Annotated in this window: 119 protein-coding genes and 2 pseudogenes (2 of these 121 running past the window's edge); 58 read left to right on the plus strand and 63 right to left on the minus strand. The window is 58.4% G+C overall.

The genetic code is table 11. The features are described from left to right. Window positions 1-75, plus strand: partial view of a M23 family metallopeptidase gene (locus H4N61_RS15305; protein WP_169195459.1) — the end only. 1,896 nt of this gene lie to the left of the window's left edge; the window shows 75 of its 1,971 coding nt (coding positions 1,897-1,971); its start codon lies off the left edge, out of view; it ends in the stop codon at window positions 73-75. 20 nt (window positions 76-95) lie between these two features. Here H4N61_RS15305 and H4N61_RS15310 read toward each other — a convergent pair whose 3' ends face one another. The 7 genes from H4N61_RS15310 to H4N61_RS15340 form a co-directional block, all read right to left on the minus strand. Then, on the minus strand, window positions 96-434 hold the full coding sequence (locus tag H4N61_RS15310; protein ID WP_169195460.1) for a VOC family protein: 339 nt from the start codon (window positions 432-434) through the stop codon (window positions 96-98). Between the two features lie 109 nt (window positions 435-543). Beyond that, window positions 544-3,141, minus strand: coding sequence for an ATP-dependent chaperone ClpB (clpB, locus tag H4N61_RS15315; RefSeq protein WP_182394413.1), 2,598 nt, complete (start codon window positions 3,139-3,141; stop codon window positions 544-546). 258 nt (window positions 3,142-3,399) lie between these two features. Beyond that, a complete protein-coding gene (locus tag H4N61_RS15320) occupies window positions 3,400-4,023 on the minus strand; it encodes a DUF4167 domain-containing protein (protein WP_169195462.1) in 624 nt (207 codons plus the stop codon). Window positions 4,024-4,366: 343 nt separating this feature from the next. After that, entirely contained in the window at window positions 4,367-5,233 is an 867-nt protein-coding gene (gene prmC, locus H4N61_RS15325; RefSeq protein ID WP_282567843.1) for a peptide chain release factor N(5)-glutamine methyltransferase, read from the minus strand. Beyond that, entirely contained in the window at window positions 5,230-6,306 is a 1,077-nt protein-coding gene (gene prfA / locus H4N61_RS15330; RefSeq protein ID WP_169195464.1) for a peptide chain release factor 1, read from the minus strand. The genes prmC and prfA overlap by 4 nt, the downstream gene beginning before the upstream one ends. 135 nt (window positions 6,307-6,441) lie before the next feature. Further along, complete coding sequence (ptsP, locus tag H4N61_RS15335) at window positions 6,442-8,709, minus strand: phosphoenolpyruvate--protein phosphotransferase (protein ID WP_169195465.1); 2,268 nt, start codon at window positions 8,707-8,709, stop codon at window positions 6,442-6,444. Between the two features lie 67 nt (window positions 8,710-8,776). Beyond that, window positions 8,777-10,042 carry an aspartate kinase gene (locus H4N61_RS15340; RefSeq protein WP_169195466.1) on the minus strand — a complete coding sequence of 422 codons (1,266 nt, stop codon included), beginning with the start codon at window positions 10,040-10,042 and terminating at the stop codon, window positions 8,777-8,779. 188 nt (window positions 10,043-10,230) lie between these two features. Here H4N61_RS15340 and ubiG point away from each other — a divergent pair, with 188 nt between their 5' ends. Then, entirely contained in the window at window positions 10,231-10,968 is a 738-nt protein-coding gene (gene ubiG, locus H4N61_RS15345) for a bifunctional 2-polyprenyl-6-hydroxyphenol methylase/3-demethylubiquinol 3-O-methyltransferase UbiG (RefSeq protein ID WP_182394414.1), read from the plus strand. A 17-nt stretch (window positions 10,969-10,985) separates the two neighbouring features. On the opposite strand, the gene H4N61_RS15350 is transcribed toward ubiG, so the two are convergent. Continuing rightward, window positions 10,986-11,261: a hypothetical protein gene (locus H4N61_RS15350; RefSeq protein WP_182394415.1), complete on the minus strand. Its 276-nt coding sequence runs from the start codon at window positions 11,259-11,261 to the stop codon at window positions 10,986-10,988. A 272-nt stretch (window positions 11,262-11,533) separates the two neighbouring features. On the opposite strand from H4N61_RS15350, the gene H4N61_RS15355 reads away from it, so the two are divergent. From H4N61_RS15355 to H4N61_RS15375, 5 genes are all read left to right on the plus strand, one after another. Further along, entirely contained in the window at window positions 11,534-12,136 is a 603-nt protein-coding gene (locus H4N61_RS15355) for a hypothetical protein (RefSeq protein ID WP_169195469.1), read from the plus strand. Between the two features lie 151 nt (window positions 12,137-12,287). Then, window positions 12,288-13,613 (plus strand): hemolysin family protein, encoded by a 1,326-nt coding sequence (locus H4N61_RS15360; protein WP_182394416.1) that lies wholly within the window; start codon window positions 12,288-12,290, stop codon window positions 13,611-13,613. A gap of 190 nt (window positions 13,614-13,803) precedes the next feature. Then, window positions 13,804-15,648, plus strand: coding sequence for a dihydroxy-acid dehydratase (gene ilvD / locus H4N61_RS15365; RefSeq protein WP_169195471.1), 1,845 nt, complete (start codon window positions 13,804-13,806; stop codon window positions 15,646-15,648). Window positions 15,649-15,799: 151 nt separating this feature from the next. Next, window positions 15,800-16,606 carry a glycosyltransferase family 25 protein gene (locus H4N61_RS15370; protein WP_169195472.1) on the plus strand — a complete coding sequence of 269 codons (807 nt, stop codon included), beginning with the start codon at window positions 15,800-15,802 and terminating at the stop codon, window positions 16,604-16,606. 17 nt (window positions 16,607-16,623) lie between these two features. After that, window positions 16,624-17,454: a glycosyltransferase family 25 protein gene (locus H4N61_RS15375; RefSeq protein ID WP_169195473.1), complete on the plus strand. Its 831-nt coding sequence runs from the start codon at window positions 16,624-16,626 to the stop codon at window positions 17,452-17,454. 87 nt (window positions 17,455-17,541) lie between these two features. Here the strand turns inward: H4N61_RS15375 and H4N61_RS15380 are convergent, their stop codons facing one another. From H4N61_RS15380 to H4N61_RS15415, 8 genes are all read right to left on the minus strand, one after another. After that, window positions 17,542-17,913 carry an MmcQ/YjbR family DNA-binding protein gene (locus tag H4N61_RS15380; protein ID WP_169195474.1) on the minus strand — a complete coding sequence of 124 codons (372 nt, stop codon included), beginning with the start codon at window positions 17,911-17,913 and terminating at the stop codon, window positions 17,542-17,544. Between the two features lie 127 nt (window positions 17,914-18,040). After that, the gene (locus H4N61_RS15385) at window positions 18,041-18,721 is read right to left on the minus strand and encodes an ABC transporter ATP-binding protein (protein ID WP_169195475.1); all 681 of its coding nucleotides are present in this window, start codon (window positions 18,719-18,721) and stop codon (window positions 18,041-18,043) included. Continuing rightward, window positions 18,718-19,923 (minus strand): FtsX-like permease family protein, encoded by a 1,206-nt coding sequence (locus H4N61_RS15390; RefSeq protein ID WP_169195476.1) that lies wholly within the window; start codon window positions 19,921-19,923, stop codon window positions 18,718-18,720. The genes H4N61_RS15385 and H4N61_RS15390 overlap by 4 nt, the downstream gene beginning before the upstream one ends. Before the next feature lie 4 nt (window positions 19,924-19,927). Then, complete coding sequence (locus tag H4N61_RS15395) at window positions 19,928-21,010, minus strand: efflux RND transporter periplasmic adaptor subunit (RefSeq protein ID WP_182394417.1); 1,083 nt, start codon at window positions 21,008-21,010, stop codon at window positions 19,928-19,930. 169 nt (window positions 21,011-21,179) lie between these two features. Then, window positions 21,180-21,602, minus strand: a complete 423-nt coding sequence (locus H4N61_RS15400; RefSeq protein WP_182394418.1) for a DUF1178 family protein — start codon at window positions 21,600-21,602, stop codon at window positions 21,180-21,182. A gap of 57 nt (window positions 21,603-21,659) precedes the next feature. After that, window positions 21,660-22,490: a carbon-nitrogen hydrolase family protein gene (locus H4N61_RS15405; protein WP_182394419.1), complete on the minus strand. Its 831-nt coding sequence runs from the start codon at window positions 22,488-22,490 to the stop codon at window positions 21,660-21,662. A 35-nt stretch (window positions 22,491-22,525) separates the two neighbouring features. After that, complete coding sequence (gene grxC, locus H4N61_RS15410) at window positions 22,526-22,780, minus strand: glutaredoxin 3 (protein ID WP_169195480.1); 255 nt, start codon at window positions 22,778-22,780, stop codon at window positions 22,526-22,528. 27 nt (window positions 22,781-22,807) lie between these two features. Beyond that, window positions 22,808-23,608, minus strand: coding sequence for a ComF family protein (locus H4N61_RS15415; RefSeq protein ID WP_349236463.1), 801 nt, complete (start codon window positions 23,606-23,608; stop codon window positions 22,808-22,810). Between the two features lie 35 nt (window positions 23,609-23,643). Here H4N61_RS15415 and H4N61_RS15420 point away from each other — a divergent pair, with 35 nt between their 5' ends. After that, window positions 23,644-24,474, plus strand: coding sequence for an SAM-dependent methyltransferase (locus H4N61_RS15420; RefSeq protein WP_169195481.1), 831 nt, complete (start codon window positions 23,644-23,646; stop codon window positions 24,472-24,474). 393 nt (window positions 24,475-24,867) lie between these two features. Here H4N61_RS15420 and H4N61_RS15425 read toward each other — a convergent pair whose 3' ends face one another. The 4 genes from H4N61_RS15425 to H4N61_RS15440 all read right to left on the minus strand — a co-directional run bounded on the left by H4N61_RS15425 (window position 24,868) and on the right by H4N61_RS15440 (window position 29,589). Beyond that, window positions 24,868-25,437, minus strand: a complete 570-nt coding sequence (locus H4N61_RS15425) for a CarD family transcriptional regulator (RefSeq protein WP_169195482.1) — start codon at window positions 25,435-25,437, stop codon at window positions 24,868-24,870. 361 nt (window positions 25,438-25,798) lie between these two features. Then, entirely contained in the window at window positions 25,799-26,137 is a 339-nt protein-coding gene (gene fdxA / locus H4N61_RS15430; RefSeq protein WP_169195483.1) for a ferredoxin FdxA, read from the minus strand. A 152-nt stretch (window positions 26,138-26,289) separates the two neighbouring features. Next, a complete protein-coding gene (locus tag H4N61_RS15435) occupies window positions 26,290-26,697 on the minus strand; it encodes an RNA-binding S4 domain-containing protein (RefSeq protein ID WP_182394420.1) in 408 nt (135 codons plus the stop codon). Between the two features lie 6 nt (window positions 26,698-26,703). Further along, window positions 26,704-29,589 carry a helicase-related protein gene (locus H4N61_RS15440; RefSeq protein ID WP_182394421.1) on the minus strand — a complete coding sequence of 962 codons (2,886 nt, stop codon included), beginning with the start codon at window positions 29,587-29,589 and terminating at the stop codon, window positions 26,704-26,706. A 543-nt stretch (window positions 29,590-30,132) separates the two neighbouring features. Between H4N61_RS15440 and H4N61_RS15445 the strand changes: the two genes are divergently transcribed. Next, the gene (locus H4N61_RS15445; RefSeq protein ID WP_182394339.1) at window positions 30,133-30,549 is read left to right on the plus strand and encodes an IS1 family transposase; all 417 of its coding nucleotides are present in this window, start codon (window positions 30,133-30,135) and stop codon (window positions 30,547-30,549) included. Between the two features lie 452 nt (window positions 30,550-31,001). Here the strand turns inward: H4N61_RS15445 and rsgA are convergent, their stop codons facing one another. Together rsgA and H4N61_RS15460 are read right to left on the minus strand one after the other, a co-directional pair. After that, a complete protein-coding gene (rsgA, locus tag H4N61_RS15455; RefSeq protein ID WP_182396048.1) occupies window positions 31,002-31,973 on the minus strand; it encodes a ribosome small subunit-dependent GTPase A in 972 nt (323 codons plus the stop codon). A 67-nt stretch (window positions 31,974-32,040) separates the two neighbouring features. After that, complete coding sequence (locus H4N61_RS15460; protein WP_169195486.1) at window positions 32,041-32,184, minus strand: hypothetical protein; 144 nt, start codon at window positions 32,182-32,184, stop codon at window positions 32,041-32,043. Window positions 32,185-32,619: 435 nt separating this feature from the next. Between H4N61_RS15460 and H4N61_RS15465 the strand changes: the two genes are divergently transcribed. Further along, on the plus strand, window positions 32,620-32,835 hold the full coding sequence (locus tag H4N61_RS15465; RefSeq protein WP_169195487.1) for a cold-shock protein: 216 nt from the start codon (window positions 32,620-32,622) through the stop codon (window positions 32,833-32,835). 227 nt (window positions 32,836-33,062) lie between these two features. After that, window positions 33,063-33,317 carry a hypothetical protein gene (locus H4N61_RS15470; RefSeq protein WP_169195488.1) on the plus strand — a complete coding sequence of 85 codons (255 nt, stop codon included), beginning with the start codon at window positions 33,063-33,065 and terminating at the stop codon, window positions 33,315-33,317. Between the two features lie 78 nt (window positions 33,318-33,395). Here the strand turns inward: H4N61_RS15470 and H4N61_RS15475 are convergent, their stop codons facing one another. Together H4N61_RS15475 and H4N61_RS15480 are read right to left on the minus strand one after the other, a co-directional pair. After that, window positions 33,396-34,343 carry an esterase gene (locus H4N61_RS15475; protein WP_248305993.1) on the minus strand — a complete coding sequence of 316 codons (948 nt, stop codon included), beginning with the start codon at window positions 34,341-34,343 and terminating at the stop codon, window positions 33,396-33,398. A gap of 50 nt (window positions 34,344-34,393) precedes the next feature. Further along, a complete protein-coding gene (locus H4N61_RS15480) occupies window positions 34,394-35,005 on the minus strand; it encodes a glutathione S-transferase family protein (protein ID WP_169195489.1) in 612 nt (203 codons plus the stop codon). A gap of 198 nt (window positions 35,006-35,203) precedes the next feature. On the opposite strand from H4N61_RS15480, the gene H4N61_RS15485 reads away from it, so the two are divergent. Continuing rightward, complete coding sequence (locus H4N61_RS15485; protein ID WP_169195490.1) at window positions 35,204-35,848, plus strand: glutathione S-transferase family protein; 645 nt, start codon at window positions 35,204-35,206, stop codon at window positions 35,846-35,848. Window positions 35,849-35,986: 138 nt separating this feature from the next. Here H4N61_RS15485 and H4N61_RS15490 read toward each other — a convergent pair whose 3' ends face one another. After that, complete coding sequence (locus tag H4N61_RS15490) at window positions 35,987-36,595, minus strand: NAD(P)H-binding protein (RefSeq protein WP_182394422.1); 609 nt, start codon at window positions 36,593-36,595, stop codon at window positions 35,987-35,989. 53 nt (window positions 36,596-36,648) lie between these two features. Here H4N61_RS15490 and H4N61_RS15495 point away from each other — a divergent pair, with 53 nt between their 5' ends. Beyond that, window positions 36,649-37,065, plus strand: coding sequence for a helix-turn-helix domain-containing protein (locus H4N61_RS15495; RefSeq protein ID WP_169195492.1), 417 nt, complete (start codon window positions 36,649-36,651; stop codon window positions 37,063-37,065). 200 nt (window positions 37,066-37,265) lie between these two features. Here the strand turns inward: H4N61_RS15495 and H4N61_RS15500 are convergent, their stop codons facing one another. The 3 genes from H4N61_RS15500 to H4N61_RS15510 all read right to left on the minus strand — a co-directional run bounded on the left by H4N61_RS15500 (window position 37,266) and on the right by H4N61_RS15510 (window position 40,839). Further along, window positions 37,266-39,488 carry an EAL domain-containing protein gene (locus H4N61_RS15500; protein WP_182394423.1) on the minus strand — a complete coding sequence of 741 codons (2,223 nt, stop codon included), beginning with the start codon at window positions 39,486-39,488 and terminating at the stop codon, window positions 37,266-37,268. A gap of 121 nt (window positions 39,489-39,609) precedes the next feature. Continuing rightward, window positions 39,610-39,867 carry a hypothetical protein gene (locus H4N61_RS15505; protein ID WP_182394424.1) on the minus strand — a complete coding sequence of 86 codons (258 nt, stop codon included), beginning with the start codon at window positions 39,865-39,867 and terminating at the stop codon, window positions 39,610-39,612. Between the two features lie 189 nt (window positions 39,868-40,056). Next, window positions 40,057-40,839, minus strand: a complete 783-nt coding sequence (locus tag H4N61_RS15510; protein WP_169195494.1) for a DUF3108 domain-containing protein — start codon at window positions 40,837-40,839, stop codon at window positions 40,057-40,059. A gap of 235 nt (window positions 40,840-41,074) precedes the next feature. On the opposite strand from H4N61_RS15510, the gene rpmB reads away from it, so the two are divergent. Then, window positions 41,075-41,359, plus strand: a complete 285-nt coding sequence (gene rpmB, locus H4N61_RS15515; protein ID WP_169195495.1) for a 50S ribosomal protein L28 — start codon at window positions 41,075-41,077, stop codon at window positions 41,357-41,359. Between the two features lie 110 nt (window positions 41,360-41,469). Continuing rightward, on the plus strand, window positions 41,470-42,105 hold the full coding sequence (locus tag H4N61_RS15520; protein ID WP_169195496.1) for a queuosine precursor transporter: 636 nt from the start codon (window positions 41,470-41,472) through the stop codon (window positions 42,103-42,105). Between the two features lie 37 nt (window positions 42,106-42,142). Here H4N61_RS15520 and H4N61_RS15525 read toward each other — a convergent pair whose 3' ends face one another. The 4 genes from H4N61_RS15525 to H4N61_RS15540 form a co-directional block, all read right to left on the minus strand. Beyond that, entirely contained in the window at window positions 42,143-43,132 is a 990-nt protein-coding gene (locus H4N61_RS15525; RefSeq protein ID WP_182394425.1) for an esterase-like activity of phytase family protein, read from the minus strand. Next, a complete protein-coding gene (cobT, locus tag H4N61_RS15530) occupies window positions 43,129-45,018 on the minus strand; it encodes a cobaltochelatase subunit CobT (protein WP_169195498.1) in 1,890 nt (629 codons plus the stop codon). Before cobT ends, H4N61_RS15525 begins: the two co-directional genes overlap by 4 nt. Before the next feature lie 134 nt (window positions 45,019-45,152). Then, window positions 45,153-46,136 (minus strand): cobaltochelatase subunit CobS, encoded by a 984-nt coding sequence (gene cobS / locus H4N61_RS15535; protein WP_169195499.1) that lies wholly within the window; start codon window positions 46,134-46,136, stop codon window positions 45,153-45,155. 105 nt (window positions 46,137-46,241) lie between these two features. After that, window positions 46,242-46,877, minus strand: coding sequence for a DnaJ domain-containing protein (locus H4N61_RS15540; protein ID WP_182394426.1), 636 nt, complete (start codon window positions 46,875-46,877; stop codon window positions 46,242-46,244). An 87-nt stretch (window positions 46,878-46,964) separates the two neighbouring features. Between H4N61_RS15540 and H4N61_RS15545 the strand changes: the two genes are divergently transcribed. Continuing rightward, window positions 46,965-47,228, plus strand: coding sequence for a BolA family protein (locus tag H4N61_RS15545; RefSeq protein ID WP_169195501.1), 264 nt, complete (start codon window positions 46,965-46,967; stop codon window positions 47,226-47,228). A gap of 3 nt (window positions 47,229-47,231) precedes the next feature. Here H4N61_RS15545 and aroB read toward each other — a convergent pair whose 3' ends face one another. Both aroB and H4N61_RS15555 read right to left on the minus strand, forming a co-directional pair. Next, entirely contained in the window at window positions 47,232-48,344 is a 1,113-nt protein-coding gene (gene aroB / locus H4N61_RS15550; RefSeq protein ID WP_169195502.1) for a 3-dehydroquinate synthase, read from the minus strand. Beyond that, window positions 48,344-48,931 (minus strand): shikimate kinase, encoded by a 588-nt coding sequence (locus H4N61_RS15555; RefSeq protein WP_169195503.1) that lies wholly within the window; start codon window positions 48,929-48,931, stop codon window positions 48,344-48,346. Before H4N61_RS15555 ends, aroB begins: the two co-directional genes overlap by 1 nt. Window positions 48,932-49,100: 169 nt before the next feature. Between H4N61_RS15555 and H4N61_RS15560 the strand changes: the two are divergent. The 5 genes and pseudogenes from H4N61_RS15560 to H4N61_RS18475 all read left to right on the plus strand — a co-directional run. After that, window positions 49,101-49,223: pseudogene (locus tag H4N61_RS15560) on the plus strand (histidine kinase); the annotation flags it as partial. Window positions 49,224-49,324: 101 nt separating this feature from the next. Beyond that, window positions 49,325-50,233 carry a site-specific tyrosine recombinase XerD gene (locus H4N61_RS15565; RefSeq protein WP_169195504.1) on the plus strand — a complete coding sequence of 303 codons (909 nt, stop codon included), beginning with the start codon at window positions 49,325-49,327 and terminating at the stop codon, window positions 50,231-50,233. Window positions 50,234-50,375: 142 nt separating this feature from the next. After that, complete coding sequence (locus H4N61_RS15570; RefSeq protein ID WP_169195505.1) at window positions 50,376-51,329, plus strand: acetyl-CoA carboxylase carboxyltransferase subunit alpha; 954 nt, start codon at window positions 50,376-50,378, stop codon at window positions 51,327-51,329. 369 nt (window positions 51,330-51,698) lie between these two features. Next, window positions 51,699-52,292 (plus strand): annotated as a pseudogene (locus H4N61_RS18385) (murein L,D-transpeptidase family protein); the annotation flags it as partial. A gap of 325 nt (window positions 52,293-52,617) precedes the next feature. Next, on the plus strand, window positions 52,618-53,331 hold the full coding sequence (locus H4N61_RS18475; protein WP_169195506.1) for a hypothetical protein: 714 nt from the start codon (window positions 52,618-52,620) through the stop codon (window positions 53,329-53,331). 59 nt (window positions 53,332-53,390) lie between these two features. Here H4N61_RS18475 and secA read toward each other — a convergent pair whose 3' ends face one another. After that, on the minus strand, window positions 53,391-56,087 hold the full coding sequence (secA, locus tag H4N61_RS15585; protein WP_182394428.1) for a preprotein translocase subunit SecA: 2,697 nt from the start codon (window positions 56,085-56,087) through the stop codon (window positions 53,391-53,393). Window positions 56,088-56,476: 389 nt separating this feature from the next. On the opposite strand from secA, the gene H4N61_RS15590 reads away from it, so the two are divergent. Then, the gene (locus tag H4N61_RS15590; protein ID WP_169195508.1) at window positions 56,477-57,382 is read left to right on the plus strand and encodes a peptidylprolyl isomerase; all 906 of its coding nucleotides are present in this window, start codon (window positions 56,477-56,479) and stop codon (window positions 57,380-57,382) included. A 48-nt stretch (window positions 57,383-57,430) separates the two neighbouring features. Here H4N61_RS15590 and H4N61_RS15595 read toward each other — a convergent pair whose 3' ends face one another. Continuing rightward, a complete protein-coding gene (locus tag H4N61_RS15595) occupies window positions 57,431-58,060 on the minus strand; it encodes a TetR/AcrR family transcriptional regulator (RefSeq protein WP_169195509.1) in 630 nt (209 codons plus the stop codon). A 99-nt stretch (window positions 58,061-58,159) separates the two neighbouring features. Between H4N61_RS15595 and H4N61_RS15600 the strand changes: the two genes are divergently transcribed. The 5 genes from H4N61_RS15600 (at window position 58,160) to H4N61_RS15620 (ending at window position 61,126) form a co-directional block, all read left to right on the plus strand. Continuing rightward, window positions 58,160-58,387 (plus strand): hypothetical protein, encoded by a 228-nt coding sequence (locus tag H4N61_RS15600; protein ID WP_169195510.1) that lies wholly within the window; start codon window positions 58,160-58,162, stop codon window positions 58,385-58,387. 100 nt (window positions 58,388-58,487) lie between these two features. Beyond that, on the plus strand, window positions 58,488-59,723 hold the full coding sequence (gene argJ, locus H4N61_RS15605; protein ID WP_182394429.1) for a bifunctional glutamate N-acetyltransferase/amino-acid acetyltransferase ArgJ: 1,236 nt from the start codon (window positions 58,488-58,490) through the stop codon (window positions 59,721-59,723). 25 nt (window positions 59,724-59,748) lie between these two features. Then, window positions 59,749-60,498 (plus strand): GNAT family N-acetyltransferase, encoded by a 750-nt coding sequence (locus tag H4N61_RS15610; RefSeq protein ID WP_169195512.1) that lies wholly within the window; start codon window positions 59,749-59,751, stop codon window positions 60,496-60,498. Beyond that, window positions 60,495-60,902: an 8-oxo-dGTP diphosphatase MutT gene (gene mutT / locus H4N61_RS15615; RefSeq protein ID WP_182394430.1), complete on the plus strand. Its 408-nt coding sequence runs from the start codon at window positions 60,495-60,497 to the stop codon at window positions 60,900-60,902. Before H4N61_RS15610 ends, mutT begins: the two co-directional genes overlap by 4 nt. Before the next feature lie 32 nt (window positions 60,903-60,934). Further along, complete coding sequence (locus H4N61_RS15620; protein WP_349236464.1) at window positions 60,935-61,126, plus strand: Flp family type IVb pilin; 192 nt, start codon at window positions 60,935-60,937, stop codon at window positions 61,124-61,126. A 3-nt stretch (window positions 61,127-61,129) separates the two neighbouring features. Here the strand turns inward: H4N61_RS15620 and H4N61_RS15625 are convergent, their stop codons facing one another. Both H4N61_RS15625 and H4N61_RS15630 read right to left on the minus strand, forming a co-directional pair. Further along, entirely contained in the window at window positions 61,130-62,599 is a 1,470-nt protein-coding gene (locus H4N61_RS15625) for a M48 family metalloprotease (RefSeq protein ID WP_169195514.1), read from the minus strand. Next, a complete protein-coding gene (locus tag H4N61_RS15630) occupies window positions 62,596-63,405 on the minus strand; it encodes a thermonuclease family protein (RefSeq protein WP_248305994.1) in 810 nt (269 codons plus the stop codon). Before H4N61_RS15630 ends, H4N61_RS15625 begins: the two co-directional genes overlap by 4 nt. Before the next feature lie 247 nt (window positions 63,406-63,652). On the opposite strand from H4N61_RS15630, the gene H4N61_RS15635 reads away from it, so the two are divergent. After that, window positions 63,653-64,141 carry a disulfide bond formation protein B gene (locus tag H4N61_RS15635; protein ID WP_169195515.1) on the plus strand — a complete coding sequence of 163 codons (489 nt, stop codon included), beginning with the start codon at window positions 63,653-63,655 and terminating at the stop codon, window positions 64,139-64,141. Between the two features lie 3 nt (window positions 64,142-64,144). Here the strand turns inward: H4N61_RS15635 and H4N61_RS15640 are convergent, their stop codons facing one another. The 3 genes from H4N61_RS15640 to H4N61_RS15650 form a co-directional block, all read right to left on the minus strand. After that, on the minus strand, window positions 64,145-64,702 hold the full coding sequence (locus H4N61_RS15640) for an HNH endonuclease (RefSeq protein ID WP_169195516.1): 558 nt from the start codon (window positions 64,700-64,702) through the stop codon (window positions 64,145-64,147). An 87-nt stretch (window positions 64,703-64,789) separates the two neighbouring features. Then, complete coding sequence (locus tag H4N61_RS15645) at window positions 64,790-65,461, minus strand: phospholipase (RefSeq protein WP_182394431.1); 672 nt, start codon at window positions 65,459-65,461, stop codon at window positions 64,790-64,792. Beyond that, a complete protein-coding gene (locus H4N61_RS15650; RefSeq protein WP_169195518.1) occupies window positions 65,458-66,135 on the minus strand; it encodes a DNA-3-methyladenine glycosylase 2 family protein in 678 nt (225 codons plus the stop codon). The genes H4N61_RS15645 and H4N61_RS15650 overlap by 4 nt, the downstream gene beginning before the upstream one ends. On the opposite strand from H4N61_RS15650, the gene gluQRS reads away from it, so the two are divergent. After that, window positions 66,134-66,988: a tRNA glutamyl-Q(34) synthetase GluQRS gene (gene gluQRS / locus H4N61_RS15655; protein WP_182394432.1), complete on the plus strand. Its 855-nt coding sequence runs from the start codon at window positions 66,134-66,136 to the stop codon at window positions 66,986-66,988. The genes H4N61_RS15650 and gluQRS overlap by 2 nt on opposite strands. Here gluQRS and H4N61_RS15660 read toward each other — a convergent pair. Then, complete coding sequence (locus H4N61_RS15660) at window positions 66,942-67,364, minus strand: DUF4260 domain-containing protein (protein ID WP_169195520.1); 423 nt, start codon at window positions 67,362-67,364, stop codon at window positions 66,942-66,944. The two genes, gluQRS and H4N61_RS15660, sit on opposite strands and share 47 nt — an antisense overlap. Before the next feature lie 89 nt (window positions 67,365-67,453). On the opposite strand from H4N61_RS15660, the gene H4N61_RS15665 reads away from it, so the two are divergent. Genes H4N61_RS15665 through H4N61_RS15685 form a run of 5 tightly spaced genes read left to right on the plus strand, consistent with a single transcriptional unit; the run spans window position 67,454 to window position 70,122 of the window. Then, entirely contained in the window at window positions 67,454-68,368 is a 915-nt protein-coding gene (locus tag H4N61_RS15665; protein WP_182394433.1) for a LysR family transcriptional regulator, read from the plus strand. A 6-nt stretch (window positions 68,369-68,374) separates the two neighbouring features. Continuing rightward, entirely contained in the window at window positions 68,375-68,572 is a 198-nt protein-coding gene (locus H4N61_RS15670; RefSeq protein ID WP_169195522.1) for a twin transmembrane helix small protein, read from the plus strand. A gap of 3 nt (window positions 68,573-68,575) precedes the next feature. Further along, a complete protein-coding gene (locus H4N61_RS15675) occupies window positions 68,576-69,169 on the plus strand; it encodes a cob(I)yrinic acid a,c-diamide adenosyltransferase (protein ID WP_182394434.1) in 594 nt (197 codons plus the stop codon). A 44-nt stretch (window positions 69,170-69,213) separates the two neighbouring features. Beyond that, window positions 69,214-69,885: a rhomboid family intramembrane serine protease gene (locus tag H4N61_RS15680; protein ID WP_169195524.1), complete on the plus strand. Its 672-nt coding sequence runs from the start codon at window positions 69,214-69,216 to the stop codon at window positions 69,883-69,885. A 54-nt stretch (window positions 69,886-69,939) separates the two neighbouring features. Further along, window positions 69,940-70,122, plus strand: a complete 183-nt coding sequence (locus tag H4N61_RS15685) for a putative motility protein (protein ID WP_169195525.1) — start codon at window positions 69,940-69,942, stop codon at window positions 70,120-70,122. Between the two features lies 1 nt (window position 70,123). Here H4N61_RS15685 and H4N61_RS15690 read toward each other — a convergent pair whose 3' ends face one another. Continuing rightward, window positions 70,124-70,786, minus strand: a complete 663-nt coding sequence (locus H4N61_RS15690; protein WP_248305995.1) for a TlpA disulfide reductase family protein — start codon at window positions 70,784-70,786, stop codon at window positions 70,124-70,126. Here H4N61_RS15690 and argH point away from each other — a divergent pair. The 3 genes from argH to lysA all read left to right on the plus strand — a co-directional run bounded on the left by argH (window position 70,785) and on the right by lysA (window position 74,427). Then, window positions 70,785-72,251, plus strand: coding sequence for an argininosuccinate lyase (argH, locus tag H4N61_RS15695; protein WP_182396050.1), 1,467 nt, complete (start codon window positions 70,785-70,787; stop codon window positions 72,249-72,251). The two genes, H4N61_RS15690 and argH, sit on opposite strands and share 2 nt — an antisense overlap. 129 nt (window positions 72,252-72,380) lie before the next feature. After that, the gene (locus H4N61_RS15700; RefSeq protein ID WP_182394435.1) at window positions 72,381-73,094 is read left to right on the plus strand and encodes a gamma-glutamylcyclotransferase; all 714 of its coding nucleotides are present in this window, start codon (window positions 72,381-72,383) and stop codon (window positions 73,092-73,094) included. Between the two features lie 73 nt (window positions 73,095-73,167). Further along, window positions 73,168-74,427 (plus strand): diaminopimelate decarboxylase, encoded by a 1,260-nt coding sequence (gene lysA / locus H4N61_RS15705; protein ID WP_169195527.1) that lies wholly within the window; start codon window positions 73,168-73,170, stop codon window positions 74,425-74,427. 12 nt (window positions 74,428-74,439) lie between these two features. Here lysA and H4N61_RS15710 read toward each other — a convergent pair whose 3' ends face one another. Both H4N61_RS15710 and H4N61_RS15715 read right to left on the minus strand, forming a co-directional pair. Then, entirely contained in the window at window positions 74,440-74,850 is a 411-nt protein-coding gene (locus H4N61_RS15710) for a response regulator (protein ID WP_169195528.1), read from the minus strand. An 8-nt stretch (window positions 74,851-74,858) separates the two neighbouring features. Next, window positions 74,859-75,671 (minus strand): DUF3426 domain-containing protein, encoded by an 813-nt coding sequence (locus tag H4N61_RS15715; protein ID WP_182396075.1) that lies wholly within the window; start codon window positions 75,669-75,671, stop codon window positions 74,859-74,861. Between the two features lie 327 nt (window positions 75,672-75,998). Between H4N61_RS15715 and ftsE the strand changes: the two genes are divergently transcribed. The 4 genes from ftsE (at window position 75,999) to H4N61_RS15740 (ending at window position 78,908) form a co-directional block, all read left to right on the plus strand. After that, the gene (gene ftsE / locus H4N61_RS15725) at window positions 75,999-76,661 is read left to right on the plus strand and encodes a cell division ATP-binding protein FtsE (RefSeq protein ID WP_169195529.1); all 663 of its coding nucleotides are present in this window, start codon (window positions 75,999-76,001) and stop codon (window positions 76,659-76,661) included. After that, window positions 76,654-77,583: an ABC transporter permease gene (locus H4N61_RS15730; protein WP_169195530.1), complete on the plus strand. Its 930-nt coding sequence runs from the start codon at window positions 76,654-76,656 to the stop codon at window positions 77,581-77,583. Before ftsE ends, H4N61_RS15730 begins: the two co-directional genes overlap by 8 nt. 72 nt (window positions 77,584-77,655) lie before the next feature. After that, window positions 77,656-78,474, plus strand: coding sequence for a lysophospholipid acyltransferase family protein (locus tag H4N61_RS15735; RefSeq protein WP_182394436.1), 819 nt, complete (start codon window positions 77,656-77,658; stop codon window positions 78,472-78,474). Window positions 78,475-78,581: 107 nt separating this feature from the next. Next, window positions 78,582-78,908 (plus strand): hypothetical protein, encoded by a 327-nt coding sequence (locus H4N61_RS15740; protein WP_169195532.1) that lies wholly within the window; start codon window positions 78,582-78,584, stop codon window positions 78,906-78,908. A gap of 1 nt (window position 78,909) precedes the next feature. Here the strand turns inward: H4N61_RS15740 and H4N61_RS15745 are convergent, their stop codons facing one another. Then, entirely contained in the window at window positions 78,910-79,446 is a 537-nt protein-coding gene (locus tag H4N61_RS15745; protein WP_169195533.1) for a gamma-glutamylcyclotransferase, read from the minus strand. A 118-nt stretch (window positions 79,447-79,564) separates the two neighbouring features. Between H4N61_RS15745 and H4N61_RS15750 the strand changes: the two genes are divergently transcribed. Further along, window positions 79,565-80,536 (plus strand): DUF2125 domain-containing protein, encoded by a 972-nt coding sequence (locus tag H4N61_RS15750; protein WP_169195534.1) that lies wholly within the window; start codon window positions 79,565-79,567, stop codon window positions 80,534-80,536. Here the strand turns inward: H4N61_RS15750 and H4N61_RS15755 are convergent. The 3 genes from H4N61_RS15755 to H4N61_RS15765 all read right to left on the minus strand — a co-directional run bounded on the left by H4N61_RS15755 (window position 80,533) and on the right by H4N61_RS15765 (window position 83,384). Continuing rightward, complete coding sequence (locus tag H4N61_RS15755; RefSeq protein ID WP_182394437.1) at window positions 80,533-81,474, minus strand: prephenate/arogenate dehydrogenase family protein; 942 nt, start codon at window positions 81,472-81,474, stop codon at window positions 80,533-80,535. The genes H4N61_RS15750 and H4N61_RS15755 overlap by 4 nt on opposite strands. Then, a complete protein-coding gene (gene hisC / locus H4N61_RS15760; RefSeq protein ID WP_182394438.1) occupies window positions 81,474-82,565 on the minus strand; it encodes a histidinol-phosphate transaminase in 1,092 nt (363 codons plus the stop codon). Before hisC ends, H4N61_RS15755 begins: the two co-directional genes overlap by 1 nt. A gap of 87 nt (window positions 82,566-82,652) precedes the next feature. After that, window positions 82,653-83,384 (minus strand): methyltransferase domain-containing protein, encoded by a 732-nt coding sequence (locus H4N61_RS15765; protein ID WP_169195537.1) that lies wholly within the window; start codon window positions 83,382-83,384, stop codon window positions 82,653-82,655. A 97-nt stretch (window positions 83,385-83,481) separates the two neighbouring features. On the opposite strand from H4N61_RS15765, the gene gloB reads away from it, so the two are divergent. Both gloB and H4N61_RS15775 read left to right on the plus strand, forming a co-directional pair. Next, on the plus strand, window positions 83,482-84,249 hold the full coding sequence (gene gloB / locus H4N61_RS15770; RefSeq protein WP_169195538.1) for a hydroxyacylglutathione hydrolase: 768 nt from the start codon (window positions 83,482-83,484) through the stop codon (window positions 84,247-84,249). A 208-nt stretch (window positions 84,250-84,457) separates the two neighbouring features. After that, window positions 84,458-84,718 (plus strand): hypothetical protein, encoded by a 261-nt coding sequence (locus H4N61_RS15775; protein ID WP_169195539.1) that lies wholly within the window; start codon window positions 84,458-84,460, stop codon window positions 84,716-84,718. Window positions 84,719-84,787: 69 nt separating this feature from the next. Here the strand turns inward: H4N61_RS15775 and H4N61_RS15780 are convergent, their stop codons facing one another. Next, window positions 84,788-85,237, minus strand: a complete 450-nt coding sequence (locus tag H4N61_RS15780) for a hypothetical protein (protein WP_349236465.1) — start codon at window positions 85,235-85,237, stop codon at window positions 84,788-84,790. A 169-nt stretch (window positions 85,238-85,406) separates the two neighbouring features. Between H4N61_RS15780 and H4N61_RS15785 the strand changes: the two genes are divergently transcribed. Continuing rightward, complete coding sequence (locus H4N61_RS15785) at window positions 85,407-85,886, plus strand: VOC family protein (RefSeq protein ID WP_182394439.1); 480 nt, start codon at window positions 85,407-85,409, stop codon at window positions 85,884-85,886. A 48-nt stretch (window positions 85,887-85,934) separates the two neighbouring features. On the opposite strand, the gene H4N61_RS15790 is transcribed toward H4N61_RS15785, so the two are convergent. Both H4N61_RS15790 and H4N61_RS15795 read right to left on the minus strand, forming a co-directional pair. Continuing rightward, window positions 85,935-86,996, minus strand: a complete 1,062-nt coding sequence (locus H4N61_RS15790; RefSeq protein WP_169195541.1) for a Gfo/Idh/MocA family oxidoreductase — start codon at window positions 86,994-86,996, stop codon at window positions 85,935-85,937. 18 nt (window positions 86,997-87,014) lie between these two features. Continuing rightward, window positions 87,015-88,499, minus strand: coding sequence for a GMC oxidoreductase (locus H4N61_RS15795; protein WP_182394440.1), 1,485 nt, complete (start codon window positions 88,497-88,499; stop codon window positions 87,015-87,017). 110 nt (window positions 88,500-88,609) lie between these two features. On the opposite strand from H4N61_RS15795, the gene H4N61_RS15800 reads away from it, so the two are divergent. Continuing rightward, window positions 88,610-89,494: a sugar phosphate isomerase/epimerase family protein gene (locus H4N61_RS15800; RefSeq protein ID WP_169195543.1), complete on the plus strand. Its 885-nt coding sequence runs from the start codon at window positions 88,610-88,612 to the stop codon at window positions 89,492-89,494. A gap of 70 nt (window positions 89,495-89,564) precedes the next feature. On the opposite strand, the gene H4N61_RS15805 is transcribed toward H4N61_RS15800, so the two are convergent. After that, a complete protein-coding gene (locus H4N61_RS15805; protein ID WP_248305996.1) occupies window positions 89,565-90,386 on the minus strand; it encodes a sugar phosphate isomerase/epimerase family protein in 822 nt (273 codons plus the stop codon). Window positions 90,387-90,609: 223 nt separating this feature from the next. Here H4N61_RS15805 and H4N61_RS15810 point away from each other — a divergent pair, with 223 nt between their 5' ends. Both H4N61_RS15810 and H4N61_RS15815 read left to right on the plus strand, forming a co-directional pair. Next, window positions 90,610-91,173: an NAD(P)H-dependent oxidoreductase gene (locus tag H4N61_RS15810; protein WP_169195544.1), complete on the plus strand. Its 564-nt coding sequence runs from the start codon at window positions 90,610-90,612 to the stop codon at window positions 91,171-91,173. 98 nt (window positions 91,174-91,271) lie between these two features. Then, complete coding sequence (locus tag H4N61_RS15815; RefSeq protein ID WP_182394441.1) at window positions 91,272-91,625, plus strand: hypothetical protein; 354 nt, start codon at window positions 91,272-91,274, stop codon at window positions 91,623-91,625. Window positions 91,626-91,713: 88 nt separating this feature from the next. Here the strand turns inward: H4N61_RS15815 and fumC are convergent, their stop codons facing one another. From fumC to H4N61_RS15830, 3 genes are all read right to left on the minus strand, one after another. Then, complete coding sequence (gene fumC / locus H4N61_RS15820) at window positions 91,714-93,108, minus strand: class II fumarate hydratase (protein WP_182394442.1); 1,395 nt, start codon at window positions 93,106-93,108, stop codon at window positions 91,714-91,716. A gap of 129 nt (window positions 93,109-93,237) precedes the next feature. Next, complete coding sequence (gene rpmF / locus H4N61_RS15825) at window positions 93,238-93,417, minus strand: 50S ribosomal protein L32 (protein WP_169195547.1); 180 nt, start codon at window positions 93,415-93,417, stop codon at window positions 93,238-93,240. 139 nt (window positions 93,418-93,556) lie between these two features. Further along, entirely contained in the window at window positions 93,557-94,267 is a 711-nt protein-coding gene (locus H4N61_RS15830; protein WP_182394443.1) for a transglycosylase domain-containing protein, read from the minus strand. A gap of 89 nt (window positions 94,268-94,356) precedes the next feature. On the opposite strand from H4N61_RS15830, the gene H4N61_RS15835 reads away from it, so the two are divergent. From H4N61_RS15835 to H4N61_RS15860, 6 genes are all read left to right on the plus strand, one after another. After that, window positions 94,357-95,259 carry a polyprenyl synthetase family protein gene (locus H4N61_RS15835; protein ID WP_182394444.1) on the plus strand — a complete coding sequence of 301 codons (903 nt, stop codon included), beginning with the start codon at window positions 94,357-94,359 and terminating at the stop codon, window positions 95,257-95,259. A 1-nt stretch (window position 95,260) separates the two neighbouring features. Beyond that, the gene (locus H4N61_RS15840) at window positions 95,261-95,893 is read left to right on the plus strand and encodes an MOSC domain-containing protein (RefSeq protein ID WP_182394445.1); all 633 of its coding nucleotides are present in this window, start codon (window positions 95,261-95,263) and stop codon (window positions 95,891-95,893) included. Between the two features lie 7 nt (window positions 95,894-95,900). Further along, window positions 95,901-96,368, plus strand: a complete 468-nt coding sequence (locus tag H4N61_RS15845; RefSeq protein WP_182394446.1) for a YbaK/EbsC family protein — start codon at window positions 95,901-95,903, stop codon at window positions 96,366-96,368. Window positions 96,369-96,372: 4 nt separating this feature from the next. Continuing rightward, complete coding sequence (locus tag H4N61_RS15850; RefSeq protein ID WP_182394447.1) at window positions 96,373-96,987, plus strand: 50S ribosomal protein L11 methyltransferase; 615 nt, start codon at window positions 96,373-96,375, stop codon at window positions 96,985-96,987. Between the two features lie 148 nt (window positions 96,988-97,135). Then, complete coding sequence (locus tag H4N61_RS15855; protein WP_169195553.1) at window positions 97,136-97,567, plus strand: PACE efflux transporter; 432 nt, start codon at window positions 97,136-97,138, stop codon at window positions 97,565-97,567. A 99-nt stretch (window positions 97,568-97,666) separates the two neighbouring features. Continuing rightward, window positions 97,667-98,266 carry a glutathione binding-like protein gene (locus H4N61_RS15860; protein WP_182394448.1) on the plus strand — a complete coding sequence of 200 codons (600 nt, stop codon included), beginning with the start codon at window positions 97,667-97,669 and terminating at the stop codon, window positions 98,264-98,266. Window positions 98,267-98,400: 134 nt separating this feature from the next. On the opposite strand, the gene ispG is transcribed toward H4N61_RS15860, so the two are convergent. Continuing rightward, window positions 98,401-99,642: a flavodoxin-dependent (E)-4-hydroxy-3-methylbut-2-enyl-diphosphate synthase gene (gene ispG / locus H4N61_RS15865; protein WP_182394449.1), complete on the minus strand. Its 1,242-nt coding sequence runs from the start codon at window positions 99,640-99,642 to the stop codon at window positions 98,401-98,403. Between the two features lie 316 nt (window positions 99,643-99,958). On the opposite strand from ispG, the gene H4N61_RS15870 reads away from it, so the two are divergent. Together H4N61_RS15870 and H4N61_RS15875 are read left to right on the plus strand one after the other, a co-directional pair. Then, window positions 99,959-100,258: a DUF1232 domain-containing protein gene (locus tag H4N61_RS15870; RefSeq protein ID WP_182394450.1), complete on the plus strand. Its 300-nt coding sequence runs from the start codon at window positions 99,959-99,961 to the stop codon at window positions 100,256-100,258. A gap of 80 nt (window positions 100,259-100,338) precedes the next feature. Beyond that, entirely contained in the window at window positions 100,339-101,562 is a 1,224-nt protein-coding gene (locus tag H4N61_RS15875; RefSeq protein WP_182394451.1) for a GGDEF domain-containing protein, read from the plus strand. Here the strand turns inward: H4N61_RS15875 and pyc are convergent. The 3 genes from pyc to H4N61_RS15890 form a co-directional block, all read right to left on the minus strand. Beyond that, window positions 101,559-104,999: a pyruvate carboxylase gene (pyc, locus tag H4N61_RS15880; RefSeq protein WP_169195558.1), complete on the minus strand. Its 3,441-nt coding sequence runs from the start codon at window positions 104,997-104,999 to the stop codon at window positions 101,559-101,561. The two genes, H4N61_RS15875 and pyc, sit on opposite strands and share 4 nt — an antisense overlap. A gap of 96 nt (window positions 105,000-105,095) precedes the next feature. Continuing rightward, the gene (locus H4N61_RS15885) at window positions 105,096-105,512 is read right to left on the minus strand and encodes a TIGR01244 family sulfur transferase (RefSeq protein WP_169195559.1); all 417 of its coding nucleotides are present in this window, start codon (window positions 105,510-105,512) and stop codon (window positions 105,096-105,098) included. Between the two features lie 110 nt (window positions 105,513-105,622). Further along, window positions 105,623-106,654, minus strand: coding sequence for a glycine betaine ABC transporter substrate-binding protein (locus H4N61_RS15890; RefSeq protein ID WP_182394452.1), 1,032 nt, complete (start codon window positions 106,652-106,654; stop codon window positions 105,623-105,625). Window positions 106,655-106,875: 221 nt separating this feature from the next. Between H4N61_RS15890 and H4N61_RS15895 the strand changes: the two genes are divergently transcribed. Continuing rightward, the gene (locus H4N61_RS15895; protein ID WP_182394453.1) at window positions 106,876-108,078 is read left to right on the plus strand and encodes an ABC transporter substrate-binding protein; all 1,203 of its coding nucleotides are present in this window, start codon (window positions 106,876-106,878) and stop codon (window positions 108,076-108,078) included. Window positions 108,079-108,144: 66 nt separating this feature from the next. Continuing rightward, entirely contained in the window at window positions 108,145-108,735 is a 591-nt protein-coding gene (locus tag H4N61_RS15900; protein ID WP_182394454.1) for a class I SAM-dependent methyltransferase, read from the plus strand. A gap of 60 nt (window positions 108,736-108,795) precedes the next feature. Here the strand turns inward: H4N61_RS15900 and H4N61_RS15905 are convergent, their stop codons facing one another. The 3 genes in view from H4N61_RS15905 to H4N61_RS15915 are tightly spaced (at most 2 nt apart) and all read right to left on the minus strand, a layout consistent with a single transcriptional unit that may run on beyond the window. After that, on the minus strand, window positions 108,796-110,118 hold the full coding sequence (locus H4N61_RS15905; RefSeq protein WP_182394455.1) for a branched-chain amino acid ABC transporter permease: 1,323 nt from the start codon (window positions 110,116-110,118) through the stop codon (window positions 108,796-108,798). Next, window positions 110,115-111,122, minus strand: a complete 1,008-nt coding sequence (locus tag H4N61_RS15910) for a branched-chain amino acid ABC transporter permease (RefSeq protein ID WP_182394456.1) — start codon at window positions 111,120-111,122, stop codon at window positions 110,115-110,117. The genes H4N61_RS15905 and H4N61_RS15910 overlap by 4 nt, the downstream gene beginning before the upstream one ends. A gap of 2 nt (window positions 111,123-111,124) precedes the next feature. Next, window positions 111,125-111,799 carry the 3' portion of an ABC transporter ATP-binding protein gene (locus H4N61_RS15915; RefSeq protein WP_169195566.1) on the minus strand. The gene runs 30 nt beyond the window's last position, so the window shows 675 of its 705 coding nt (coding positions 31-705); the start codon falls outside the window, past its right edge — the gene reads right to left on this strand; it ends in the stop codon at window positions 111,125-111,127.

Raw genomic sequence — 111,799 nt, forward strand, 5'->3', positions numbered from 1 at the left:
GAGCAGACCATCGCTCAGATCAATGAGCTGATGCTGCGCGAACCAGCTGCCGTGTCAGTGGCGCAAGCCCAATAGTCTTTGGTGTTGAGCGCCGGTTAGAGGCGCTCAACGAACACCGCCAATTCGCAGCCGCCCGGCTCCCGAAAATGAAACCGTCGCCCGCCTGGAAAATCAAACTGCGGTCTGGTGATAACACCACCCGCTGCCAGAACGCGCGCCTGAGCGGCATCCAGATCGTCGGTTTGAACAATTGCCAGCGGCGCTGAAACGCGATCACTCGAAGCATCGATCCCAGTGTCGATCCCAGCCTGATCAAGCCCTTCGTAAGCAGGGCCATAGCTGATCCGCCCCCATCCAAACGCCTGTTCAAAGAACGCCCCGCTCGCATCGCGGTCGGCGCTTGGAAATTCGATATAGGTGATTTTGTCCGGCATTCTCGCCTCCCACTCTCAAGCCCATGTCGGGCGGAAGTGTGCGGTAGCGCAAGACAGAAAAAAGGCCAGCCCCTGCGGACTGGCCTTTTATGGTCACTCGATCGGCGTTTTAGTGCACCGAACCCCCATTGGGGGTGATGACAATGCCGGTGTCGTTCGCGTCAATCAACACGCGCGCCCCGTCGCTGACGGCTCCAGTGAGAATGGCGTCAGCCAGTTCATCCTGAACCGCACGCTGAATGACGCGCTTGAGTGGACGCGCACCATAGGCAGGGTCATACCCTTCGTTCGCCAACCACGTCCGAGCGGCATCGGTCAGCTCGAGGGTAATGTCGCGATCAGTAAGAAGCTTTTCCAAGCGTCCGAACTGAATGTCGACAATCGCGCCCATGTGCTCACGACCAAGGCGATGGAACAGCAAAATCTCGTCGATGCGGTTGAGGAATTCTGGACGGAAGGCAGACTTCACCATGTCCAGAACCTTGCCCCGCGCCAATTCGACAGACTCGCCGTCCTTCAGTTCAACCAGGAACTCAGCCCCAATATTGGAGGTCAGAATGATCACCGTATTGCGGAAATCAACCGTGCGCCCCTGGCCATCGGTCAAACGCCCATCGTCGAGCACCTGCAACAGCACGTTGAAGACATCGGGATGCGCCTTTTCGATTTCGTCGAAAAGGATCACCTGATAGGGCCGACGCCGCACAGCTTCGGTGAGCACGCCGCCTTCATCGTAACCGACATAGCCCGGAGGCGCGCCGATCAGACGAGCGACAGAGTGCTTTTCCATGAACTCCGACATATCGAGGCGGACCATTGCCGTCTCATCGTCGAAGAGGAATTGCGCCAAAGCTTTGGTCAGCTCGGTCTTGCCCACGCCGGTTGGCCCGAGGAACATGAACGAGCCAATTGGACGGTGTGGATCCTGCAGACCGGCGCGCGACCGCCGCACGGCTTTGGAAACCGCCCGCACAGCTTCGGCCTGCCCGATCACACGTCCACCCAGCGAGGCCTCCATGTGCAGCAGTTTTTCCTTTTCGCCCTCGAGCATGCGATCAACAGGAATGCCGGTCCAGCGGCTCACCACGCCAGCAATGTCGCTCGCGTCCACGGTTTCCTTCGCCATCAAGGGCGCAGCGCCGCCATCGCCAGCTTCGGCAGCGCCAAGGCGCTTTTCGAGATCCGGAATAACGCCATAGGCAAGCTCGCCCGCTTTGGCGAGATCGCCCTGTCGCTGAGCAATTTCCAGCTGACCGCGTGCGGTATCGAGCGCTTCCTTGAGCTTGGTCGACCCCTGCAAACGCTCTTTTTCCGCCAGCCATTTGGCCGACAGCGTTTGCGCTTCTTCTTCGAGCCCGGCCAAATCCTGCTCAAGCCGCACAAGGCGGGTCTTCGAGCCGTCATCGGTTTCCTTTTTGAGCGCTTCGCGTTCAATCTTGAGCTGCATGATCTTGCGATCCAGCTCATCGAGCGCTTCCGGCTTGCTATCGACAGCCATACGCAAGCGCGCTGCCGCCTCGTCCATCAGATCGATGGCCTTATCGGGCAGAAAGCGGTCGGTGATATAGCGGTTCGAGAGCGTTGCCGCGCTCACAAGAGCCGAGTCCGAAATGCGGATACCGTGATGCAGCTCGTATTTCTCCTTGAGCCCGCGCAGGATCGAAATCGTATCTTCCACCGTCGGCTCGGAGACGAACACGGGCTGGAAACGACGGGCGAGCGCGGGGTCTTTTTCCACGTGCTTGCGGTATTCGTCGAGCGTCGTCGCGCCAACGCAATGCAGCTCACCGCGCGCCAAGGCTGGCTTGAGCAAGTTGGACGCATCCATTGCCCCCTCGCCCTTACCCGCTCCGACGAGCGTGTGCATTTCGTCGATGAACAAAATGATCTGTCCATCAGCCGCGGTCACTTCGTTGAGCACGCCTTTGAGGCGCTCTTCAAACTCACCACGATATTTCGCGCCCGCGATCAACGAGCCCATGTCCAACGCCAGAAGGCTCTTGTTCTTGAGGCTTTCGGGCACGTCGCCATTGACGATGCGAATAGCCAAGCCTTCGGCGATCGCGGTTTTACCCACGCCAGGCTCACCAATCAGCACCGGATTGTTCTTGGTGCGACGGCTCAGCACTTGGATGGTGCGGCGAATTTCTTCGTCACGACCGATGACCGGATCGAGCTTGCCTTCGCGCACATCGGCGGTCAGATCGCGCGCATATTTCTTAAGCGCATCATAGGCGTTTTCAGCCGAAGCGCTGTCTGCCGTGCGACCCTTGCGAATGTCTTCGATAGCTTGGTTCATGCCAGCAGCGGTGACGCCGGCAGCCGACAGCACCTTGCCCGCATCGGTGTCTTTTTCGATCACCAGTGCCAACAGCAGTCGTTCCACGGTGACGAAACTATCGCCAGCCTTGGTCGCCGCCTGCTCGGCGGTTTCAAAGACGCGCGCCAGTTCGCGGCCCATGTAGAGCTGACCATTGTCGCCCGAAACGACCGGGATCTTTTTAAGAGCAGCTTCAACGCCTGCGCGCGCTTGCTTAGGGTTGCCCCCGGCGCGTTCGATCAGGCCATTGGCCATGCCCTGGTCATCATCGAGCAGAACTTTGAGCAGGTGGAGCGGCGAAAACTGCTGATGGCCCATGCCCAGCGCGCCAGTCTGCGCACTCTGAATGAAGCCGCGCGCACGCTCGGTATATTTTTCAATATTCATTCAACTCTCCTGTTCTCACCCGCACCCCGGCCCAATTGGCACCGCAGCTACGGAGGAAGCGTCGTTTTGTTGGATGCCCATACGCGGCGCACCCTTCGAATGGAGATGTAGGGTGTTTTGATCCGATCAAAAGGGACTGATACGCAATATTTTTAGCCAACCATCAAACCACTGATATTGAGCCAGGCGCGCACCAAACGAAAAATGCCGGACCATCGGCCCGGCATTTCAAAACTCTATTCTGCTGAGAGCCGGAGCTTATTCAGCGCTGGCTGGTGCGCCAGTCAGAAAGGCTGGCAGTTCACTACCATCGGCAACGCCTGCATCCTTCGGCGCAGCATCACCTTCACCGGCAACCGGACGACGGCGACGTGGGCGACGCTCACGCGGCTTGCGCTGTGCGGCTTCCCCGTCCTGCTCAACTGGAGCTGCCGCCGCTTCCGCGGGTGCAGAACCAGCGTCGCCACGAGGCTGTTCGCTCGAGGTGTCAGCAACAGCTTCAGCTTCGCTTTCTGGCTGATGCACGGGCTGAACCGGCTGCGGCGAGGCGAAGCGCGAATTCAATTCGCTGACGTCATCGTCGTAGTCGTTATAGTCGCCGTTCTGCCCGTCACGCGTGCCCTGCAGGGCCTGCTGTGCAGAAGAAACGATGCGGAAATAGTGCTCAGCATGCTGCAGATAATTTTCAGCCATGACGGAGTCACCGGAGGACTGCGCATCGCGGGCCAACTGCAGATACTTTTCGGCGATATGGGCGGCGTTACCGCGCACCTTAACGTCCGGACCGGTGCTTTCGTAATTGCGCGAGAGCGGATTAACGTGCTTGCGTCCGCCGTTACGGCCACGCTGCCGGTTCTTGTTGTTCTGGTTGTTAGGTCTCATCGGGTCGCTATGTCTAACTCTAAAAGTTAAGCGTCACATCATGGGGCGGATTGGCTAACCGCTCTGGCCCCTACCCCACGGTGACAAATAGCGCACCGAACGGGATCAAAACTGGCTTCATGAAGACCGGGCGCTTTCGGCAACGATCCAACGGAAATCCGTAAAACTCCCTCGCGTCGCTCTGATCACCAGAGCCGCGCTGTCTTAAGACAGCTTCGCGTTTTGGAACTTTTGAGATCGCTGCGGCGCCCATGATGCGCCATTGACAGCACGCTCAAACTATCCGGTTCCCGGCGCTTTGGCCAGCAGAAAATCGCATCTCATGCCCAAAGCGCCTGCTTGTTCAGGCTTTATGATGCGCTTCCACAACACGATCCAGCCCACCATAGTCCTTGTGGACCCGCACCTGAGAGAACCCTGCATTGGCAAAAAGTGCGGACACTTCATTGGCTTGGTCGTAGCCGATCTCGACCAGAATCACACCATCTGCCTTCAGATAACCGCCCGCCTGCGCCGCAAGAATACGATAAGGCGCAACACCATCAGGGCCCCCATCGAGCGCTAACATCGGGTCAAAATTCTTCACTTCGTCCGCAAGCGTGTTGATAACTTCGCTCACAATATAGGGCGGATTGGAAACAATGAGGTCAAATCGCGCCGCGCGATCCAGCCCCTCAAGCGCCTCAAACCAACTCCCGGCCGAAAAGCTCAGCCGCTCCGAAACGCCATTGGCACGCGCATTCTCTTGCGCCATCGCCAAGGCCTCAGGATTGATGTCGGAGGCATGTCCACGCCCGTCTGGGCGATTGGCGAGAATGGAGATTGGAATGCAGCCCGTGCCAGTCCCCAAATCGAGCAAACGCCCGCCCTTCGGCAACGCTTTGATCGCCAGATCGACAAGCAGTTCAGTGTCCGGGCGCGGCTCAAGCGTGGCCGCGCTCAGCTTGAAATTGAGCCCGTAAAACTCGCGATAGCCAATAATCCGCGCAACAGATTCCCCGGTCAGGCGACGTGAGATCGTCGCGTTAATCGCCTCGCGCTGCGCCTCGCTGACACCGTCCATCTCGCGCGTCATCAGCCCGAGCGCATCAAGCCCCAGCGCGTGCCCCACAAGCAATTTGGCGTCGAGCGTTGCTGTGGCCACATCATGCTTGGCCAGTACGTCACGACAAGCGCGCCAAACAGCGCCGATGGAAAGCGGCGCTGTCAGTTCGACTGCTCCATAGCCGCCAGCTGTGCCGCCTGATTTTCGGTGATCAGCGCATCGATCAGCTCATCCACAGCTTCCCCGGAGATCACCTTGTCGAGCTTATAAAGCGTCAGATTGATCCGGTGATCGGTCACGCGCCCCTGGGGGAAGTTGTAGGTGCGGATACGCTCGGAACGATCGCCCGACCCCACCTGCCCCTTACGCTCTGCCGAACGGGCGCTGTCGCGCTCTTCGCGCTGCATTTCATAAAGGCGCGAGCGCAGAACAATCATCGCCTGCGCGCGGTTCTGGTGCTGCGATTTCATCGCTGACGTCACCACCAGCCCGCTTGGAATATGGGTAATACGCACCGCCGAGTCGGTCGTATTCACGTGCTGACCACCCGCGCCCGAGGCGCGCATGGTGTCGATACGAATATCCTCATTGCGGATTTCAATATCGATGTCTTCCACTTCAGGCAGCACCGCAACTGTCGCCGCCGACGTGTGGATGCGGCCCGAACCTTCGGTCGCCGGCACACGTTGAACGCGGTGCACGCCGGACTCATACTTCATGCGCGCATAGGCGCCTTTGCCCGAAACATTGGCGATGATTTCTTTAAAGCCGCCCATTTCGCCGGGGCTTTCTTCCATCACCGTGACTTTCCAGCCTCGATTCGCGGCATAGCGCTCATACATGCGGAAAAGGTCACCCGCGAAGAGGGCAGCTTCGTCGCCACCCGTACCGCCACGGATTTCCAGAATAATCGACTTTTCGTCGGCCTCGTCCTTGGGCAGCAGCAGGATACGGATCGACTGCTCATAGGCTTCGATCTTTTCGTCCAGCTCGGAGATTTCCATCTCCGCCATTTCGGCCATTTCCTTGTCGCCGCTTTTCAGCAGCGTTTGAGCTTCGGCTCGGTCGCGCAGCGCTTTTTTATAAGCCGTGATCTCGCCAACGATGGGCGCGAGATCGAAGTGCTCTTTCGAGAGCTTAGCCAACTCGTCAGGGCTCGCTCCTCCGGAGAGCGCAGCTTCAATATATTGAAACCGCGTTTCCAGAACGTCGAGCTTATCCTGGGGCAAAGATGGCATGGGCAAGGTCTTCCGTATGGTCGGTGCAGACAATCATTGGTGCCCTGCCGTACCTGTTGAATGGGGTTTTCGGCAAGAGCCAAGCGCAAATGTGGCAAGGAAACGCACACCCTGCCCGCCCCGATCCGTCCAGACTTAGCCCACTGGGATGTTTTGTCTCTCGACCCAGGCGGTCAAAAGCTGACGCACGGTCAGCCCGTTCGCACCGACACTGAGCGCCTCTGCGATCTCGTCCTGAATAGGCTTGAGATCCAGATTGAGGATCATCTCTTTGATCGGCCCGATCGAGGCCGGGCCCATCGACAAACGATCCATCCCGACCGCCATCAAGGCCAGCGCTTCAATCGGCTTGCCCGCCAACTCCCCACACATAGTCACCGGCTTGCCATGACGCTTACCCGCTTCCACCACAAGGCGAATAGCGCGCAATCGCGGCAGCGCAATTGGATCGTAAGCCTTCGAGACACGCGGGTTGGCGCGGTCCGCTGCGGTCAGGAACTGCACCAGATCGTTCGAACCAATGGAGACGAAATCGGCTTCCGGCAACAGCTGGTCAAGTTCGAACAGCAGCGATGGCACTTCCACCATCGCGCCCACTTCGATCTGTGTCGACACCGGAATACCGGCCCGCTTTACGCGGTCGATTTCCTTGGCGATCACCCGCTTGGTCTGCAAAAACTCAAACGTCTCTGTCACCATTGGCACAAGGATTTTGAGTGGCCGCCCATTAGCCGCCTGCAACAGCGCGCGAACTTGCGTGCGCAACAATCCTGGACGATCCAGCCCCAATCGAATGGAGCGATAGCCCATGGCCGGGTTCTCTTCCACGCTTGAGCGTAGATAGGGCACGACCTTGTCGCCACCGATGTCGAGCAGGCGGAATACGATGGGTCGCTCGCCCGCAATGGCCATGGCCTCTGCGTAAAGCTCAATTTGCTCAGACAAACGCGGCAAGCGGCTCGCAATCATAAACTGCAGCTCGGTCCGGAAGAGACCAACGCCACTGGCCCCCGTGTCGTCGAGCATCGGCAGATCAGCCACCAGCCCCGAATTGTGCAGCAGGGTGATTTCCACCCCGTCCTTGGTCACACTGGCCTTGTTGCGTAGAGCCGCATAGTGCGCGCGACGCCGCGCCGAAACCCGGACCTTGTCGATATAGGTCTGCTCAACTTCGGGCGTGGGGCGCAAATGCACCTGCCCAGCGGGACCATCTATAATGATGTCGTCGCCGGTTTCGCACATCGAGGCGATGGATTCCGCCTGGCCGACAGCCACGATCCCGAGCGAGCGCGCCACGATGGCGACGTGCGCTGTCGCGCCGCCTTCTTCGAGAACAATGCCGCGCAGCTTGTTGCGGTCATATTCCAAGAGTTCGGCCGGACCCATATTGCGCGCCACGAGCACGGCATTGTCCGGCAAGTCACGCTGCGCATGGAGGCCCGAATTGGTTAGCACCCGCAACAACCGGTTCGCCAGATCATCGAGATCATGCAGACGATCACGAATATAGGGGTCGGTCTGGCGCATCATGCGCGCGCGGGTGTCATTCTGAACCCGCTCCACCGCCGCTTCCGCAGAAAGACCATTGTCGATGGCCTCGGTCATCCGGTTCACCCAACCACGGTCGTTGGCGAACATGCGGTAGGTTTCGAGAATTTCGCGATGATCCGACCCGGTGAGCATATCGCCCCGGTCGAGCATGGCGTCGATAGACACGCGCATGCTGGCCAGCGCCGCGTCCAGACGCGCCTTTTCCACCTCGGTGTCTTCAGCAATAAAATTGCTCACGACGACGCGCGGATCGTGGAGCACCACAGTCCCTAAAGCGATACCGTCGGAAAGACTGACACCAGAAAACATACGTGGCCGCCGCAGATCGATATCCGATCCAGGCTTGATCAGATTGTCGAAATCGGAGGTAGCCACCATCTCGGCCAAAATCGTGGCAGTGGTCAGCATCGCCTCGATTTCATCTTCCCCGTAGTGGCGGTGATTGGCGTTTTGCACAACCAAGACGCCCAGCGTCTGGCCCGAGCGCAACACCGGCACCCCAAGAAACGAGCTATAGCGTTCTTCGCCCGTTTCCGGACGGTACGCGAAAGAGGGATGGCTGGGGGCGTCTTCTAGGCTCAGCGGAACAGCTTCCGCAGCGATCAGGCCAACAAGGCCTTCGCCGAGCCGAAGCGTGGTCATGTGGACCGATTCGGCTTTCAGGCCATGGGTGGCGAAAAGTTCGAGCGCGCCGTCGTCGCGCAAAACGTAAAATGAGCAGACGTCGGCCTGCATATTGTCGGCGATGAGGGATACGATTTTGTCTAAGCGATCTTGCGAAGCCAGCGGCTCCGCCATTGTTTCGCGCAACTGCCGCAGCAGCCCACGTGCGCTGCTTGAGATCGTAACCATTGCCTCACCTGGATAGCCCCGGGCTACCCCCCTGCATGGAGGAGCCCGAAGCTTCAGGACAAAGCGATCAGGCTTCCTTCTTGTCCAAACCGTAATATGTGTGCAGAGCGCGAACCGCAAGCTCGGCATACTCTTCATCGATCAGAACCGAAGTCTTGATTTCTGAAGTGGTGATCAGCTGGATGTTGATGCCCTTGTCAGCAAGAGCCTTAAACATGGAGGATGCAACGCCTGCGTGGCTACGCATGCCTACGCCCACGACCGAGACCTTTGCGCCGCCCTTCGAGCCAGAGAGACGGTCATATTCAAAGCGACCGCCGTTATTTTCCAGCGCCTTAACAGCCTTATCATATTCGCTGTCAGGAACGGTGAAGGTGATGTCGGTGGTCGCGCCATCATCGGCGATGTTCTGCACGATCATGTCGACGATAATGCCTTCGTCGGCCAGCGTGCCAAAGATCGAAGCGGCAACGCCTGGGTTGTCCTTGACCTTGCGCAGCGTGATCTTGGCTTCTGCCTTAGCGAGCGTCACGCCCGAAACGATCTGCTTTTCCATGATCTCATCCTCATCGCATACGAGCGTGCCGGGTACACCGACAGAACCGTCAGGCGCGATCTGGGGCGCATTCGGGTCATCAAAACTAGAACGAACGGTCAGGCGCACCTTATGCGCCATCGCCATTTCAACCGAACGGATCATCAGCACCTTGGCGCCGAGCGAAGCCATCTCCAGCATTTCTTCAAAAGAAATTTTGGTCAGGCGCTGCGCCTTTGGCACGATGCGCGGATCGGTCGTGTAAACACCGTCAACGTCGGTGTAGATATCGCAACGGTCGGCGCCAACAGCTGCGGCAACGGCCACTGCCGATGTGTCCGAGCCACCGCGGCCAAGCGTGGTGATGCGGTTATGGGGCGAGATGCCCTGGAAGCCGGTAATGACCGGAACCCAGCCACTGGACATGCGCTCGTTGAGCTCTGTCGGGTCGATTTCGACGATACGCGCAGCGGCATGGGAATCATCGGTGCGGATTGGCACCTGCCAGCCGGCGTAAGAGCGCGACTGAATACCCATTTCCGAAAGCACGACAGCCATCAGGCCAGCGGTCACCTGCTCACCAGACGCCACAACAGCGTCGTATTCACGCGCGTCATGGAATTTTGAGGCTTCATTCACCCAGCCGACCAATTCATTGGTCTTGCCAGACATAGCGGACACGACAACAGCGACTTCGTTCCCTGCTTCCACTTCACGCTTCACATGCAGTGCGGCGTTACGGATGCGTTCTACGGTCGCGACGGAGGTGCCACCAAATTTAACGACGATGCGGGCCAATTGCTTCCCCGGTCATCCGCCGAACCCGGCGGTACGCTTAATGATTGGCCCGGAAATGCCACAAACTACGCTGCGGATCAATGGGAAAGACCCAGGCCCTACCCAAAGCCGAGGCTGAGTGTCCGTACTGCTTCACCTTGCCCACACGGCCCTCTCTGTTGCATAGGTGCTGTAATGGAGTGCCCGATATGACCAACACCACCGTCAACGATGCTGAAATCGCAAAATTCACGGCCATGGCGGAAGAATGGTGGGACCCAACGGGCAAGTTTAAGCCGCTGCACAAATTCAATCCTGTGCGCCTCTCCTATATTCGCGACAAGCTGGTCGCCCGCTTTGGCCGCGATGCAAATTCCATCCGTCCGTTTGAAGGCATCCGCATTCTCGATGTCGGCTGTGGTGGCGGCCTGTTGTGCGAACCGCTCACTCGGCTCGGCGCCACCGTAACCGGGGTCGACGCGGCCGAGCGCAACATTGCCATCGCCAAGATCCACGCCGAGCAAGGCGGCCTCGACATCGATTACCGCGCGACCACATCGGAAGCGCTGGTTGCCGCCGGCGAAAGCTATGACGTGGTCCTCAATATGGAAGTTGTCGAGCACGTCGATAACGTCCCGCTCTATATGAAGAGCTGCGCCGATCTCGTCGCGCCGGGCGGTCTGATGTTCACCGCAACGCTCAACCGCACTGCCCGCGCGCTGGCGCTCGCCGTCATTGGCGCAGAATACGTGCTGCGCTGGTTGCCGCGCGGCACCCATGATTGGAACAAGTTCCTTACGCCCGAGGAAATCATCGCCGAGCTGCGCCGCAACGGCCTCAATGTCACCGACCAATCAGGGGTCAGCTACAATCCATTGAGCGGCGAGTGGCGTCTGTCGCGCGACATGGCCGTCAACTACATGGTTGTCGCTGAACGTCAGAAATAGTGGCCACTATTTCGGTTTCAGTGAACGCGCAATTTGGGGAATTGCTCGGGCCAGTGCGCCCCACGTTCTAGCACCACATAAAGTGTTTCAGGCACCGGCTTAACGCCCATCAGCCGCACAATAACCCGCATTAAGTCATTGGGGTCCGGACGGGGCGAAACACTGCGCTCCATCCGCCCATCATGTCGGCGGGTCAGTGTGCCCGCGCACAAATTTCCATCTTGAACGAAGAGGAGCAACGCAGCGTGTCCGGCTGGCAAGCAGGTCTCACTGACTTGAACATATTCGGTCATTCTGAAAATCACCTAAGAAACCACTAGGTAATTATACGCAGGAGCCAGCACAGAGGTTCCCGGTCTCCCCTGGGCGACCGGATACAATCTCGGCCCTATGCTTAACTCTTCCTCTACCACGCACTGTCGCCCTAACGATCACGCATTCGTGGTCCACTGCAACTTCAGACTTCGCTGTTCATTGATCCGGTGTCGTTCTCCCAACGACCGCCAATGAATTGATGAACTGAAGCAATGCGCGTTAGCTCCAAGCCGACGCGCAAGAAAGTGCTATGATGCGTCTGCGTACCGTCCTGCCCGTCACCGCCGTGATTATGATCACCGCGTCGCCGCTCAATGCTGCCGAAACTGCAGCTCTCTCGCCGGTACCCGATCAAACAGTCTTCGCTTTTGCCGGCGTCATGCACGCGGGCCATTTCAGCGACAGCTTAGAGTTTTGGAACGGCCCCTATGAAGCCAATGTTGCGATTGGCGCGGGCTACCAAAACTTCTTTTATTCTTATGGCAGTTTCGGCCTCGGCGTCGAAGTTGGCGCTGCCCTCAGAACTGGCGAAAGCACATCCGGAGAAATCTGGGCCGGTGGTGTTGCGCGCCTCACGACCTTCGAAGTTGGCCCCCTCAACATTACGCCATCGCTGACCGCAGGCTTTTCGGTCGTCACTGATCCAATTGGGGTAGAAGCCGTCCGGGCGCGCGAGAATAGCGCCTCGCCCTATTTCCTCTACTACCTGTCCCCCGAGATTGCCGTCTCCCACGACAACGCGCCCGAGATTGAAGTTTTTGGGCGGATCCACCACCGCTCTGGAGGCTTTGGCACGATCGCCCATCTCGATGGCTCAAACGCTGCTGTCGTCGGCATCCGCTATCGCTTCTAATCGCGCTTTCATTACGCTGTCTGTGCGGAATGCCTCGCTATGTGCAACCAAGCGCGTGTAAGAGTATTTCTATCATTTGAGGCGCCTTCCGCCGCACACGCACTGGCACTGGCACTGTGACGCAAATCCTTTTCCGATCCAGCGAGACGCAATGAGCTTAATTTTCGGCCTAATCCTTATCCTTCTGCTCATTGCTATCAGCGTCTACATCGCTCTGTCGGAAATTGCCTTTGCTGCCGCCCGTGAGATCCGCATCCGCGCCCTAGCCGAGGCTGGCGATAAGCGCGCCCTTCGCTTTATTAACTTACGAGCCAAATCCGGAACAGTGATCACGGCGCTCCAGATCAGCACCAACGCTGTCTCCATCCTTGCCGGTATCGTCGGCTCTGGCGCCCTCGGCCCTCTCATCGCCTCGGGTTTGAGCACAGTCCTGCCCACCGACGTCGCCACCATCACCGCTGACATCGTCGCCTTTATTATCATCACCTCGGCCTTCGTCATGTTCGGCGATCTCGTGCCGCGCCGTGTCGCCATGATGATCCCCGAGCGCTCAGCGCTTTTGGTCGTCGGCTTTGTCGAAATGCAAATCCGCCTCCTGCGCCCCATCGTCATGGTGTTTTCGAGCATTTCGGAATGGATCATTTCTTTGCTGCGCATCGAGCCTGATCGCAGTGACGAGATCACGACCGAGGATTTCCGCATGATCCTAGCCGGTGGCGAAGCCTCGGGCGCTTTGATGAAGCGTGAGCATCAGCTCATCAACAATGTTCTGGCCCTAGAGCTGCGCTCCGTCACCTCAGTCATGACCGTGCGTGACGACATCGTCTTTCTCGACATCAACGACAGCCGCGAGACGCAGCGCGAGAAGGTCAAGTACCATCCGTTTTCGCGCTATCCACTATGCGATGGTGGTCTCGACAATGTCATTGGCAGCGTGCGTGCCGAAGACGTCCTTGCCGACGCTTTCGATACCGCCAGCGAGCTCGAACTCAAGAAAATCCGCCGCGAAATGGCCTCCGTCCCAGACAGTCTCAACGTCTGGGAAGTTCTGGCCGAATTCCAGGCACAGGACACCGGCGTGGCGTTGGTGGTTTCCGAATACGCCAATGTTGTCGGCATCGTGACTTTCAAAGACCTCATGGCCCCTCTGGTTTTGGGCCTCGCCAATCCCTTTGAAGAACGCCAAATCATGCAACGCGATGACCAGTCTTGGCTGGTCGATGGCGTCACTCCAATTGTTGACGTTATGTCGGCGCTGAGCCTACATCACATCGGCTTTGAAGGCTCGTTTGAAACCATCGGCGGCTTCGTCGTCCATCGCCTGCGCCGCGCCGCCCGCAAGGGGGATCGCGTTGAGGCCGAAGGCTACCGCTTTGAAGTCGTGGACGCAGACAAGATGCGGCTCAACCAATTGCTGGTGACGAAAATCCCTGCCGCCAAAGCGCACACCAGCTCCAAAACCCCAACAGACGACTAAGCCGCAGCGCAAACGCCTGCCAGTCTATGGTTTTCCACCAAGCAAGCTAGCAAGAAACCCAAGACAAAAATCTGCGCCGCAACCGTACCCATCGGTACGGTTTCTAGTTGTCCGCCGCCGCTAATGGGTTTATTGACAGGGGAGATATCAAACCGGCCCCAACCGGCTTCCCTGTTCGAGGATGTGCCAAATGCCTGCCTATCGTTCCCGTACCAGTACCCATGGCCGTAACATGGCCGGCGCGCGCGGCCTCTGGCGCGCCACCGGTATGAAAGACGGTGACTTCGGCAAGCCGATCATCGCGGTCGTCAACTCCTTCACCCAGTTCGTGCCTGGCCACGTACACCTTAAGGACCTCGGCCAGCTCGTCGCGCGCGAGATCGAGAAGGCTGGCGGCGTCGCCAAGGAATTCAACACTATTGCCGTGGACGATGGCATCGCCATGGGCCACGACGGCATGCTCTATTCGCTTCCAAGTCGCGACATCATCGCTGACTCGGTCGAGTACATGGTCAACGCCCACTGCGCCGACGCCATGGTCTGCATTTCCAACTGCGATAAGATCACCCCCGGCATGCTGAACGCTGCGATGCGTCTCAACATTCCTGTGGTCTTCGTCTCCGGCGGCCCGATGGAAGCTGGCAAGGCCATGATCAAGGGTCAGTTGCAGGCGCTCGATCTCGTCGACGCCATGGTTATGGCGGCTGACGACAATTACACCGACGAAGAAGTCGAACTCGTAGAGCAGAACGCCTGCCCAACCTGTGGCTCGTGCTCAGGCATGTTCACCGCCAATTCGATGAACTGCCTCACCGAAGCCCTCGGCCTATCCCTGCCGGGCAATGGCTCGACCCTTGCCACCCACTCCGATCGCCAGCGCCTCTTTGAGCAGGCCGGTCACGTCGTTGTTGATCTCTGCCGTCGCTATTACGAGCAGGAAGACGAAAGCGTTCTTCCGCGCTCCATCGCCACCAAGGCGGCGTTTGAAAACGCCATGGCGCTCGACATTGCTATGGGCGGCTCGACCAACACGGTTCTGCACATTCTTGCCGCTGCCCACGAAGGCGGCGTCGATTTCACCATGGACGATATCGACGCGCTCTCCCGCCGCGTTCCAGTTCTGTCCAAGGTCGCTCCAGCCAAGAACGACGTCCATATGGAAGACGTTCACCGTGCAGGCGGCATCATGGCCATCCTGGGCCAGCTCGACCGCGCGGGTCTGATCAACCGCGACGAGCCGACCATCCACGCCCCATCCATGGCGCATGCGCTCGACAAGTGGGACATCTCCCGTACCAATTCCGAAGAAGTACGCGAGTTCTTCAAGGCAGCGCCGGGCGGCGTCCGCACCACACAGGCCTTCTCCCAGTCCAACCGCTGGAACGACCTCGACCTCGACCGTCAGAACGGCGTCATCCGTTCAGCCGAAACCCCCTTCTCCAAGGATGGTGGTCTGGCGGTTCTCAAGGGCAATATCGCTCTCGACGGCTGCATCGTCAAAACCGCAGGCGTTGACGAGTCGATCCTGAAATTCAGCGGCCCAGCCCGTGTCTTTGAAAGCCAAGACGCGACCGTTAAGGCCATTCTGTCCAACGAGATCAAGCCTGGCGACGTCCTCGTCATCCGCTACGAAGGCCCACGTGGCGGTCCGGGCATGCAGGAAATGCTCTACCCAACGAGCTACCTCAAGTCCAAGGGCTTGGGCAAATCCTGTGCTCTGCTGACCGACGGTCGCTTCTCGGGCGGCACCTCAGGCCTTTCCATCGGCCACGCCTCGCCGGAAGCGGCCGAAGGCGGCGCTATCGGCTTGGTGCGCGAAGGCGACATCATCGAAATCGACATCCCGAACCGCACCGTCAACGTGTTGGTCAACGATGCCGAAATGGCTGCCCGCCGCGTCGAACAGGACAAGCTCGGCTGGAAGCCAGCTGAAAAGCGCAAGCGCAAGGTCACGACAGCCCTCAAGGCTTACGCCATGCTCGTCACCTCCGCCTCCACCGGCGCCGTCCGCGACGTCAGCAAGCTCGAAGACTAAGTCTTCACGCCATAATGTGACAAAGCCCCGGTCTCACCACCGGGGCTTTTTTTGTGTCTCTGAGCAGGATAAAAGCTGTGTCTAGCTCTCCGGCCTACAGCAAGTCGTTCGTTGGAGCCTGCATTTCCGATCAGATACTGGCAGTGTTCGTGTGAAAATCTACTACATTAACCTCGACCACCGTAGCGACCGGCGCGAGGCTATGGAGCGCAAACTTGCCGCTCTTTGCCTAACAGGCACTCGCATCCAAGCGGTTACGCCCGCTAACATCGCGCACGACCTGGTTATCAGCCATACAAATTTAGCCAATGTCGAGCATGTGCGCATCACCGAGCTGGCCTGCGCGCTCAGCCACCATCGCGCGCTGGAAGCGTTTTTGGCGACCAATGACACCTACGCGCTCATCCTCGAAGATGACGTGTTGCTCTCAAACGCAGTCGCCGATCTGCTGCAAACGCCCCTCTCCGGTTTCGACATACTGCGACTTGAAACCTATTTGGACCCGCAGCACTTCTTCAGCACAAAACCGCTCCAATTAGGCGCGTTCGAGGCCCACGAAATCGCCAGTCGCTGTGCAGGGACCGCGGCCTACATCGTCAATCGCGATGCCGCCAAGGCAATTTTGGCAGAGCGATCGGCGCTATCGCGCCCTTATGACTTTGTGTTGTACTTCCCATTCCGTAAACCCGGTACCATGTTTCGTGCCATGCAACTGGTGCCGGCGCTCGCTATCCAAGAAGATCGCTTCTTTGGCACGCCTTATCAAGGCGATGTTCAAGTTGGTAACGGCAAGATGGGCATGAAGCCGCGTCACCTCGCAGTGCCGCACGCGATCGCTTACTTCTGGCTCAGCGATGCGCAGATCAACCTCATTAAATTCTGGCGACGTCTCTGGGGTAAAACACGTCGTGCCTTTGTGGAACCGGATGCGCTTTTGGCGCGCCAAAAGAACGACTAAAAACTGCCGGGGGGCACATGCTGAGCTACTACATTAACCTCGACCGCCGCACCGACCGGCGCGAGGCGATGGAAAAACGTTTTGCTGATCTAAAGATCAACGCAACCCGCATCTCCGCCTTCACGCTTGACGACATCACTCCAGAACTGGACGCAAAATATTGCGCACCCCATCTGTTTGAGCCCATGTTGCGCGTTGAATTGGCCTGCACCTCAAGCCACTTCCGGGCCATGCGCGCCTTTCTCGCGTCCGACGCCCCTGTCGCCGCCATTTTCGAAGACGACGCCATTCTAGCGCCGCAGCTGAGCGCCCTGTTCGAGCATATCGACGCCCATGGCCTACCTTGCGATCTGCTGCGCTTGGAAACCTTCCTCGACCCCAAAAGCCAGATTTCTGTTACGCCAGTTGGCTCCCTCGGCGGATACACTCTGCATGACATGCAGCACTTTACGTGGGGGGCGGCAGGCTATGTCCTCACCCGCAAAGCCGCCGAGCGCTACCTTGCCAACCACACACTGCATCACACCATCGTTGACCGGGTGATTTGGCGCGACCTGCCTGACACCACCAATTTGACCATACGCCAGCTCGTTCCCGCGCTTGTCGTCCAGGAAGATCGTCTCAATCCGACCTTGCGTGTGGGGTCAGACCTCCACGGCGAACGCGCACATGCCGCCCAGCATATTCACACACAAAAGCGCTCGCTCGCTTACGAACTCCGCCGCTTCTGGCGCTATGAGGTCAAAGTCGCCCTTCCAGCCCTTATCCACCGCACGCTCAAACTGTCGCACCGTACAATTGTGCCTTTCGCCGGTTCAGGGGTTGCGCCGAAGAGCAACAAGGCTTAGACCCACATTCAGCTACTCAACGGCCTGCCAAGGTTGTTGTTTGGTTAGGTTCGATAGCGGGGATTCCACCCTCCCTATCGGACCGACCTAAAAAACCTTCCCAACATCGTCGGTAATGCCCAGCTCCAAGCGTAGCTTCTTGGGCAGCCCTTTGGCGACCAGCGTGTAGGATTGGCGCGCATAAGCGAGCAGATCGTCTTCGCTCAACGGCGCTGTGTCAAAGACCTGCACCCAGGCGCGTTTGGCGAAATACGGCGCTTGGCTGATCCCCTCTAGGCCGGTCAGCATCTCAAAGCTCATCTCGCTCACTTTGACGACGATCCGCGGCGAGCCATCGCTCAACAGGCAAAATACCTTGCCGCCCACCTTGGCGATGTGACTGTCCCACTGATCGACAAAAGTCACGCCCGGCCAAGAGCCCAAAAGCTCATCGAATTTTTCGCGCTGAAACATGGTCATGCCTGCCCTCACTCCGACAAGCCTTAGCACAGTATGGGCCAAAATCTGTCAGCAGCTACACCCCCGCTTCAGCGCGGCAGACAACTACGTTTTCCAGCATCATACACGAAGCGACAGAAACCGCCCTTCAGTCCGCTACAGTTTTGCCGTCCACCACCTTGATCTGGCGTTTGCACGAGGCAGCGATCTTTTCGTCATGCGTTGAGATGAGGAAGGTGGTCTTCTCATTCTCATTGATCTCGTGAATCAGCTCCATCACCTGACTTGCCGATTCCCGATCCAAATTTCCGGTCGGTTCGTCCGCGAGAATAAGCTCGGGCTGGTTCATCAGCGCCCGTGCAATCGCCACGCGCTGCTTCTGCCCGCCAGAAAGCTGGGTGGCCCGGAAATCCATGCGATGGCCGAGACCAACGCGTTCCAGCAGCTCGGCCGCGCGCTTCTTGTCCTTGGCCGTTTCCCGCCCCGCGCCGAGCGCCGCCGGGAACACCACATTCTCCAGCGCCGTGAAATCGGGCAGCAAATGGTGGAACTGAAAGACAAAACCGATGTGCTTGTTGCGAAACTCGGTCAGCTCCGCATCCTTAGCCGTACTGAGGTTCTCCCCCAGCATAAAATGCTCGCCGCTCGTCGGCTGCATCAGCGTGCCCAAAATCGTCAGAAGAGTGCTCTTGCCCGAACCCGATGGGCCTAGCAGCGCCGCTAGATCCCCTTCGGCAAGCTCCATATTGAGCCCCTTGAGCACGCGCGTTTCCGCCTCGCCCTCGCCATAGGTCTTGATCAGATTGCGAATTTCAACCAGCGCACTCATTGGCCAATCACCGAAACAGGGTCCACCTTCGCCGCTGCTCGCGCCGGCAGAATGGACGCCAAAATCGCCCCCAGCGCCGTCAGCGCGATGGCAAGCCCATAGGCCCCCTGCCGCACGTCAATCGGCAGACCGCCCGAGGTGGCCTCTTCCGGAACAGGGAAGGGCGATAGCGTCAAATACCCCAGCCCAGCCCCGATCAACGCACCTAGCACACCAATCAGCGTGCCCTGAATAACAAACACCGCCACCACAAAGCCGCGGCTGGCGCCAAAGGCCCGCATAATCCCGATCTCCGGACGGCGACGATAGGTCGAGAGCAACAGCGCCGATGCCACCCCAATAACGATCGTCACCAGAGCAAAGCCCTTAATCAGATTGCCCGAATTGGCCTGCGCCTTAAGCCCATCGAGCAAGCTGGCATTGCCCTCCGTCCAAGACGTCGCCTTAAGTCCAGTGTCCGCACCCAATTGGCGGGCATAGGCGTCCGCTTGATTGAGATCGAATAGCTTCACCTCAACCTTGCTCACCCCCTGCGGCAGCTCCATCAACACCCGCGCCGTCGCAGTGCTCACATAAGCCGCCCGCGCATCAATCGCCTCAACGCCAAGCTCGAAAATCCCGCCGATCACCAGCGAGCGTTCAACATTGCGGTCCGATTGCAGCCGGATCACCTGCCCGACACTCACCCCGAGGTCGTTGGCGAGGGTCCGTCCCACCAATACGCTGGCGTTGGATAACAGCGTCGTCCCCGCCACCAGTGCCGACTCAATATCGGCGATAGAGGACACCTTGTCCGCATCCAGACCGGTGATGGAAACCGGGGCACGCGATTGCCCCCGAATGACAAAGCCATTGCCCACGATCTGCGGCGACACCGCGCGCACACCCGGCATGGCCTCAATGGAGGGCAAAAACGCGTCAGCGGTGCGCAAGGTCTCGCGCTGCCCCGTCGCCTTTTGCTGCACGACCTGGGCTTGCGCGTCTTCCGGCAGTAGAAGCCCCGCGTCGCGGCTTGGCACTTCCAGCGTCACATGGGCGATATTGCCCACTGTCCGCTGCACCAGATAGCTCCCGAGCCCACCGATCAGCGCACTCATAAAGATGAACACGAAGACGCCAACCGCCACACCGGCGATCAGCAACCCCGTCTGGGTTTTGTTAGAGGTCAGATAGCGCCAGGCGATTTTAAAGCCATAAACCATGGCGCTATTCCGCGACCAATGTGCCAGCCTCAACCTTGGCCGGATCGAGGATCAGCACATCGCCCTGGTTCAGCCCGCTGGTGACAATCACCCGCTCCGCTGGCCAATCATTGAACTCAATGGGCCGGGCCTCTGCGACGCCAGCATTGGCCACCATCACATGGCTCTGCGCGCCTTCGGTGATAATCGCGCGGCGCGGCACCGAAAGCGCGCCACTCACCTCTTCAACAATCACATTGGCATTGACCGTCAGCCCAACGGGCAGATCCACCGCCTCATCAAAACCAATCTTGATCGCCCGACCACCGGTGGATGCATCCACAGTCGGCGCTGCGAAGGTAACAGTGCCATGCTGGGCGACGCTCGCCCCCACAGGCTTGAGCAAAACCTTCAGCCCTTCCGCAACGCGCGAGGAATAAAGCTCGTCGACATCGGTCTCAACCACGAGGTCGGAGAGATCGGCGATGCTGAAGAGCTCGCCTTGCGTATCCACCAACTGCCCCAAATCAACACCACGGCTGAGCACCACGCCCGAGATCGGCGCAGTAATCGTATATTGCTTGAGCTGCGCATCGGCCTGTTCCAGCGCTGCCTGCAGGCGCGCCGTCTCAGCAATTGCTGCCGACAATGAAAGTTCGGCGTCTTCGCGCGTCGAGCGCGAGGCATTTTCGCCCAAGGCCTGCGCCCGCTCAGCGGTCGCCTTGGCTTGGCTTTCTTTCACCTTTTGCGCATCGAGCGCAGCCCGGGACTGCTGCCACTGCGCATCGGCCAGTGCCTTATCGAGTTCGACCAGCACCTGGCCCTTTTCCACCGTATCGCCGGTGTCCGCCGCCACAGTCAGCGCCTTAGCCGAAACCGCCGCGCGCACCGTCACCGAGTTTTTTGCCGCGACGCGCCCGTTGACCGCCAACACTTGCGAAATATCCTGCGGCGCGATGGTTTCCAGCGCCACTTGCACACGCTTGGGCTCCCAGGGGCGAGCAATGGCTCCATAAGCCCCAAGCCCCACCAGCGCCACCAAACCGAAAATCAGCATCCCTTTAGGACGCTTCCGCTTCGTCTTCTGTTCCGAGTTGGGCTTGGCCACTGGTCTCATCCTAATGCGGTTTCTGCCTAAACGCCGGCAGAGGCGGAAAGAGTTCAAATAAACGCGAGCATGAATTCAAACGCGCTATTTAACCTTGATATTACGATAAAAGGCCACCAGCAGATCACTGGCGGCCTTTGAAAAATTCAACACGCTGAAGCGTAAAGCCTCAGTTCTCCTCGCCCACATCAGGCAGGGGCAGAAACTCAACACCCTCGTCGACCAGCGCTGCGACCTCATCCTTGGTCGCTTCGCCATAAATCCCGCGCGGTGCAACTTCCTCGAAGTGGATTTTGCGCGCTTCCTCGGCAAATTTATCGCCAACATAGTCCGCTTCGTTGACCACCTTCTGGCGGTACTGGCGCAAAAATTCGCGAACCTTGGCCGCTTCCGGATGAGCAGCGGACAGCGACACACGTTCACTATCCTTGCGCGCCACAGCGGGCGCCATCATCGCTTTTTCTACGGAGCGTCCGCCACAGATCGCGCACAGCACAATGCCACGCGCTTTCTGCTCGTCATAAGCCGCTGCGCTCTTAAACCAAGCGTCGTAGCTATGCCCTTCGGCACAATGCAATGAATACTGGATCACGGTTCAAATCGTTCTTGCAGGGGCAGTTTTGGTGCCATCCCGGTCATATAGGGGGTTTTACCCCTCATGCAAAGCCGGAGCGGCAAAGCTGCGGGCATTGGCCAAGGCCGGCACACGTTGGCGCGCCTCGCCCACCGCCGCCAAATCAATATCAGCGATCAACACGCCGGGCCGATCATGGTCCAACTCCGCAATAACTTTCCCCCAAGGATCGATGATCAGCGAATGCCCATAAGTGGCACGACCATTGGGGTGATGCCCGCCTTGCGCCGCCGCAATCACATAAGAGCCAGTTTCAATCGCCCGCGCGCGCAAAAGCACATGCCAATGCGCCTGCCCTGTCGGCACCGTAAACGCGGCTGGCACAGCCATGAGCTGCGCTCCGGCATTAGCCAGCGTGTTGAACAGTTTTGGGAAGCGCATGTCGTAGCAAATGGCAAACCCAAGAGTGAACGCATCCACCTGTGCCACCACTGCCTCTTCGCCCGCCTTATAGGTGGCGCTCTCGCGATAGGCGTTGAGCCCGGCAATATCGGCATCGAACAGGTGGATCTTATCGTAGATTTTCACCTGCTGCCCATCGGGCCCAAACAGCACCGAGCGATTGGCAAAGCGCCCATCCTCAAGCGGAATCGGGAGCGAACCAATATGCACATACATGCTGTGCTGCTTGGCCAGTTCCCCGACGCGCTGGAGCTGTGGGTGCCCTTCAAAATTCGCCGCCACCGAGCGCAGCTGATCCCGGTTTTCCGGGAACAACAATGCAACCTCCGGGGTCTGCGCATACCGCACCCCAGCGGCCGAAGCCTCCGCCAACATGGACTCCAGCGCGGCCAGATTGGCCTGCGGATCAAGCCCGGAACACATTTGAATGGCGGCGATCTTCATGGTGAAACGCTCAGCTCGGCTAAATTGGGGTCCGCTTAGTTCGCCAACAGCGGATCGAGCCCGCCCTGGCGATCAAGCGCCGACATATCGTCATAGCCCCCGACATGGGTTTCGCCGATGAAGATTTGCGGCACGGTGCGACGACCATGAGCGCGTTCCATCATCAGCTCGCGCACCGCCGGGTCCACAACACTGATTTCCTCAAAGGCAACGCCCTTTTCAGTGAGCAGCGCCTTAGCGGCGTGGCAGTAGGGGCATGTCGGGGTCGTATAGATTTCGACCTTAGCCATTTGAATTCTCCGTCACTATTGTGCCTCTTATATGGGGTTGTCGTCGCCAATGACAACGCGGGCAAAGCTAAGCACGTCAATCTTCTCAACACCCGCCCGCTTGAGCGCGCGCGTCACCGCCTTAACCGTCGCGCCTGTGGTGTAAACATCGTCAACAATCACCACCCCGCGCCCTTTCAACCGCTCCAAAGCATGTGGATGCGTGGCAAAGGCTCCCTGCACATTTCTCAGCCGCCGATCGCCACTGAGCCCAACTTGCTGCGCGGTTTTGCGTTTGCGCCTCACAACGAACGCATCAACTTCTAGCCCCACCAAGCGCGCAATTTCCTGCGCCAGCATCATGGATTGATTGTAGCGCCGAAACCGCAAGCGGCTGGCATGCAGCGGCACCGGCACCAACACCGGTTTTGCGCTCCAAAACTCTCTCCCCGCGCCAACCATCAACCGCGCGCACAGCTTCGCCAGCTCCGGCCGGTCGCCATATTTGAGCTTGGCGACCAGCGCCCCCGCCATCTCATTGTAGTGAACGCTGGCTCGGGCGCGCGCAAAGGGCGGCGGGTCCGCAATCGCCTCAGCGGACAGAAAGTCTCCCCCTTCCGCTTCCACTGGTATGCCCATTACCGAACAGAGCGGGGCGGTGATCGGGCGCAGCTTTGCAAAACACGCCCCACATAACCCTTGAGCCTCGGCCAATGGCGCCCCGCAACCGCCGCAACAGGGCGGATACAACTGGTCGAGCACAGAAGCGCCCGCCCACGCGAGCCCCTCGCGCACACGCCTCAATGCTCCGGCTTTGACTTCGCTTCCGCCCCTCTTCATAAGAGACATTCTGTCACAGCCCCGATTTGGCGAAAGCCCCTCTTATGTCTGCCCCGCCCCGCCTCTTCGACGCCGCCCAGATCGCCCGTAATTTGGCGCGCCGCGCCACAAGCGAAAACTTCGTCCGCGATCTGGTGCTGGAAGATTTGGCGGAACGCCTCAGTGCCTATAAGCGCAACTTTTCCCGCGCCATCATCATCGCGCCCGACGCCTCGACGCTTCCGACAACCCTCTTCACCGCCGATGGCCCCGTCCCTGTCACGCCCATCGAAGCCTATTCTGGGGCCGAATTTCCCGACCTGCCCGAAGGCGAGCAAGACCTCATCATCTCGCTTCTCCATCTCCACACCATTGATGATGTGCCCGGCCACCTCGTTCGTCTCCGCCGCCGTCTCAAACCCGATGGTCTTTTCATGGCGGCCTTTTTGGGCGGCGATACGCTCACCGAACTGCGCGAAGCTTTTCTCTCTGCCGACCTAACAATTTCGGGTGGCTCCTCGCCGCGCGTTGCTCCGATGGCGCAAGTGCGTGATGCGGGCGGTCTTTTGCAACGCGCCGGCTTTGCCCTGCCCGTTGCCGACGTCGAAACCCATCGCGTCCGCTATTCATCTCCCTTCGCGCTCATGGTCGAAGTGAAAGCCTTGGGCGCATCCAACCCCTTGCTCGAGCGCCCCAAACGCTTTGCCACCCGCACGCTCCTCGCCGAGGCGGCACAAGCCTATGCGAACCGCGACGCCGACCCCGACGGCCGCATCCGCGCCACTTTAGAAATCATCTGGCTGGCCGGCTGGGTCCCCCACGAAAGCCAACAAAAACCCCTAAAACCCGGCAGCGCCAAAGTCTCAATGACCCAGCTTTTGGGTGACAAGGCCTAAGCCTTCCCACAGCCCCCCAAAAAACACCGCTCCGCCTCCCTCCCCTTTGAGGGGAGGGATTGAGGGTGGGGGGGCATCACCCAATGTTTACGACCAAATCAAAGCACTTCTTCACCTCTCCCTCCGGAGGAGAGGTCGACGCGCAGCGGCGGGTGAGGAGGCCCTCCCACAGCCCCCTAGCATACCACCCCATACTCTACCCACACCGTCATCCCGCTGGACGGCCGGGCCGATCTCCCAAGCCCCCCAAAAAACACTAGTCCGCCTTCCTCCCCCTCGATGGGAGGGATTGAGGGTGGGGCAACATCCCCAAAGCCAAAACAGCAAAAATCCCAAAACCAAAAAGGGCCGGTGTTACCACCGACCCTTTTAATCTCAATGCGTCGTCGAAACTTACGCGGCAGCTTCTTCGTCGCTATCAGCGTCCGCGGCATCAGCCTTGGTGCGCTTCGGGCTCTTGGCGAGCTGCTTTTCGATCAGCTGCACAGCTTCGGTCAGGGTCAGCTTACGCACCGAACCGATTTCACGGCTCATGCGATCCATTGCCTGTTCAAACAGCTGGCGTTCCGAATAGGACTGCTCTGGCTGTTCTTCAGAACGATAGAGGTCACGAACAACTTCCGAAATAGCGATCAGATCGCCCGAGTTGATCTTGGCTTCGTATTCCTGAGCGCGGCGCGACCACATGGTGCGCTTGACGCGAGCGCGACCGGTAACGGTGTCGAGCGCCTTCTTCACTTCTTCGTCTTCGGCCAGCTTACGCATGCCAACAGACTTGATCTTTGCTGTAGGGACGCGCAGTGTCAGCTTGTCTTGTTCAAAGCTGATAACGAACAGCTCAAGGGTTAGCCCGGCGACTTCCTGCTCTTCGATCGACACGATCACGCCGACGCCATGTGCTGGGTAGACGACAAATTCGCCCGTCTTGAACCCAAGCCGCTGCTGCTGCTTCTTGGCTACCATATGCTGGAACTCCTTGTTGACGCCCCACAATGGCCGGTTCCTTGCGGCAAGGACCTGCCATAGATACTCAATTACTCAAACGCCGAAGCGTTTCAGGCAGCAGAGCTTCACGGTCGCCCGGATCCGCTTTCCGTGCGCCATTCACCAGATGATGTGTGTCAAAAAAATCGTGCCTAAAGGCACGGTGCTGACGGGCTCAACTGCTTATGGGAGTACCATAGCATAAAATTTCGGCAGAATCAAAAGGTACTAATCAAAGCGCGAATACTGCGCAAGCGCGCGCGCGTCACAGTTTAGCCCTTTCCCAACAAACCCTTGCGCCGCCGAGAAAAACCGGCGGCGGCAAGTTGTGTACGCAGCTTTAGTCGCCTTCGCCGGGCGTCTCAGAGAAGTACTTTTCGAGCTTACCTTCTTCGCCATCACGTTCCTTTGCTTCCGCCAAAGGATCGCGACGTTCGGTCAAATTAGGCCAAGCGGCTGCATACTTCCGATTCAGTTCAAGCCATGAGTCGAGGCCTGGCTCGGTATCGGGCTTGATCGCTTCGGCCGGGCATTCTGGTTCACACACACCGCAGTCGATGCACTCGTCCGGGTGAATGACCAGCATGTTCTCGCCTTCGTAGAAGCAGTCTACAGGACAAACTTCAACGCAGTCGGTGTACTTGCAGGAGATGCAGTTGTCGGTGACAATGTAAGTCATATTTGCAGGATTTCCCGTGGGGAAGCGACCCTAGCCTTGGGCAGGACCGGGCCAATCTCAACTGGGTTTGGTGCTAACGTGTTTTTGCCGAGGCCGCAAGGCTAGCAAGGGAGACTGTTTGGCGCAGAACAGCTCTTGGTGAATACGTTATTCTATTCCTCGAACCCATCGCGCAGACGATCGGTGTCGCGCCGCTCTTTTTTCGTCGGACGCCCTGCCCCCGGTGCCCGCTCGGCAATCGCCGCCTCATAGGGGCTTTTCTCGGATTTCGGCAGAGGTGGGGGTGAGAGATCCTCATAGAGCCCTTGGGCTTCGGCTGCCGGTCCCCGCCTTACGCCCGGATCAACAATGCGCCAGACGAGCACGCGATTGTGCAGCGCCATCGTCAGCACATCGCCTGCGCCGACCTTATGGTCACTTTTATCGGTCTTTTCGGAATTGACCCGGATGGCGCCGGTTTCGATGATCTTTTGCGCCAGAGTGCGTGACTTTACGGCACGCGAGAAAAAGAGGAACCGGTCGAGCCGCTCCTTGCGGAGCGGAACCTCGCCCGGTCCCAATTTGTCTTACTCGGACTTGCCGCGCAGCGCGGCAAGCTTTGCGAACGGGCTGTTCGGATCGAAGGCCACCTTGCGCTCTTCGCGCTGAGGAGGACGGCGATTCTCCGGACGTTCGGTCTTTTCTGGGCGAGTCTTGCCAGCCGGACGCGTATTGCGCTCTTCGCCTTCAGGACGACGTGGGCCCTTATTGCGCGGACGCTCGTTCGGACGACGTTCCTGCTGCTGCGCACCTTCACCTTCTGGGCGACGACCACGGCCTTCAGGACGACGATTCTGGTTGTTCTCATTGTGGCGACGGCCACCTGGGAACCACACTTCGTCAAACTCAGGCTCTGCTGGAGCAGCCGGTGCAGCCACTTCTGCTTCAGCAGCAGGCGCTGCCCCTTCGGTAGCAACCGCGTCAGCAGCATCAGCCGCTGGTGCATCCGCGACGACTTCAACCGGCGCCGCAACCTTTACGGTCTTGCGCAGGCGATAGCCCAGCGATGAGAGAATCGAGGCGAAATCTTCGCCCGAGCAACCCAGCAGCGAGGTCATCTCGACCGTGACGCGGAAGCCATTGGCTTCGGCAGCACCCACTGGCAGCTCACCCTGGTATGGGCGCGATGCGTCGAGCGCGATCAGCGGACGAATGATATCGGCAAGGCGTTCGAGAATATCGATACGCACAGCGCGCTTACCGGCAACCTTAAAGCCTGCAACCTCATAAAGGCGCGTATCGACTTCAGGATCGACGAGGAAGGAGGTGCGGCCCGACAGCACGATGTGCGGAATATCGGTCACGCCTGCCTGACGCACGCCACCGTTCTTCAAAGCGAAGAGAATCAGTGCCAGCTCGCGAGGCGCGGGCTTGAGCGATAGCGGCAGGTAGATGTGGTAAGCACCAAATTTGATGCCCAGCTTACGCAGCTTGCCGCGCTCGTCCTGATCCAAACCCTTTACATCGTCGGCCATTGCCGCGCGTGGCATGACGCCAAGGTTTTCGAACAGGCGATAGGCGATGCCGCGAGCGGTGCCTTCAACGTCGGCCGGCGCTTCCAGGCTCATCACCTGCTCAAGCACGGTGTTGATGTGGTGGCGGAGCCAGAGCGACAGACGATCCTGCACGCGGTCCAAATCAGGACCGGTCAGGCTTTCGTCAGCCAGAGTGATGATACGCGGACGATAGAGGCTATCGCCTTCTGCTAGTTCCGCCACAACTTCACCGCGCCAGCGCAGACGGCCATCGGTCGTCAGCACAAATTCTTCGTTCGGCGCACCCGCGAGCCGGTCGGCTCGGTGGTGAATCTCCGGCGCGACCACAGACTCGGCCGCGGTACGAACGCCCTTGGCGTCAGTGTCGCCTTCTGTTCGGGCAAGGGTGAAGCGGAAGCCTTCGAGCGTGCCGATGAGGTGGCCTTCCAGCCGCACTTCGCCACGTTCATTGATCTCGGGAGATACCATACGTTTGTCTTTCAGATGGCGGAGCAGTACGCTGGTGCGCCTGTCGACGAACCTCTGTGTGAGCCGTTCATGTAGAGCGTCACTCAGTCGATCCTCTATGTCTCGCGTCTTTTCGCGCCAATGAATTGGGTCTTCAAGCCAGTTTTTACGATTTGCGACAAAGGTCCAAGTCCGGATTTGCTTAATCCGGTTGCTCAGAGTGTCAATGTCGCCCTCTGCATTGTCGCAAAAGCGCACCTGCTCGGCAATCCAGTCTGCGTTGACAGAACCTTTTCGCCTTAAGTCCGAGTAAATGCGCGTTACGATCTCACCATGCGCAGCAGGTGAGATGCCCTGATAATCAGGTATCTGACAACATTCCCAGAGGAGTTTGACGCTATTCTGGCCTTTTACGAGGCTTGCCGCCTCATTTCTGGCCAGAAATTCTAGTGCCAATTGGTCTGTAGCCACAGGAACTCTGGTTAAAGTTCTGTCGCTAGGCGCTTTTTCTAGTGTTGCATGCAGACGCTCTAGAGATGAAAAATCTAGCGCGCTGTTGCGCCATTGCACCACTTTTATCGGCTCGAAGTCGTGTGTTTCGAGCGCAATAACCAATTCTTCGTCGAATCCCTCGGTCCCACCGGTCACGCCAAACGTGCCGTCACGCTTGTGACGACCGGCGCGGCCCGCGATTTGCCCGAGTTCGGACGGCGTCAATGGACGGCTCTGCCGCCCATCAAATTTGCTATCGTCGGCAAAAGCGACGTGCCCAATATCCAAATTGAGCCCCATGCCGATGGCGTCAGTCGCCACGAGGAAATCCACATCCCCGTTTTGATAGAGCTCCACCTGTGCATTACGCGTGCGGGGCGATAGCGCCCCCATCACCACCGCCGCGCCACCGCGTTCGCGGCGCATCAATTCGGCAATGGCGTAAACCTGCCGCGCCGAAAACGCGACAATGGCCGAACGCGCTGGCAAGCGGCTCATCTTCTTTGAGCCCGAGTAAGTCAGCTGCGAAAAGCGCGGACGCTCGATAATCTCGACATGCGGCACGAGCTTGTAGATCACCCCGGCCATGGTCAGCGACCCCAGCAGCAAGGTTTCCTGCAAGCCGCGCGTATGCAAAATGCGGTCGGTGAACACATGCCCGCGGTCAAAGTCGATCGCGGTTTGGATTTCGTCGATACACACGCAATCGACGTGAATATCGGTGGGCATGGCTTCAACCGTCGCCACCCAATAGCGCGGCTTTTCCGGCACGATGCGTTCTTCGCCCGTTACCAGCGCCACCGCCTGCACGCCCACACGCTCGACCACGCGCTGATAGACCTCGCGCGCCAGCAAGCGCAGCGGCAGACCAATCATCCCGGTGGGATGGGCCAACATGCGTTCGATGGCGAAGTAGGTCTTGCCAGTGTTTGTTGGGCCAAGGATTGCCTTGACCGGGGCGTTAGGACGGAAACTCATTAGGGCCTATGTAGTCCGTCCTTGCGGCAGTTGCGAGTACCTTCCGCACGCGTCTCGGAAAAGCACACTGTCTTCCCTGTGATCGCTGGCATTTTAACGCTCAGAACAAAATTGGAACGAAGCAGCACCGAATCGACGCCAACGCATAAATCCGCTTTTGTTCACGGCTATATATAGCGATTTTATCCCCGCAACACACAAGCGCCTGTCCACAGCGCCCCTCAATCTCCCCGCAATCCCCAAAACCCGTTCAGCTTGGTGAAAACTTCGTTAATCTTTGGGGTTTGGTAAGACTTCTGACCAAGAGGTAAACTGCACAGTCGCCAAACTATTTTAGCCCTTCACACCGTCAAACGAGGGATTGCAGGCGTCTCAGGTTTGAAATTGATAAAACAGCCCATTGACGTTCCAAAACGGGACGCCTCTCCACAGCTCTCCACCAACACCGCTCTTCCTCCCTCCCCCTGGAGGGGGACTGTTTACAACTTGCTCATTTGGGATTCTAGTTTGATTGCTTGGGGGTGATTTGCCGGAGGGTTTGAGATGGATTGTCCAGATTGTTCTAGCACTGCCACGGTCAAGCGCGGCCTCAAGGCGGGTTACCAGCGATTTAGCTGTAAGCAGTGTGGTCGGTACTTTACTGATCGCGCCCCTAAATTCAGCGCTGAGACAAAAGCGCAGGCCGTTCAGATGTATCTCAACGGCACCGGCATTAGGGCCATTGGGCGCGTCCTTTCGGCCTCCCCAGCCGCGGTCCTTAAATGGATCCGCAAGGAGCACGACATCTTGCAAGAGCGGATTGCGGCTCAGCGCGGTACGCCAGCGAGCGGGCCCGATATTATTGAGATGGACGAGATCTATACCTACGTCCAAAAAAACAGCAGCGAGCGGTTATCTGGACCGTTTATAGCCGAAGACAGCGCCGCGTTGTTGCCCACCACATCGGTGACAAAGGCGTAGAAAGTGCGATCACGGCTTACCGCTTGGCCCTTCAGGCTGTGGGTGAGATCGGGGCCATCTTTACCGATGCCAACTCTTGTTACGCACTCGCTTTCAAGCGCAATGGCGTGACCGTGCCACATCTGGAAACAAAGGCGCAAACCCACCTGATTGAGTCCTCCAATTCCTCAATCAGGGACAATCTTGCGCGGTTCAATCGGCGGACAAAGCGCGTCTCCAAAACAGTGCAGATGCTCGAGATTACGCTCAATCTGTTCTTCAACAGACACCTCATAAGGAGTCCCAAATGAACAGTCCCCCCTGGAGGGGAGGGACTGAGGGTGGGGGGCAACAAGCCCAAGCCTCTTCACCTCGCCCCCACGGGGAGAGGTCGACGCGCAGCGTCGGGTGAGGGGGCCTTCCACCAAGCCAGAGTCATTGCCCGCTGAGTGGGGCCACCGCTCAAAACCGACTTACCCCCGGCTTTCAGCCTGCAGTTTCTTCCACCGCTCAAGGCGCTCTGGATCAAGCTCGCCAACGGCGACTGCCGCCCGCACGGCGCATCCGGGCTCATGGTCATGGCTACAGTTGCGGAATTTGCACGAGGGCGCGAGTTCGGTGATCTCGGCAAAGAGCGTATCGAGGCCCTGCGCCACATCCTTGAGGTGCAAGCTCCGGACGCCCGGCGTGTCGATCACCCAACCACCGCCTGCCATGGCATGGAGTGATCGCGAGGTCGTCGTGTGGCGGCCTTTATCATCGCCCTGCCGGACCGCGCCGGTTAGCTGGGGGTGTCCCCCGTCAGAACCAACAAGGGTATTCACGAGCGTAGACTTGCCCACCCCCGATGAACCGACGAGCGCTACGGTTGCGCCCGGTCCGCACCAGGGGCGCAGCTTGGCCGCGGCGTCTTCTTCGCGCGCATTGAGCGAGATGACAGCCAGGCCACGCTGTAGCGCCGAGGCTTGCTGTTCCAGTGCCGCGACATCCTCTGCCAGATCGGCCTTGGTCAGCACGACGGCAGGCTCTGCGCCCGCCTCATTGGCAAAGGCCAAATAGCGTTCGAGGCGCGCGAGGTTAAAGTCCGCATTGCACGAGGCAACGATGAGCAGCGTGTCGACATTGGCCGCCACCAGCTGCATCGGCTTACGCCCTTCAGCGCTGCGCTCCAGCACGGTTTTGCGATCGAGCCTGCGCACGAGGAGAGAGGTAATGGGCTCGGCCAACACCCAATCGCCCACTGCAAAATCACCAGTATTGGTGTGCGGCGGCAGCTCGAGCTGGATCTGACCGGCGGCTGACAACCCCGTCAATCGCCGGCGATGCACGCCATCGATCCGCAATGGCACAAGGTCATGCTCATCGCCCGCGAGCTGATCTTGGAAAAACGCTGACCAGCCCAACTGGTTCAAGACCTCAGCTCCATCGTTTTCGATCTGGCTCATCATTGCCCCATCCAATGGCAAAACAGCACCAAAACAGCGCACATACTGATTTCGACGCGCTTCACTCTCAAGCGGACGCTTCGTCGGAAGCCACCGTCTCGTCGGCCTCGACCACAGGCTTGAGCTTGGCTTGCGCCTTTTCAGCCTTCTTAAGCGATTTGAGCCGGTCGCGTTCTTGACGTTCGAAATTGTAGTTTGGAGTGCGGGCCATGGGTCCTCGTCTAATGTGAACCCAAGTTCCTGATCCTTTTTGCCTTCAAACGCAAGCCGCTGCGCCGATCTCTCTGCCGCGCACGCCGTCATGCACTGGACCGACAAATTCTCTCCCTACCCAGCGACGGGTCGCCCGGGGCAATCTTTCGATTATAGTTTTAGAATTCGTCGCCTTAATGAAATTTGGACCGTTCAGCGCCGAATTATCCGACAAACGCTAGAAATAAATCCCAAAAAACATTCGTCATTGTGCTTTCTGGGCGTATCTGATATACACCTATTTACTCGTTTTCAGCCCAAGTCGGCTGCCGTTCCCCGGTGTAAACTGGGCCTTGGCTTTCTGATCAACTTTGCGAACGTTTACAACTCCATTGCATGTCGCGATGGGGTAATAGCTCGTTTTGTAGTGATCTCGAGCACTAAGGATATTCCCATGACCCGTTTGAACGGTACCGTAAAATTCTTCAACGCCACCAAGGGCTTTGGCTTCATCACGCCAGACAATGGCGGCAAGGATCATTTCGTACATATCTCCGCAGTTCAGAACTCCGGCGTTGATGGTCTGTATGAAAATGACAAGGTCAGCTACGAAGCTGAAACAGGCCGTGACGGTCGCGAGTCCGCGATCAATCTCGTTCTGGACAAGTAAGCCTTATACGGCACTTGAGGGTCGCCTACGGGCGGCCTTTTTATTTATCTGGCCCACACCAGCGCTGACCATCGGGCTCAAGCAGTCTGCCGATGCAAGCGGCCCCTCTCGCGACCAGCACCAGCGCGCAATGACGGGCAAACGCCGTCACCTAATCTGCCGCGCAGGCGTCCGTCGCCAGGCCGAAGCGTTAAGCCGATGACTGCATAAAATCTTGGAGATCTGCCATGTTGCACCGATATAAAGTCGGCGATTTGCTCGATATGCGAACCGATCTGCGCCGGAGCAATCGCCCCGCCGGAACCTGCGAAGTTTTGACATGCTTGCCGCACGAAAAAGGGCCACTCATGTATCGAGTGAAGTCCGTGAGTGAGCGGAACGAACGTGTGATGGAAGAGGCAGATTTGTCCCCGAGCGACAGCGCCAAGTCCCTCCATGAAGCCAATGAGAGCATCTTCAGCATTGCCGTGTCCAAGCGCTAATCTGAACCCGCGCAAACCCACGTCTTCGCGTCCAAACCGGGCTGATCGAGCTCTCACCAGCCCGAGCCCCCGCGCCGCCTAACGCGCATAGGCGTTAAACGGATTATCGTGCGTCAGAGCCCGCAGCGCCTCCGCGCTCACCCCGTGCTCGCCCAATTGCGGCATCATCACATCGCTCAAATGCGTATAGGGCCGCTGCTTGCCCCCGCGCGGCTGGGCGGGGTCATACCAGCCAAGGTCATGACTGACCAAAAGCTGGTCCCATTGCCCCTTTTCGTGGGCTCGCAAAATGAGCGCTCGCACCGCATCGTCCGGGTCACGCCCGACGTGGTCATATTCAATCCAAGCGCCGCGAGCGACCGCTTCATCATGCAGGCCGAGATCAGCCTCACTCTGCGTATGGATCCAGATAAAGCGATCGGCCGAATACCCTTCCTCCTCGATAATATCGATCTGCTGCAGGGCCACGCGCCCGCGAATAGTGTGGCTGCCAATAATGGCCCCGGTGCGCGCCCCTGCCCGCGCCGCGGCCCGCAAGATCCGCTCTTCGAGTGGCGAAATCCCATCGTCCCCCGCGCTGATCTTAATCCACCCGGCGCGGAAATCGGCTTCCTCCAGCCGAATAGTCAACTCCGCGACCATCCATGCTTCCAGCGCCGCATCATCGGCCGAGGCGACAAAGGGCGTGATCCAGGGCTCGCGATAACTGCCTGTCGGCACCACGATGGGGAATTGGGTCGCCTGTGAAACCGCCAGATCCAAATCCCCGCGACGCCCAACCCCTGTGGTCGAACATTCCACCAAGGCCGTCACGCCACGCTGCTTGATAGCCTCAATTTGCGGGGCCATCACCGCAACGACCTCACCTGCCTCAGCCTGCGCATAGCCCGGTTGATCAGGCGTCCGTAAATCAACAAAGACATGTTCGTGGGGCAAGATCATCCCCAGCTGCTCGCGCCGCATCGGCCCCATGCTCGTATAAAGCAAGCGCTCGCTCTGCGTGTTTCCGTGCGACGATCCGCTCATGTGCTTCTGAACTCCCCCCAAGTGACCCAAGACTAGCCGCCTGCGCCGCTTTACGCCAAATCCGCAAACGGCTCTTTCCAAGCCGGAACATCCAACAGCTGATCATGCCAGCGCCGGATATGGCTATAGTCTTCCAGCGGCAGCTTGCCCTGCACGGCAAAAGGCAGCGCGGAAGCGACGCGAAAATCGGCATAGCTCATGCGTCCGCCCACCAGCCATTCCCGTTGGCTCAGTTCGGCGTCTAAAATCGACGCAAAGCGGTGAAAATCAACCACCAGTTCCTCGACCACCTTAGGGTCGGGCTCCCCCTGCCAAGCCACTGCCGTATAATTGTAAAAGACAATATCGCCCGCAACTCTGGTAAAATGGTGCGCACTCCAGCTCACCCATTTCATCATCTCAACGTTGTGCTCATCCGGCCAGAAATCGCTGCCGGTCAGCTCAATAAGCCGCAACGCAATAGCGTCTGTCTCCCACAGCGCCACGCCATCCTCCACCAAAAGCGGCGCGAGCGAATTGGGATTGAGCCCCAAAAACGCGTCTTTGTCTGCCCCCATTGGCGCATAGCGCTTGTATTGGACCTGTGCATTGAGATGCCGCGCGACAGCCACCGCCACGCGCGGGTTCAAATTCGGCGTATAATACAAAACCCTCTCTGCCATCGTCTCCTCCCAAGGACTATCCGGCGATCCTCACCCCATCTTCCACGAAAAGCAAAACAATGCTTCCCAACGCCCCGTGGCCACCCGCGCGATGAGCCAACGGCCCCACAGTTTTCAAAACTGACCACGAGCCCCTATCCACCCTCCTGTCGTGGCGCTTAAACTGACCGTCCACCGCCCCGCGCGCAGGAGCGCCCAATGCCCACCATCACAGCCTTTAAAAACGCGCCGGATAAGGGCGCAGGATTGGCGCGAGACATGCGGGTGCGCTGGGCCCTCGAAGAGGTCGGGCAGCGCTATGATGTGCGCTTGCTAACCTTCGCCGAATTAAAGCAAGCGCCTCACCTCGCCCTGCAGCCCTTCGGGCAAATCCCGAGCTTTGAAGACGGCGATATTGCCCTTTTTGAAACAGGTGCGATTGTTCTGCACATCGCCCAGCATCACCCCGGCCTGCTGCCCGAAACCCCTGCCGAGCGCGCCAAGGCCATAAGCTGGATGTTTGCGGCATTGAGCACCATAGAGCCGCCCATTCTCGAACGGGAAAGCGCCAAATTCTTTGAGGCAGACAAAGACTGGCAGGCCGAACATTTTGCGCTCATCGACGCCCGCATCACGACGCGCCTTACCCAACTCGCCGCCGCTCTTGGCGATGCCCCGTGGCTGGTGGGCATTTTCAGCGCCGCCGATATTTTAATGGTGCATACCCTTAGCCGCTTAGGCAGCTCGGGCCTGCTCGAAAACCACCCATCTCTGGTTTCCTACATCGCCCGCGCCAAATCCCGCCCAGCTTACCAACGCGCCTTCGCCGCCCAATACGAAGTTTTCGCCAGCCTATCCAATTAACCGGTCCCTCTTCGCCTCCCTCCCCTTGAGGGGAGGGATTGAGGGTGAGGTGACGACCGAGCCCCTATATCGGGCAAAAGCACTCCCCACGCCGCTCTATAGGACATGAGGAAGCCCCCCCCCGATGCGGCAGCGCACTCAGTAAGCAGCGGTGAAGCGCTCGCGGCTGTGCTTGTGCTGTTCGAGTTCATCGACCATCGCAATGGCATAGTCAGCAAAACTGATCTTGCTCACCCCTGCTTCATCCGTGACCAGCGTATTGCCCCCCAGTCGGTAGTGTCCGAGGCGCGGACCGGCGAAAAAGTCCGCCGCCGGGGAGAAGAAGATCCAGTCGATCTCTGTGTCCCCCTTAAGATCCTCAAGGAAGGTAATCCCGCCCTGCACAAAGGGTCTGGCTTCATCAGGAAAGCCGGGGGCATCGATGAGCCGGACCCCTGGCGCAACCTCAAGGCTCCCCGCGCCACCGGTAAACAGAACCCGCCCTATGCCAGCCTGCTTGGCCGCCGCCAACAGCGTGGCTGCGGGCACGTCAAAGCGTAACGCGCTAATCACCACGTCACAGCCTTCAATCAGCTTGGAAAGTGCCGCAGCGTCGAATGCATCCCCCTTAACCGGCGTGACGCCCGGCGCCGTGGGGACGGTGTCGGGATTTGTGTCGACCGCCAGAACAACATGCCCCCGGCGAGCCAGTTCTTTGGTGATTTCCGAGCCAGCGCGGCCGCTCGCGCCCAACATTGCAACTTTCATATTTGATCTCCGATGGTTTCTATGGGAGACCTAGTGCTCGACAGGAACCAACCATGCAAGACGGCACTTTCACCCCACCAGGTTACCCCGAGGGAACCCGCCCCGCACGCGGCCGCGTCTTTGACAGTGATTGCCCGACCCGCAAATTGCTCGATCGGATCGGCGACAAATGGAGCGTGTTGATTCTTCTGGTGCTCGGCGATGAGGACACACGCTTTAATGATCTGAAGCGTCAGATCGGCGGGATTTCGCAAAAAATGCTGAGCCAAACGCTGCAGTCTCTCAAGCGGGACGGCCTTATCACCCGCGCCGTCGAGCCAACGACGCCGGTCACCGTCACCTATTCGATCACGCCCCTAGGACGCGAATTGCTGGCTGCATTGCGCTTCATGATTGATTGGGCCGAAGTTCGGCTGCCGGACGTAGAAAAAGCCCAGCGCCTTCATGACGCTGCCCTAGCCACCGATTGACTGCGCCAAGCTACAAAAATCGCTCTGCCCCATCGTCCCTTGCCTCCCTCCCCTTGAGGGGGAGAGATTGAGGGTGGGGTGACGACCGCGCCCCAACATCGGGCGAAAAGCACTCCACACCCCGCCTCGAGCAGACGTGTACAACCCAACCCGGCACCGCCGCCGTGACATTACGCCATGCGGTTACAGTCGACGACGGCTCACGCCGCAGCCGTATGTGTGATGAACGCAAATGCTTCGCTCGCGGGGAGTGGTTTGGAGACGAAATAGCCCTGAATGGTCTCGCAGCCTGTCTCCAACAAAAACTTCATCTGCGCTTCGGTCTCTACGCCCTCTGCCACGATCTGCAGGCCCAATTTATGGGCGATCGCAATGATCGCCGAAGTTAAGGCCTCACCATCACTATCGTGCGGGATGTCAGCAATGAATGACCGGTCAATCTTAAGCTTCGAAACAGGAAAACGTTTCAGCGCGGTCAAGCCGGAGTAGCCCGTCCCGAAGTCGTCAATGGCTAAGGTGACACCCATGGCCCCAAGTTGCCGCATCAATTCAAGCGCCAGCGGCAAATCTGGCATCATCAGGCTTTCAGTAATCTCGAGTTCGAGATTGTGCGGGCTCAAACCAGCCTCTGCGAGCGCGTCTTGCACGTCACTCAGGACAGTGCGCTCTTTGAACTGTCGTGGAGAGACATTCACGCAGACCTTAAAATCAGGCCCGAGCGTATCGACCCATTGTTTACACTGGCGACACGCCTCGCCGAGCACCCAGCGCCCCAGCGCGACGATCAAACCATTGTCTTCGGCAAGCGGTATAAAATGCGCTGGTGCGATCAAGCCGTGCACTGGGTGGTTCCAGCGGACCAAAGCCTCGACACAATTGATCTGTCCGGTGCGCTGATTGAACTGGGGCTGATAGTGCAAAACGAATTCGTTTTCACGCAAAGCACGCCGCAGTTCCTCGGTTTTTGCGAGCTTTTGCTTACTGCTATCCAGGATGTCTTGGGAAAACACCATCAAGCTGTCGCGACCGGATTCCTTGGCGTGATACATCGCGGCATCAGCATGGGCCAATAGTGTGGTGGCGTCAGACCCGTGTTCCGGATGCATGGCGACACCCACGCTGGACGTCATTTCGAGCATCATGTCATGAACGGGGATCGGCTCCGCGACCGCCGCCCGCAAGGCTTCCAGCCGGTCGATCACATTCTCTTTCAGCTTGCTCATCAGGATGACAAACTCGTCGCCGCCAACGCGAGCGACGATGCCGTCTTCCCCCACTTCGCGCTCAAGCCGCATCGCGATAACCTTGAGCAGCTCATCACCCGTGGCATGACCAAGCGTGTCATTGACGTGCTTAAAATTGTCGAGGTCTAGGAAGGCCAAAGCGAGCTGACCACCGACGTCTTTTGCCGACGCAAGGGTCACCTCAAAGGCTAGCTCCATGGAGCCGCGGTTTAATAGCCCGGTCAATCCGTCATGCGTGGCCAAAAAGCGAACGCGTTCTTCCGTTTGTCGGCGTTCGATGGCGATACCGGCAAGATGGGCCGCGATCCCGATCAATTCGTTGAGTTTAGCGTCAGGGGGGCCGCGCTCTGGCGAGTACAAGGCAAAGGTCCCCAAAACCTCCCCGTGGGAGGAGCGGATTGGGGTAGACCAGCAGGCTTGGTAACTCACGCCTTCAACCAGATGGAGGAAGTTGCTCCACCGGTAATCACTGGCAATATCGGACACGACAACTTGTTCATTGAACCATGCCGCGGTGCCACAGCTGCCAACCTCGGGGCCGATTGGCACGCTTTGGATGCGTTGCTTGTAGATCTCCGGCATGGACGGACCTGACGCCAGCAATAGGCTCTGCCCGTCCTCCGACCGGATCATCACCGAGCCCGAGACATTCACGGTCTGGGTCTCGATCATCAAAATCAGTTCGTCGAGAACTCTGTCGAGTTCAACACCTGTCGCCACGAGTTCAAGGAGGCGCGCCTGCGCCTGCACCAATTGCTCGGCCATTTTGCGAGAAGTGATGTCGCGCGACATGCCAATGACGCCGACCGTGTGACCGTGCTTATCCCGCAAAGGGGCTCGCGACATCATCAACCAACGGTCGCCATTGCCGCCAAGAGAAATCTCCTCGATCCCGAGATCGGGTACTCCCGTCGCGATCACCCGGTTCTCCACATCGGTAATTTTCTTTGCATCAGCGTAGGGATGCAGATCAAAATCTGTTTTCCCAAGGATTTGGTCGATGTTGTCCAGCCCATTAGCGCGAACGACCGCCTCGTTGGCGAAGAGTAAGCGCCCGTCCAGATCCTTTATATAGATGTAATCTGGAAACTGGTTGATCATCGCTTCCAGCCACTCATACCTGCCATGGTCGGTCGACAGTTGAAGCCTTTGACTGGTCCGGCGAAGTTGGTCTGACATGTTCGTTCGGTTCCGACCGAGGCCTTAAGTCGGCCTATTGGGGTCATACTCTCTTGGACTAACCCCAGTATACAACCAGCGACCCGCTAAATCGAAGTTAAGAAGCTCGGCACTTTCTGAACTAGGACCAGTGCCCAACGCCCTCAAAATCCTTGAGCGCCATTGCTTTGGACAGCGCCGGAAACGCCTCGTCGTAACGGGCATTGGAACCAGAGCGGTGCAATTTTTCGTCAACACAACCAAAGTCTTTCGCCCCGACGCCTCGCTCAAATGTCCCCTCCCCGCACCCGCCACTAATCCCCGCACCGGAAACGTCACGCATCATCTCAACAGCCACGCCCGTGCGCGCTTCTCGCCCCTCCCAAAAAAACGCAGCCACCTTTGATGGTGCAAAGTTTTTCGCCCTCGCGTCACGACCCCGCGCCCGAAAAGGCCACGCCCATGCCCACGCTGGCGCCCAAAAGTGCCAGCGTCATGCCCAAGATGGGCCAATCCGCGCCCATAAAAAAAATCGGGGCCAAAGCCCCGATACTTTCGATGATCACAATGCCGTGAGTTTTACGCCTAATCAGGACTGCATCTGAGTGAGAACCATCGACAGATCGCCCATGCTGGTGCCGACGATCACGCGGTAGGGAATAAAGTACCCGCTGTCCGCCAGCGGCGCATACCAGATGATGATGCGCGAGCTGTCAGCTAAATAGCTTGTCATTTCCGAGCTGGTGAAATGGCCGGACACTGGCTGATATTCCAGCGAACAGGCCACCAGCGGCCCCTGATAGCCGGTGCGCGGCGAGGTCGCTTCATCCTGCTTGAGATAGCCGGTCTTGATGTTGAAGCGCTCCACCCCAGTAAAAATGGGGAGCGTCTGGTTACACAAGGATTGATCGAGCGCCGTACCCTTGAGCACGAACGACGACAGAAAGTCTTGCACACCAGTAAGATGGCGGCGCTCTACAGCAACGCGATCATAGCTATCGAGCACAGGTGGCTCGACAGTGAAGGCCGTTACATTGCGATTGGCATAGTCCACATTGACATTAAACCGCTCGCCATTGGCGCGGGTCTCTAGCTGGAAACTGTCGCTCAGCAGACGCTGCCCATTGGACGGGCCACGCGACTGCGCTGTCGCCGTACCGCTGGCGACAACGGAGCCAAGCCCTGTCACATTTGCTGCGAGATCAAGATTATAGCGCGCGCCATCGTCCTTGAGTTTAACGTCGAGCAAGGCCACATTGATCCCGCCAACGGTGATCACATAGCTGGCTTTGGCCTCGACGGGCGCTGCGGAAATTGGCAGTGCCGTCATAGGAATAAGGGCAGCCAGCAGGGCAAAGGCAGGACGGATCATGGGTTTCTCGGCCACACTAACCCGCCGGTAATGCTGCCGGACGGGACGAATCAGGGATATCACCCAACCTGCCGTTCCGATGAGTCCTAAGCAAGGCGCTCACGACGCTTTACCCCTGCCTCGCCTTGACGCAGCCAGACTCTTTGTCTAAAGACCGCGCTATATCTCTTCACAAACGAGGCCCGTTGCAGGCAAGCCTGCCACGAAGGACCTTTACACAAACAGGATATTGAATATGGCACGTCGCTGCGAACTCACCGGTAAGGGCGTTATGGTTGGCAACAGCGTTTCGCACGCTCTCAACCGCACCCGTCGTCGTTTCCTCCCGAACCTGGTCAACGTGACCCTGCTTTCCGACGCGCTGAGCCGCCCGGTTAAGCTGCGCATTTCTGCTGCAGCTCTCCGTACCGTTGAGCACCGCGGTGGTCTCGATGCCTTCCTGCTCAAGCAGGCTGACGCTGACCTCTCCCCACTCGCTCTGGGCATCAAGAAGGAAATCCGCGCCACTCTCGCTGGCTAAGCGGTTTCTGTTCTGACAAGTTTTGACCGCGTGGGGCTCAACCAGTTCCGCGCGGTTTTTTATTCCGCCTCGGCCGATTGCCGATCAGTGGATCACATAAGGATAGTCTGATGCTGTCTCGCTTTTTGGTGGCTATTGCCGCCATGGTGGCCTGTGTGGCCGCCTCGAATATTCTCGTCCAGTTTCCGGTAAACGCCTCTATTGGCAGTGTAAACTTGGGTGACCTCCTCACATGGGGTGCCTTCACCTACCCAATTGCCTTCCTCGTTACCGATCTGTCCAACCGCGCCTTTGGCCCCGAAAAAACCCGGCTCGTCGTGGTCGCCGGCTTCTGCGTTGCGGTTGTTCTCTCCATCTGGCTCGCGACCCCGCGTATTGCTATTGCCTCGGGCTCGGCCTTCCTCGTCGCTCAACTGCTCGACGTCTCGATCTTCCATCGCCTACGCAATAGCGCTTGGTGGAAAGCACCTGTTTTCTCATCGCTTTTCAGCTCGGCGCTCGACACGATCATCTTCTTCTCCCTTGCCATGGCCCCCGCCTTTGCCGGAATTGATGCCTTCTTCGGCATGGAAGATTCCTCGCTCGCCTTCCCGGCCCCTCTCCTCGGTGTCGGTTCCGAGGTCGAGCTCTGGCAGTCGCTGGCTTTAGGCGACTTCCTCGTCAAGCTATTGATGGTTGTACTGCTCCTCGCCCCCTACAAGGCGATCCGCGATCTCGTCTTGCGCCGCATGCCGGTCGCTGCCTAACGAGCGCTAATCTCTCATAAAATGCTTCTGCCGGGGATCACTCCGGCAGAGCAAATTCCAGCAGCAGCGTGCGCTGCCAATCGTTGAAATTATTGTCCGAGCCGATGACAATTCGGGTTTCCCCATTGGGGGCCTGATGGACGAGCAAGCTCTCCATATTGTCGATCTCGCCGCCCTGCGCCGAGAGCAACACCTCGCCCCCCATCAGATTTCCGGCCTGCACATCCTCCGCTTTCACACGCGTTAAGCGCATGACAAAGCTGATCAATTGCACACCCCGCTCAAGCACCAGCAAATCGCCATTGGGCAGGAATTTGCAATCGGTTGGGTTCACGACTGGCGAGTTGACATAGCTCACATCACCCTTGTCGCGATTGCCCAAAATGGTGCCGCGGTGATTACCGTCGCCGTCGAGAACATCTTCCATCAGCAACAGGGTCGAGCCCCCAATCGGGGAGGCTGGAGGAGCCACACAGATGGCCTCCAGCGACCGATTGGTTCGTGCTTGGCTGACCCACTCAGGAACGGCCACTTCCCGTGCGGCCCCGCCCGGACGGCCATCAGTGATAGCAAAATCGGCGACCCGCGTCAGGTTCTCAAAGCCCACCCGAACGGCCGATGGCACACCATCGCGCCAGACCGTGTCGACGCCTTCGGCATCGCGCGCAAACTGGCGCGGCAGCACCTCGCCTTTGGAGTTGCGCATGGGCTCTATGCTCACGCCAATAAAGCCAAAAAGACGATTGCTTTGGTCGTAAGCCAGCTGACCAGAAACGAAATTGCCCCGGTCTGAGACGAAGGCAACGCGCTGGTTCGCGCCCGTCAGCGTCAGGCCCGATAGGCCGCCAAAAGTGTCGTCTTGGCTTTGCAGCGTTACCCCGCCGCGAAAGATCAGCCCATCAACCCATTGGTCAACGTCTACCCCTTTGAACCGCAACACCGGCGCTGCCGAAACCGTCACATCCACTGCGCTGACCGGCATGGTCAAAGCAAGGATAACAGCAGCAGCGCCTAGGCTTCGGATCATCGGCGTGTCCGTCTCCGCGCTTGGGCGGGGAGCTCTTCATCAAACAGCGAGGCCAATTCGTCGGTCAGCGCGCCTGCCAGCTCTTCAGCATCGAGCAGGGTGACCGCCCGGCGATAGTAACGGGTCACATCGTGACCGATACCCACCGCCACCAGCTGAATGGGCGAGCGTGTTTCAATATCTTCAATCACTTGGCGCAAATGCGCTTCGAGGTAATTGCCAGCGTTCACCGACTGGGTGGAGTCATCGACCGGCGCACCGTCTGAAATCACCATCAGAATGCGACGCTGTTCAGGGCGCGCCATCAGCCGCTTGCGGGCCCATTCCAGTGCTTCCCCGTCGATATTTTCCTTGAGCAGGCCTTCGCGCATCATCAGGCCAAGGTTGCGGCGCGCATGACGCCACGGCTCATCGGCCGCCTTGTAGATAATGTGGCGGATGTCGTTGACGCGACCCGGGTTCTGCGGACGATTGGCCTCAAGCCAAGCCTCACGGCTCTTGCCGCCCTTCCAGGCGCGGGTGGTGAAACCAAGGATCTCAACCTTGACGCCGCAACGCTCCAGCGTCCGCGCTAAGATATCACCACAGATCGCCGCAATGGTGATAGGGCGACCGCGCATCGAGCCAGAATTGTCGATGAGCAGAGTGACAACCGTATCGCGGAAGTCAGTGTCGTTTTCGACCTTAAAGCTCAGCGCCTGCATTGGGTCAGTGACAACACGGGTCAGCCGCGCGCTATCCAGCAGGCCTTCTTCGAGGTCAAACTGCCAGGAGCGGTTCTGCTTGGCCATAAGGCGGCGCTGCAGCTTATTGGCGAGGCGCGCAACGGCACCAGCAAGATTTTCCAGCTGTTTGTCGAGCAGCGCCCGTAGCTGATCAAGCTCATCAGGCGGGCACAGCTCGGCCGCCTTGACGATCTCGTCATACTTGGTCGTAAACACCTTGTAATTGAAGGTGTTGGAGAGCTTGGTGTCAGCGTCCTTAGCGGGCGGCGGCATCGGCGCGTCTTCGCCCGACTCCGCTTCGGCGTCTTCGTCCACGTCAGCCATATCGGCTTCCATGCCTTCAACGTCGCCGGTCTCTTCGCTTTCCCCGCTCTGCTGATCCTGATCGGAATTCTGCTCTTCGTTTTCCCCTTCGCCGTCTTCTGGCGATTGGTCTGAACCCTGCGCCTGCTCGGGCTGGTTCTCGTCAGCATTGTCCTCGTCGTTTTCCGAAGGATCGTCCAGCTCGCCCTCGGCCAGCAGGTTGAGATCGCGCAGCACGGAGCGCGCAGCCTTCGAGAACGCGTCTTGGTCTTCGTAGGTGTTCAGCAGCGCCTCAATAGAGGTGCCAGCCTTAGCTTCGATTTCCCCACGCCAGAGATCAACCAGCGCATGGCCTGACGGCGGCACAGGCACGCCCGCAAGCTTTTCACGCAGCATCAGGCCCAAGGCCTCGGCGAGCGGCGCATCGCTTTGCTCGGACACCTCTGCAAAATTGGCACGGAACAGGCGGTCTTCCAACATTTCGTGGATGTTGTGCCCCATCCCCTCCATGCGGATACAGCCTAGAGATTCAACGCGGGCTTGTTCGAGCGCATCAAAAGCGGCGCGGGCCTGCGGGTCCATGGGGACGCGTTTGCGGTGCGTTTCGGGGTTGTGGCTGGCCAGACGCATCGCCATGGCGTCGCCCTGCCCACGGGCAATAGCAATATCGCGCTTGCTCGGCAGTCGCGGCAGATTGGCAATCCGCGCCTTATCCGAAGTCAGAAGGGGACGGTCAGCGGTGAAGGTGACTTCCAGCTCAGCAGTGCCAGCAATGGCGCGCACAGTCGCGCCCATGGCGCTTTTGAACACCTGCGTGTGGTCTGGCTTATTGGCTTTGCTGCGAGGAGGAGTTGCCATGGTTTCATCCGGTGTGCGGACGCCGACGCACCGTTCTATTCCGGCGTCATTCCTGCCAGTGGGCAAGAACCTCGTTCCATGACCTTTTTAGAACACCGCTCTTGAGGAGACCCCCAAGAGCGGCGTTTCAAAAATTAGGCCGACACTGCCAGGTTGGCAGAGCTTTCCGGCAGATCTTCGCCGAAGACGCGCTGATAAAACTCAGCCACAACCGGGCGTTCAAGCTCATCGCACTTGTTGAGGAAGGTGAGACGGAAGGCAAAGCCAACATCGCCACCAAAGATCTGCGCGTTTTCAGCCCAGGTGATCACGCCCCGGGGGCTCATCACGGTCGAGATATCGCCATTGATGAAGCCGGAACGGGTGAGATCGGCCAAGCGAACCATGTTCGACACGGTCTTCTTGCCCTTTTCAGTTTCGGCATAGACCTTGTTCTTGGCCAGAACGATGCCGACTTCCTTGTCGTGTGGCAGGTAGTTCAGCGTGGTGACGATCGACCAACGGTCCATCTGACCTTGGTTGATCTGCTGCGTGCCGTGATAAAGGCCCGAAGTATCGCCCAGACCAATGGTGTTGGTGGTCGAGAACAGGCGGAACGCCGGATGCGGAACAATAACGCGGTTCTGGTCGAGTAGGGTCAAACGACCCGACTGTTCCAGAACGCGCTGGATCACGAACATCACGTCCGGTCGACCAGCATCGTATTCGTCGAACACCAGAGCGACATTGTTCTGCACCGCCCACGGCAAAATACCGTCGCGGAATTCGGTGATTTGCTTGCCGTCCTTGAGCACGATCGCGTCCTTACCGACGAGATCGATACGCGACACGTGGCTGTCGAGGTTAACGCGCACCAGCGGCCAATTCAGACGCGCTGCAACCTGCTCAACGTGGGTCGACTTACCCGTGCCATGATAGCCCTGCACCATCACGCGGCGGTTGTAGGCAAAGCCTGCAAGGATCGCCAGCGTGGTGTTGCGGTCGAACAGATAATCGGGATCGAGCGGCGGCACATGATCGGTGCGCTCTTTATAGCCCATGACCTTCATATCGGTGTCGATACCGAAGAGTTCCCGCGCGCTGTATTCAGTGTCGGGCAGGTTGGCAAATTCAGTCATGGTCTGGGCTCGTCGATTATCTGAACTGGCAAATTAGGCACAGCGTCTATAGCAGCTTCGTCTCTGGGCGGGTAGGTGTTGGATCACCCCTATTTGCCCCTAGACTTAGCGAACCACCAGACCTGATTTCTTGAGTTGAGAATAGGCTGCAATAACCGCACGAAGACGCTCTTCAGACGAAGAGTCGCCGCCGTTAACGTCCGGGTGGTGCAGCTTTACAAGGTTCTTGTAGGCGGTCTTAATCTCGTCAGAACTTGCACGGGCGGCAAAGCCCATGGTTTCCAGCGCACGACGATCAAGCTCGCTCAGCGGCTTAACGCGTTCCGAGGCTGGCTTCTTGCTCTGCTGATAGCGGTAGCGAGCGAAGACACCAAACGGATCGCCATATTTGTCGCCTGGGCGGCCCGGCATCTGTGTGCTCGCAGCGCGTGCAGCCCCCGGATTGCCTGTAGCAAAGGTCGAACGGCTTTCCGCCTTGGGCGGCGTATGTAGCGCTTCGTCGAGCTCTTCCGGGCTCATGCCAGCAAAATAGTTGAACGCCTTGTTGTAGTGACGGACGTGTTCGAGACAGAAGGTATGGTACTGACCTTCAGAGCGCGGGCCCTTTGGAGCCTTATATTCGCCGGCCTCTTGGCAGCCTTCCCAATCACACGTGATCTCGATCGCGGCAGGCTTGTCATCCTGACGCTTACTAATGCGGATACTATCGAAGAGCTTAGATTGCGGTTTCATTGCACTCATTTGTTGCATCGGGGCGGTTGAAAAGCGGTTTCCCTCTTTCAACCCGATGCTCTAGTTACGTCTTCAAACCAAAGCGGAGCCGACCCAATGTCCATGGTGGACACCATTCGAGCCAAGCTCACAGAACAATTCGACCCCACCCATCTTGAGGTCATCGATGAATCTCACCACCACGCGGGCCACGCCGGCTGGCGCGAAGGCGGTGAAACTCATTTTCGTGTCAGAATCGCGACCCGCAATTTTGACGGGATGACACGCATTGCGCAACACCGCGCTGTTATGGGAGCACTTAACGATGAGTTGAAGACGCAAATCCATGCGCTCAACATCCAAGTGCTGAAATCCGAGTGACGCCTAAGCGCGCATCTCGTTGAGATAATCTCTGACCGCCGTGGGATCGACATTCTTTTCTATGAAAGAGCGTCCGATCCCGCGGGTCAGAATGAATGTCAGAGCACCCCGGCTCACCTTTTTGTCCTGCGCGATGGCGGCCATCAACGTCTCGGTCGAACCGAGAGGTCCGGGAATATCTGCCAATGTGGTAGGCAAGCCGACGGCCTTCAAGTGCGCCTCTACCCGGGTTTTGTCCTGCCCCGGCGCCAAGCCGAGCTTGGTCGAAAACCCATGAGCCAAGACCATGCCGATGGCAACGCCTTCGCCATGCAGCAGCCGGTCGGAATAGCCAGTGTCCTTTTCCAACGCATGGCCAAAGGTGTGCCCAAGATTGAGCAAGGCGCGCACGCCGATTTCTTTTTCGTCTTCGATGACGACCCGCGCCTTATGCGCACAGCACCGCGCAATGGCTTCGCCACGGGCGACGCCGCCATTGAAAATCTCCACCCGGTTAGCGTCCAACCAATCGAAGAACTCAGGGTCATCGATGAGGCCGTATTTGACCACTTCGGCATAACCCGCCGCGAACTGGCGCGCATCAAGCGTATCGAGTGTCGAGAGATCGGCCAGCACCAGCTTTGGCTGATGGAAAGCGCCGACAAGGTTTTTGCCATGCGGGGAGTTGATCCCGGTCTTGCCGCCCACCGACGAATCGACCTGCGCCAGAAGCGATGTTGGCATCTGGATGAAATCCATGCCGCGACGGGTGATCGAGGCTGCAAAGCCTGCCAGATCACCAATCACGCCGCCACCGAGCGCAATGACGAGGTCGCCGCGTTCCAACTTCGCCGACAGCAATCCCTCGACCACATCTTCGAGCACCGCATAGCACTTGCTGGCTTCCCCGGCAGGAACAACCACTGTGCTGTACGACAGGCCCGCGTCTTCTAGGCTTTTGACGAGACGCGGCAGCTGCGCCCGAGCCACGTTTTCATCGGTGACGATGCCATAGCGACGCCCCGGAAATTTTTCTGCCAGAACAGCACCCGCATCATCCAGAAGGCCCGGCCCGATGAGGATGTCATAGGCGCGCTCGCCCAGCGCGACATGCACGGTGTGGTCGATTTGAGCCATTATTTCTTTGTCCTGAGGTAGTCGAGAACCGCCGACACGATGTCTGTCGCAACAGTTTCTTGCGGCACATCACGGCTCATCACCGTCACGTCAGCCGCTTCATAAATCGGGTAGCGCTCAGCAATGAGCTTCTCAAGCGTTCCTCTTGGGTCCTGCGTCTGCAAAAGCGGACGATTGGAGCGGCGCGAGACGCGCTCAAACAACACATCCGCATCAGCCTTGAGCCAGACAGAAAGGCCTTCATCCTTGATCGCCGCGCGTGTTTCGGGCTGCACAAAAGCACCGCCACCGGTCGCCAGGATAATGTCTTTTTCTTTGAGAAGACGCGAGATAACGCGCAGCTCGCCAGCGCGAAACTCGACTTCGCCCCTTTGAGCGAAAATCTCGGGAATGGTCATTTGCGCCGCGCGTTCGATCTCTTCGTCGCTATCGACAAAGAGGCGCCCCATGCGATTGGCCAAGCGCCGCCCAACGGTCGTTTTGCCCGCGCCCATCATGCCCACGAGCACAATCGGCTTGCCCCCAAGTCTGTTCACCAGGGCCTTCGCCCGGCCTTGCTTCGCACCGCCGCCGTCGCCGTTTTTCACCTGAGGCCCTCTGCATTCACTCTCGCTTTCAACCGATCAGCGCGCAAGCTGTCAAGCGAAGCCTTGGACCAGTTGATTAAACAGCGTGAAATCGGTCAGATTGACCACAGAAACACATCAGCAGATTTTGCGCACTCATCAGGCCGGGCGCGCGGCGCGAAGGACCAAAATGCCTACACTATTCCGGATGCTCATCACGCTGATTTTCCTTGGCGGCTTGGTCTATGCTGGCATGTTCGCCCTCATCAGCTTTGTCGAGCCAACCCCGAAAGAGGTTAGCCAGCGCGTGCCGACGCGTGACCTTCTCGGGCCAACCGGCGCAGGCACAAACGGCGGCACGGGCGCAGGGTCGATGCTGCCGCAGCCCAATGTTACCAGCCAGCCAGCTGCCCAATGAGTGGGACCCATCTCGTCGGCGCTTTTCTTGAAATGATGAGCGCCGAACGCGGCGCGGCGGCCAATACACTCGATGCCTACCGCCGCGACCTCAATGACTATGCCGATTTCGTTGCCGACCGCAGCGAGACCCTACTCACCTGCACGCGCGACAGTGTGACGGCCTATCTCGATTGGCTGCATGCCACAGGCCTGTCGGCCTCCTCCGCCGCGCGCCGCCTATCGGCCATTCGCCAGTTCCACAAATTCCTCTGCGCCGACAATCTGCGCGGCGATAATCCAACACGCATTGTCGCCTCTCCGCGCACGGCGCGCGCCTTACCCAAAGTGCTCTCTGTGGAAGAAGTGGATAAACTGCTCTCGCTCGCCGAAGAGGAAGCAAACGCCTCCCAGGAGCCGGCAAAACAGCTCAATGCCCAGCGCCTTTATGTGCTGCTCGAACTGCTCTACGCCACCGGGCTGCGCGTTTCTGAGCTGGTCAGTCTGCGCCGTGCTGCGGTACTGCGCGAAGCCGCCTACATCACCGTCGTGGGCAAGGGCAAAAAAGAGCGCGTTGTTCCTATGAACGACCGTGCACGAGATGCTGTGCGCTCTTGGCTTACGCAACTGCCGCCCGGTCCTTGGCTTTTTCCAGCCAAGGGTGAGGATGGCTATTTGGCCCGTCAGGTCTTTGGCCGCGATTTGAAAGCGCTGGCGGCCCGATCCGGCATTTCCGCAAACCGAGTCGCACCCCACGTTCTCCGCCACGCCTTCGCCAGCCATCTGCTCGCCGGTGGGGCAGATTTGCGCATTGTCCAAACGCTGCTTGGCCACGCCGATATTTCGACAACCCAGATTTACACCCATGTTCTGGACGAAAAACTGCGCGATCTGGTCGAAACGCATCACCCTTTGGCCAACTCGTGATGCTCCATCCTCACGAAATTGGAACCAATTCTCTCGCTAAGCTTGACTCTGCGTTGCGTCGCCGCCACTTTCCGGCCACTTTAAGGCGCAACAGCAGCGCAGGCGCTTTTGCGTTTAAACAATGACCCCTACGGGCGGTGGGATGCAGTCTTATCTCGATTTCGAAAAGCCAGTCGCCGATCTGGAAGCAAAGATCGCTGAACTCAAATCCTTGGCGCAGACCGATCAGGCTGTCTCCATTGATGAGGAAGTGACGCGACTCTCCCAACGCGCCGACGAAGCGCTGGTGGAGATTTATCGCAAGCTCACCCCTTGGCAGAAGACACAGGTCGCGCGTCACCCACAGCGTCCGCATTTTTCTGACTATGTGCGCACCCTCATTACCGAATGGACCCCGCTCGCCGGAGACCGCAAGTTCGGTGAAGACGCAGCTTTGCAAGCAGGCTTCGGCCGTTTCAACGGTGTTCCCGTGGCCATCCTTGGCCAGGAAAAGGGCAACTCCACCGAGACACGCCTCAAGCACAATTTTGGCATGGCCAATCCGGAAGGCTATCGTAAAGCCGTTCGCATCATGGACATGGCCGATCGTTTCTCGGTTCCGGTTCTGTCCTTCGTTGACACTGCAGGCGCTTATCCTGGCATCGGCGCTGAAGAGCGCGGTCAGGCAGAAGCCATTGCCCGTTCGACCGAAAAGGGCCTTGAGCTGGGCGTTCCAAACCTTGCGATCATCATCGGTGAAGGTGGTTCTGGTGGCGCTATCGCCATTGCCACAGCCAACCGCGTGCTGATGCTCGAAAACGCCATCTATTCGGTCATCTCGCCAGAAGCGGGTGCATCGATTCTGTTCCGCGACGCAGCCCGCGCTCAGGACATGGCAACCGCGCAGAAGATCACCGCACAGGACCTCCTGGGCTTTGGCGTCATCGACGGCATTATCACCGAACCCACTGGCGGCGCCCATCGCCACCATCCGGCGATCATGGAATCGACCCGCCGCGCTATTGCGACCTTCCTCAAGGATTTCGATGGCAAGTCGCGCCTCGAAACCCGCGAACACCGCCGCGAGAAATTCCTCGCCATTGGGACCAACCTCTAAGGTCTGGCACCGATCACGAATTAAAAACGCCTCGGATTTCCGGGGCGTTTTTTTTGTGCCTGTGCCCTCCTACACAGTATCGTGAGCCAAAAGCGAAGCGCGTAGAATTGGCGCCTTGATAAGGCTTCGTTCACCGCGACAAGTCATAATGCGCTAACCTTGTGCGCTGTCTCCGGCGCTTCTAACTAGAGCTGACAATTGTCCACCTTCTTCAACCGTCTTGGCGCTTTCGTTGTCTTGTCGCTTGTGACTTTAGCGCTGGCGGCGTGCTCAAGCTTTGTCAAAGGTGGCGATAATCGCCACAATATTCCGCTCACCGGAGAAATGGTCCAGGCGCTGCGCAACATCAGCTCGTCGCCCAGCGACGGCATGGTCATCCGTATCTTCAAGGAAGAAGAAATTCTTGAGGTTTGGAAGAAGTCTGCCAACGGCACATATCGCCTCTTCAAGACCTATGAGATCTGCTCCTATTCGGGCGATCTCGGCCCGAAATTCAAGGAAGGTGATCGTCAGAGCCCCGAAGGTTTTTACACCATCTCGCCTGGCCTGATGCATCCCAAGTCCAACTATTATCTCGCGTTCAACACCGGTTTCCCGAACAAATTTGACCGCGCCCACGGCCGCACCGGCTCGAACCTGATGGTCCACGGCGATTGTAAATCGGTCGGCTGCTATGCCATGACCGACGAGGGCATCGCTGAAATTTATGCGCTGGCCCGCGAAAGCTTTAAGGGTGGCAACCCCACCTTCCAGCTGCAAATCTATCCGTTCCGCATGACAACGGCCAATATGGCCAAGCATGCCACCAGCCCGCATCTTGAGTTCTGGAAGAACATCAAGGTCGGCTACGAAGCTTTCGACATCAACAAAGTTCCACCCACTTGGGACGTTTGCGAAGGCCGCTACATCTTCAACCCAAAAAGCTCTGGCCCACTCGACGCCATGGGTGCCTGCCCGCCGACAAGCTTGAGCGACACTGTAAAGTCGAAGGTGGCCGCTGACGAAGCCGCGCTGCAAAAGCTGATGGACGCTCAAATGACCGCCGCCCAACGCGCCGCTGCCACCGAGGCCGCCCTCAAGCAGCGCAGCGAAGCCATCACCGGCTTTGTTTCCGGCATCGGCAGCGCCATTGGTCTTGGCAACCCCGGCCAGAACCCAAACATTCCACCGGTCTTCACCGGCAAGCCTGCTACACTGCCCACCTCTGCAGCCCAACGCCCATAACACGCGTTGGTGCCGCATTCCGGCCCCACTATGCTGCAATGGCAGGGGACCTTAGGAGACAGACGTGGACGAGAAAAAAGCCGATACGCCGGATCGCCGAGACGAGGACATCCGTGTTGAGCCCGATATTTCGTCCACACTGATCGATGAAACCATCGTTCCAGCCGAAGACTTTGCGTCCGAGGATCACCAGCCTCCTGTGGCGCGGCCGTCCAAAATTCCGATTGTTCTCTCGATTGCCAGCATGATCGTGGCCATTGGCGTAGCCGGCGCAGCAGCGACGCTGCACCTCGCCAATCAAAACGAGATTATGCGCCTCTCGACCGAGTTGGCGCAGCTCCGCGTCAGCCTCGATCTTTACGCCCGTGGCAGCAATTCAAATTCCGGCTCCCAGCAGCTCAGCGCCCTCACGGAACGCCTTACCGCTCTCGAAGAGCGCCAAACAAGCGCCCCAGAGCCTACTCCAGCGTCGCCGCTTACAACAGCGCCTGTGCCCGCTCCCCTGACCACCCCAGCGCCCACAGCAGGCGTGAGCGATGATTGCTTACCCGCAGGCATGCGCCTCCTCGTCACCACTGGCGACAGCTACCCCATCTGCGATCAGCCCGCCACGATCGACGTCAGCCTTGTCGACAGCGGCTACATCACCCTTGTGGACGGAACAATTGTCCCCTCTGGCGTCGCGGTCCCACTGCCCAATTCGACCTGCACCGTTTCGGTCACCTCCTCGGGCGACGAAGGCCTCACCGGCTACGCTGAAATACGCGTCACCTGCTAACCCCCCAATAAAAAAGGCCCGGATCGCTCCGGGCCTTTTCAATTCTGGATGCCGTTCGCTTAAGCGAAGGCACCATGGCAGTGCTTGAACTTCTTGCCCGAACCGCATGGGCAATCCGCATTGCGCGAAACGCCGACGAGCAGAGCCGGATCAATTGGCGCCAAGGGTTCGCGAGCCACTTGCGGAGCCAGCGCAGCAGACGCTGCGGCGGCCGCTGCAAGACCCTGCGCAGCCTGCGCTTGCTGCTGCGCAAGAGCCTGTTCTTGTTCAGGCGAGCGCACCTGCAACTCAACGTGGGAGAGCTGCGTCGTCACCAATTCACGCAGGTTCGCCAGCAGCGACTGGAACAGCTCATAGGCTTCCTGCTTGTATTCGGTCAGCGGGTCGCGCTGCGCAATACCGCGCCAGCCGACAACCTTGGAGAGGTGGTCAAGCATCACGAGGTGTTCGCGCCAGAGACCATCGAGCGACTGCAGCAGGATCGTCTTTTCGACCTGCTTCATCACTTCGCCCGAGTATTTCTCGTGCTTGGCCGCAATGACAGCGTCTGCCGCCTCGCGGATACGCTCTTCAACAACCTCGGCTTCAATGCCTTCTTCCGCAGCCCATTCAGCGATAGGCGCGTCAACATTGAGATAGGTCTTGGTCGCAGCGGTCAGCTGCTCAATGTTCCACTGATCGGGATAAGAGCGCGGCGGAATGGCCTTGCCCACCACATTGCTCACCACCTCGTGGCGCATTTCTGTGATGGTTTCAGATACGTCTTCCGCATCCATGAACTCGAGACGCTGTTCGAAGATCACCTTACGCTGATCGTTCATAACGTCGTCGTACTTCAGGATATTCTTACGAATATCGAAGTTGCGGGCTTCAACCTTGCCCTGCGCGCGTTCAATCGCCTTGGTAACCCAAGGGTGCGTGATGCTTTCGCCCTGCTCAAGACCAAGCTTGCCGAGCATGGAATCCATGCTGTCGACAGGGAAAATACGCATCAGATCGTCCTGCAGCGACAGGAAGAACTTTGAGTGACCGGGGTCACCCTGACGGCCCGAACGACCACGCAGCTGATTGTCGATACGACGCGACTCATGGCGTTCCGTGCCGATAACCATCAGCCCGCCTGCCGCCAGCGCCTTGGCCTTGTCATCGGCGATCTTGGCCTTGATCTCTTCGATCTTGGCATCGCGCGCAGCACCCTCAAGACCTTCCGCATCCCGCTGGATGCGCATCTCAAGGTTACCACCGAGCTGAATGTCGGTACCGCGACCAGCCATGTTGGTCGCAATAGTGATGGCGCCCGGCAGACCCGCGTCCGCAACGATAAACGCTTCCTGCTCGTGGTGACGAGCATTGAGCACGTTCATCGTACCAACGTTCTTCTTGCGCAGAAGGTCAGCGAGCATTTCCGACTTTTCAATCGAGGTCGTGCCCACCAGAACCGGCTGACCACGATCCTGACATTCCTTGATCAGGTCGGCGATGGCATTGAACTTTTCGTCTGCCGTACGGAAAATCGCATCGTCTTCGTCGATACGCTGAACCGGCAGATTGGTCGGAACAGTGATCACGCCGAGACGGTAGATGTCCGCAAATTCTTCCGCTTCCGTCGCCGCCGTACCGGTCATGCCAGCAAGCTTCTTGTAGAGACGGAAATAGTTCTGGAAGGTGATCGAGGCCAGCGTCTGGTTTTCTGGCTGGATCTTGACACCTTCCTTGGCTTCAAGCGCCTGATGCAGGCCTTCCGAATACCTGCGGCCCGCCATCATGCGGCCCGAGAACTCGTCGATGATCACGACTTCATCGTTACGAACGATGTAGTCCTTGTCGCGACGGAACATTTTGTGGGCGCGCAGAGCCGAGTTGGCGTGGTGAACCAGCGCCACGTTCTCAACGTCATACATGGACGAGCTCTTGAGCAGGCCTTCGGCCGCCAGTGCTTCTTCCAGCTTTTCCGTGCCCTGATCGGTCAGCGTCACCGAACGCTGCTTTTCATCATGCTCGAAATCGCCCTCGCCGATGATCGCCATCAGCTTGTCGATTTTCACATAAAGATCAGAACGATCTTCCGACGGACCCGAAATGATCAGAGGGGTCCGCGCTTCGTCGACCAGAATCGAGTCCACTTCGTCGACGATCGCAAATTCATGCCCGCGCTGCACCATCTGGGCGCGCGAGTATTTCATGTTGTCGCGAAGATAATCGAACCCGAGCTCATTATTGGTGCCGTAGGTAATATCGGCCGCATAAGCCGCCTTACGCTCGGTGTCCGAAATGCCTGGCACCACAACGCCATAGCTGAGGCCGAGGAAATTATAGAGCTGACCCATCCACTGCGCGTCGCGACGCACAAGGTAGTCGTTCACGGTCACCAGATGCGCGCCCTTACCGGTCAGCGCATTGAGATACATTGGCAAAGTCGCAACCAGCGTCTTGCCTTCACCGGTGCGCATTTCAGCGATAGCGCGGTCATTCATGACCATGCCGCCGATCATCTGCGTATCGAAGTGGCGCATGCCCAAGGCACGCTTACCGGCTTCACGCACGGTCGCAAAAGCGGGGATAAGCAAATCATCGAGCGAAGCGCCCTGCTCAAGCTTTTGCTTGAACTCAGTGGTGCGTGCGCGCAATTGCTCGTCAGTAAGCTTGACCAGTTCCGGTTCCAGCGCGTTGATCGCCGCTACCTTGCTCTGATACCGCTTCACCTGTCGATCGGACGGTGACCCGAAGATTTTCCGGGCAAGAGCAGTAAGTGCCATGTGTTCTGGTCCTTTTTAATTCGGAGTCATAACGAGTTAAGGACAGCGCCTATGGCGTCTCTCAACTCATCGCGACTCATCAGAAAAAGCCTAATCAGCTTCTCTGAGCGAAGTCTTGCATGTCCACTGCGCGATTTTGGTTGGGCGCGACAGCGGGCCCATGCTTTTGGAAAAGCGGGTGAGATGTAAGAGTGAGGGGTGGTCTTGTCAACGTATCCGAAATCAGCCACACCACAGCAAGCCTCTGACTTTCCGGGCGTTGCGATAGATTTATAGTGCCAGACACAACGGAGTGCACGGCACATTTTAGCCGTCATGTCGTGCGAGCCGGAAAGAACAAAGATTCGGTAGTGCCGATCCGACATCGGCAAAGGAGAGACCTAATCCCTATGCAGAACCCTGCCTTGCGCCTGCTGCGCGCTGCTAGCCTCGCGACAGTCCTGCTCGCGGTTCCTGCTCTTGCCACCTACGCGCAAGACGCCGCTCCTGCAGCACCTGATCAGAATGCGGTCGTTGCCACCATTGGCGCGCACTCCATTACCGAAGCTGACCTGACCTTCGCCGCCGAAGACATGGCACAGGATCTGGCACAGCTCCCGCCCGACGAACGTCGCGCGTTTCTCGTGCGCATCCTCATCGACATGAAGGTGATGGCTGAAGCGGCTCGCGAAGCGGGTATGGACAAGACCGAGACCTTCGCTCAGCGCCTTGATTACCTCGAAGAACGCGCTCTGCGTCGCGCCTATTTCAACGAACAGATCGTTGCGAGCGTGACCGAAGAAGCCGCCCGCGCCGAGTACGACAAGTTCGTTGCCGAATACACTCCGGAAGACGAAGTTCACGCCCGCCACATCCTCGTTGAAGAGGAAGCAAAGGCCAATGAACTCAAGGCCGAGCTCGACAAGGGTGCAGATTTCGCCAAGCTCGCGGCTGAAAACTCCATTGATCCAGGTGCCGCCAACGGTGGTGATCTTGGTTTCTTTGGCAAGGGCATGATGGTCGCTCCATTCGAAGAAGCGGCCTTCGCGCTTGAAAACACCGGCGACATTTCGGCGCCAGTTCAGTCCCAGTTCGGCTGGCACATCATCAAGCTTGAAGAAAAGCGCCAGTCGGCTCCGCCAACCTTTGAACAGGTTGCAGGCCAAATCCAGCAGCAGCTGATGATGACCACGTTCAACGACAAGGTCACCACACTGATGGATGGCTTGGACATCACCATTAACGACGAGGCCCTCAAGGCCAAGTTCGACGAACAGGAAGCCGCAGAAGCGGAAGCGGCTACCCCCGCTCAATAATCCTCGTCACACTGTACGAAGAAAGCCCGGTCTCGCACCGGGCTTTTTTTATCTTGTGGTGCTGTTCAACGCGCCGCGCAGCACGCTATCGACGACGGCCTCGATTGTCCCCATGGCCGCCTCGACCCGCCCAAGCAAAAGCTGGTGCCAGGCGTAGGAGACGATGAGATCAACGATCAACTCGGAATTGACCTCGGGCGCGCACTCCCCACGCAGCTTGGCCTTTTCGATGATTTCAATAACCACAGCTTTGCGGCCTTCCTGATACGCATAAAGCGCATCGGCCGCCGCTTGATCGGTCTGCGCCTCGGCAATCAGCGCGCGATAGACCGTGGCGGCGAGGCTGTTGTGCCAGAACCCGAGCAGCTGATTGTCGAGGAATGCGACAAGGTCCGCGCGCAAGCTACCCGTGTCGGGAAACGGGCGTTCGTTTTTAAACCGCCGGTAGACGTCGAGCATTAGCGCGGTCCTGTTTGGCCACCAGCGATAGATGGTTGGCTTACCAGCACGGGCCTTTTTAGCGACCGCTTCAATCGAAAACCCAGCCACGCCGCCTTCTTTTAGCACGGCTTCCGCCGCATCCAGAATGGCTTCTTGGCTCGCCGGATTGCGGCGCGCGCCGATTGATTTTCGCGTCACAGCGCCGGTGGGGTCAGCTTGAGAGTCTTTGTGGTCCATCCCCCGAATATGCCTGAGGCGGCACTCGAAGAAAAGACTTGAACGAAACGGCCCGTTTCATTACATACGAAACGTATCGTTTCATTAGAGATCCCAGACATGCCCATCCCCGCCCGCGTCAGACTGGCCCTCCTCCTCACCATTGCCGTTTATCCCCTCGTCACTCTTGGGCTCTACGCACTTGGCCCGCTGACCCAAACTTGGGAACTTTGGCAAAGAACTTTGATTTTAGTGCCAGTGGTCAGCTCAAGCCTTGCCATACTCATCTCGCCTTTCATCAACCGCCGGTTTGCAAAATTCATCACCGGGCGTAAGCCTATTGGTTAAAAACACCGCACTGCAGTTACACTCCTTCTGCTCTGCCTTGCGTCCGTCACACCTTTGAGGCAAACCGGAAAGCAATCGATTTGCCTTTGAGGTTTCGCCCATGGCCGCAATTCCGGTATCACCGCTCGCGCCGAAGACTTTCCCCGAGCTCCCAGCGATTGAAGGCGTTCGCTTCGCCACTGCCGAAGCTGGCATTAAGTACAAGAACCGCACCGACGTTCTGTTGATGGCGTTTGATGAAGGCACCTCCGTTGCTGGTGTTCTCACGCGCTCGCTGTGCTCGTCGGCCGCTGTCGAGTTGTGCCGCGAAAACCTGCCCGGCGGCATCGCCCGTGGCCTCGTCGTCAACTCGGGCAATTCCAATGCCTTCACCGGCATGAAGGGCCGCGAAAGCGTCAAGCACATCGCCGCAACCGCTGCCAAGGCGCTCGGCTGTTCCCCTTCGGAAGTGTTCATCGCTCAGACCGGCGTTATCGGTGAGCTGATCGATGCGTCCAAGTTTGATGGCGTTCTCGACGAAACCGCGACCCGCATGAACCTCATGCCGTGGATCGAGCCTGCCAAGGCCATCATGACCACGGACACCTATCCAAAGCTCTCCGGCGCTGTCCTGGACATTGACGGCACTGAGATCAAGATCAACGGTATTGCCAAGGGTTCGGGCATGATTGCGCCGGACATGGCGACCATGCTGAGCTTTGTCGTCACCGACATGCCGATCGCAGCACCGGTTCTGCAGGCGCTCCTCAGCCGTCACGTCCAGACCACCTTCAACGCCATCACCGTTGATAGCGACACCTCCACCTCCGATACGCTGCTGGTTTTCGCCACCAATAAGGCCGCTGTCGAGCCGATTGCATCGCTCGATGATCCGCGCGCAGAAATCTTCGGCCAGGCCTTGGCTGACGTGCTGTTCGAATTGGCTATCCTCACTGTCCGCGATGGCGAAGGCGCCACCAAGCAAGTGTCCGTCCACGTCGAAGGCGCAGTCTCTGACGAAAGCGCCTTCCGCATCGGCAAGGCCATTGCTGATAGCCCATTGGTCAAGACCGCCATTGCCGGCGAAGACGCCAATTGGGGCCGCGTGGTTATGGCCGTCGGCAAGGCCGGCGAGCCAGCGGACCGCGATAAGCTCTCCATCCGCTTCGGCGATCTCGTCGTCGCCAAGGATGGCGAGCGCGCTCATGGTTATGATGAAGCCGCCACCAGCGCTTACATGAAGGGCGAAGAGCTTGAGCTCACCGTATCGCTCGGCATGGGCGAAGGCCGCGCCACCATCTACACCTGCGATCTGACCCACGGTTACATCACCATCAACGGCGACTACCGGAGCTAATTCGGTCGTCACGCGGAGTACCACAATGAGCATCCCAGACGTCGAAGCGATTGAACGCGCCGGGCTATCCGCCTGGCCCGGCATCGAAGAAAAATGGGATGGCTCTTGGGTACGACGCGCATCAGGTGGCTACACCAAACGCGCCAACTCAACCCAGTGCTTTGACCCTGATGATTTCGAAGACGCCGATCTTCGCATCATCTCGGCCAGCACGTGGATGATCATTCGCAAAACCAAGCCAGTTTTCCGCATCACCCCGCTCGCGGCTCCTGAAGTGTCCGCCACGCTCGACGAGTCGGGCTGGCAAACCATTGATCTCAGCCATGTCTATGCGATGGACCTAGGCGATCATGAAGCAGACGCCGAGGCGCATTTCCTCAGCGTCACGGACCCCAAATTTGTCGCAGCTCAGCAGCAGCTTCAGTCTTATGACGACACGACGCTGACCGGGTTCACAAATCTGATGGCGGTTTTGAAGGTGCCCGCCACCGGCGTGGTGCTCACGCGTGATGGGCAAGCCGTGGCCTCAGGCCTCATGGCCATTGCCGATGGCATTGTCATCACCGGCAATGTCATCACTGACACCCAACGTCGCCGTCAGGGGCTCGCCAAGTCCATGATGAACTCGGGCCTGGCTTGGGCCAAAAAACAGGGCGCCAAATTTGCCGCCCTCAATGTCCAAGGCGACAATCCGGCCGCTATCGCGCTCTATTCAGAGCTCGGCTACACCCATCAATATGATTATCACTACCGCATCCCCGGAGCCCCCAAGTGAGCGATAAGCCTGTTCTCCTTGTTGTCGCCTGCGCTCTTGTCGATGCCGACCGTCGCGTGCTGATCGCCCAGCGCCCCGAGGGCAAGAACATGGCGGGTCTGTGGGAGTTCCCCGGTGGGAAGGTCGAACCCGGCGAAACGCCAGAGGCAGCCCTTATCCGCGAACTGCGCGAAGAACTGGGTATTGAAACCAAGGAGGCCTGCCTCGCACCGGTTTCATTTGCATCCCATTCTTACGATAATATTCACCTGTTGATGCCACTTTACGCCTGTCGGAAGTGGCAAGGCACGCCGCAAACCAACGAGCACCAGGCCCTCAAATGGGTCCGCCCGCAGGCTCTGCGAGATTACCCCATGCCCCCAGCCGATGAACCGCTCATCGCGGCCCTGTGCGATCTGCTTTGAGGAGAGCGGCATAGGGCAAGTTTGGAGGCCCTATGCTGAGCACAACATTTTCGCGCTTTATACGTGACACCAGTGGCGCCACAGCGATCGAATATGTGCTCATTGCCGCGCTTCTCAGCCTGACGGCCCTAGCTTCAGCCTCTGTGCTCGGCCCCAGCATTGAAAATCTGCTCAAATACGGGAACGCGGCCAATATTTTTGCTGAAAAAGCCGCCAACCTCTAAGCGCTACTGCACCGCCACGATTTTATAGCGCTGACCGGCTCTGAGCTCATCGCCCGGATAGAGGTTGTTCAAGATAAAGAACAGGTCGCGTCCGGCCGGAATATTGGCCATCTGCGCTGCCAAATTATTGGCCGTATCCCCAGCCTTAGCCGTCACCAAACGAATAGAGGTTTTCCGGATCGGGGCCAGATCGGCCGCCGTCGTGCGACGGAAGCTTTGGAGCGTTGTATCAAAGCCCTGCGCAAAACGCTGACTGTCAGCCTTGGCCGCAAAGATAAAGCGATACACTTCGCCATCCATACGCATCACCGCCACGCGGAAGAACCACTGGTCCGTCTGCGCGAGGCCCGACGCCATCTCAATGCCGTTGTAATTCAGCGCCTGAACGGTGTCGGCCTTCAGGCCCGCTATCCAGCCGGACTTGAGGTACGCCGTCAGCTCCATATTGCCTTGGACCTGCGCGCTATCAAAGCGCACCGCTTCCCCATCGCCCGCTACGCCCACAACCGCGCTCTGCGCATTTTGCAGCGCATAGTTTTGCGGCACGGCAAAGGTGAACTTGCGCGCCGGATTAACGAAGCGCTGGCCCACAATACTGCCCTGCGCCGGACTATCGCCAAAGGTCATGCCAGAGATGGCCGCCAGATACCCCTCGCGATCGGTCTCACCAACAGCACCCGCACCAAACAAGCGTGCCGAGCTCAACGCGGTCTCAACGCGCGCTGGCGTCGATGGGTGCGATGACAAGAAACCATCGCCCTTAGCAGCACCGGCCGAGAAGGCCGCAAACCGGCTCATAACGCCCAAGAAGCGCGCCGCAGCGGTTGGATCATAGCCAGCCTTACCGGCAAACTTGATCCCTTCACGATCCGCCTCAAGCTCTTGGTTCTGGCTAAAGGCCGCCAAGGATTGACGCGTCCGATCGGCAGCGGCATCGCTCGATTTATCCCCACCGAAAATCCCTGTGACCACGCGGTCCACAATTTGTGTGGTCCGGGTCTTGTCGGTGCGCGCGCGCGCATGGCGCAGCGTCACGTGGGCAATTTCGTGCGCGAGAACGGCCGCCAGCTCGCTCGTATCCGAGGCCAGCGCCAAAATCCCGCGGGTCACATAAATATAGCCGCCCGGCAGCGCAAAAGCGTTCACTTCCGAGGTGTCGAGGATCGTCACTTGGAACTGCACATTGGGCTGGTTTGCGGCAGCCAACAGGCGGCCCACAATCCGCGCAACCATGATCTCGGCTTGGCGGTCTTCATAGACCCCACCATAGGTTGCAACAATGCGCGGATGCTCGCGACGGCCAATGGCATCGTCGCCCGTGAGCGTTTCCTGCGACACTGAAGGCGCAGGATTGTCCCCGGTCCGGCCAACGCTGATGTTGGAGCCCGTAATCGAGGAGCAAGCCGTTATAGCAAACACGCTAACCGCCAAGGCGGAGGCACGAAGGGCAAATTTTTTAGGAAGCGTGGTCATTGCCGCCCAAGTACCTCGATCTGTTCGGGATGGGTCACCTCGATGCGTGGACCGTCCCGATCGTCCACCCATCCACGCACTCGCACCAGCGCACCCTCCAGCGCCAGCAAATCAATACTATCGTCATCAAAGAGCCGTTGAGCCGGCCCCTCGATCACCACAGTGAAGTCTTCTTTATAGAAACGGCCAAAATTGAGATAAACACGTGCTCCGCTCTTTTCGGCGGTTAACACTCTGCCCTCAACCAGTTCGTAGTCGCCGACGCGATCTGTGAGCATCTCGGGCCGGTCTGCTTGTCGCACTCGATAATAGGAGTTGGCCCAAATGCCAAGGCCTTCGACGCGCGCGCGCGCTTCGGCGGCCAAAAGCGGGCCGAGGCATTTGCGATTATCGGGGAAAGAATAGACCCGCGCCAAGCCGTTCGCGACCATATGCAGTTGCGACCAGATCAGCGTCTCGCCGTCTTCGACAAACACATGGGCGAGCGAGCGGTCATAGCGGTCGATCTCTTGCCCACCATAACCCAATTGGACGCGCTTATTGAGCGCTAGTGCTTCAAGCTGCGCCTTCGCCTCTTCGGCGAGCGGCCAGGTTGGAAACCCTTCCCGACCCAATGGCAATTTTGGCGCTTGTGTCCCGATCATCCGCACCGTGATCCCACTATCGAGCACGATGGTATCGCCGTCGGTGACCTGCACCACCAGCCCGCCTTTGACCATGCGCAATTCGGCACAGCTTTCCGCCGCCGCCGGACTGACCGCCGCCAAAATTCCTGCACTGATTGAGGCCAGAGTGACGCTGCGCAATACCACCACCTTAGATCAATACTTTGTTCACCATGCACCACAACTGGGCAAAAAAGGATTACCGGCCTGCACCAGCTTAAGGCCAATCGCATCAACTTTCGTCCGCTGCGATCACAATTTCGCGCGCGACATTGCCCTATGCTTGTGGCGAAATAAGGCACACACAACAAACTTGCGCTTTGTCTGGGTTTTGACATGAATACGGGCTATGCGCCTGCCACCTAATCGCGTCAGCAGAGAAAACTAAATGGCTCGTCCGTTCGAACGAATTGCCGCCGGGATCGCCTTTATCCTAGGCCTCGCCACCATTCTGGGAGCCCTCGGCTCCCAATACATCGGCGGTCTCCAGCCCTGCGACCTCTGCCTGCAACAGCGCATGCCCTATTATTGGGGCCTCCCCCTCTTGGCCCTGATTCTGGTGCTTTGGGGCCGCCTACCCAAGCAGGTCAAAATCGCCGGCATGGCGATTGTTGCGGCGCTGTTTGCCTATGGCGCTTATCTTGGCGCGTTCCACTCTGGCGTCGAATGGGGCTTCTGGCCCGGCCCGACCACATGCTCTGGCCTTGGCGAAAGCCTCTCGCTCGATTCGCTCAATGACCTGAAGCCGGTTATCGGCTGCGACGTGGTGCAGTTCCGCTTCCTGGGCATTTCCATGGCTGGCTATAACGCCATCATCTCTCTGGCAATCGCGGGCCTGCTGACCCTGTCCATCCTGCGCACATCGCGTCAGCGCTAAAGCCTAGGGCTCAAGCTCGATGTCCCAATAGAGATAATCGAGCCAGCTCTTATGCAGATGATTGGGCGGGAAAGACCGCCCATTATTGTGCAGGTCATGCACACTTGGCGCAAAAGGCGTCTGCCGAGGAAACATCTTGATCTCACTCGGCAGGCGGTTGGCTTTGCGCAGATTGCACGGCGCGCACGCCGCCACCACATTCTCCCAAGTCGTCAGCCCGCCCTTAGAGCGCGGAATAACGTGGTCGAAGGTCAGATCGTGCGGATTGCCGCAATACTGGCATTGGAAGCGGTCGCGCAGGAACACATTAAAGCGCGTGAAAGCCGGGAAACGCACCGGCTGCACATAGTCTTTCAGCGCCACAACACTGGGCAGACGCATATCGAAACTGGGAGAATGGATCACCGTGTCGTAGTGCGACACGATGTTGACCCGATCCAGATACACCGCCTTAATCGCATCCTGCCACGACCATAAAGACAGTGGGTAGTAACTGAGCGGCCGGTAGTCGGCGTTCAGTACCAGTGCGGGACAAGTCTCAGGCGACACATGGATAGTCACTTGAGTCTCCCGAAACGGGAATCGTGTAAGTCCATAGCGCAGTAATACTACGCCGTTTGTGTCGCCTGTGTGAAGCAGATGCCGGATTTATTTTTGGCTGACTGCCGAAATAAAATTCGTCATGAAATCAAGACCATCGGGTGCAATTCCATGACCGACGCCACGGCTCACGTGATAGTACACGTCAAATTTTTCATCGCGCAGAATGCGGTCAGCGTCGGCGCTGTGATTGGGGTCGACAACCTCATCCATATCGCCATGCACGAGGCATACCGGCGGCTTGGCCAGCGCGTCCGAGCCAAACTGTTCTGGCGGCAGGAAAGCGCCGGAAACTCCGATTACCCCCATCAGCTGCTGGGACTTAGGCAGGGCCAATCCCGTGTGCAGCGCCATCATCGCGCCTTGGCTAAAGCCCCCCAAAATTGTGCGCTCGGGCAAAATCCCAGTCTGGCTCCACAGATCGTTGAGAAACTCTTCCAAAACCGGACGGGCCGTCACCACGCCCGTCTGGCGATTAGCAAGGCGGTCCGCGCTCGGGTCCCAATCAATAGGGAACCACTGAAAACCAGCGCTGAATTGACCAACCGGTTGCGGCGCGTTCGGCGAGATAAACAGCGCACCGGGCAGCAGATGCTGCCAATGGCTCGCCAGACCAATCAGATCATTGCCGTCGCTGCCATAACCATGGAGCAAAATCACTGCACTATCGGGTGCTTGGCCATTTGCCGGAGCCACCATCGGGCCAGAGAGTTTGGTCACAGCAGGCTTCCTTCTCGATTCTTCATGGCGGCAAAATAACGCCAAAATAAAATAGCCGCGGCGGATCGGTGCGGCGACCAGTCCTGGGCAATGCCAATCATTTCTTTGATCGTCGGGCGAGCGTCAAGACCAAGCCCGGAATGGGCGGCCTTGAGCAAGGCCAAATCCCCGGCTGGAAAAATATCCGGATGCCCGGCGCAGAACAGCAGATACACCTCGGCCGTCCAGGGGCCGATCCCCTTCAACTGCACCAGTCTGGCCACCGCCTCTTCAGCAGGCAAAACCTCCACCGCCGCCAAATCGATCTCACCCGCGCTAATCGCTTCGGCGACGCCGCGCATGGTCGCATATTTGCTGCGCGAGAACCCGGCCCCGCGAATGTCGTCCTCAGACACGCCAAGATAGCCATCGGGCTCAAGTGCGCCCGGAAGCGCCGAATACCGCGCCCATATTGCTGCTGCGCTTTGCACTGAAACCTGTTGCCCACAGACAACCTTCCCGAGCCCGGCAAAGCCCTTGGGATTGACCCGCGGCTCAACAACGCCCGCCACCGCCCGCATTGGTGCCAGCTGGGGCCAAAACCCCACGAGCTGGTCCACATGCCAGGCCAGTCCCTCGGGGTGATCAATGCGCGGTGTTGCAAGGGCCAAATCTTTGGTAAGTCTCTGCGCCATGTCTCAGCCGATCCTTCGCTTCGCTCCCAGCCCCAATGGCTATCTCCATCTGGGCCACGCCCTCTCCGCCTTCCTCACTTGGGAGGCGGCCGAAAAGCTGGGCGGCACTGCTCATCTGCGCATCGAAGACATCGACCTCAACCGCTGTAAACCCGAATTTACCCAAGCGATCTTTGAAGACCTAGCTTGGCTGGGCTTGTGCTGGCCTCAACCGGTGCTGATCCAGTCCGAACGGCTCGAGCTTTATGCCGATGCGGCCAATGTTTTGCGCGACCAAGCGCTGATCTACCCGTGCTTTTGCACCCGCGCTGAAATCGCCGAACACGCCACCGAAACCGATCCAGACGGTGCGCCAATCTATCCCGGCACCTGCCGCCACCTCTCCAATGCCGAGCGCATCGAGCGCTTGGAGCGGGGCGACGCCGTTCAGTTCCGCCTCGATACCGAAGCGACACGCGACCGCGTTGGCATGCTGACCTATACCGTCGTCGGCCCCACTGTGCTCGACCGGCCGCAAGTGCGCTACGCCCGGCCCGAACGTTGGGGCGATGTGGTGCTGCAACGCAAAGACACGCCCACGAGCTACCACCTCTCTGTTGTTGTCGACGACGCCGCAGAGGGTGTTACCCATGTCACCCGTGGCCGCGATCTCGAGGCGGCAACCGATATTCACGTTCTCTTGCAAGCCATATTGGGCCTTAAGAGCCCGATCTATCACTTCCACCGCCTGCTCAAGGACGAGACGGGAGCAAAGCTCTCCAAATCGCGCAATTCCAAAAGCCTGCGCGATTTGCGGGCTGAGGGGCTCACCCCAAACGATGTGCGTCGGTTGATTGGTCTGCCTGAACGCTGAGCTTGTCCCGTCCAATCCGGCCAAGGTGCGTCACCCCAAAAGCCAGTCGCGACTTGAGGCCATAGCCCAACATGCGGTCAAATCCCGTGTGAGCGAGCAGCAGCAGCCCAATTGCGCAAAGAAACGGGGCGGACAGCATCGCGCCAAGAGCGAAGACACCCGCGCCCAATCCATAATTGTGGACGCTATTATAGATCCACGCCCCCATGCGCGGGCCCAAGACATAGCCCAAAAAGCTCAGATCGGGCGCAAAGAACACCACAATTGCCGCCCAAACTGGCAAGCCATAATCCCCGCTCAGCATAACACCGAGCGCCACGGCAAACAGCACCGCCCCCTCGACCCGCTGCCATCGCTGTGTAAACCGCTCGTCCATCGCCGCCGTCCTCAATCTTGTTCGATTGAGGAATGGCCGATACAGTTCTGAATAGAAATCCGCCAAAACTGGACGATTAATATTCAAAAATGAATAGAGAGCCCGATTGGAATTTTTGGCGCAGTTTTGCCGCCATGGTCGAGCACGGCTCGCTCTCTGGCGCCGCTCGGGCGCTGTCGATCAGCCAGCCCACCATTGGTCGCCATATTGAGGCGCTTGAGTTAGCGCTCGCGCTCAAACTCTTTGATCGCACCCTGTCGGGCCTCAAACCCAACGCCACCGCCCTCCGGCTATACGAGCCCATTCGCACCGCGCAAGCGGCAATCGCTGAGGCCAACATCCGCGCCACAGGGGCGCAGGACACGCTCTTAGGCACCGTCCGCATTACCGCCAGCCTCATCATTTCTCACCACGTCCTGCCGGCCATTTTAGCGCCGATCCGCCTCGCCTATCCCAATATTGCCCTGGAGATCATTCCCTCGGACACCAGTGAAAACCTGCTGCTCAATGACGCCGACATCGCCCTGCGCATGTTTCGTCCGACCCAGCTGGAGTTGATCAGCCGTCACTTGGGCTCCACGGATATTGTCGCCCTCGCTCATGAGACTTATTTGGCGCGCCGCGGCACGCCCCGAACGCTGGACGAGCTTTTTCAGCATGATCTCATCGGATTTTCTGGCTCCACCGCCTTGATCGACTACGCCAAAACGCTCGGCTACACTCTCACCGACGACAATTTTGCTATTCGTTCGGCCGATCAGGCCTATCTCTGGGAAGCGATCAAAGCCGGACTCGGCATAGGGTTTGGGCAGAAAGTTCTTGCCCAAACGACATCAGGACTTGTTGTCCTCCCCATCGACATCAAAGCCCCGCCTTTGCCTTTCTGGCTCACCACCCACGAGCACTTGTTCACCTCACCCCGAATCCGTGCCATTTATGACGCACTCGCCAATGGGATAACCGCCTATATAAGAGGCGAACCCAAGACCCCATCGATCGGTTAGGTCCAAATGGAAACCCTTCTCAATATCGCCATCGGCCTCGTCATGCTGTTCGTGGTCATCGTTCTGGGCATGGGCCTGTGGAACATGCTCAAGGGCGGCTCCGGCAACACCAGCCAGAAGCTCATGCGCTTGCGCGTCATCGGTCAGGGCGTCGCCCTGCTGCTGCTGCTCATTGCCTTGGCCCTCTTCGGCGGCAGCCGCTGATCCATGGTCAAGCTCAACGCCATCTACACCAAGACCGGTGACAACGGCACCACGGGTCTGGTGCGCGGTCCCCGTCGCCCCAAGCACGATCTGCGCATCGACGCCTTCGGCACGGTCGACGAAACCAATGCCTTCATCGGTCAGGCGCGTCTTCACACCGCAGATTTTCCGGCCATTGATGCCGTGCTCGGCCGCATTCAGAACGATCTCTTCGATCTCGGCTGCGATCTTGCGACACCCGGCGCCGATAGCCCGGAAGATCCCTATCCAAGCCTGCGCATTCGCCCGGTACAGACCGCCTATCTCGAAGAGCAGATCGATCTCTACAATGCCGATCTCGCCCCGCTGACGAGCTTTATCCTGCCCGGCGGCTCGCCTCTGGCGGCCCTGCTCCACGTGATCCGCACCGTCGCGCGTCGTGCCGAACGGCTGGTTGCCGAACTTCTTGAAGTCGAACCGGAAACCAGCGCCGAAACCCTGCGTTATCTTAATCGCCTCTCGGACCTTATATTCGTCCTCTCGCGCACCACCAATGGCAATGGCGCAAAGGATGTCTTGTGGGTTCCGGGCAATTATGGTGACATCTCAAAAGGCTGACAGGCACAGCCGATCTTTTTTGGAGACCGGCTCTGTTCGTTCCTTTGCATGATAGAAACGCCATCCGTCACGTTCGTTTCCCCTATGTGACCTATGGGCTGATGGCGTTCACCATCCTCGTCTTCTGCTTTCAGGCGATTTTGCCGCCAGCCGATTTCGATCAAGCCACCATCAATTTCGGCATGATCCCGATTGTGGTGCGCGATCTCTATCCCCAGCCTGTGCCGTGGCTGCCCGATTGGGCGACGCTCTTCACCTACGCGTTTTTACACGCCGATTGGCTGCATCTGTTGAGCAACATGCTCTTCCTCTGGGTGTTCGGCGACAATGTCGAAGACGCCTTTGGGCACGTGCGCTATTTTCTGTTTTATGGGGCCTGCGCCATCCTCGCCGCCCTCTTCCACCTCGCCTTCAACCTCGATGGCAATGGGCCATTGATCGGCGCCTCTGGTGCTGTGGCCGGGGTGATGGGCGCCTATATCCTCTTGTATCCGCACGCCCGCGTCTTTGTGCTCGCCAAAATCGTCATCCCCATTCCCGTGCCAGTTCCGGCCTTCTGGATGCTCGGGTTCTGGATCGCCATGCAGTTGTTTTACGCCATTCTCGGCTCGCCCGACGCAGTGGCATGGTGGGCGCATTTGGGCGGCTTCGTCGCGGGCATGGCATTAACGCCAATTTTCAAACGACGTGACGTGCCTTTGTTCGGTGGACGGTAAGCTTGTTTTAAGCACTAGGGCCTAGCTTTGGCCCACCATACAAGAGGTCTCAGGATGAGCGCCGAACTGGCATCGACAGCCCTAGGCATGCGTCAGCAGCACATGCAGCAACAAATCAGCGTCGCGCTGGTGAAAAAAGCTCATGACATGCAGACGGAAACGCTCGAGATGCTGATGCAGGTGGCGCTCAATGCGCCACCGCCCGGTCAAGGCATCTCGGTCGACAAGATCGCCTAAATCAGCTGCGCAGGCTCAAAAGCGCCTTCACAACATTCTTGCCATCTTCGGTCTGCCACTCGGCAGGGCCCTGCAACACGGCCAGCTCGCACCCTTCTGGGTCGAGCAAGAGCGTCGCTGGCAGGCCAATCGCCACCGCCTGACGCTTCAACCGCTCGAACGCTGCAAACGTGTTGTCGGCATAAAGCGGCAAGTTCTGGAACTGCCCTTCATCCAAAAACTGCTGCGCCTTACCCAAACCGTCCGAACCAATATCGAGATTGATCGGCAAAACCATAAAGCTGTCGGAATTGAACTCGGTCGCAATCGCGTCGAGCGCCGGCATTTCCTCGCGACACGGCACACACCAACTCGCCCAGAAATTGACCAGCAGCGACTTTCCATTGAACGAGGCAATGCTCATATCCGTGCCGTCAATGTCCTTAAAGGCCATATCGGCATAGCCGCGACCTTCGCCGGTGCCGTTCAAAGCGGCCAATTCACCCACCGCCGCGCCATCAATAATCTGTGCTGCAGCGGCCTGAACTGGACATTCATTCGCTTCCCCGGCATTGCCGAGCATCAGCCATGCCGCTATAGACCCACCAACCACCACAAGTCCCGCCGCAGCTGGCATGATCCAGCGCATCGCGGTTGAGGATCGATCTGAGCGGATATTGGCCATGGTGTCTCCGGACAAGTCTTCGAGCAATAAGATGTGGGGCGGTCGGTTTGCCGAGGCGCCCGATGCGATTATGGAAGAGATCAACGCCTCGATCGGCTTTGATCAGCGCCTCTTCCGTCAAGATATTGCCGGTTCTAAGGCACACGCGACAATGTTGGAAGCCACGGGCATTTTGACGCGCGAAGATCGCGACGCCATTTTGACCGGACTCGACGAAGTTTTGGGCGAAATCGAGAGCGGCGAGTTCAAATTCTCCCGTGCGCTCGAAGACATCCACATGAACGTAGAGTCACGTTTGCGTGAGAAGATCGGCGATGCTGCAGGCCGTTTGCACACTGCCCGCTCGCGCAATGATCAGGTCGCGACCGACTTCAAGCTCTATGTGCGCGATTACATCGACCACCTGGTCGCCCAGATTAAAAAGCTCCAGTTCGCTTTGGTGCTGCGCGCCGAAGACGAAGCCGAAACCATTCTACCGGGCTTCACCCATCTGCAAAATGCCCAGCCGGTGACCTTTGGCCACCATCTGCTCGCTTATGTCGAAATGCTCGGCCGCGACGCAGGTCGCCTGGAAGACGCGCGCAAGCGTCTCAATGAAAACCCATTGGGTTCGGCAGCCCTCGCTGGCACGCCTTATCCGATCAACCGCGAAATGACCGCTTCGGCGCTCGGCTTTGATCGCCCAACCGCCAATTCGCTCGACGCTGTGTCTGACCGCGATTTCATCCTCGAAACCCTTGCAGCAGCGGCCATCTGCGCCATGCACCTGTCGCGTTTCGCTGAGGAAATGGTCATCTGGTCTTCGGCCCAGTTCAGCTTCGTAAAGCTCTCGGACAAGTTCACCACCGGCTCGTCCATCATGCCGCAGAAGCGCAATCCCGATGCTGCCGAATTGGTTCGCGCCAAGATCGGTCGCATTATGGGCTCGCTCAATTCCCTGCTCGTCGTCATGAAGGGGCTGCCTTTGGCCTATTCCAAGGACATGCAGGAAGACAAGGAAGTGGCGTTTGACGCGCTCGACGCGCTCTCGCTCTCCCTTGCTGCCATGACCGGCATGGTTGGCGACATGCAGCCAAACCGCGACAAGATGCATGCCTCGGCTTCGGCTGGCTTCTCGACCGCCACCGACGTTGCCGATTGGCTGGTGAAAGAGCTGAACATTCCGTTCCGCGATGCCCACCACATCACCGGCGCTATTGTTTCGGCGGCAGAGAAAAAGGGCTGCGGTCTCGAAGGTCTGACCATCGAAGACTTTAAGGCGGTCGACGAGCGTATCGACAGCCGCATCCATAAGGTCATCACTGTGGAAGCCTCTGTTGCCGCCCGCAAATCTTACGGCGGCACCGCCCCGAGCAATGTCGTGGCACAGGCCGCGCGTTGGAAATCCTTGCTCACCGGGGAGACCCACGAACCGCGTGCGCTAAAAGCCAAAAAGTCTGGCCACGGCGACGGCGGCATCGAATAAGCCAAAACAAAAAAGCCCTCCTCTGGAGGGCTTTATTTTTTGGTGACAGACTGTTCACGCCAGCGGTCTTGCAAATCGAGGCCAGAACCATAGCTTGAGCATATCCAAAAGCTTATACGGTCGCGTAACATGCTCTTTCGTACCCGACAGATGCGCCTGACCCCGCGTCACGTGGCCCATCTCCAGCCCACGACCATTGATGTCGCCCTGCCCAAGCCTCCGGTAGGTATGCGCGAAGCCACGCAGGCCGATTATGATGCCGCCATCGCCCATCTGTTCTCCGAAGCGGACCACCACGAGGAAACCTGGGTCTTTGCCTATGGGTCTCTCATCTGGCGACCGGCTTGCGACTATGTCGAGGTGCGAACCGGTCGACTGCATGGTTGGCACCGTCGCTTCTGCTTGGGCTGGAACACTGGCTTTCGCGGCAGCCCGGAAAATCCCGGCCTGATGCTGGCGCTCGATCGCGGCGGCGCCTGCAATGGCGCGCTCTATCGCCTGCCCCCCGACACGCGAGACGAGAACGTCCAAAAGCTGCTGGAGCGGGAGATGAGCTGGCTCCCGAGCTCTTTTCCACCGCGCTGGGTCAAGGTCAAATCCGGCGACCGCACTGTGCGCGCCCTAACGTTTTGCATTGATCGCCATTCGGGGCGCTATGTTGCGGGCCTGAGCGAAGAGCAAATCGCCGACATGCTGGCCACCGCCACAGGCACCCGCAGCTCAATGGCAGACTACCTCTATTCCACCGTCAGCCATCTCGAAGACATGGGCATTCACGATCCCCATATGTGGCGGCTGCAACACATGGTCGCTGAGCGGATTGAGGCGGTTTACGAGCGCTAGAGCACACGGCCGCTTCCGTTTTCTGCGAGCTTGCCGTAGAGGTTTTCCAAACTACCGCCTTTGGGGAACTATCGTGGTCCACCACTTCCATCACCGCAACGACACCCTCTTTGCCGAGGACGTCAATCTCAACGAACTCGCGGCGGAGGTCGGCACTCCCTTCTACGTTTATTCCAGCGCCACTCTGCGCCGCCACGTCGCTGTGGTTCAGAAGGCGTTTGAAGGCATTCCCACGACCCTGGCCTATGCCATGAAGGCCAATTCCAATCAGGCCGTTCTCAAGCTCATGGCCGCCGAAGGCTGTGGCGCCGACGTTGTCTCGCTTGGCGAACTGGAACGCGCGCTCGCCGCTGGCATCCCGGCCAACAAGATCGTCTTTTCTGGCGTCGCCAAAACTATTGCGGATATGCGTCGCGGCCTAGAAGCGGGCATCAAGTGCTTCAACGTAGAGAGCGAGCCCGAGCTTGAGCGCCTGTCCATGGTCGCCTCTGATCTTGGCCTCACCGCTCGCGTTTCCGTGCGCGTCAACCCAGACGTTGATGCCCGCACCCACGCCAAAATCTCGACCGGTAAGTCCGAAAACAAATTCGGCATTCCCTACAAGCGCGCTCGTGAAGTGTATAACCGCATCGCTGCGCTATCCAATGTTCAGGCTGTTGGCGTCGACATGCACATTGGCAGCCAGATCACCGACCTAGAACCCTTCGGCAATGCCTTTGGCCTCATGGCTGAGCTGGTCAAAGCTTTGCGCGAAGACGGTCACACCATTGAGCATGTCGACGTCGGTGGCGGCCTCGGCATCCCCTATTCGGCCGATGGCGAACTGCCGCCTCATCCAGATGCTTACGCCGCTGTCGTACGAGACAAGGTCGGCCAGCTCGGCTGCTCCCTCGTTATTGAGCCGGGCCGTCTGCTCGTCGGCAATGCCGGTATTCTGGTCACCAAGGTGGAATATGTGAAGCGCGGCGAAAAGGACTTCGTCATTGTCGATGCGGCGATGAACGACCTCATCCGCCCCACGCTTTATGAAGCCCACCACGACATCGTCCCGGTCAACCACTCCAACCTCGCCCCAATCACGGGCGACATCGTTGGCCCCGTGTGCGAAACCGGCGATTACCTCGCGACCAACCGCACCATTCCGGGCGTCGTCGAAGGCGACCTTTTGGCCGTGATGAGTGCGGGAGCTTATGGCGCTGTTATGGCCTCAACCTATAACTCGCGCCCGCTTGTGCCCGAGGTCCTGGTTGATGGCAGCCGCTGGCACGTCATCCGTCCACGCAAGAGCATTGATGAGCTGCTCGCGCTCGATAGCGTGCCAGACTGGCTGTAATCAGTTTGGGAGTTAGATCGCTTGGGCCCTTTGGCCCAGCGACATGACCTCAACGGGAACACCCGCCAAGGCATCATCAACCTTCGCCAAAAGGTCGACGAGCGTAAACGGCTTTGGAATCACATCGTAGATCAGCGCCTCAAGCCCACGGCTGCGCTCGCGCTGATCTGCAAATCCTGTCATCAACAAAATCGTCAGCTCAGGATAGCTCGCCCCTGCGCGCTGCGCCAATGCAATGCCGTCCAACACCGGCATCTTGATATCTGACAGCAGCAGGTCGAACGCGCCATTTTCGGCGTCCAGCGTTTCCGCCGCCAGCTCACCATCTTCCTCAGCCACAACCTCGTGGCCTCTCATTTTCAGAGCAGCTTCGACGAAGGCGCGGACCGATGGATCGTCCTCTGCAACAAGAATGCGTGCCATGCTGTTCTTTACCTCGTTGCCGAAATGCCGGCATGAGCAATAGGTTGAACCACTTGCGGCACGGCCGCCTGTGATGTCTGGTCTGTCCCCGGACGGACAGCGCTCCCTGTGGAGGCAAAGCTCAAGCGCACGCGTTGCGCATCAGCGGGTGGCAGCGTTAGTCGCGTATCAAACGTCGCTGTTTCCCCAGCCATAAGGTCGGGCACGCGCGGATTGACACTCCACTCATAGATAGCGCGTCCACTGCTATCCAAGAGACTGACCACCACCGGAGGCACCGGGACAGGTTTTCGGCCAATTCCTACAATTTGCGCCGAGACTGAGAGAACGTCCTTACCCTGCGAAAGGCTCCGCAGCGTCTGCAACTTGGTAAATTCCAAACCAACAGTGTTCACGCCCAGCCCGATGCTGGAATAAAGGCCAGCCAGTTCCGGGTACCGTTCAACCAATTGCACGCGCGCAAAATAGCCCGTGCACAGCACGGCACAGAGCAGCAGAACACTCGTCATGCGCGCACCACGGCGCACGCGGGCAAGCGGCAGGCGAGAACTTAAAGCACTTTGGCGGCGAGAAAATTCCGCCTGTCGTTGTTTTAATTCGGCGGCATTTGGCGGGGGCATAGTCAGGTCTACAGTCGTCTCACCGACAGATTCGTCGGGCATAACAGGAGCAACGGGCTCGGCAATCGCCTCAACCAATGCGGTGGTCTTTCGCCTGCTGCGCATTTTGGCCGCCTCGGCCATGGCCTCATCGAGCAGGTCTTCAGCCAGATCAGTGAGCTTGATTCCCTCAGGAATTGCAGGGGCTTCATTGACTGGCACTTGATCCCAAGCGTGCCGACAATGGGCACACTTTACCTTACGGCCAGCCGACCCTATGGCGTCAAACGCCACCTGGTATTTGGTCTGGCAATGCGGACAAGAAATAATCATCGCGCCGAGTGGCTTTCACATGGAGTCGCATTGACCCTAATGCCCACTTGTTAAAACTCCTCAAACCTCGCTAAAGCGACGTCATCACCACAATTGTGCCGTTTCCCCCGTCGAAACACTTGCCTAACACCGCGTCGGCTACACGACGCTGCTATGATGGCCGAAAGGCTGATTCGCCTTTTTGGCACCACCGGACCAGCTGGGGAGCATCCGTTCTTGATCGAGTTTTCCGATGTGGGTCTGCGCTACGGCCATGGCCCGGAGATCCTGAAAGACCTGTCGTTCTCCATCGAGCCAGGCTCGTTTCACTTTCTCACGGGCCCTTCGGGCTCTGGCAAGACCAGCCTCTTGCGCCTCTTGCTGCTGTCGCTGAAGCCGTCGCGCGGCAAAGTCACCATGTTTGGCGAAGACGTGGGCAATCTCGATCAGGATAGTCTTTTGCAAATGCGCCGCCATATCGGCATCGTGTTTCAAGAGTTCCGCCTGCTCGATCATTTGACCACGTTCGAAAACGTGGCCCTGCCGCTGCGCGTTCTCGGCCAGCCCGAAAGCGAATACCGCCCCAATGTGACCGAGCTGCTCGAATGGGTTGGTCTGGGCGAGCGCATGCACGCGCACCCCACGCTTCTTTCAGGCGGCGAAAAGCAACGCGCCGCCATTGCCCGCGCCGTGATCGCCCGCCCCAAAATTCTTCTGGCAGACGAGCCGACCGGTAACGTCGATCCCGAACTCTCGAGCCGCCTCGTACACCTGTTCGCCGAGCTCAATCGCACCCTGGGCATGACCATTATTCTGGCCACCCACGAATTGCCCCTGCTCGATCGCTTCTCCTATCCGCGCATGGTTCTCAACAAGGGGGAGCTGGCCATCCATGGTTAAGCAACTTCTGCGCTTCGTTCCGCGCCGCACCGGTGCCGCTCCAATCGTGCCGGAAAAATCCGTCGCTGGGCGCACCCTCCTTCTGCTCATCACCATCATGGCCTTCCTTTCGGCCGTGACCCTGGGTGGCGTCGTGCTGGTGCAAAAATCGGCCATTGCCTGGTCCGCCGATGTTGGCCGCGAACTGACCATCCAGATCCGCCCGGTGGAGGGCGAGGTGATGGACAGCAATCTGCGCACCGCCGTGTCGCTGGCCCAATCCACCCCCGGCGTTGCCAATGCCCGCGCGCTGACCCTTGCCGAGAGCGAGGCCCTCCTCACCCCTTGGCTGGGCGCAGGGCTCGACCTGTCGACCATCGCCATCCCGCGTCTCGTGGTGGTTCAGCTCTCTGATCCAAACTTGGCCGACGTCGAACAGCTTTCGCGCAATCTGCAAGCCATCAATGGCGCAAGCCTCGATACCCACGCCGCTTGGCGTCAACAGCTCAACACCATGGCCGGAACGGTTGTGTTCTCAGGCCTTCTGGTGCTTGGCCTCATTGGCGTTGCGACGGTTCTAGCCATTGTCTTTGCCACCCGCGGCGCCATGGCGACAAACCGCGAAATCGTCGACGTGCTGCATTTTATCGGCGCATCGAATCGCTTCATCGCTGGCGAGTTCCAGGGACGCTTCCTCTCCATTGGCCTGCAAGGCGGCCTCTTGGGCGCGCTTCTCGCGATCGTCTTCTTCCTCCTCGTGGGCACAGCCGCCAGCTCGGTTCTGCCTTCCGAAGCGACAGCGCAGATGGATGCTCTGTTTGGCCAATTCATCCTCGGCCTTGATGGCATTGGCTGGGTCATTGCCGTGGTACCGGTCATTGCCGTCCTCACAGCCATCACCTCGCGCATCACCGTTCGTCGCTATCTGAGCGAAGCGTCCTAATCCAAATGCCTCGCCAAGTGCTGCCCGTCACGCTATGACGAGGCAGCACCAGCCGTTGACAAGGCAACCCACATGTCGATCAGAACCGCGATCCAGGCCCTCCGAACCGCCCTGTTTTATGTGGTGTTTTTGGGTCAAACCGTAGTTCTGGCGCTGATCTTGGGCACCATTGCAGTCATCGCCGGGCGCACGCGCGCCGGCACTGCCATTGCCCGTTTCTGGTGCGCGTCCAACCTCGTTTATCTGCGCACCATCGTCGGCGTTAAAACCGAGGTTGAGGGCGCTGAAAACATCCCCCCCGGCGGCTGCATCATCGCCTCCAAGCACCAATCCGATTGGGATATTTTCGGGCTATTCCCCCACATCACGCGGCCGGCCTTCATCGCCAAAAAAGAGCTGATGCGGATCCCCTTCTTCGGCTGGGCCGCACGCTCCATCGACTGCATCGAGGTCGACCGTCAGCGCGGCGCCGAATCCATTCCCCTCATGCTGCAAGATTCGCGCGCAGCCATCGAGCGCGGCTGCCAGATCGTCATCTACCCCGAAGGCACGCGCAAAGCGCCCCTCGCCCCGCCGGACTACCGGCAAGGCATCGTGCGCATGTACACCCAGCTCAATGTCCCCGTCGTGCCCGTCGCCCTCAATTCCGGCCTCTATTGGGGCCGCAATAGCCTCCTCATCTGGCCCGGTACGGCCAAAGCCCGTTTTCTCGCGCCGATTGAGCCCGGCCTCAGTCCCGATGTGTTCATGGAGCGCCTGCGCTCTGCCATTGAGGCAGAAACCAATCGTTTGATCCTCGAAGCGGAAGCTGAAGGGCTCAACCGTCCCCTCGATGGTCAGCTCAAACAACGATTAGCAGCACTCCACAACGCAAAAAACACTACATCTTGATTTCAATCCGGAAGCGGACCATATAGGTAGACACATCGCAGAACATGCTTTGACTTTGCGTCAAATTTGTTCTACTTTTGTTCCGTGAGTTTGTATGGGTTCGCGAAATGGCGTGTGTTGATAGGAACGAGCAAGACAAAGCGACCGTCACACATTGGCTTGGCCGGTCCGGCCGAGACTATGGCCTCGTTCCCGAAAATCTCTCAAGCTTCAGCCTCAATACCGCCGCGCTCTATGTTCTAGCCGAAGGCTCGGTCATTGCTTGGGCTGGAACGGCCGATGATTTGATCGTCGATACCTCAAGCCGCGCCAAATTCCGTCAGGCACTCGAAAACGCTACCGACGCCTTTTCCATGGATTGCCCAGACAATGCGCAAGCCGTGGTGTGGGATCTTGTCGGCACGCCGGGGCCTGCCCACCAACACGCCGCCTAGCTTACGCCGCAGCGCTATTGGCCTCTTGCAGCTGGCGAACAATGTCCGCCAAACGCTTATCGCGTATCCCCAGCTGGCTCAGCATATTGGCGGTGTTGATCACATAGTCCACATTGCGGCCCGAAATTCCGACACCCGCGCGGATGATCGCCAATTGCTCCGCAACCGGCAAGCTGCCCGCAAACTGCTCATGCGCCTCATCCACCACATAGGCTAAAGCGCTCACCCGCCGCCCATCAGCCAGCGTCACTGGCCGCCATACGTCCCGATAAACCGAGGTGACGAGCTCCCGCGCATCAAGATAGGCCCGCACCTCATCCCATACCGCCTCACTGACCTCAAAGGCCATGCCCCGGCAGGACCCACCCCGCGCCAGCCCAAACACAAGTCCGGGCACATCCGGCGTTCCGCGATGATGATGCGAGATGATAGAGAGCGAGCGATGCGCTCCGCGAAGCATGCCCAGCTGCGACGACACGAAAGAAAAACCAGGGTTCCAAATCAGCGAACCATAGCCAAAGACCCATCGTGTTTGCATTCAGTCGAACTACCATGCTTGAACTGACCATCATGGTAATCCAGACCCGCCAGCGACACAAATGCAGTGCAAGCATCACAGTGATGCAAGCGCCGTCAGCGCCAGATAAGAAGAAGATATGAAGAAGCGAATCATCATTCTCGGCAGCGTTGTCCTGCTCGTCCTGCTGGCTTGGACCGGCGTCTGGTTCTACATTTCGGGCCAACTGCGCGAGCAGATCGGCCTGCTCGCCTATAATGATGGCGAGACCGCGCCGCAGCTGGTGTGCGAATCGCTCGACATCACGGGTTTCCCGTCCAGCTTTGCCATTGATTGCCGCAATGCCAGTGTCGTCACCGGCGACGTGTTGACCAAAATTCCGGCCGTCCGCGCCACAGCCTTTGTCTATAGCCCAACCAATGCCCGCGTCTCAGCGCTTGGCCCGGCCACAATTTCCGATGCCTTTACTGGCTCTGAGCAGAGCCTTGCTTGGTCAGGCCTTGAGGCCAGCATTCGCCTCAAGGATTGGCGAATTGGCCGCATTTCGCTGATAGCCGACGATCTCGTTTGGGCCGATCAGCTCTTTGGCGATCGCACCATAGCCACCAGCTCCAAAGCCGAGCTGCATCTTCTCGATATTCCCGAAGCGCACAACACCGAAACCAAGCGCGCCTCGGTCGCCACCTATCTGCGCTTTGCCGATATTGAAGCCCCCGGCTTTAACGTCACCCAGACCAATGCCGAATTGGAAGCCGAACTCTCGGCCCTGCCCGATGATCTGCGCAATCTCGGCGCCGTCCCCTTCCTGCCCGATTGGCAGCAGGCTGGCGGCACGCTTAAGCTCGTTGGCCTTCGCGCCAGCGATCCACAGGGCGACCTCAACGCCACGGGCGAGCTGACGCTGGACACTGCAGGCTATCCAACAGGCTCGATCACCATTGATTCTGAAGGTGTGGCGCAGCGCTTGGGCGTGATGCTGGAAGAACCTGTTCGCACTTTGGTTCTGGGTGTGCCGGGCGAAAACGGCCGACACACCAATGTTCTAACCTTTGCCAATGGCGGCATGTCGGCAGGGCTTGTGCCTGTCGCCGCCATCCCGCCGCTGTTTTAAGCCTTATCGTCGGTTTTGGGCGCGGCCTCATGGGCGCGCCCAAAATCGGCAGCGGCCGTTTCCTGGCCCGCATTGATGATCGACCGGCGAATGGCCCGCGTGCGGGTAAAGAGCGCTTCCAGTGAGGCCCCATCGCCGGTGCGAACGGCACGCTGAAGCGCCGACAAATCTTCTGAAAAACGCCCGAGCATTTCCAAAACCGCGTCACGGTTGGTCAGGAAAATATCGCGCCACATCACCGGATCAGACGCCGCGATACGGGTAAAATCGCGAAAACCCGACGCAGAGAACTTGATCACCTCGGACTTGGTGGAGGCCTCAAGGTCGGCCACCGTGCCCACAATATTGTAAGCGATCAAATGCGGAATATGGCTGGTAATCGCCAGCACCATGTCGTGGTGAGCCGCGTCCATGCATTCCACATTGGAACCCATGCCCTGCCAAAAACCGATGAGCTTGTCGACTTCTGCCTGTGGCACTTCCTCGCCCGGCGTCAACACGCACCAACGGCCAACAAAGAGCTCCGCAAAGCCAGCCGATGGCCCCGAGTGTTCAGTACCCGCAAGCGGATGTCCCGGAATAAAATGCACTGTGTCGGGCAGGTATGGTCCCACCGCATTGAGAACGTGCTCTTTGACCGAACCAACGTCCGAAATAATCGCGCCCGGCTCTAGGTGTGGCGCAATAGTTTCGGCCAGCTTGGCATAGGTGCCAACCGGCGCGCACAAAATAACGAGGTCTGCGCCCTTCACGGCCTCGGCGCTGTCGAGCGTATAGATATCGCCAAGGTTCAGCGCCTTGGCCTCATCCAGCGTCTCTTGCTTGCGGGTTGCAATCGCAATGGTACCGACCAGGCCATTACGGCGGGCCGCCAGCGCGATGGAAGAGCCGATCAAGCCAATGCCGATCAACGCGAGCTTTTTAAACTGCGCCGCCATTACGCCCCCTTAAACTCTTTAAGCACCTGCGCTACCGCGCGCATCGCCTCTTCCGAGCCGATAGAAATGCGGATGCCGTTCCAAATATCGTAGGATTTGCCCACTTCACGCACGACATAGCCTGCAGCCAGCAGCGTCTCAAACGCCGCCGCGGCCTCTTCCTTGGTATCGAACAGCACCAGAATGAAATTGGCCTGGCTTGGCAACACGCGCATGGAATTGCCGCTCAGTTCAGCGGTCAACCAGTCGCGCCACTTGGCATTGTGCGCATTGAGCTGGGCGGTAAACTCAACGTCGCGCATCGCTGCGGCCCCGGCCATTTGCGCGGGCAGATTGACGTTAAACGGACCACGAATGCGGTGCATGGCGTCGATGACATGGTCAGGACCAACCATCCAGCCAATACGCGCCGCAGCCAGCCCCATTTTCGAGAAGGTGCGCACCATCACGACATTGTCGAATTCACGCACCAGCTCGATCCCAACCGAATAGTCGGCGGCCGTCGCATACTCAGCGTAAGCACTGTCGATAACGAGCAAAATGTCGGGACGCAGACCCGCATGCAGGCGGCGCACTTCAGCGTCGGTGAGATAGGTGCCGGTCGGGTTGTTCGGATTGGCGAGCCAAATCACCTTTGTGCGCTCAGTCACTGCGGCAAGGATTAGATCGACGTCAGCCGTATAATCGGTTTCCTCGACCATTACGATCTGCGCGCCGGTCGCCTTGGTGATGATCGGATAGACCGAAAAACCATAGCGGTTCATCACCGCTTCATCGCCCTCGCCAAGGTAGATCTGCGCCAACAGGTGCAAAATATCGTCCGAGCCATTGCCGCAGACAATTGCCTCTGGGTCGATGCCATGCACTTCACCAATCGCCTCGCGCAAAATCTTGGACGAGCCTTCAGGATAAATCGCCAGCTTGTCGGCCATAGCGGCAAAGGCTTCGATAGCCTTTGGGCTGGCGCCGAGCGGGGATTCATTGGCAGAAAGCTTGATCGCATGGCTCCCCGGCGCACCGGACTTGCCGGGCAAATAGGGGGCAATGTCGAGAATGCCGGCTTGCGGCGTCGGGCGCTTATTTTCGGACATATTGGTCATCTGATTAGGCAGGAAAGCCGCGCGGACCATATGCAAACACAGAGCCAAAGGCAAAGCCTCTGTGGCACAATCCTGCAATCATCCCGAGCGTGCGGTTGCCGTCTTTAAGTTAGGCACGCGCACATAGCGCGTTTCTTTGATGCGGCGCGGCACAGCTGGAAAAGCCTCCTTACGCGCCCGCACGCAAATCACCCCACTCATGGCCGAACCGACGACGCGCCCCGCCCCTTCCCAAAAACGCGTTGAGCGCATCATCAGCTTAGAATTAATCGGGGGAACGAACAGCGCATCCCGCCAGGCCACTGGCACAAAGCTATGGTCACGCAGCAGCTTTTCAATCTGCCCACCCGAATACGGATTTCCCTGACCAAAGGGTGTGTTGTCCCTTTGCGCCCACATGCCCCGTCGCCTTGGCACGACCAAAATGAGATGCCCGTTCGGCGCTGTGATCCGCCACAGCTCGCGCATCAATTCTTCAGCGTCCGCCACATGCTCAAGGGCGTGAATGCCAATGGTCAAATCAATGGCAGCATCGTTCAGCGGCATTTCGAGCGGATCGCACAACACCGTGCGAGATGGGCCTTCGCGCGGCCAGGATGAAGCACCCTGCCGCGCCGGCATAAAGGCCAGAACCCGCTCGGCAGGCTCGAGAGCAAAGCGCATATAGGGTGTGGCAAAGCCAAGCCCCAACACGCGTTTCCCCTTCACGTCGCCAGCCAAAGCCACAACATGCTCGCGCACGAGTGCGCGCGAAAGCCGCCCCAAAGGCGATTTATAATAAGCGATAAGGCGAGCGACATCCGAACTCATGCGTTAAACTTAGGAAACACGCGCGCTCTTGTCCAATCCCAGTTGTCATCGTGACCACGACTTCCTAGCGTGCGGCCAGTCAAATTAGGAGTTCGCAATGGCTTTGATCGTGGATGTCTTCCCCGCCCGTGACGATAATTACGGCTATCTCGTGCATGACGAGGCCACAGGTCGCACTGCAGCCATCGACGCGCCTGAAACCGCCGCCATCGAAAAGGCGCTCAAGGCACGCGGCTGGACCCTCACCGATATTCTCATCACCCACCACCACATCGACCACGTCGAAGCTATCGCCGATCTCAAGGCTAGTTATGGCGCGCGCGTCGTCGGCCCAAAGGCCGAAGCTGACAAGATCGAGGGCCTCGATGAACTCGTCGGCGAAGGCGACATTGTTTCGGTCGGCGATGCCAAGCTCGAGGTTTTCGCCACCCCCGGCCATACGCTCGGTCACATCGTCTTCTACAATGCCGAAGGCGGTCACCTCTTCTCTGCCGACGCCCTCTTCTCGCTCGGCGTAGGCCGCATGTTTGAAGGCACCCCTGGCCCAATGTGGGACGGCGTTAAGCGCCTGCGCGATCTGCCCGACGCAACGCTCGTTTATTGCGGCCATGAATACACCGCCTCGAACGCGCGCTTCGCGCTCTCGATCGACCCCAACAATGCGGCGCTTCAGGCCCGCGCTGCCGAAGTCACCGCTCTGCGCGACGCTGGCAAGCCAACCATTCCGTTCAACCTCGGCGAAGATAAGAAGGCCAACCCGTTCTTACGCGCCGATGCTCCAGAACTGGCGCAGTTCTATGGCCTTTCGGGCGCAGATGCAGGCGAAGTCTTTGGCGCCATCCGCAAGGGCAAAGACACTTTCTAATCAAACTAGATTTAGGCCGGTGCAATCCACCGGCCTATTTTTCTGTCCATACGGCGCACAAACACAGTTTTAAGCGGTTTTTAGCGAACTCCCGTCTAGCTAATTCTTAACAAATCGTTACCATCTGGCACAGCACTTGCCCCTAACTGGGTAAGGCACGCGTAAGAATGTTCCAAAATGGAACAGCGGGCCCAAAATGGAGCGATTTATGCCCGGACTGCCCGAATTCGATACAGATACGCCGGTGGTTTACTCTTTCCAGAGTGAGCTGAGCGCCCGTTCGTCTTCACCGCACTGCGCGCCAACCCCCGAATTTGTCTCGCAGCTGATCGCAGCGCGTGATCGTTTGCCGCCTCAGCGCCATCGCCGCACCAATACGGCAGAAGGCGCCGTCGGTGCCTATGGTCGCGGCATGAGCATGGCCGACCGCCGCATGCCGCTCGGCTATCGCAAGACTGTCGTCGCTTAAACATCCCCGCCCCACAGACAAAAATGGCGCCCTGAGGCGCCAGTTTCGTCCAATCTGTGTCGCCGTGGATTAGTGCATTTCCACGTCGCGGCTGGCGCTGGTGATCGAAACGGTAAATCCGGCGACCACGTCGATCAGGCTCATAACCATGAGCAGGAAGAACACCGAGCTCGCCGCCGCTCCGACCAGCAAAAACTCCACCAAAAACAAAATGAACAGCGCCATTGAGAGCATGTGCTCAACGATGGAAGCCTGCGCCGTGCGCGTGGATTTCAGCACCTCAAAGAACAGCAGCAAAATCCCGATTACCGCTAGAAAGTCGCCGGCGGTTATCGCCCAAGGCATGCCCGAAGGCATGGGCAGCGAAAACAGCCCAAAATTCCAATTGGCCGGGTTCCCGCCAAAGAAAATGAACACAACAATATTGTAGAGCACAAAGGGGACGACCAGCAGTGGCGGAATAAACCGTCCCTTATGCGCCCGCACCGAACGGCTTGGCATCATCACTGTTTCGCTCATCTCGCTCTCCGCGCCTTGATAGTCTTCCCTAGCAAACGCCGCGCGGCTGGAAAAGGCTTCCCACGCCGCTCAGCGATGAGGATTGATCAGACCCCTCCCAGAAACCGAGTGACCAAGCCAAAAATCTTCTGCTAGCCTACAAACGCCATTCCGGCAGGAGGAGACGACAATGACGACTCCAAAAAATACTGTCTGCATCTGGTACGATACCGAGGCAGAGCAAGCGGCCCAATTTTATGCGGCCACCTTCCCCGACACCCATATCCACGCCGTCCGCAGTGCCCCCGCCGACAATCCATCGACCAAAGCCGGTGCCGTTCTCACCGTCGAGTTTACGGTCATGGGTATTCCCTGCATCGGCATCAATGGCGGGTCCACCTTCAAGCACTCGGAAGCCTTTTCCATGCAAGTGTCCACCAAGGACCAGGAAGAGACTGACCGCTATTGGAATGCAATCACCAGCAATGGCGGCGAGGAGAGCATGTGCGGCTGGTGCAAGGATCGTTGGGGCGTCTCTTGGCAGATCACGCCCGACACCCTCACCCAAGCCATGCAAGCGGGCGGGGACGAAGCCCGCCGCGCCTTTGAAGCCATGATGACCATGAAGAAAATCGACGTCGCCGCCATCGACGCCGCCCGTCGCGGTTAGCACGCACAAAAAAGCGGAAGGGACACCATGCCCCTCCCGCCAAAAGCCTTAGAGCTTGATCGGCTGGCCGGTCCGCACGCTCTCGTCTGCAGCAATGCAGATGTTGAGCGAAGCCACCGCGTCATTCATATGGCGCGTCAGATCATAGTCTTCCGTGATCGCGCGATAGAGATAATCCTGCTCGCGATCACACAGCCCCTGATGGTCCGGCTCCCCATGCATATCGAGCCACTCGTCGGCCTTGAGCGGCTTGTTGTCCGCATCGAGCCCTGCGTGATGCACCAAAATGCGCGAGGTCTGGGTGTGCGCATTGATATCGGCCGAGGCCGCGCCCTGATCCATGACGATGGACACCGAGCCATTGGCCGAGATCACGTCTTTCACAAAGAACGCGGTTTCCGACATCATCGGGCCCCAGCCCGCCTCATACCAGCCCACGCTCCCATCATCGAACAGCACCTGGAAGTGGCCGTAATTATACATGCCTTCCGGCAGACCCTTGGCCAGCGGCACGCCCATGCCACGCACCTCCACCGGGGTGGCATCGGTGATCTGGCACATGACGTCGACATAGTGCACGCCACAATCAACGATGGGCGACGTGGTCTGCATGATGGAACGGTGAATGTCCCAAGCCGCCCCACTCGACTGCTGGTTGAGGTTCATGCGGAACACATAAGGCCCACCGAGCTTGCGGGCCTGCTCGATCAGCGTCGTCCACGACGGGTGGTGACGCAGAATATAGCCCACCACCAGCTTGCGCTTGTACTGCTCGGCCGCCGCCACCACGCGACGCGCATCCGCGACCGTTGCCGCCAGCGGCTTTTCCACGAACACATGCGCGCCCGCTGCCATCGCCGCTACGGCATAGTCAGCATGGGTATTGGTATGCGTTGCAATCGAAACGACGTCCGGCTTGAACTCAGCCAGTGCCGCTGCGTAGTCGGTACGCAGCGGATAAGAGGCCAGCTCCTCCGGCAGATTGCTCGGCGCCGAGCGGTTCACCAGTCCCACAATCTCAAAGCCCTCGTGGCTATGATAGGCCAATGCATGGCTACGACCCATTTGGCCTAGTCCAACCACCAGTACTTTAAGCGGTGTTGCGGTCATGAAGGGTCTCCCGAAAAGTTAAAGCGTGCGACGAGCGGCAGCAATCTGACGCGCGCCCAAAGTGGACAGCGCCACCGAGTACAATGTGGGGTTGGTTGCGGTCATGGTTGGGATCACGCCATTGCCCGCGACATAGAGATTGTCAAAATCCCACACCTTGCTGGTGGCGTCGCAAACGCTGGTACCGTCATTGGCCTCGCCCATGCGGATCGTGCCCTGATAGTGCAGCGAGCTGCCCACTGGCAGTTGGATGGTGGCAAAGCCCGGCGCTGAACGACCAATGATATTGGCAATGCGCAAGGCGGTTTCCTTGGCATATTCGATACGCGCCAGATCCGCTGCCGATTGCTGCCACTTGATCGAGATCGACGGCAGGCCGTGCCAATCGAGATTGTTCTCGTCAAACTCAATGCGATTGTTCGCGTCGACATCGGCCGGCACAAACACGCCCATGCCCACTGGATAGCCCGAAAACTCTTCATTGACCGGCATGCTGCTCAGGCTGGTCTGGGCAATCGTCACCGAGAAGGGGAAATCCTTGGTCGCTGGGATCCAGTTCATCGCCCGCATAGGCTCTTTGCTCTGGAACTCAGCAATCTGGGAGATCATGTAGTGGTCGTTGATATAGCGCCCCAGCGCCGCTGGGCGAATGCCCGAGGCAAAAAGGATCTGCGGCGTGTGCAGCGAATCGGCGGCAACCACCACGGTGGCGGCCGTAATAACGAAGCTTTCGCTCTCGCCAGCGCGGACCAATTCAACGCCAGTTGCGTGGCCATTTTCATGAATGACGCGGCGGCAAATGGTTTCCGCCAAAATCTGGAAGCGTTCCTTTGGCTCTTTAACCAGATCGCCAAGGATCACATCGGTGCCGTGGTAGAACAGATCGCCGTCCTTTGGCGTTGCCGCCAGCGGCATTGGGCGCACGGTGCGGTCTTCGTTCCGGCCCGGATTAAATTCCGCCCCAAGGCGCTCGCGCAGCTGCGCAGCAACTGCGTCGCCAGCGCGCGGGTCCTTATTGGTGCCCAGCAGCATTTCAGCGTCGGCGACAGCCGCGTCAAACACATCGTTCGCAATGAACGGGACGCGTTCTGCCTCCGATGGCGTTGGTGTGCCGGTCGACCACTTTGTGCCCATGCCACCGACGTTTGCCGCCGAAAAGCCTGCGAACAGGCCCTGACCATCATCGCCCTCATTGGCGATGAACAGGCCCGAGCGGCGCAGCAGCGAGGCATCGAAACCACCCGCGCGACGGGCTTCCCATTCTTCCTTGGAAATCGACAGGCGACGGCTGCGATCGGCGCCCTGCGCCAGCGTTTCCAGCTCAGCGCGCTTTTCCAAATCCAGCACGTTGTCGAGGTGCCCGCCCACTTCCGGAAGGATTTGAGGGCCAGCCTCCACCATCACGATGCGGGCTTCAGGCCAATTGTTGCGGATCACGCGCGCATAGGCGCTCCCATTGGGGCCGCTACCGATGATGACGACGTCGGTGGAGAAAGAAGACATGAAACGAATTCCATCAAAACGCTGGTATGAAATTGGTATCAATTGTGCAAACTCGATGTAAAGTAGCCAACTGAAACTAATGCGATAATTTCTATTCCCGGAGCGCGCTGATGAAGATCGGTATGTCCTCTTATAGCTTCCTCCCCCTGCTCGCGAACGGCAGCATAAGCGTCGATGGCCTGTTCGATTGGCTCAGCGCAAATGGCGCCGAGCACCTGGAAATCGCAACCTTCAGCTTCGCACCACCCGGCGAAGGCTCGACCTATGATCTTGCCAGCGATGAAAAAACCCTTCGCGAACTGGAAGCCGCCGTTGAGCGCACCGGCATTCCGATCTCCGGCTTCTGCCTCGGCGCAGACATGTTGGGCGAAAATCGCGCCGAGGAGATCGCCAAAGTAAAACGCTACGTTGATCTTTGCGCGCGGTTCGGCGTCAACTATTTGCGCCATGACATCGTCATTTGGGGCAATCGTCTGGCCGACACTCAGGCCATTGAAGATGCCTATCCCATCCTCGCCGAGGCCTGCCGCGAGATTGCCGAATATGGCGCCAGCAAAAATGTCGTCACCAGCGTTGAAAACCATGGCTTCGTCATGGTTTCAGCCGAGCGCCTGACGCGTCTCCATCATCTGGTCAACCACCCCAATTTCAAGCTCACCGTCGATGTCGGCAATTTCCTTTGCGTTGACGACAATCCCTATGTCGCCACCAACCGCACCTTGCCCCTCGCCAGCTTCGTCCACTTCAAAGATTTCTATATGCGCCAAGCCGAGCCCGGTCCGGGTTGGCTGAAAACAGCGGGCGGCGAGTTCATACGCGGCTCTGTTCTGGGCTATGGCGATCTCGACATTCAGGCCCTTGCCGACGCGGTCATCGCCTCCGGCTATGATGGTTTTGTCTCGCTTGAATATGAAGGGGGCGATCCAACCCTGTTTGGCTGCGAGCATGGCCTCAACAATCTCAAACGCTTCCTCAGCAAAGCCACTGCCGCCTAAAACAAGGCCACTGCCGCCTAAAACAAAACCCCGCCCCGACAGCGGGGTTTTCTTTTTGAGAGGCCAGCGATTAAAGCGTGATCAGGCGATCAAACCGTGCCTTCATATCGGCGAGATGGTTGCGGTCGCCGCCCGGCATTTCAACCGAAGCCCAGCCGGAATAACCGATCTTGGCAAGGCTGGCGTTCACCGCCGCCCAATCCACATCACCCTCGCCCAGCTCCACCTCAAAGCCCTTCCACGGGCCTTCGGCGTTCATCTTGGCAAGGCTATATTCCTTGACATCGAGGCGCATGATGCGTGTGCCGAGCGCTTCAATCCAGTCGCATGGATTGCCATAGCGCAGCACATTGCCGATATCGAAATACCAGCCCAGATGGTCGTTCTCAAAACCATCAATCAGATGTGCGGCTTCGAGCGGGCTCAAAAGGAAATTGTTCCAGACGTTTTCAAGCGCGATCTTGATGCCGATCTCTTCGGCATGCGGCAGAAGGCGATCAATGCCTTCAACAGCGCGGTCATAAGCGGCCGCATAGCTGGTCTTGTCATTGACCACGCCGGGCACCAGCAACATGGTTTCCGCGCCATAGGCCTTGGCCTGCTTCATGCCTTCAATGCTCGCTGCAACGCAGGCGTCACGCACCGCAGGATCAGGGTCGGTAAGCGGGGTCGGCCAATGGGCCGAATTGATCACGCCCGGAATGGCCACGCCGGTCGCATCGCGTCCTGCCAGCACTTCCGCCTGCGGCAGATCATTGGGCGCGTCCAGCTCAACCCCATCAAAACCAAGATCAGCGACCAGACGGAACTTGTCTGCAATCGAAAGATCTTCTTCGATCATCGACCATTTGAGGCTGGTCTTGGCCATAGGGCGGGAAGAGGGAGTGGTCATAGCAACAAACTCTGGTTCTGCGTCGCCCTAACCCTAATGCGCTCTGACCGAGGTCTGAAAGCCCGAAACCGCACTTACCGTCTCCTTCCCCAATTGGAACGGCTCCTTCAAACAGTGCGCTCTTGTCGCAGGCTGAGCTCTCTTGTCCTCGCTCCCCCGCCCGGCCATATCGCAGTTTCAATCCCCCTATCCTTCTATCCGATCTCCTGAACGGACGAGTTTTTTGTCGCTTAATCTTAAAATCATCATCGGCAGCACCCGCCCCGGTCGTGTCTGCCCCAAAATTGCTGCTTGGGTTGCTGAAAGCGCCATTGCCCACGGCCAATTCAATGTCGAGATTGTCGATCTGGCTGAAGTGAACCTGCCGTTCCTCGATGAAGCCACCCACCCGCGCGTGCAGACCTACGCCTTCGAGCACACCAAGAACTGGTCGGCCATCGTCGGCTCGGCCGATGCCTTCATTTTCGTGACCCCGGAATATGATTTCTTCACCCCCGCGGTCACCATCAACGCCATTCAGGTGCTGATGAACGAGTGGGCCTATAAATGCGCGGGCGTGGTCAGCTATGGCGGCGTTTCTGCCGGTCTGCGCTCAGCACAGACCCTGCGCACCCTCCTGAGCAACGTCAATGTGCACGCCATCCCGCAGGTGGTGCCCGTGCCGATGTTCCCGCAGTTCATGCAGGATGGCGTGTTTACGCCAAACCAGCCCATGATTGATGGGATGACGCTTCAGCTCAACGAACTGGCCAAATGGGCCGCAGCGCTCAAGCCAATGCGCGCCTAAACTGAACGATGCCGCCTCCGGGCGGCATTTTTGTTTGCGTGACAACTTGCGTTGACCGCCCTAGCATCACGCATCCAAACCAAGCTGAGGAGGCCAGAATGCCTCACTTTCTAGCAGTCTACACGATGACTCCAGAAGACCTCGATCGCTTCCGCGAACGCCCTGAGGAAGAGCAGAACGCCGTGGACGATCAGGGGCTCCCGGCGTGGGAAGCTTGGGAGGAGACCCATGCGGCCATGATCGTTGATAAGGGCGGCATGGTGGGAGGCACCCTGCGGGCGTCCGGCTCCGGCATTGCTCCGGCCAAAAATGACATCTGCGGCTATATCGTTGTCGAGGCCGAAACGATTGATGCCGCCGCAGCCATTTTTGCTGACCACCCGCATTTTGCCATCTTCCCCGGCAGTGGCGTCGACATCATGCCCTTCGTCACGCCCTACCCCATGCCCTAAATACAAAATGCCGCCCCTTACGGAGCGGCATTTTTTCGATCCCCCACATCCGGATGCTTGTGCAAGCCCGGATGCAAAAATCTAAAAGTCAGCGCTTGAGCGGGCCGACCATCTGTTCTGGCTTCACTTCAGCGTCGAACTCTTCGCCGGTGAGCAGACCCAGTTCAATCGCGGTTTCACGTAGGGTGGAGCCGTTCTTGTGGGCGGTCTTGGCGATCTTGGCCGCATTGTCATAGCCAATCTTGCGATTGAGCGCTGTCACCAGCATCAGCGACTGATCAACCAGCTGCTTGATGCGCTTGTGATCTGGCTCAATGCCGATGGCGCAATTGTCGTTGAACGACTTGGCCGCATCCGCCAGCAGACGCACCGACTGCAGGAAGTTGTAAGCGATCACGGGCTTAAAGACGTTGAGCTCGAAATTGCCCTGCGAAGCCGCAAAGCCAATCGCCGCGTCATTGCCCATCACCTGCGCCACAACCATGGTCATGGCTTCCGACTGAGTCGGGTTCACCTTGCCTGGCATGATCGAGGAGCCTGGCTCGTTCTCTGGAATGGTGATTTCACCAAGACCCGAGCGTGGACCCGAAGCCAACCAACGCACGTCATTGGCGATCTTCATGAAGGCGACAGCCAGCTGCTTGAGCGCGCCAGAGGTGCCAACAAAAGCGTCGTGCCCCGCGAGCAACGCGAACTTGTTCGGGCCAGTGACAAAGTCATGCCCGGTCAGCGTCGCGATTTCCGCCGCCACCGTCACGGCATAGTCTGGATGGGCGTTAAGCCCGGTCCCAACAGCGGTCCCGCCCAGCGCCACCTCCTTGAGCTGCGGCATGGTCTTCTTGATGGCGTCGAGCGCATAGTCGATCTGCGCCACCCAGCCCGAGATTTCCTGACCCAGCGTCAGCGGGGTCGCGTCCTGCAAGTGCGTGCGGCCGATCTTGACCACATCCATGAACTCTTCAGACTTGGCATTGAGCGTGTTGCGCAGCAGTTCGACGCGTTCGTAGAGATAGTTCTCAACCGCTTCCACCGCCGCGATATGCATGGCAGTTGGATAGGTGTCGTTCGAGCTCTGGCTCATATTGACGTGATCGTTCGGGTGCACAGGCTTCTTGGAGCCCATGACGCCGCCCGCCATTTCAATGGCGCGGTTCGAGATCACTTCATTGACGTTCATATTGGACTGCGTGCCCGAGCCGGTCTGCCAGACAACGAGCGGGAAGTGGTCCGCGAGCTTGCCTTCGATCACTTCATCGGCAGCAGCAACCACGAGGTCGCGCGTTGCCGCATCCATCAGGCCCAGCTTGTGGTTGGCCAGCGCCGCCGCCTTTTTCAGAATGCCGAAGGCACGGATGATTTCGACGGGCATCTTTTCCCCGCCGATATCGAAGTTCATCAGGCTACGCGCCGTCTGTGCCCCATAATACTTATCGGTCGGAACCTCGATTGTGCCCATGGTGTCCGATTCGACGCGCGTGCTCATTTGCCTTCTCCAAACTGTTTGCAAACACCGCTTCTTGTGGCGGTGGGGGTAAACAAAAACGGCCGACCCATCACTGGATCGACCGTTTAATATCAAATCTAGCGCATCTGCGCCAAACCGCCTTTCGGCTTAGCCCTTGACCGCGAGAATCTGGCGACCGCGGTACATGCCGGTCTTGAGATCAACGTGGTGCGGACGGCGAAGCTCGCCCGAATCCTTGTCTTCGACATAGGTTGGGTTTGCAATCGCGTCATGCGAGCGGCGGAAACCGCGCTTCATTGGCGAAGTTTTGCGTTTTGGCACTGCCATGGTCGGAACTCCGAATTCAATATCGTTGTGCCGCCAACTAGCGGCCCAGAGAGATTATCTCTGTCAGGATTGGTGCGGTCTATAGATCAGAAAACCACCCTTGGCTAGGGGTTTCTGACTCAAAACACGGGCCTTTGCACTAAAGTGAGAGCTGCCCGCCCTGCCCCACACAGGACGCCCGGGCCCCATATTCTTGGGCACGCTGCTGCACAATCCCCGCCACGCGGCTGAGTCCGCGATTAGGATTGGCCGGATTGCGCACGATCGGATTGGGCAGTGTCACCGCCAAAAGGCTCGCCGTCCGCCAGTCCAGATTCTGCGGCTCCCGCCCAAAAGCCCGGTTAGCGCCCGCTGCCACACCAAATTCCCCGTCCGGTCCCCATTCGGCGATATTGAGATAGATCTCCATGATCCGCTTTTTGGGCATGACCAGATCGATATACATCGCCAGCGGCACCTCGAGCGCTTTGCGCACCGCGCTCTGCCCATTCCAAAGGAAGAGATTGCGCGCCACCTGCATGGTCAGCGTCGAAGCGCCGCGGGTGGGTTTGCCAGCAAAGTAATTGTCGATCTCGATTCTCAGGGCGCTCATGTCGACCCCCCAGTGCCGACAGAACTGCCCGTCCTCGGAAAGGATCACCGCGGCCTTCAAGCGGTCGGAAATATCGTCGATATCGCGCCACACCCGCGTCACCGGTTGCCCCGTCACCCCGCGCACCATCATCGGCACCGAAATGGGCGGCACCACCAAATAGATCGGCGTCATCACCACGGGAATGGCGATCAACACCCCGAGAATGATCATCGGTATTTTGAGGGCTCTAAAGAGTGATTTGATGCCTTTGGACATTCCCCCTCTTTAAAAGAACCTCTCGGTCCTGCAAACCCGTGCCATCCCGGCCTCTTGCTGTATTTCCCCCTTCGGGCTAGCAACGAGCCATGTACGATTTTTCTGCCGATAGCGCTGATTGCGCCCGCGCCGTTGAAGCCGGCCTCTCGCAATATCTAACGGCCACTCAGCTGAGTGGACCGGGTCTTCCTGCCGATCGCCTGGTTGAGGCCATGCGCCACGGCGCACTCGAAGGCGGCAAGCGCCTGCGCCCGCTGCTGGTGCGTCAGGCCGCAGCCATTTTCTCCGTGCCCAAAGAGGCGACGCTGAGCGCGGGTCTCGCTGTTGAGATGATCCATTGCTATTCGCTGATCCACGACGATCTGCCCGCCATGGACAATGACGACATGCGTCGCGGCCGCCCCACGGTCCACAAGGCCTATGACGACGCCACAGCGATTCTGGCGGGCGACGCGCTCCTCACCCACGCCTTTTCCATGCTGGCCGATGAAGCCTGCCACGCAGACCCTACGGTGCGCATTCGCCTTGTCACCGAGCTCGCCTCCGGCGCTGGTGCTGGCGGCATGGTTGGCGGGCAGATGCGCGACATCGAAGGGGAAAAGGGCGGCTTCACCCCGGATGAGATTTCCACCATGCAGGCGATGAAGACCGGCGCGCTCATTCGCGCCTCCGTCCGCATGGGCGCGATTCTCGGTGGTGCTGAACCGCGCGCTCTCTCCGCCCTCACAGCCTATGCCGAAGCGGCAGGCCGCGCCTTCCAGCTTGCCGACGACATTTTAGACGTCACAGCCACCGCAGAAACCATGGGCAAGGCCACGGGCAAGGACGCCGATAAAAATAAGCAAACCCTCGTCGCTCGTCTGGGCGTCGATGGCGCGCGCGAGACGCTGGCGCAAATCGTCAATGAAGCGGTTGGGTGCCTGCGCACCTTTGGCCCCAAGGCCGACGGCCTACGCGCCACCGCCCGCTATTTTGCCTCGCGGGAGAAATAACTTGGCTCAGCTCCTCAGCGTCAATGTCGGCGTCCCGCGCAACATTCCCGGCACCCAGACGCTGACGGGCATCTATAAGCTTCCGGTAGAAGGCCCCGTCGCCATCACCCGCGAAGGCATTGCCACAGACATCATCGCCGACCGCCGCCACCACGGCGGCGCCGATCAGGCGATCTACGTCTATTTCCAGGAAGACTATATTTTCTGGGAAGGCCAAGGCATCGCCACCGAGCCCGGCCTCTTTGGCGAAAACTTCACCCTCTCGGGCACCGATAGCCTCACCTGTGCCATTGGCGATCGCTTCACCATTGGCGAGCTCGTTCTTGAGGTGACCTATTACCGCAAGCCTTGCCGCACCTTTTCGGCCCGCATGGGCAATCCTGCTTGGGTCAAAAGCTTCCAAAAAGCCCGCCGCTCCGGCGCTTATTGCCGTGTGATCACCCCGGGAACCGTGCAAGCAGGCATGGGTGTCACCATCACCCCCTACTCTGGCGAAAGAATCACCACCGCCGAAATCATGGGTTATGATGGTGTTGCCCTCATCCCCGACGATTTCATGCGTCGCGCTCTCACCACGCCACTGCGGGAAAAGACGCGCGAAACATACGAAACCAATTTGAACCGACTATTCTGAGTTTTCCATGAGCCTTGAATCTGTCCAAGCGGACCTCGCCGCCCGCGCCCCAGACCTTGCCGTCATCGTCACCGAAGACTCCACTGCAACTGTTCAGCTAGCCGCCGAAGTCCATGGCGTTGAACCCGGACAGATCGCCAAAACGCTCTGCATCAAAGTCAAAGACGAAGAGTTTTTGCTGGTCACGCGCGGCGATGCCCGGCTCGACAACCAAAAGTCCAAAACCGCCTTTGGCGGCCGTCCGCGCATGTTGGGTGCTGAAGACGTGCTTCGTCTCACCTCCCATCAGGTTGGCGGCGTCTGCCCCTTCGGCCTGCCCGCGCCACTCAAAATCTACCTCGATACCTCGCTCAAGATTTATGACGTGGTCATCCCCGCAGGCGGCAGCACCCATTCCTCGGTGCGCCTGTCCGTCGAACGCCTCGCCGAGCTCTGCGGCAGCAATTGGGTCGATGCGGCCCAATTGCCTGAGTAACGCGATGAGCCCAGAGCAGTTCATTGCGCAAAAGCTTCCGCTTCAGCCTTTGAGCCTCTGGCCCGAGATTGTTCTGCATCAGGCCAATGCCCATAGCGGCCTCGCCGCTTGGCTTGAGGCCAATGGCCACCCAGCCGCACCCTATTGGGCCTATGCATGGGCTGGCGGGGCCGCGCTGGCCCTTCATCTCAAAGCCCATCCGGAGTTGGTTGCTGGTAAAACTGTTCTCGATCTCGGCTCGGGCTCAGGCCTGGTGGGCATAGCCGCTGCCAAGCTGGGCGCCGCTGCGGTCTTCGCCCTAGACCCAGATCCATTGGCGCAAGTGGCAACCACGCTTAACGCCGAGGCCAATGGCGTTGCCCTCACCCTCGTCCCAACCTTGCTCCACACCGACATCGTCGTCGCGGGCGATGTCTTTTATGACGAGGACAGCGCCGCAGCCGTCCTGCCGCTCCTTCAAGCCCTTGCCCAAACCGGCACGCAAGTTCTGATCGGCGATCCGTATCGATCCACCCGACCCGCTGACGCCATGCGCGAGATCGCGCGCTATTCTGTGCCAGACATGGGCGCAAAATCCCCCGTCCCATCGGGCATTTTCGCGCTCATCGAGCCCCTTTAAGAAGGTTCCCTCCCCCTCGCGCATATCGGCCCTGCCCGGCCAAAACTTGCCAATATGTCGCAATCCTCCTATATCGGCAGCTCAAGAGGACGACCTCTTCCAGTTTGGTTTGTGTACCGGGACGGCCCGGATAACCATGGGGTCATCCATGCGCACCACACGTGATCGTATCCGCCACGCCATCTCTTTCGAGCTCATCGGCATTTTGCTCGCGACCCCGCTCGCGGCCTTCGCCTTCCATTTGGAGGGCGGCGATTCGATGGTTATCGTTATCGCCAGCGCCACCGTCGCTATGCTGTGGAACTACATCTATAACTTGATGTTCGACCACGGCATGCAGCGCTTCCGGGGCACAACCGAAAAGACCAAGCTGATCCGCGTCTTTCACGCGATCTTCTTTGAAGTCGGCCTGCTCGCAATCATGCTGCCACCCATCGCCTGGTATCTGCAGATTTCGCTACTCGACGCCTTCATCATGGATCTGGCCCTCGCCATTTTCTACATGATTTACGCGCTGGTCTTTAACTGGGCCTATGACCGCATTTTCCCACTCCCCGAGTGGACTGAAGGTAACGCGTAATTTCTCGATCAAACTGTCGCAGCATCTGGCTGAATACAGATTAATCACCTACCTATGCTGCGCCGTCTAAGGACGGCGTAGTTCTGGGTTAGGTATCAAATGAAGCTGTTTTATACGCCAGGCGCTTGCTCGCTGGCTTCGCATATTGTTCTGAACGAAATCGGCGGCACTTTCAGCATTGAAAAAGTCGACCTGCGCGCCAAGACAACCGAAAGCGGCGCTGATTTTCTCGCGCTGAACCCACGTGGTGCTGTTCCGGCGCTCGAAGTGGCTCCAGGCACCGTTATTTCGCAGGGCCCTGCAATTCTGCAGTATCTCGGCGACAACTCCGACATCGCCGCTTTCAAGCCTGCTTACGGCTCGATCGAACGCGCGCGTCTGCAGGAAGCACTCGGCATCATTGGCGACACGCACAAGGCTTTCGGTGGCCTGTTCAAGCCAAATCTGTCGGACGAAGAAAAGGCCGCCGTTATCGGTGAAATCAACCGTCGTGTTGGCCAGATCGAAGCAACGCTCACCGACGCCAGCCCATATTTCCTCGGTGACTTCACCCAGGCGGACGCTTATGCCTTCACAGTCATCAACTGGGGCCGCCAGTTCCTCGACTTTGAAGCCTTCCCACGCGTTGGCGCACTGATGGCCGCCGTTGGCGCCCGCCCAGCCGTTCTGGCTACGCTCAAGGCCGAAGGCCTGATCTAAGGCGCACGCCAAGCCAAACAAACAAAAGGGGCGCTCAGCGCCCCTTTTTCAATTCAAATGCCCGGTGAATTTTAAAGCGCTGAGCACGATGATCAGCATGGCGAACCAGAACAGTCGCCGTACATTGCGTTCACTCATTCAGCCGCATCCTGACGGCCTGTGCCGAACTTCTTTTCAATATAATCAGCGACCATAGCCTTAAACTGATCGGCCACATCGGCACCGCGCAGCGTTGCCACCTTCGCGCCATCGACAAAAACCGGCGCCGCTGGTGTTTCCCCGGTACCGGGCAGCGAAATACCAATATTAGCGTGCTTGCTCTCGCCCGGACCATTGACGATGCAGCCCATCACCGCGACCGAAAGCGTTTCTACACCGGGATAGCGCTCGCGCCACGCAGGCATGGAGTCGTTAAGGTGCGTCTGGATTTCCATGGCAAGTGTCTGGAAGGTCGAAGACGTGGTGCGCCCGCACCCCGGACACGCCGCCACAACCGGCAAGAACTGACGGAAGCCCATGGTCTGCAAGAGTTCCTGCGCCACCTTCACTTCCGTCGTCCGATCGCCACCCGGCTCCGGCGTCAGCGAAATGCGAATGGTGTCGCCAATCCCTTGCTGCAGTAAAATTCCGAGGGCCGCCGAGGAAGCCACAATGCCCTTAGAGCCCATACCGGCCTCGGTCAGACCAAGGTGCAAGGCATAGTCGCAGCGTGCCGCCAAATCCTGATAGACCGCGATCAGATGCTGCACATCCGACACCTTGGTCGAGAGCAAGATCTTATTGCGCGGCATCCCGAGCTCTTCAGCCCGCGCCGCAGAAAGCAGAGCAGACTGGATGATCGCCTCGCGCTGCACAGCCGCAGCCGAGATCGGCTGAGCCGAATTGGCGTTATCATCCATCAACCGCGTCAGCAGCTCTTCGTCGAGCGAGCCCCAATTGACGCCGATGCGCACCGGCTTGTCGTATTTATTCGCGATCTCAATCAGTGTGGCAAACTGGGTATCGCGCTTGGCTTTGAAACCCACATTGCCCGGATTGATGCGATACTTGGCCAAAGCCTGCGCACAGGCCGGGTGATCGGTGAGGAGCTTATGGCCGATATAGTGAAAATCCCCGACCAGCGGCACATCATAGCCCATGGTCAGAAGACGATCACGAATTTCAGGAACCGCTGCCGCGCTCTCGTCGCGATCGACGGTGATGCGCACGATCTCAGAGCCAGCGCGCGCCAGCTGCATGACCTGCTTTACGGTCGCATCGATGTCGGCCGTATCGGTATTGGTCATGGATTGGACCACGACGGGAGCCCCGCCGCCAACCATAACGCCACCGACATTGACACCAACAGACTGCCTACGCGGCGCTGGACCGGACATATTCTTCCCCGAAGATACTCTTGCCTACGCAAATAGGCCTTCCACCATGCACTGGCAACTCAACAATGGCGTGACGCTCAACGCAAGTGTGCAACCGTGCCTCTCGAGGGGCGCGATACGCCGCTATGCCAAGGCCGCGCCCAATGAGCCGCCCAGAAGTGCCAGCCAAGTGCCACAAAAAGGCCAATAGCGGCCAAAACGCCAAAACCGTACGTATCGGTAAAAATTTGCGTTATAAATCAGCGCTCAAGAACCCGTGAACTTTGTGATCACCGACAAGTCTTGAACGGGAGCAATCATCCCCCATTTATGGGTCATGATGAACCTCCTCCTCCCCCGTCTGATCCTGTTCCGCAAAGAAGTCGCGCAGCTCTGGAAAGCATTCTGGGCACGCGAGACGCCGCTTTATCTCAAAGCGGCAACGCTGTTTACAGCCTTCTACCTCATCAACCCCTTTGACATCATCCCCGATGTCCTGCCCTTTATCGGCTGGGTGGACGATTTTGTCCTTATCCCTCTGATGGTTAGCTGGATCGTCTCGCGCATGCCGGTCCCTGCAAAGGTCTACGCCGGCAAGCATGGCCCGACCATCGACGGGACAGCCAAGCGCCGATGAATCAAAGGCATAGTCCAGCAGAGTTACAAGTTTAGTTTTTTGCCGTGACAGGAAGCACATAATCCGCGTAAGAATAATTTATGCGTGAAATGGTGCTCCTAATGGATCGACAGATTACGAATTTTACTTTTAGCCTTGCTGGACCTGCTACACTTTCGGCTTTCGCCGTTATTTTTTTAGTTCTCTATTTTCAAAATCGACAGCATATTCATCTGCTGATATTTGCGGCCACCGCTGGCACGTTCAGCCTTGGCATGCTCACCCAAATCATTGATGCGCTTAACGAAACAGAGACGGGCCTCCCGGCCAATATTCTCTACGTCATAGCGGGTTTCCTGTTCTGTGCAGGACTTGCCAAGCGCATCGGTCGGCAACCGCCCTACCGCGTTATGATCCCTGTAGTGATCATCCTTGCCCTACAGACTTGGTTCTTCACTTATGTGAACCCGAACCAGTTGGCGCGCATCTATCTTCTCAATTTCTCGGCCGGGCTGATCCTGATCATTACGGCCTTAACTGCCATGCCCGCTCGCCATGCAGTGTTCACCGAAAAGCTGCTGTTCTGGAGCTTACTGCTTTTCGGACTTCACTTTTTCCCGCGCACTATTCTGACCGCCGGCTTCGGCCTGCAGATGGAGCCGGACGATTTCATGATCTCGTCCTATTGGTTCACCTTGCAATTGTGCCTTGCTGCCTTTGGATCGGCGGTCGCCATCGCAGTGCTATGCGCCTGTATCTACGACACCGTGAACTATATGACCGATGATCGCGACAGAGACCGCCTGACACGGGTCCTCTCACGCCGCGCCTTCCATCAGCAATCCGAGGAAATGCTCAAGCAGAGCACTGGTTTACCCAGCTGTTTGGCGATCTTTGACATCGACAACTTCCGCCGCTTCAACCAACGCCAAGGTTATGAAGAGGGCGACAGAATATTAGCGGATTTCGGCTACGTGCTCGCCCGTAATATCCGTCGCGCCAATCTCACGGGCCGCTTTGATGGCGAGGAATTTTTAATTCTCCTCCCCCGAACCAAACTGGCAATTGGGATCGACACGCTGAAAGCTTTCAAAGCGACGCTGCGAGACCACAACTTCTGCAGCGACGATGATCTCGGTGCCATGACCATCAGTGTGGGGATTGTAGAAATCGGGGTGGACGAAACCTACACCCAAGCTTTGATGCGCGCTCAGCAGGCCCTCAAGAGCGCCGAGGCGACTGGTCCGGATTCGTTGCTGGCGGGCACAGCGCCAACAGCTGAACAAAAAGAAAGCCCCGCGTTAAGCGGGGCCTTCCAAGCTTAGTCGAGGCGAACCAGAAGGTCCTTAGCGTCAATCTGGTCGCCCGGCTTAATCAGAAGCTCAGCGACAACCCCATCCACTTCAGCGTGGATGGCGGTTTCCATCTTCATCGCTTCGATCGAGCAGAGAACGTCGCCAGCCGAAACCTTCTGACCTTCCTTAACCGCTAGGGTCGAGATCACGCCCGGCATCGGAGCGCCAACCTGCTTCGGATCGCCGGCAACAGCCTTAGCGCGAACCTTGATTTCACCGGCCTTCAGACGATCCGGTACGGTGATGGTACGCGGCTGACCGTTGAGGTCGAAGAACACACGTACTTCGCCCTTTTCGTTGGTCTCCGCACGGCCCTGATAGTTCACAACGAGGGTCTTGCCCTGTTCGATGTCAATCAGCAGCTCATCGCCTTCGTTCAGACCGTAGAAGTAAACCGGGGTCGGCAGAACTTCAGTTGGACCATAACGATCCTGGGTCTTTTCAAAGTCCGAATAGACCTTTGGATACATGAGGTAAGAGGCAAGACGGAAGTCATCGATCGGCATGCCGACCTCTTCCGAAACCTTCTTACGCTCGGCTTCCAGATCAACATCCTTGAGGTAGGAACCCGGACGCTCGGTGAGCGCGGTCTTGCCCTTGAGAACCTTCTTCTGCAGTGCCTGCGGGAACCCGCCAGGAGGCTGACCAAGGTCACCAGCAAAGAAGCCGACAACGGAATCCGGGAAGGCGATGTCCTTGTCTGGATTTTCGACGTCTGACCGCGAAATACCAGCCGAAACCATAGCCAGAGCCATATCGCCGACAACCTTGGAAGATGGCGTCACCTTCACAATGTCACCGAACATCTGGTTCACGTCAGCATAGGTCTGCGCCACTTCGTGCCAGCGGGTTTCAAGACCAAGCGAACGCGCCTGTTCCTTGAGGTTGGTGAACTGACCGCCCGGCATTTCGTGCAGATAGACTTCCGAAGCGCCGCCCTTGAGATCGCTCTCGAAGGCACGGTACTGCGTGCGCACGGCTTCCCAGTAGAAGGAAAGCTGACGGATCGCCTTAGCGTCGAGCTGCGGATCCTTGTCGGTATCAGCAAGCGCGGCAACCAGCGAACCAAGGGTCGGCTGCGAGGTCGTGCCCGAAAGGGCGTCCATCGCCGCGTCAACCGCGTCAACACCCGCATCTACAGCTGCCAGAACGGTTGCGGAGGCCGCGCCCGAAGTGTCGTGAGTATGCAGGTGGATCGGCAGACCGATTTCTTCCTTCAGCGTTGCAATCAGCTTCTTGGCTGCTGCCGGACGCAGGAGGCCCGCCATGTCCTTCAAACCAAGAACATGGGCGCCAGCGGCTTCCAATTCCTTGGCCAGATTGACGTAATACTTAAGGTCGTACTTCGCGCGATCTGGATCGAGCATATCGCCGGTGTAGCAAATAACGCCTTCACAGACCTTATTGGCTTCCAGCACCGCATCCATCGACACGCGCATGTTTTCGACCCAGTTGAGGCAATCGAAGACGCGGAAGATATCAACGCCGCCCTTAGCCGCCTGCGCGACGAAGAACTTTACGACGTTGTCTGGATAGTTGGTGTAGCCAACGCCGTTGCTGCCGCGCAGCAGCATCTGGGTCAGAATGTTCGGCGCACCAGCGCGAACCTTGGCCAGACGCTCCCACGGATCTTCGTTGAGGAAGCGCATCGACACGTCGAATGTCGCGCCACCCCAGCATTCAAGCGAGAACAGGTTTGGCAAGCCACGCGAATAGGCTTCAGCAATACGCGTGATGTCAAAGCTGCGCATACGCGTTGCCAGCAAGCTCTGGTGCGCGTCACGCATGGTCGTGTCGGTGAAGAGAACCCGCTTCTGATCCTTCATCCACTGGGCAAGACCAGCCGGGCCATCGCGATCAAGAACCTGACGCGAGCCTTCGATTGCAGTCAGTTCCGGGAATTCGGGCACAAACGGCGCCGCCGCAGCAGCAGGCGGACGCGGACGATCACGCACTTCCGGGTGACCATTGACCGTCACATCGGCGATGTAGGTCAAAAGCTTGGTCGCACGGTCCTTGCGCGGCTTGAAATTGAACAGATCCGGCGTCGTATCGATGAAGCGCGTGGTGTAGCGGTTCTCGACGAAGTCGGTGTGGGTGATGATGTTCTCGAGGAAGGCCAGGTTGGTCGACACGCCACGAATACGGAACTCGCGCAACGCGCGGTGCATACGGGCAATGGCTTCATCTGCGGACGGTGCCCAGCAGGTGACCTTTTCCAAGAGCGGATCATAATAGCGGGTGATGATCGCGCCAGCATAGGCCGTACCACCATCCAAACGCACACCAAAACCGGTCGCACCGCGGTATGCAGTGATGCGGCCATAGTCTGGAATAAAGTTCTGTTCTGGATCTTCAGTGGTAACGCGGCACTGGATGGCATTGCCGTTAAGACGAATGTCTTCCTGCAGCGGCACACCCGATTCTGGCGTACCGATCACAGCGCCATCGAGCAGATGGATCTGCGCCTTGACGATGTCGATGCCGGTCACTTCTTCAGTGACAGTGTGCTCGACTTGGATGCGTGGGTTCACTTCAATGAAGTAGAACTTGTTGGTGTCGGCATCCATAAGGAATTCGACTGTACCGGCACCACGATAGTTCGCTTCATTGCCGAGGCGCACAGCCGCACCAGTCAGCTCGGCACGAACTTCTTCCGAAAGATATGGTGCAGGAGCGCGCTCCACAACCTTCTGGTTGCGGCGCTGCACCGAGCAGTCGCGCTCGTAAAGATGCACAAGATTGCCGTGATCGTCACCGATCAGCTGAACTTCGACGTGACGCGCACGCTCGATCAGCTTTTCGAGATACATCTCATCCTTGCCGAACGCGGCCTTGGCTTCGCGCTTGCCTTCCGAGACTTCAGCAATAAGGGTGCTTTCGTCCATGATGCGGCGCATGCCGCGACCACCGCCACCCCACGACGCCTTAAGCATCAGCGGGTAGCCGATCTCGGCCGCCATACGCTTTACTTCGTCCATATCGTCTGGAAGCGCGTCAGTGGCCGGGACAACCGGAACATTGGCCTTGATCGCCATATTGCGCGCGGCGACCTTATTGCCGAGATCGCGCATGGTCTGCGCGCGCGGGCCAATAAAGGTAATGCCAGCGGCTTCGCAAGCGTCAACGAATTCTGGGCTTTCCGAGAGAAGACCATAACCGGGGTGGATTGCATCCGCACCCGAGGCCTTAGCGACACGAATATACTCGTCGATCTGCAGATAGGCCTCAACCGGGCCTTTCCCCTTACCGATCAGATAGGCTTCGTCAGCCTTGAACCGGTGCAGCGCGAGTTTATCCTCTTCGGCATAGACCGCGACGGTCTTAAGCCCAAGTTCGTTTGCCGCGCGGAACACACGGATTGCAATCTCGCTGCGATTGGCGACGAGGATCTTCTTGATTGGCATCGATTTAAACCCGAGCTAGAGGGGCGTATTCCTCACGGTGAGGTCGGCTCAGTAATCGACGGAATGAACGGTTGCCCGCCCAACCGTCGTAAGTTTCTAAGATTGGCTGAGGTAACCAGCCAGATGGCTCATGTCATAGCCTGCTTCTGCTGCCTGAGCGATGATCTCTTCGGCTGGCTCCTCACCAGCGCGCGAAAGAGCCCAGAGCGTTGTAGAACGCGTACCCGAGCGGCAGAAACAGAATACCTTGCCTTCGCTCCCCTCAAGCGCAGACTTGGTGTTTTCGATCAGTTCCGGGCTTACCCCGTCACGGCCGAGTGGAATAGAAACATAGGTGAGCCCGGCAGCATTTGCGGCTGCTTCGATTTCAGCTCCAGCCGGTTGATCCGGCGATTCCCCATCTGGACGATTGTTGATAATCGTCGTGAAACCAAGGCTTTTCAGCGTCGTCACGTCTTCCGGCTGTATCTGTCCCGATACACTGACGTGATCGTTAATACGCTTCAATTCCAAGGCTCGTCTCCCTAAACCAGCACTAGCGACGGTTGGTTATAATCGGTGTACGCACCGGTACGCAACTAGCACAAAAGGCGAAGCTGTCATGCAACTGTCATTTGCCGCGATTAGCGGATCTCTTCCGGGCTAACCCAAGCACGCCATATCGATTGATTTCGCTCGACAAACTGCGCTGCGACAGCTTCCTCGCTTGCCCCAGGCTGGCTCAACTCGGCCAACATTGCGTCCATTTCTTTCAATGAGAGCGTCGCTCTTTGAAAATATCCCGCAATAAGGGGCGAATTCACCACGAGATTTTCAGAAAGCGCAATAACAACTGTCTCGGGCGCGAAGGCGGATGGCTTTGGCAGCGCACAGTTCAATGACGCCAGACATTTAGCCGCAGCCTCGTCATATGCCCCCATATCCACAGGGGTGAAATCGAGCTGAGCCAGAACCGGATTTGGCTGCCAGTAGTAAAAGAGAAAAGCATCGCGTTTGTTCACCGCTTCAGCGATCAACTTATCCATTTCGAACCGATTGGCGGGCTCCACCACCTCGACCAGTGATCCAAGCCCAAGCGCCTCAATCAGATTGCGATTGATGATCGAGCACGCCCAGTCAACCGGGCACGAGATAAACGGGATTTTTTCGCCGGAGGACAAAAGCGGGATCGCTTCTGCCAGATTGGCAAGATTGGGGGCGCCAGTGAACAACTGCGCCGTTTGGGTCGGCATAAACCAGCCTTCAAAGCTCTGCGTGTCGTAGCTGGGCGCTGCCGAACGCACCAATTGGCTGTCCATTGCGCTGTTCCACACCTCGGCAATACGGCTGACCCACATCTCGGGAGCAACTGTTGGCAAAGCTGCTGCGCCCATGCTGGAGGCCGTCGCTGCTAAATCGCCCTGAACAAACTGCACATCGCAGTCATATGCCTCCCGCAAAATATTGGCATGAACCTCAGCCAAAAGTGCAGCAGAGGGCCAACCCATTTTAGCCATGGCGATCGGCTGGGTGCCGCAGGCAGGAAGCGCAACACTCTCCACCGTTGACGGGGTCGCTTCACTGGGCGCGGCCCCATCGTTCAACACGCTAAACTGAGCCTGCGCCGAGATCGTCATCGCCGCCAAGAATAGCCCCGTTATCGCCTGTCTATGCATAGCGGCCTGTACTCCGTCTTGTAAGGCTCAACTTATGCCGAACGGGGCCACGTTAAGCAACCGAACGAGCTTATGAAATGCTCGTCTAAATACCGGTGACTTTTCCCTCAGTTCTATGCAAGACTTTACTCAGCGGGGCGTATGACGCGCCCCCTAAAGGTGCCGCGCCGTAGGGAGGGACTGATGCAAAGGTCTCTGGCGCAACCATAAGAGGGATAACAATGCTGAAAAAATCTTTGAGCCTGGCAGTCGCTGCCGCCACCTTGCTTGCCGCCGCGCCAGTTTTGGCAGACGACGTGAAGATCGGTTTCCTGGCAGACATCACAGGCCCGATCGCCGGCTTTGCACCGGGCATGGTTGATGCTGCCAATCTAGCCATCACAAACGTAAATGATCAGGGCGGCATTCTGGGTGGCGACACTCTGGTGTCGGTGCTCGCAGACTCCGCATGTGACGGTGGCGCGGCTGGTCCTGCCGCCGACCGCTTGGTCAACGCTGAAAACGTCGTCGCCATCTTCGGTGGCTTCTGCTCCGGCGCAACGATTGCTGGTGCTAATGGCTCGGCAATTCCAGGCAATGTCGTCATGATTTCGCCAGCGTCGACTGCACCTGCGGTCGCAGAGCTCGACGACAATGATCTGGTGTTCCGTGACGTTGTCCCGGATAGCATCCAAGGCGTGAAGGCTGCAGAGCTTCTGCTGGCACAGGGCACCAAGGAAGTCGGCCTAACCTACGTCAACAACGATTACGGCTCGGGTCTTGCTGGCGCATTCGCTGACGCGTTCGTTGCTGGTGGCGGCAAGGTTCTGTCCAATGTCGCTCACGAAGACGGCAAGGCCGACTACCGTCCAGAAATCGGTCAGATTGAAGCCTCGGGCGCGACCACATTGGTCATCTATGGCTACGAAAATGCTGGCGGCGGCGCAATCCTCAACCAGGCAATCGAAGCTGGCTCCTTCACCCAGTTCATGGGTGGCGACGGTATGGCCGGTGAAGCGCTGCTGTCTTCGCGCAACGCAGCAGATCTCGAAGGCATGATCCTGACGCAGGCTGCTGCGGCGGCTGGCCCATCGTTTGACGCACTTGATGCCCTCACCAAGGCTGCAGGACAGGACGTCAACGGCACCTATGTGACCAACTCGTATGACGCCGTCTTCCTGCTGGCACTGGCAATCGAAAAGTCGGGCGCAGCTGATCGTAACGGCATCTCCGCTGCCCTGCGCGATGTCGCAAACGCTCCAGGCGAAGTCATCCTGCCGGGCGAATGGGCCAAGGCTAAGGAACTCATCGCAGCGGGTACCGACATCAACTACGAAGGTGCTTCCGGCACCGTAGAGTTCGACGCGGTAGGTGACGTAGCCGGCGCTATCAACTACTTCTTGGTTGAAGGCGGCGCAGTGGTCAACAAGGGCCTCGTTGAGTAATCCTCACACCAAGGCACTGTATCCAGCCCGGGCTAACGCTCGGGCTGTTTCTTTTTGGGTAGCCCAATGGTCGACAATAACACGTTAGATTTCTATGCAGCGAATGCTGCCGACTATGTGGAAAATGGGCAGGACGAGCCCTCGTCGCATTTGCGTGCCTTTGCTCAACTTCTGCCCCCGCAGGCCAAAATTCTCGAATTGGGGACGGGCAGCGGCCGGGACGCTGAATTCTTGCTTCAACGAGGGTTCGACGTCACGCCGACGGACGCCTCTGCGGAGTTGGCCGCCCATGCAGAGGCGCGCCTTAACCACCCGGTCCGCATTTTGGCCTTCGACGCGCTTGAGGATGTCTCTCAATACGACGCAGTGTGGGCATGCGCTTGTCTTTTGCATGCACCAGCCTCGGAGCTCACCGACGACCTATCGCGCATTCATCGCGCACTGAAGCCCGGCGGCCTGTTCGTTGCCAGCTTCAAAGCGGGGAATGGCGAGGGGCGCGATAGCTTCGGGCGCTATTACAACTATCCGAGCGCGGACACCCTACTCGCTCATTATCGCGATGCCGCGTCTTGGGCCGATCTTCAGCTGCAGTCAGAAGTTGGAAGCGGCTACGACAATCTGCCAACGCAATGGCTCTGGGTGACGGCTCGGCGCTAGGCGCAAAAGAAAGGCCCGGCAGTTTTCTGCCGAGCCGTTCTTGTCCAGCATGTCACTACGCTAACTGCGTTTGACCACTTCGGGGATCAACCCCTTGGGCGCGTAGCGCAGCGCGATAGTGATCACCACACCCAAGACAAACACGCGCATTTGCAGGGCTCGGCTGTCGATTTCTGGGATAGCGCCCCACCCCATCTGCTCCGTAATGACCGAGAGATTGAGGAAGATCATCTGCGCGAGCGGGTCCGAGATGATCCAAATGATGTAGATCAGGAACGCGCCAAGCACGACGCCCCAGTTATTTCCGGCCCCGCCAACGATCACCATCACCCACACCATGAACGTGTGGTTGATCGGCTGGTAACCTGAGGGGTCAAAGATCTGGGTGAACGTTGCGAGCATAGCGCCGCCGATGCCCATCAGGATGGAGCCGAAGACGAACAGCTCCAACTGGCGTCCAGTGACATCCTTGCCCATGGAGCCCGCGGAAATATGGTTGTCGCGGATCGCCCGCATCATCCGGCCCCACGGCCCACCGTAGGCACGCTGCACGAGGAAGAACGCGCCAATCAAGATGGCAACGCAGACAACGAGGAACATAACGCGCGCGTAGATAAAGCTTTCCGGGATCGAAGCGCCTGCCGCCTGCAACTGTTGTGGCAGTGGGGTTGGCCAAGGCATGGGCGACACGGTCATGGTGCCACGGGTTAGCCAATCCATATTTTTGATCAGCGCCCGGATGATTTCGGAAATGCCGATCGTCGCAATCGCCAGGTAGTCGGTCCGCAGGCCAAGGCTGATCTTGCCAACATAGAAGGCAATAACCGCCGACACCAAACCACCGAAAGCCCAGCCCAAGATTGGGTGCAGACCCAAGCCCCCCACAAAGCCAGCGGTCGATTCTATATAGGTCGCAGCGGGGTCAATTTGGGTCCGATAGATGATGTAGCCGACGAACCATGCCAAGGCGACAATGGCGGTGCGCGCTTTACCGGTAATACCAAGACGATCCACTTTTCGCGCCGCCCACACCAGCGCAACGGCAATGAGGAACGCGAGCACAGCGCGACCCAACATCAACGGGCCGTCACTTTCCCAAAACGCCATGTTGACGGGATAGGAGAGGAACACGGTCGAGGCACCACCGACCATGAGAAAGCCCATGATGGCAAAATTGAACAATCCGCCATAGCCCCACTGAATATTGAGGCCCAGTGCGATCAGGGCAAAGGCGGTCGCCTGCGTCAAAATCAGCAGGATAGACGCGGTCCCCTGAACAAGGCCCACGAGCAACACCAGGACGAACATTGCCGCAAACAAGGCAATGCCACGCCGTACCGGGTCTTCCCAAATTTTGGATAGTGAAGAGGGCGACGCGCTCATGTCGATGCTCCCTTAAAAATACCGGTCGGGCGCACGAGCAGCGTAATCACCAAAATCACAAAAGCGACTGTGAGCTTATATTCGGTTGGGACGAGGGCCAGGTTTGACGGCAGCTCCATGCCTCCGGGCAAGAAGGCGTTGAGAGGCCGCAAAACAGCAGTCCAGTTGAACACTGCCAGCGTTTCGGCAAAAGCAATCAAGAACCCGCCCACGATTGCCCCATAGGCGTGGCCGAGCCCGCCAACGATCGCCGCCGCAAAGATAGGCAACACAATATTGAAAGCGAGGTCCGGCATAAGGGCGACGTCGAGTGCCAGCATGGTTCCAGCAACACACGCGAGCGAGCCCGCAATCACCCAAGTAACGCGAACAACAAGGGCGGTATTGATTCCAGAAACCTGCGCAAGGTCTGCATTATCCGCCATCGCGCGCATCGCCTTACCCAGTCGCGAGCGGGTTAGGAAGAAATGCAGGGCGACAACGATCAAGGCTGTAACCACAAACATGATGATCTGCGGCTCGGTGATGCTGATGGGGCGCGTGCCCCCGGCCCAGCTCATATCGAAGCGGAAGATATCTTTGGTTTCGCCTTCCACATACAATTGGCGCGTGCTCGACCCGAAGATGAGACGCACAAGGCCTTGAATCATCAGCGTCACGCCGATGGATGCGATAAGCAGCGTCACCGGCTTTGCCCCGCGGGCGCGCAAAGGCGCGTAAAAGCCTTTATCGATCCCCAGCGCCAAGAACGCTGTGATGACCATAGCCACCGGCAAAACAATGAACGCCATCGGCAATGGCAAGATAATGCCCATCGCCGCCATGGCCGATGCCAATAAGAAGGCGATAAAAGCCCCCATGGTCATCATGTCGCCATGGGCGAAGTGCGCAAAGCGAAGAATGCCGAAAACCAGCGTCACGCCGATGGCGCCCAGCGCATAGATCGATCCCAGAACGGTTCCGGAAATCAGAGCGCGGTTGATAAAGAAAATAAGCTCGTCCACGCCTAGCCCCCCAGGAAACTCTTGGCCACTTCCGGATCTGCGATCAGCTCCGGTCCAGTGCCTGTGAAGCGGTTCTGCCCCTGCGCCAGAACAAAGCCCTTAGAGGCAAAGGCCAAAGCCTGCCGGGCGTTTTGCTCCACCATCAATATGCCGACGCCCTCTTTGTTGACGCGCACAATGGTTTCAAAAATCTCGATGACATAGCGCGGCGACAAGCCTGCGGAAGGCTCATCAAGCATGAGGAGGCTGGGCTTGCTCATCAGTGCCCGACCCATGGCCACCATTTGACGTTGCCCACCAGAAAGCTCACCGGCAGGTTGACGGCGTTTTTCCTTGAGCACTGGGAACATGTCGTAAACCCAACTCAACGTGCCGGAGAAATCGTCGCTACGGGTAAATGCGCCCATCTCGAGATTTTCTTCAACAGTCATAGAAGTAAAAACGTTTTTCTCTTGGGGCACGAAACTCAGCCCCTTAGGCACGAGCTTATCGGGGAGCGAATTGGCGATATTCTCGCCACCAAATTCGATCGTTCCACCTGTAACTTTAAGCAGGCCAAATATGGCCTTGAGAGTGGTCGACTTTCCCGCGCCATTAGGCCCAACGATGACACCGATATCGCTCTGCTCAATCGCCATGTCGACGCCATTGAGAATGGGCGCGCCACCATAGCCGCC

The organism is Devosia sp. MC521 (genome assembly GCF_014127105.1).
Classification (GTDB): domain Bacteria; phylum Pseudomonadota; class Alphaproteobacteria; order Rhizobiales; family Devosiaceae; genus Devosia.

Coding starts and splice junctions, on each gene's coding strand:
- H4N61_RS15745 (WP_169195533.1), bottom strand. CDS start 79,446: ATGCAAACACGATGGGTCTTTGGCTATGGTTCGCTGATTTGGAACCCT.
- H4N61_RS15675 (WP_182394434.1), top strand. CDS start 68,576: ATGGTCAAGCTCAACGCCATCTACACCAAGACCGGTGACAACGGCACC.
- cobS (WP_169195499.1), bottom strand. CDS start 46,136: ATGACTGAATTTGCCAACCTGCCCGACACTGAATACAGCGCGCGGGAA.
- H4N61_RS15775 (WP_169195539.1), top strand. CDS start 84,458: ATGCCCGGACTGCCCGAATTCGATACAGATACGCCGGTGGTTTACTCT.
- H4N61_RS15405 (WP_182394419.1), bottom strand. CDS start 22,490: ATGAAGATCGCCGCCATTCAAATGTGTTCCGGGCTTGATCCGCAGGCC.
- H4N61_RS15780 (WP_349236465.1), bottom strand. CDS start 85,237: ATGAGCGAAACAGTGATGATGCCAAGCCGTTCGGTGCGGGCGCATAAG.
- H4N61_RS15595 (WP_169195509.1), bottom strand. CDS start 58,060: ATGGACCACAAAGACTCTCAAGCTGACCCCACCGGCGCTGTGACGCGA.
- H4N61_RS15440 (WP_182394421.1), bottom strand. CDS start 29,589: ATGAGTTTCCGTCCTAACGCCCCGGTCAAGGCAATCCTTGGCCCAACA.
- H4N61_RS15835 (WP_182394444.1), top strand. CDS start 94,357: ATGTACGATTTTTCTGCCGATAGCGCTGATTGCGCCCGCGCCGTTGAA.
- H4N61_RS15740 (WP_169195532.1), top strand. CDS start 78,582: ATGGCGTGTGTTGATAGGAACGAGCAAGACAAAGCGACCGTCACACAT.
- H4N61_RS15800 (WP_169195543.1), top strand. CDS start 88,610: ATGAAGATCGGTATGTCCTCTTATAGCTTCCTCCCCCTGCTCGCGAAC.
- H4N61_RS15600 (WP_169195510.1), top strand. CDS start 58,160: ATGCCCATCCCCGCCCGCGTCAGACTGGCCCTCCTCCTCACCATTGCC.
- H4N61_RS15310 (WP_169195460.1), bottom strand. CDS start 434: ATGCCGGACAAAATCACCTATATCGAATTTCCAAGCGCCGACCGCGAT.
- H4N61_RS15900 (WP_182394454.1), top strand. CDS start 108,145: ATGGTCGACAATAACACGTTAGATTTCTATGCAGCGAATGCTGCCGAC.
- H4N61_RS15890 (WP_182394452.1), bottom strand. CDS start 106,654: ATGCATAGACAGGCGATAACGGGGCTATTCTTGGCGGCGATGACGATC.
- H4N61_RS15425 (WP_169195482.1), bottom strand. CDS start 25,437: ATGGTAGCCAAGAAGCAGCAGCAGCGGCTTGGGTTCAAGACGGGCGAA.
- gloB (WP_169195538.1), top strand. CDS start 83,482: ATGGCTTTGATCGTGGATGTCTTCCCCGCCCGTGACGATAATTACGGC.
- argJ (WP_182394429.1), top strand. CDS start 58,488: ATGGCCGCAATTCCGGTATCACCGCTCGCGCCGAAGACTTTCCCCGAG.
- H4N61_RS15490 (WP_182394422.1), bottom strand. CDS start 36,595: ATGAAAGTTGCAATGTTGGGCGCGAGCGGCCGCGCTGGCTCGGAAATC.
- H4N61_RS15855 (WP_169195553.1), top strand. CDS start 97,136: ATGCGCACCACACGTGATCGTATCCGCCACGCCATCTCTTTCGAGCTC.
- hisC (WP_182394438.1), bottom strand. CDS start 82,565: ATGTCCGAAAATAAGCGCCCGACGCCGCAAGCCGGCATTCTCGACATT.
- H4N61_RS15445 (WP_182394339.1), top strand. CDS start 30,133: ATGGATTGTCCAGATTGTTCTAGCACTGCCACGGTCAAGCGCGGCCTC.
- H4N61_RS15730 (WP_169195530.1), top strand. CDS start 76,654: ATGGTTAAGCAACTTCTGCGCTTCGTTCCGCGCCGCACCGGTGCCGCT.
- H4N61_RS15375 (WP_169195473.1), top strand. CDS start 16,624: ATGCTGAGCTACTACATTAACCTCGACCGCCGCACCGACCGGCGCGAG.
- H4N61_RS15460 (WP_169195486.1), bottom strand. CDS start 32,184: ATGGCCCGCACTCCAAACTACAATTTCGAACGTCAAGAACGCGACCGG.
- H4N61_RS15785 (WP_182394439.1), top strand. CDS start 85,407: ATGACGACTCCAAAAAATACTGTCTGCATCTGGTACGATACCGAGGCA.
- H4N61_RS15850 (WP_182394447.1), top strand. CDS start 96,373: ATGAGCCCAGAGCAGTTCATTGCGCAAAAGCTTCCGCTTCAGCCTTTG.
- H4N61_RS15665 (WP_182394433.1), top strand. CDS start 67,454: ATGAATAGAGAGCCCGATTGGAATTTTTGGCGCAGTTTTGCCGCCATG.
- H4N61_RS15470 (WP_169195488.1), top strand. CDS start 33,063: ATGTTGCACCGATATAAAGTCGGCGATTTGCTCGATATGCGAACCGAT.
- H4N61_RS15360 (WP_182394416.1), top strand. CDS start 12,288: ATGAGCTTAATTTTCGGCCTAATCCTTATCCTTCTGCTCATTGCTATC.
- H4N61_RS15755 (WP_182394437.1), bottom strand. CDS start 81,474: ATGGCGGCGCAGTTTAAAAAGCTCGCGTTGATCGGCATTGGCTTGATC.
- H4N61_RS15650 (WP_169195518.1), bottom strand. CDS start 66,135: ATGGCGCAGAGACTTACCAAAGATTTGGCCCTTGCAACACCGCGCATT.
- H4N61_RS15860 (WP_182394448.1), top strand. CDS start 97,667: ATGAAGCTGTTTTATACGCCAGGCGCTTGCTCGCTGGCTTCGCATATT.
- ilvD (WP_169195471.1), top strand. CDS start 13,804: ATGCCTGCCTATCGTTCCCGTACCAGTACCCATGGCCGTAACATGGCC.
- H4N61_RS15545 (WP_169195501.1), top strand. CDS start 46,965: ATGTCCATGGTGGACACCATTCGAGCCAAGCTCACAGAACAATTCGAC.
- cobT (WP_169195498.1), bottom strand. CDS start 45,018: ATGGCAACTCCTCCTCGCAGCAAAGCCAATAAGCCAGACCACACGCAG.
- H4N61_RS15660 (WP_169195520.1), bottom strand. CDS start 67,364: ATGGACGAGCGGTTTACACAGCGATGGCAGCGGGTCGAGGGGGCGGTG.
- H4N61_RS15510 (WP_169195494.1), bottom strand. CDS start 40,839: ATGATCCGTCCTGCCTTTGCCCTGCTGGCTGCCCTTATTCCTATGACG.
- H4N61_RS15625 (WP_169195514.1), bottom strand. CDS start 62,599: ATGACCACGCTTCCTAAAAAATTTGCCCTTCGTGCCTCCGCCTTGGCG.
- H4N61_RS15620 (WP_349236464.1), top strand. CDS start 60,935: ATGCTGAGCACAACATTTTCGCGCTTTATACGTGACACCAGTGGCGCC.
- H4N61_RS15525 (WP_182394425.1), bottom strand. CDS start 43,132: ATGATCCGAAGCCTAGGCGCTGCTGCTGTTATCCTTGCTTTGACCATG.
- H4N61_RS15670 (WP_169195522.1), top strand. CDS start 68,375: ATGGAAACCCTTCTCAATATCGCCATCGGCCTCGTCATGCTGTTCGTG.
- ubiG (WP_182394414.1), top strand. CDS start 10,231: ATGACCAACACCACCGTCAACGATGCTGAAATCGCAAAATTCACGGCC.
- H4N61_RS15465 (WP_169195487.1), top strand. CDS start 32,620: ATGACCCGTTTGAACGGTACCGTAAAATTCTTCAACGCCACCAAGGGC.
- H4N61_RS15735 (WP_182394436.1), top strand. CDS start 77,656: ATGTCGATCAGAACCGCGATCCAGGCCCTCCGAACCGCCCTGTTTTAT.
- H4N61_RS15480 (WP_169195489.1), bottom strand. CDS start 35,005: ATGGCAGAGAGGGTTTTGTATTATACGCCGAATTTGAACCCGCGCGTG.
- rpmF (WP_169195547.1), bottom strand. CDS start 93,417: ATGGCAGTGCCAAAACGCAAAACTTCGCCAATGAAGCGCGGTTTCCGC.
- H4N61_RS15590 (WP_169195508.1), top strand. CDS start 56,477: ATGCAGAACCCTGCCTTGCGCCTGCTGCGCGCTGCTAGCCTCGCGACA.
- pyc (WP_169195558.1), bottom strand. CDS start 104,999: ATGCCAATCAAGAAGATCCTCGTCGCCAATCGCAGCGAGATTGCAATC.
- H4N61_RS15420 (WP_169195481.1), top strand. CDS start 23,644: ATGTCTGCCCCGCCCCGCCTCTTCGACGCCGCCCAGATCGCCCGTAAT.
- prfA (WP_169195464.1), bottom strand. CDS start 6,306: ATGCCATCTTTGCCCCAGGATAAGCTCGACGTTCTGGAAACGCGGTTT.
- H4N61_RS15685 (WP_169195525.1), top strand. CDS start 69,940: ATGAGCGCCGAACTGGCATCGACAGCCCTAGGCATGCGTCAGCAGCAC.
- H4N61_RS15790 (WP_169195541.1), bottom strand. CDS start 86,996: ATGACCGCAACACCGCTTAAAGTACTGGTGGTTGGACTAGGCCAAATG.
- H4N61_RS15750 (WP_169195534.1), top strand. CDS start 79,565: ATGAAGAAGCGAATCATCATTCTCGGCAGCGTTGTCCTGCTCGTCCTG.
- fumC (WP_182394442.1), bottom strand. CDS start 93,108: ATGAGCACGCGCGTCGAATCGGACACCATGGGCACAATCGAGGTTCCG.
- H4N61_RS15350 (WP_182394415.1), bottom strand. CDS start 11,261: ATGACCGAATATGTTCAAGTCAGTGAGACCTGCTTGCCAGCCGGACAC.
- H4N61_RS15520 (WP_169195496.1), top strand. CDS start 41,470: ATGCTGTCTCGCTTTTTGGTGGCTATTGCCGCCATGGTGGCCTGTGTG.
- H4N61_RS15390 (WP_169195476.1), bottom strand. CDS start 19,923: ATGGTTTATGGCTTTAAAATCGCCTGGCGCTATCTGACCTCTAACAAA.
- H4N61_RS15905 (WP_182394455.1), bottom strand. CDS start 110,118: ATGAGCGCGTCGCCCTCTTCACTATCCAAAATTTGGGAAGACCCGGTA.
- H4N61_RS15875 (WP_182394451.1), top strand. CDS start 100,339: ATGCGTGAAATGGTGCTCCTAATGGATCGACAGATTACGAATTTTACT.
- ptsP (WP_169195465.1), bottom strand. CDS start 8,709: ATGGTTACGATCTCAAGCAGCGCACGTGGGCTGCTGCGGCAGTTGCGC.
- ispG (WP_182394449.1), bottom strand. CDS start 99,642: ATGTCCGGTCCAGCGCCGCGTAGGCAGTCTGTTGGTGTCAATGTCGGT.
- H4N61_RS15380 (WP_169195474.1), bottom strand. CDS start 17,913: ATGACCATGTTTCAGCGCGAAAAATTCGATGAGCTTTTGGGCTCTTGG.
- H4N61_RS15320 (WP_169195462.1), bottom strand. CDS start 4,023: ATGAGACCTAACAACCAGAACAACAAGAACCGGCAGCGTGGCCGTAAC.
- H4N61_RS15710 (WP_169195528.1), bottom strand. CDS start 74,850: ATGGCACGCATTCTTGTTGCAGAGGACGATCCATCGGTCCGCGCCTTC.
- H4N61_RS15700 (WP_182394435.1), top strand. CDS start 72,381: ATGCTCTTTCGTACCCGACAGATGCGCCTGACCCCGCGTCACGTGGCC.
- H4N61_RS15845 (WP_182394446.1), top strand. CDS start 95,901: ATGAGCCTTGAATCTGTCCAAGCGGACCTCGCCGCCCGCGCCCCAGAC.
- H4N61_RS15690 (WP_248305995.1), bottom strand. CDS start 70,786: ATGGCCAATATCCGCTCAGATCGATCCTCAACCGCGATGCGCTGGATC.
- H4N61_RS15805 (WP_248305996.1), bottom strand. CDS start 90,386: ATGACCACTCCCTCTTCCCGCCCTATGGCCAAGACCAGCCTCAAATGG.
- H4N61_RS15540 (WP_182394426.1), bottom strand. CDS start 46,877: ATGAGTGCAATGAAACCGCAATCTAAGCTCTTCGATAGTATCCGCATT.
- H4N61_RS15475 (WP_248305993.1), bottom strand. CDS start 34,343: ATGAGCGGATCGTCGCACGGAAACACGCAGAGCGAGCGCTTGCTTTAT.
- rpmB (WP_169195495.1), top strand. CDS start 41,075: ATGGCACGTCGCTGCGAACTCACCGGTAAGGGCGTTATGGTTGGCAAC.
- clpB (WP_182394413.1), bottom strand. CDS start 3,141: ATGAATATTGAAAAATATACCGAGCGTGCGCGCGGCTTCATTCAGAGT.
- H4N61_RS15415 (WP_349236463.1), bottom strand. CDS start 23,608: ATGTCTCTTATGAAGAGGGGCGGAAGCGAAGTCAAAGCCGGAGCATTG.
- H4N61_RS15485 (WP_169195490.1), top strand. CDS start 35,204: ATGCCCACCATCACAGCCTTTAAAAACGCGCCGGATAAGGGCGCAGGA.
- H4N61_RS15495 (WP_169195492.1), top strand. CDS start 36,649: ATGCAAGACGGCACTTTCACCCCACCAGGTTACCCCGAGGGAACCCGC.
- gluQRS (WP_182394432.1), top strand. CDS start 66,134: ATGTCTCAGCCGATCCTTCGCTTCGCTCCCAGCCCCAATGGCTATCTC.
- rsgA (WP_182396048.1), bottom strand. CDS start 31,973: ATGAGCCAGATCGAAAACGATGGAGCTGAGGTCTTGAACCAGTTGGGC.
- H4N61_RS15565 (WP_169195504.1), top strand. CDS start 49,325: ATGAGTGGGACCCATCTCGTCGGCGCTTTTCTTGAAATGATGAGCGCC.
- H4N61_RS15870 (WP_182394450.1), top strand. CDS start 99,959: ATGATGAACCTCCTCCTCCCCCGTCTGATCCTGTTCCGCAAAGAAGTC.
- fdxA (WP_169195483.1), bottom strand. CDS start 26,137: ATGACTTACATTGTCACCGACAACTGCATCTCCTGCAAGTACACCGAC.
- grxC (WP_169195480.1), bottom strand. CDS start 22,780: ATGGCTAAGGTCGAAATCTATACGACCCCGACATGCCCCTACTGCCAC.
- H4N61_RS15895 (WP_182394453.1), top strand. CDS start 106,876: ATGCTGAAAAAATCTTTGAGCCTGGCAGTCGCTGCCGCCACCTTGCTT.
- H4N61_RS15815 (WP_182394441.1), top strand. CDS start 91,272: ATGCCTCACTTTCTAGCAGTCTACACGATGACTCCAGAAGACCTCGAT.
- aroB (WP_169195502.1), bottom strand. CDS start 48,344: ATGGCTCAAATCGACCACACCGTGCATGTCGCGCTGGGCGAGCGCGCC.
- H4N61_RS15385 (WP_169195475.1), bottom strand. CDS start 18,721: ATGAGTGCGCTGGTTGAAATTCGCAATCTGATCAAGACCTATGGCGAG.
- H4N61_RS15635 (WP_169195515.1), top strand. CDS start 63,653: ATGGCTCGTCCGTTCGAACGAATTGCCGCCGGGATCGCCTTTATCCTA.
- H4N61_RS15830 (WP_182394443.1), bottom strand. CDS start 94,267: ATGTCCAAAGGCATCAAATCACTCTTTAGAGCCCTCAAAATACCGATG.
- H4N61_RS15765 (WP_169195537.1), bottom strand. CDS start 83,384: ATGAGTTCGGATGTCGCTCGCCTTATCGCTTATTATAAATCGCCTTTG.
- secA (WP_182394428.1), bottom strand. CDS start 56,087: ATGGCACTTACTGCTCTTGCCCGGAAAATCTTCGGGTCACCGTCCGAT.
- H4N61_RS15610 (WP_169195512.1), top strand. CDS start 59,749: ATGAGCATCCCAGACGTCGAAGCGATTGAACGCGCCGGGCTATCCGCC.
- H4N61_RS15795 (WP_182394440.1), bottom strand. CDS start 88,499: ATGTCTTCTTTCTCCACCGACGTCGTCATCATCGGTAGCGGCCCCAAT.
- H4N61_RS15500 (WP_182394423.1), bottom strand. CDS start 39,488: ATGTCAGACCAACTTCGCCGGACCAGTCAAAGGCTTCAACTGTCGACC.
- argH (WP_182396050.1), top strand. CDS start 70,785: ATGGTGTCTCCGGACAAGTCTTCGAGCAATAAGATGTGGGGCGGTCGG.
- H4N61_RS15355 (WP_169195469.1), top strand. CDS start 11,534: ATGATGCGTCTGCGTACCGTCCTGCCCGTCACCGCCGTGATTATGATC.
- H4N61_RS15570 (WP_169195505.1), top strand. CDS start 50,376: ATGCAGTCTTATCTCGATTTCGAAAAGCCAGTCGCCGATCTGGAAGCA.